We start from the raw sequence: 115,343 nt of genomic DNA, 5'->3' as shown, positions 1-115,343 counted from the left end.
CAGGTGAAGATAATGTCTCCGGCAAAGTCCGGCAGCTTCTCCAGGGAGATGGAGGCCCAGCCAGTCCCGCTGTCGATTGCCTCCTTCTGCGCTTCTGCGGGAGCCTTCAGCCCGAACTCCCCGTACAGAATCTCACCGCCCCGGCCATAGTTATGCCCAAAAACATACAGCCCCTTGGCATATGGATTCAGGATAGATACCGTCTTATTGCCAACAGCAGCCTGTACCTGCGGCTTCAGCTCAGCAATGCGGGCCTCCCACTGGGCGATCCAGGCCTTAGCTTCATCATTCTTGTTCACCAGCTTGCCGTAGTCGAGCATCTGATCCTTATAATTCTTGGCGCCATACTGAATCTGTACCACAGGCGCAATTTCCTTCAGCTTATCGATGCCTTCTGTGCCGGTATACACAATAATCAGGTCAGGGTCCAGGGACAGGATATTCTCCGGGGTGACATCGTCACCAAGCCCTTCTGCACCTTCAAGCATGTCTGCAAGATAGGGACTATCCTTGGCTCCTTGCATGACTCCTACCGGCTTCACACCCAGCGCCAGAAGATATCCTGTATAAAAGGCTGTAGTATCCACGATTCTCTGCGGATTCTTAGGCACTTGAACCTCACCGGCGCTATCCTGGAAAGTAACCATCTCTGCTTCAGCGGAGGGTTTATCAGTAGCCGGAGCAGCAGAGGGTGCTTCAGAAGCTGCAGGTGCAGGAGCATTCGCTGCCGCCCCGGAGCCAGAGCCGGAATTACCCGATGAACCGCAGGCTGCCAGCAGGACAGCCATGACGAGAGTAAAGACAATCAGGACAAGACTTTGTTTAGAGTATCGCAAGATAATCCCCCTATGTATATATGATATTGATAATCATTATCATTAGTAATATATCACAGAGTAGGCAGGCTGACAACTCTCCGGGAACTCTTTTGTAGCCGGTTTTCGCATACGTTTTGAAGTGTTTCTTCCATCCGGGCGTTGCTCCGCCTATCTCTTGCCAATTCCGGGCTTTCTCTCTCACCGGCCACTTGCTTGGAGCCGCATTGTTGCACATCTTGCAGGATTTCTCTAAAAATGTTACTGGCTGTGATACATTGTTGCATCTTTTGCAGAATTTTCGGTATTTAGAGTTAGTTAACGCTGAATTTGTTGCAGTTCGTGCAGGATTTCAGCATAGAACGCTTCTTTGGGGCAGTATTGTTGCACTTTTTGCAGGATTCCTCTTAAAATGTTACTGCCTGTGATGCATGGGGCCATTCCCTCCGCGCAGAGCACCCATTGTATTCGGTTTTTCTGTGAAAATACGTCTGGCACTGCGATAAACACACGGCCTACGCAGCGCGTCCAGTCCAATTGCGTTTGGTTTTCTGTAGAAATATGGTAAATAAATAAAAGTATAAAAATGTAATATCCAAAAAAACCGTCCTTAGTAAGGACGGCTTCGTTTCAGCGAGGAAGTAGCAAGATAGGTTATGGGCATAAGCAAATGAATAATCGTGACTCCAGGAGGGCTTTCAGGACATCTCGATACGCTCGGAATCGAATATTCTTTTGTAGACCAGTGCTATGATCTGTGAGCGGTCTGTTACGTCCATTTTATTAAAAATACGGCTCAGATGATTCTTGACGGTATGCTCGCTGATAAACAAGGCGCTGGCAATATCCTTGTTCGTCTTGCCCAGAATAATCAGCTCCAGCACTTCCTCCTCGCGCGGCGAGATTCCCCATTCCTCCTTGGGCGTCTTCAGTGCCGTACTGTTCAGCAGCTTCCCTGCCGACACGCCTCTTTTGGCGGACATCGCTTCTGAGCGGCTGCGCAAGAAGGATTGGAAGGTAGTGCGCGGCTCACTGTACAGCTCCCCGACTACATGATCATCCAGGTTGAAGCGCGAGGGGTCCAGCCACTCCAGATCCGAGTCCGCCAGCAGCTCCTTATCCGCGCCCTTGCCTGCATGATGAAGCACCAGCGCAAGCAGTTGGGCAGTGACAGAGACCGAAGGCTTATTGATCTGAAAATAGAACGAAGCAAACTGGTCCACCTGCTTCAGCAAAGAAAGCTCCTCCGGGTAGAACCCGTACCCATGCAGGAAATCCAGTCTGAACGGAGCCAGCAGAGCAGCCGTTCTCATCTGCTCTGACTCCCGCTCCGGCAGTCCTGTATAACGGGCAAGCTCATACGCCATGGCAGAAGCCTCTGCCGACAGGCGGTGCAGCTCGGGGTTACTGAGCCGGAGATAATGAAGTGTCTGCCCGGTGAAGACCCCTGCCTGCTTCATATGTCTGGCTTCCTTCTCGATCAGACGGATCGAAGTACTCGCCAGACTGGCGAGACAGCCGGTTAAGGACAGCCACTCCTCGGCTTCGCTGCGGCGTCTGAAGCCCACTGACAGAATGCCCTTGAATACCTTCTCGGCAATCAGCGGACATTCGAGCAAGACCTGCCCCTCGACCTCCCCGTTGATGATCGCAGAAGAGAGAAAGGCCTGCGAGGAGTAGCGGGACTGGAGGTCCTGGACATACGGCGCAATCTCCTCCGGCCTCCACCCCTTGGCGTAATGGGTATCCCCCGGCTGCTCCTCGAAGAATACGAGCACCGATGACGGGAAGAACGGCATGCCCATTACCATATCCAGCAGCACAGTGCCCAGCTCCTGAGTGGATGCGGCCTGCGGCAGCAGGCGGGCAGCCTCCTTCAAGCGCTGGGTGGCTTCCCTGCGCAGGGCTTCGCGCTGCACCAGCTGCTCTCCCCGTCCGGATAAGCCCAGGAGCGCAGCAACATTCTGCTCATACTGGGCATAATCCTGGATTGGACGGCTCTTCCCAAAGCCTACAGCAAGCAGCAATGCCCTCTTCCCGCTGTGAATTCTCAGCGGATAGCATGACAAATATTCCGGTTGCGTCATTGCGCGCTGAGTGAAGAATAACGATCTCGGATCTTGGGCAATGTCCTGCCAGTGCCGGGGCTCCCTGCCCAGAACTGCCTGTCCCAGGAAGCCGTCTCCCTGCTGGAACCCGGCATTCATGAGAAGTCCTGCTTCTTTGCCGGCAGAATATTTGACCTTGAACTGTCCGGCCTCCTCCTCTTGGGCAAAGGCATACAGCTCCGCATCAGAGAACATACCGGCCATCTGCTGCAGCACAACCTCTATCTTCAGGAACTCACTCTCCAGATTCGATAACAGCTGGGTAATCACCAGGCTGCGTCTCTGTTCCAGCGGCTTCACTGCGCACCCCGCCAGCAATTTGGAGAGCACATTCCCGAGCACACTCAATTTCCCCCTGATGCTGACGATGCCTTCCCGGCTAAGCTCAGGCATGGCGGCCAGTACATCCTTCAACATCTCATAGTCGGGGTGTTTCCGCATCTTGGCCTCGAACGCCTGCAGCACAAGCCCGCGAGTACCTTCTTCCATATATAAGCCGGACCATAAATAGTACGTCTGCCCATAGTCTGGAACCAGCGGACTGACCACATACTTCAGTCCGGGGACCCACTCTTCAAGTACGGCAGGATATGATAAGGGGCCCATTCTGAGCAATGCAGGCTCGAAGGGACGCTCTATGACCTGTAAAGATTTAAACATCTTCTGATAGAATATTCCGGAAAGCGTCGGGCGGGTAACCACATTCCCAGCCTGATCCGTAAGCACAAGCGCCTGGCCCGTAACAGAGCCGAACGTATCCTGGAGCTCTTGAATTTCTCCCATCAGTGAATCGGGTATAACTACTTTCATCCCATCACCTCGTGCCCCTGGATTCCTATTATTTCTTCACTCTTAATTTAGCTAATCATTACTAATGATAGTTCATTTTAACTAGATATACAATGAATGACGAAGGCTGAATAGCCTGTATGTCCTAAAGTTTTCCTTCATAGATCTGCTGCCGGAGGCCTCAGATCAGCCCATCATTAGGCCCATTTCAGCAGCAGCCTCAGCCAAAATGACAGCATATTCCTCCAGGGTCTCCCGCGACAGACGGCTGACCGGGCCGGACATCGAGAGCGCTGCTACCACGCCCCCGGCCCGTCCGGCGATGGGCACAGCCACGGCTGCCGCTCCCGGCTCCCGTTCCTCGAAGCTAGTTGCATAGCCGCAGCGGGTGATCTCCTTCAGCTGCTCCAGGTACTGGCTGCGGTCTACACTGTCCGGCCATGCGGGGTCGGCCAGCAGCCGGACCTGCACTTCCGGCGGCGCGTAAGCAGCCAGAACCTTGCTTGATGCGCCTACCGAGAGCGGCAGCCTTGCCCCGATCTGGGCTACCCGGCGGATAGCCTGCCGGCTCTGCACCGCCTGAATGCGCACACGCTCCAGATTGTCGCGCAGATACAGGCTGACCGTCTCTCCCAGGCGGTCACGCAGCCGCTCCATGGCGGGCAGCAGAAGCACCGCCGGCTCGTTCAGCGTCGGGAGATGTGTGGACAGCTCCCAGATGCGGATGCCCAGGCGGTATTTGTCCGTCCCCTCATCCCGCTGCAGGAAGCCCTTCTCCTCCAGTGTGGTCAGCAGGCGGTGCACTGTGCTTTTATGCAGGCCTATCTTCGCAGAGATCTCCGTCAGACTAAGGTCGTAATCATCATTATCCTGAGTAAAGCACAGTAATATATCCAGCGCACGTTCTACGGCGCGTACAGTCAGCTTCCGGTCTTCCACCCCGATCTCCCCTTCACATGTTTCACCTATTGAAACCCGGTTACATAATTATTAAGATATCCCTATCTTAGTGCAAAAGCCTAAATAAAGTCCAGCAGATTCCGTATCCATAATCAGCCGTCCGCAGTTTACAGTTACATTACAAAAGAACCATTTCCATTGACTTTGTAAGGGCATAAATTTACGATTAAATATATGAACTATTCATGCTCTGAATCTTGAAACTTTCCAGGAGGGGACCTTATGAATCTGGCAACTAGTCATCCCGGCGCGCCGGTCTCCCGTATGCCTAACGAGGGTAAGCCCGCTTCGTCACCACTAATTCCACTTCGGATGATACGCGTCAAGCACATCATTGTGGCCCTGCTGTTATCCGTATTCTTCTTTTTTGTATTCTGCTTCATCGCCCTGCATGCCTATATCGCCTGGGTACTCTCGAATCCTACCGTAGCCCCACTCTACTCCAATCCTTATCAGGCCAAGGGGCTCGCCTACGAGGATATCAGCTTCCCTGCCAAGGACGGCAGCCGGATGATGGAGGGATGGTATATTCCTTCCAAAGGAGCCACCAAAACTATTGTTTTCAGTCACGGCTATGGTGCGAACCGCGAGGAGAGCTGGGTTCCCATGTATGATCTGGCCCACTACGCGCACAGCCTGAGATTCAATGTCGTCATGTTCGACTACGGCTTCGCCTCCAAGACCGACAGGGATATCGCAACCGGCGGCAAAAAAGAATCCCAGCAGCTGCTCGGAGCCATTGAGTTCGCCAAGGAGCAGGGGGCAGACCAGATTGTGGTCTGGGGCTTCTCGATGGGCGCAGGCACCGCCCTGCAAGCTGGACTTGTAACCAAAGATGTGGACGCGATGATTCTGGACAGCACCTTCCTGCTGGAGCCGGACACCCTGTACCATAACATCAAGCAGAACATCAATCTTCCCCGCCAGCCTTCGCTGGAGATTATGGAGATGCTCTTCCCGGTGCTGAACGGCACAGGACTGAATCAGATTCCTTACTCCAAGGTCAAATCGGAGGATTATCCGTTCCCGGTACTGTTCATGCACGGCACCAAGGACGATAAGGCACCTTATCCGATTGCCGAGGAGCTGGCGGCGAACCAGAGCAATCCGTATTCGGATTCATGGATCGTGGAGGACAGCCATCATGAGCTGCTGTTCCGCGAGCACCCGCGTGAGTATCTGCGGCGGGTATCCGCTTTTCTCGGGAATGTGCAGCTAGCCCAGATCAGCGGGAGCCAAGGCAACCCCACCGCAAGCAAATAGCATCTTATCGTTACCTACGGCATGTGCAGATGTATCCTGTGATACATTCTGTGCATGCCTTTTTACTGTGCGGGGCACAGGACCTCCAATCCATCCGCCGCAATTCCCCTCGCAGGCCAGTCTCATAAGCTGTCCTTCTCCGGCATATAATGGACCGATGAAACTTTAGGACGGGAGGACTGCATGTCATGCCATATGTATTCGTTGCACCGCCGCCAGTACAGATTCTAGGGGAGATTGCCTTCTGGAAAAATCAGGAGAAGGAGCATGCCGAGGTCCTGATCCTGATCATCCCACGCCTGGAGGAGCCTTATGTAAAGCTGCTGGAGGACTGGGCCATTGTCTTCCTGGCTACAGAACAGACGGCGCAGCAGCTGCTCGCTAGTCCCCAGGCACCGGACGCAGGCGGTCCGGGGAGTCCATCTGCCGAAGCCGGGCTGCTGCTGCACACCGCCTGCGACCAGTCCGCCGAATTCATCCGGCACCTGAAGGCCATGAAGGAGGCCAGCGCCGCCGTCAATGCCTTCCCCCTGGCGGGAACCACGCTGCTGCACTTCATCCGGGAGTCCGAATACTTCCTCGCTGTACTGGCCGCTATGGCTCCTGCGGACTACGGACCCGGGATGCTGCGGATGAATCCGCCGGAACAGGCTGAACCCGCTCCTTCACCCGCTCCTGCTGCAGGCGGAGACAGTCTCCAGGGAACAGGAAGCTTCGCAGTTCCGTTATGGGAATCCCGCGAGGCAGGCTCGGTTCCCATCGGCGGGCATACGCTTCCCCCTCTGCCTTATGCCTATAATGCTCTGGAGCCGTATATTGACGAGAAGACGATGATCATTCATCACGACAAGCATCACCAGAGCTATGTAGACGGGCTGAACAAGGCGGAGAACAAGCTGGCGGAAGCGCGCCTGAGTGGCGACTATGATCTGGTTAAGCATTGGGAGCGGGAGCTTGCCTTCAATGGGGCCGGACACTATCTGCATACGATCTTCTGGAATGTCATGTCCCCGCAAGGAGGCGGCCGCCCCTCCGGCGCCCTGCTGGACGCTATAGAACGCAGCTTCGGAAGCTATGATGCCTTCAAGGCCCAGTTCACTGAGGCCGCGGGTAAAGTCGAGGGCGGCGGATGGGCTATTCTGGTCTGGAGCCCGCGCAGCCGCAGACTGGAGATTCTGACGGCTGAGAAGCATCAGAATCTGTCCCAATGGGATGTCGTTCCGCTGCTGGCGCTCGATGTGTGGGAGCATGCCTATTACCTCAAGCATCAGAACAACCGTGCAGATTACATCCAGGACTGGTGGAGAGTCGTGAACTGGCCTTATGTCGCCGAGCGCTACGGGGCTGCCCGCAAGCTGGTCTGGCAGCCTTTCTGAGGCTCTGTGGTGTATTCGTTTTCCGCATACAACAAGCCCGCGCACCTTCAGCGCGGCACATTGTATTCGTCTTTCGCATACGTTCTGATGAACTTCTCCCTCTCATGGCGGCGTTCTGTGTATCTCAGGCCAATTCTGAGGTTGTTCACTCTCACCAACTGCTTGTATGGAGTAGCATTGTTGCACTTCTTGCAGGATTTCTCTAAATTTATTAGAAGCTGTGGAGTATTGGGTCACACACCTTCGCGCGAGCACAATGTGTGCTGTTTTTCACACACATTTAGGCCGTGTGCCTGCTTGCGAGACAATGTATGCTGTTTTTCACATACATTCGGTCCGTGTGCCTGCTAGCGAGCATAATGTATGCTGTTTTTCATATACATTCGGGCCGTGCGCCTGCTTGCGAGCACAATGTATGCTGTTTTCCGCATACATTCGGGCCACATGCCTGCGCGCTAGCAAATGTATGCTGTTTTTCATATACATTCGGGCCACAAGCCTGCGCGCTAGCAAATGTATATTGTTTTTCGCATACATTTGAGCCACGCACCTTCGCGCGCAAAAGCCCGCCGCCACTGTTGAAGTGGCAGGCGGGCTTTTGCGCTTGCAGGGCCGGTCCGGCAAGCTTATCCTTCACGGCTCCGGCTTTATTCCTTGATCAAGGCCAGGAATTCGGCCCTTGCCGCAGCGTCCTCACGGAAGGTGCCGCGGGTGGCCATCGTAACCGTCTTGCTGCCCGGCTTCTTCACACCCCGGGCACACATGCACAGATGCTCCCCTTCGACTACAACCATGACACCGTGCGGATTCAGCACCTCGGTCATGATGTCGGCGATCTGGGCTGTGATGCGCTCCTGCACCTGTAACCGGCGGCTGACCGCTTCCACGAGCCGGGCCAGCTTGCTGAGTCCAGCAATGCGGCCGCTGGGCACATAACCGATATGCACCTTGCCGAAGAATGGAGCCATGTGATGCTCGCATTGGCTATAGTAGACAATATCCTTCACAATGACCAGCTCTTCATGAGACTCGTCGAAGGTGACGCCCAGCGCTTCACGCGGATCAACGGAATAACCGCCGAAGATCTCTTCATACATCCGGGTCACTCTGGCCGGTGTTTCCAGCAGGCCTTCACGGCTCGTATCCTCACCGATTAATTCCAGAATCTTCTCTACATGATACTCAATCTGCTCACGGTTTACAGAAACCTTCCCGTTCTTGTACTCCTTGATGCCCCCCATGAAAACTCCCCCCTTCCGCACCTGCAGCTGACTCTTATCTATTTCATACGATCATCATTATTACTTCTTGCGGGACTGTCCTTTGCCCGCAGCGGGACGCCCCGGCGGATTGCCGTTCTTCATCATCTGCTGGGCTCGCTGCATTTGCTTCCCGTTCAGGTTGTACCCCATTTGCTTGGCAACCTTCTGCAGCATTTCAGGATCATTCTGCATCGTTGTCATCTGTCTGCGCAGATAATATACGCCGATGAAGAATCCGCCGATCAGACCTACCACAAGCGTAATAATAGGCAATGCAATATTCATCTGTAATCCACCTTTGTACTCTATTGTCTGGCGATAACCCTGTTCAGGCACGCGAATCTATCATAGCATTTCAACAACTGGACAGCAATTGGCAAATCCCGCTGGCAGCCGGTTCATTTCCCGTCCGCTGCTCTCTGCTCGCGCAGCTTGCCTGCGGCCCGCTCCAGCATGTCGCGCACCGTAGCGTCCGCTTCGCTCTCCAGCGCCTGCTGGACTGCCGCAAGCGCTTCTTCGCCGCCGATGCGGCTGAGCGCCCAGGCAGCCGTCCCGCGCATCACCGGCCGCGTCTCCTTCAGCACAATCTCAGTCAGCTTCGGCACGGCCGATGCCTCCTTGAAGTTACCCAGCGCGATGACCGCATTGCGCTGGATCGGATTCTTGCCGCGCCAGGCGGCGGAGCTGCTGCCGAATTTCTCCTTGAACCCCCGGTTGCTGAGGTCCAGAATCGGCAGCAGCAGCGGCTTGACCACCTCCGGGTCAGGCTGGAGCTGCGGGCGGTGATTCCAGTTCTTGCCACGGTTCTGCGGACAGACAATCTGGCAGGTATCGCAGCCGTAGAGCCGGTTCCCGATCTTGGTCATATAGTTCTCGCTCAGGAAGCCCTTGGTCTGGGTCAGGAAGGAGATGCAGGCCTGGGCATTGAGCTGTCCCGGTCCGACCAGCGCGCCGGTAGGGCAGGCATCGATGCATTTCGTGCAGTCACCGCAGCCCTCCTGCACCGGCTGGTCCGGAGGGAGCGGGAGATTCGTCACCATCTCCCCCAGATAGATCCATGATCCCCACTTGGGAGAGATAATCGCACAGTTCTTGGCACTGAAGCCGATCCCTGCCCGCTCCGCTACTGCCCGGTCTACCAGCGCTCCCGTATCCACCATGCTCTCCAGCACAGCATCCGGGACACGCTCACGGATGAAGCTCTCCAGCTTCGCCAGCGCTTCACGAAGGACATGATGGTAATCCTGGCCCCAGGAGGCGCGGGCCAGAATGCCTCTGCGTGCACCCGGCTCGGATTTGGGCGGATTCTCCATCTTGGAGGGATAGGCCACGGCAATCGCAATGATGGAGAGCGGCTGCTCCCCGGACTGGAGGGCGGGAATCGTCCGCTTGTCCAGGTCAGGCTCCTCGAAGCCGGATTCGTACCCCTTGTCCCGATGCTCCTGAAGAATGTTCTTCAAATATAAAAACGGCTCCGCAGTGGTGAACCCGATATCATCGATACCGAGCGCAGCTGCAGCCGCCTTAATCTCAGCCTTAAGTTCCTCCCATTTGGAAGGAGGCGGAGCGTAGCCTTTCTGGATGTTGAGATGCATATCCGCCTCTCCTTTATAGATTGAATAAGGTTGCTCTACAGGGCCTTCATCTTAGAGAGAGGCCACCAGATCAGGGAGACCTTACCCACAATACTCTCCCCTGCGACAGCGCCGAAATAACGGCTGTCCTTGCTGGCTCCGGCATGCCGGTTGTCCCCCATGACGAAGTAGGTCCCCGCTTGCACGGTCAGACTGCTGAAATCGGGATCTTCTATAGATGTATCGATATATGGCTCATCCAGCAGCTTGCCGTTGAGATAGAGCTGCTGGTTCCGTACTTCAATAATGTCGCCGGGAATGCCGATCACCCGCTTGACCAGATATTCCTTGCGGCTGGGTCCCGTACTGGGATCATGAAGGACGACAACCTCCCCGCGGCCCGGATTCCCGAAGCTGAGGGCGATTTTATTAATAATCAGCTTCTCCCCCTGATAGAGGGTAGGCTCCATGGATTGGCCGATTACAGTTGACACGTTGAACACATAGATATTAAGCAGCGACATCACAGCGAACACAATCCCCGCCGTAATGATCCACTCCCGCATATCCTTGATCCATGTTCTTCGGGACTTCTGTCTGGACTTGTTATGCGTCACTGATCTGTATCTTTGTCTGCGGCTCCGCATGAAATCTTCTTCAAGCTCCCGGTTCATAGGCCACCTACTTGCTTCGATTGGGTTATCCGTTCCTTAACAATAGAAAAGCATATCTCCCGCCCATTTGCAATGGACATAGGGAAGATATGCTTTAGTATAATGAAACAGACTATGCAGGAATACCCATATTCAAAGTATCCGCCCTGCAACAGTTCTCTACTCTGACCTTTGATTCCGCTTACAGCAGCGGTTCAACAACAGTTACCCGACAATGCTCAGCTTGCGCACGGATTTGAAAATGTGGTTCTCGTCATAACCCATGGCTTCATATAGAGGCATTGCAAAAGAATTGTGTTCATCGACGGCAACATAAATGCCGCTGACCTTCCGCGCCTGAAATCTGCTCTCCATAGCCGTTACAAGACTCTTACCGACTCCTCTGCGGCGGTAATCCGGATGGACGGCAATGCGGAAATAACAGCCGTGATTCTTCTCAATCGTACCAATCAGCGCACCGATGATTTCTCCTTCATCCTCAGCAACTACAATGAGATCAGAATCCCATGACAATTGCCTGGAGAAAGGCTCGATCGTGCTCTCGAAACATTCTTCCGATAATGCGGTCTGCAGCAATTCAGTCACTGGAGTTACATCGCTTAATTGAAAGGAACGAACGTGCATACTTTCAAGTCTCCCTTTTCTATGGCTTATGATTTTACAAAAAGAAGGAGTTTCCATAACAGCATAAAGTGGAAAAAAGCATCAAAAACCGAGGAATACCTGCTTTTGTCTCTATTAAAGCACACTTTTCTCGCGTTATCATCATTTTTCTTTTGAAAGCGCTTGATATGAAGCGTTTACATTCAATATAGTTTCATATTTAACATCTATTAGGAGATTACAGTAGTCAAAACGTCCCGGTTACGAAGCCTCACTAGTTTAACACAGCCTTAACACTTTCAGTGAGCTGCGGGCGGGAAAATACTTTTTAAACATTTTTGTTTATTTAATGTTGCATTATTGTTCCAGATGCGTTTTAATAATAGTATCTCAACGGATATATACCCAAACCAACATATAATCAGGAGGGATTTTTCCATGGCTTTTCAATTACCGGCACTTCCGTATCCGAACAACGCACTTGAACCACACATCGACGCATTGACGATGGAGATTCATCATGACAGGCACCATAACACTTATGTGACGAACCTGAACGCCGCACTGGAAAAGGCACCCGAACTGCAAAACAAAAGCATCGATGAGCTTCTGACCGACCTGAACGCTGTACCGGAAGCGATCCGCACAGCGGTCCGCAACAACGGCGGTGGACATGCCAACCACACCCTGTTCTGGGAAGTGATTGGACCGAATGGCGGCGGCGCACCAGCCGGCGCACTGGCTGCTGCCATTGACAGCGAGCTGGGCGGCTTCGATAAATTCAAGGAAGACTTCGCGGCTGCAGCTACTACACGCTTCGGCAGCGGCTGGGCTTGGCTCGTGGTGAAGGACGGCAAGCTTGCCGTAACCAGCACACCGAACCAGGACAACCCGATCAGCGAAGGCGCAACTCCAATCCTCGGCCTCGATGTATGGGAGCATGCCTACTACCTGAACTACCAGAACAAACGTCCTGACTACATCAAGGCGTTCTGGAACGTAGTGAACTGGGAAGAAGTCGGCAAGCGTTACGAAAGCGCGAAATAAGCATCTGCCTTCAGCATGATGCTCTAAGCAAACAGGTTCACCTCTGCCGTAATGGCGGGGGTGAACCTGTTTTTATTTAAAATATAAGAATTTATATGTTCCACACGATAACTTATCCTTCTATTTCTCGCTGAAACGGTACCGTCCTTTAAAAGGACGGCAATGCCGTTTCCACTTGCCACGCTAAGCCAGGCTGAATTCACTGCCTGAACTTGGCGTTCAGAGCGTCGTACTCACGCCGGGTGACCGGAATTACCGTTCCATGGCGGGGGCTGGCCGGCAGCTCATAATCAGTGGATACCGTCCACTTACCCGAATCAAGATCTTCCGTCTCCAGCGGGATGTACCCTCTCCCTCCGAATTCATCCACAAACAGATACCACTTCTTCTCTGTATTGGATTTGAACAGGGTTGGCCCTTCAATGCCCTTTAGTCCGCCGACACTCCCGCTTAGCAGCTTCACCTCAGGCGCAAATATTGAATCCAGGGACTCCTGGAACACCATTTTGCCAAAAGGCGATTCCGGGCCTTGCTCGCGCTCATCCTTGGTGAATCGGTAAATCTTCCCGTTATATGCCGCCATAGTGGTATCAATGATCGAATACCCGTAGTCCATATAGACCTGCGGCTCTGTGAACGCGCGGAAATCGCGTGTCTTGCTGTACAGGATTGTCTGGTAGGCGTCCCCGGTGTGAGTAGAATCGGTGTACATCCGCGAGGCCCAGAATACGATATATTCTCCGCTCTCCTGGTCATAGATCACCTCAGGTGCCCAGGTATTCCCCGCTTCCTCAGGTGAGACCTTGGCTTCCCAAGGCTCCGACCAGTCCACGAGATTATCCGATTCCCACACGATAATCGCCCGGCTGCCCTGTGTCTGGGCTGCGCCCCAATCCCAGTTGCCGTTGATCTTCAGATCGGTGGCGATCAGATAGAACTGTCCACCTTCAGGTGAACGGATGATGAAGGGATCTCTGACCCCCTTGTTGCCTAAGCTGGACCTAAGCACGGGCTTCCCGCTATTCAGCTCCTTCCAATGCAGCGGGTCATTGCCTTCGCTGAGGGCGAAGTATACCTGCTCGCCGTCCCCGGTCCCTTCGCCTGTGAAATAGGTGAACAGATAGCCCGCATAGTCCGCCGCCGCCGGAATGTCCTGTGCAGCTTGATTTCCGGTAACCTGAGTTCCGGCAACCTCACCCGGCTGGCCTGCCTGCTCCTCTAGCTCCGGCCCGCCTGCCACCAGGGTCACCACCGACTTGGCCGGGATAACGGCCTGGAATACCTGCTCCCCATCTGCTGTCCCATCAGCAGCTACATCAACGGCCAGATCCTCACTGCGGGCCAGATCCAGCTGCATATTGGTTACATAGGAACGCAAGGCAGATGCCTTCAGTCCCAGTCCGCTCAAGGTGAGCTGCACCCGCTTCTCCTCCAGGCTGTCATTCACCAGCACCGCCGTCATGCTCTGCTCCTCCTCGTGTACATAAGCAGAGCCGAGCAGCTCGCTTCCGGCGTCCTGGCTCAGACCGGAGAGCGCAATCCGCACCGCTCCGGGGCGGATGAACTTGCTGTAATTGCCTAGCGACCACAGGATCTTCGAGGTCAGGATGTTCTGCCCGTCTCCAGGCTGATTGTAGTCGGTGTACAGCAAGCCGTCCTTGTAATCTACCTTGGACACTGCGGTCCACCACTGCCATGCGGCTGCATCCGCCTCGGTCAGATCGAAGTGAATGGTGCGCGCCACCTGCAGCGCGGGCTCCATCCCCAGATCCCGTCCAGGGCCATAGTCGCCCATAATGCAGTATTCGGTGACCCAATATTTGGCCTGCGGATCATATTGCTTCAGATTGCGCTCCAGCAGCCTTCTTAGCTTCACCAGCCGGTCGTCGCCAGAATGACTGTAGTCGGACCAGTAGGAATGCGAGGCGATCTTGTTGCCTACCGCTTCCTTCAGCACAGGGTCACCCAGCAGGTCCTTAATGTATTCCCGGTATTTTCCCAGCCCCAGGCTGTTAGCCCCGCTGGAGTAGACGCCGCTGCCCGTGAATTCCCGGTAGTGTTCATCATCCAGCAGAGAGGTAATCTCCACCCCGTCCGGGGCACTGATCTGCGCTTCCAGCCCGCTGGCACGGAGCTGGGCATGCAGCTCCAGAATCACCCGCTTCAGATCGTCATTGTTGTACCGGCTGGCTTCCTGCTGCGCATGATTCCAGTCCCAGGTCGGCTCGTTAACGGGGCTGATATAATCGAACTCCAGCCCTTCCTGCTTGAAATGCTCCAGCACCTCAATCAGGAAGGAGGCGAAGGCCGCTTCATAGCCTTCCTTCAAATTACTGGACCCTACCTCCGGATCAGGCTGGGCATGGCCGTTGCCGGTCATCCAGACCGGCGGGCTGTTGACGAAGGCAATCAGGGATTCGACTCCGCGCTCCTTAGCCGCCCGCAGGAACCACTGCTGGCCGTCCTGCCTGCTCCAGTCGTACGGCGCTTCCTCCGTTATTTTGAAGGCTTCCGTTCTACGCCACGGATCTGGAATGATTGCCTGATCGGTCTCCGCCGAGCCTGCGCCTATATTGAAGCGCCAGGCCGACAGCCCGATCCCTCTGCTGCGTGAGAACAGCAAATCTGCCACCTTGTTCTTATTCTCTTCGGTCCACTCCTTCCCCAGGGGGTCCATGGACCAGGCGTCGGACGCGCCAAAGTTATCGATAGTCTGATAGCGGACATTGCCGTCTATCGTCACTGCCGCATCCGGCGGTTTCTGGTGCTGCACAGGGATTTCCTCCTCTTTCCTATTACTGAACAGAATCATAACAACACACGCTAGAACAACGCCGGTAACCGCCATAGCTGCCAGCCGCTTCATGCTCCTATCCTCCTCCTAACCGACCAGACCGGACCGCTCCACACTCTCTACGAAATGCCGCTGAACGAATACATAGAGAATAATTAGCGGCAGAATCGCCATCAGCACACTGGTATTCATCATCATGGACATGAAGAACGGGTCCTGAACGAGCGAATTCGCCGCCTGGCCGCCGCCTGTCATGTAGGTAGCAATGCCGTAGCCGGCCGATGACATCATCGATGACATGACCTTCGGTTCATTCAGATACATGTTGGTGAAGAATGAGTCATTCCACTGCCACACGAAGGAGAACAGCATCACCGTTACCATAGACGGAATGGCATTGGGCAGAATCACCCGGGCGAAGGTCGTGAAATAGCCCGCTCCGTCCACATAGGCCGCTTCCTCAATCTCCCGTGGAATGCCCTTGAAGAACTGGCGGAAAATATAGACATACAGCCCTGTCTTAACGCCCATCCCGAGCATTGAAGAAATAATAAACGGCCAATACGTGTTAATGAGATTCGCCGGCTTCCCCGTGAACAGCTCAATCAGGCCGAACAGGTCAAAGTTCTTGAAGTGCAGGTACAGCGGGATCATGATTGTCTGGGAGGGGACAAGAATCGTAAAGATCACTGCCGCGAACAGCAGCCCGCTCCCCTTAAACTTAATCCGGGCAAAGCCGTAACCGGCCAGCACACAGATGATCGTCTGAAGCACCATGACCGCTGAGGACAACAGCATGGTATTCCGCAGTACTGCCGGATAGTTCATCGCCTTGAATACGAGCCTGAAGTTCTCCAGGGTGAACGCCTGCGGTACCCAGATCACGGTGGAATCATACAAATCGTCCATACTTTTGAACGCAATCGACAGCTTCAGCAGGATTGGGTACAGAATGACGAACGATATGCCGAAGACCAGCACAAAACGGGCGATCACCCACAACCATTTTTTTGAAAATTCCACCCAATAGGCGGCCGAAGCCAGCCGGTGCAGCTGCTCTTTCTTAGAGCGGTGCGGCATTGCTGCGGTCTCTGTCTTCATGAATGCTCCTCCTTCCAAGCCGCTAGTCTTGATAAAAGACTTTACGTGAGATCAGCGCCGTCGTTACCCACAACAGCAGCGCGATGATAGCAAAATACATCCAGGACATGGCTGCGCTCAGCCCGAAATTGAAGCTCTTGAACGCTGTATCCACCACCATCCGGCTGGTCTGGTCGCTGATGAAGCTGTCGATGATGGTATAGACCAGATTCGTCAGGATCAGCGGGCCGATCATCGGAAACGTAATTTTCCAGAAGGCCTCGTAGCCTGTGGAGCCTTCAATCTTCGCCGCCTCATACAGGGAAGGGGAGATCGATTGCAGCCCCGCCAAAAAGATCAGAATCTGCACGCCCGATTGGCTGACAATCTCATAGATCCGGCTCACCGCTCCAGTCAGATACTGCACCACGGTGGGGCTCAGACCGGATTCGATCAGCAGCGTGGTCAGCTCCAGATTCTTGATCACCGACAGGCCTCCGCCCGTGGAATCACTGGCGCTGCGCACAACGGACTGCATCAGATCCCCGTTCTCAATGCTGGCAATAATGCCCGAGGCCAGAATGACCGGCAGGAAGAAGATGGCCCGGGCCAGCACCCTGCCATGGAACTTCTGATTGAGCAGCACGGCGAAAAACAGGCTGAAAATCAGAATAAGCGGGGTGTTCAGCACGATATTCATCACGGATTCCGTTAATGTCCGGACATAGGATTCATGGGAGAACAGCGCCTCCCGGAAGTTCGCGAGTCCGATATACTTCAGCGTGAAGCCCTCATCATTGACCTGCAGGTTACTGAGGCTGAACCGCAGGGAAGACAGCAGCGGCGTCAGGAACAGGAAGCAGAAGCCCGCGAACCAGGGAAGAATAAAGTACAGGCCGTAATATCTGTTTTTTTGCTCCAGGGACAGCTTCTTAAGCTTCATTATGGCTGCTCACCTCCTACCCGGTAATTCCGTCCGTCTATGGTTACTCCGCCCACAGTCACCGGTGCACGGTTATAATTCACTATAATTGCGGTACCCGCTTCATAGGTCGTCTGATAGACACCGGCCGCAAGCTTCTTATGCTCCTTGATCGTCTGGGACTGGACACTCTTCAGTACACGGCTCAAGGCCTGATACTGCCCGGCTGCCTGGTCAATCCAGCTGCGGTAATCGGCTGAATACAGCCGGTCGAAGCCTGTCATCTTGATATTAGAGGGATCTGCATAGAACCAGGTATAATAAGGTGCGCTCCCGGTCTCCAGCGCCTTCAGCAGGCTGAGTGATGCATCCTGATCGTCAGCCATATTCCAGGCGGTTCCGGCATATTGCAGATAGCCGTGGTACACCATCTGGAAGAAGGGGATGCTCTCATCCGTAATATTGAACCCGCTGCTCTGCATGGGCGCAGCCACTATATGACGGGCGAAGGGCGCCGCGTACGCATTGCCGCCTTCCACCATCAAGCGGGGCACCGAGCTGCTCATGCGCTCCAGCTGCTCCTTGACGATTCCCTCGGCCCGCTGGCGGTCCACCAGATCCTCCGCATTGAAATCGGAATTCAACCCGCTGCCGAGATCCCGCAGGGACAAGCCGTCCACTCCAAGCGCTGCATAATCCCCGAGGAAGCCGTCTACCACACCCGGCAGTACCCGGGGGCTGACGACATAACCGGAGGGCTGCTTCACATCCAGCTTCAGCATGGAGAAGTCGAAGGGATACGTATGCGCCAGCTTGCCCGTAATCAGCCGGGAGGCCTGTGATTTACGTAAGCCCTTGGCTTCCGGGAAGGTCTGCAGGAACGAAGCATCGGGATACAGTGTAATTCCCTTATCCTGTGCGTAAGACTGCAGCTCCTGAAGCCCTTTTGCCCCGCCAAGCTTGCTGTCCACCGATACGCCCTTCGGGTAATTATGGTTGATGCCGCCGTTGAACCATCCGGTATACCGCAGTTGAATGTCCCCGATCCCCTTCTCCTGCATCTGCTCCAGAATGACCTCGGCCTCCTTGAAGGAAGTAAGCGGCTCATAAGCGCTGTAAGGAATGCCCAGGAAGAATTTCTTCTTCGGAATGCCGCCGATCAATTCCAGGTAGAAGGGAACGTCCTCTGCCCCTTCCAGCCTTGCCATCCCGGTATGTTCGATTAAGTACTCCCGGTATTTCGCAGCCATGCCTGAATAGCTGGCTTCCTCCTGATCAAGGAAGCTGTACGCTACAGTGATATCTCCGGGGAAGATACCTGCCTGAAATTGCTTCACCGTACTGGAGCGCCAGCCGTTGGTCAGCGTCACTTCCTCCAGACTGCCCAGCGTATAGCTGGAGAAGACATAGTTATACTGATTCAGCCGCCCGCTGACGTCTGCCTCCACGGCTGCAACCGCATCTCCGCTCTCGATCACCGCCAGGAAGCCGCGGTCCTGAACCTTCATACCAAATACAGGCAGCCGTGCGGTCTCCTCCTTTTGCACTTGCCCCAGCTGGGTCAGCGCAGCATCCGGCCCGTACATCGCGGTACGGTAAGGGGTTGCATAGAGCTTGTTATTATTGAAGTGTATCAGCGACCCGGAGCCGTCAGGCACCAGGCTGTAGCCTTCATCCTTCGTCCCGCTCGCCCCAAAAAACGGAAGCAGCGACAAACTCTGAATATGCATATTATCCGGATAACGGACCTTATCGCCCGGGATGCTTACCCGCAGCAGCTTCCCGTCCAGCCGGTATTCCAGGGGAAGCGTCACCAGAGCGGCTCCGTCCTCCTCTTCACCGTAGGCCGCCTTATCGATGGCGATTTGCGCCTCATCATAGCCGATCTGCCCGAACAGGGAGGTTACCTTCTTCAGCCCCACTCCCTTGAAGGAGGTATCCCTTCTTTCATACCGCTTGTTCGGCTCATCGTACCTGAACCGCTTCTCAATCTCCTTCTTGTCACTGTCCTTCTCAAGGCGCCCGATGATCAGGGTACGGAAGCGTTCTTCACTGATGTATTTGGGAATGCCGTCGATATTGCTCTTGACCTCCCCCAGCGTATACACGATATTCAGGCTGTCGCCCGATTCCTCGATGGTGAACTGGCTGCTCTGCACACTGTGGGTGTAGTTGTCGTAGTTCATCAGATTGCCCTTGCTGTCATAATAGGTCAGCTCCACCTGCACATTCAGCTTGGATTTGTTATATCCGGTGGCGACAGCATCCTGTTCGCGGTCCTGCGGGTTAGAATACCAGAGCGCTCCGCTCTTCTTATCCTTAACGGCGATCTCCGTGGTCATCTGATTCAGATACAGGGTCAGATATTCGTTGTCCAGTGCCTCCTTCATGTCTGCGGATAGCTCCGGCGATTTCGGGGTCGGGGTGTCCTGCACGCTCTGCGCTGAGGATTGTATCGCTGCTTCGGATGGTTTCGCTGCTTCAGACTGTACCGCCGATTCAGCTTCAGGTGCGGATTCGGCCAAGTCCGCGTACGGCAGGACGGCTGCGCCGCTGAGCATAAGCACAATTGCAATGATGGTTAGCTTCTTCTTCAAAGCCTGGCTCCTCCTTTCTTATCCGCGAAGTGAAAGCTCCTGGTAGACGGTGTAGACAAAACTGACAATTTGCTGGATCAGATTGAAGAACAGCAGGCCCAGGAAGATGATAATGCCCACCACGGCCAGCGTCAGCAGCATGGTTGTAATCGTTTTGAGCACCGTGTACTGATGAACCGTCATGGTCCCGATGAACAAGAGCCACACGAACCACAGCGTGGCCAGAGCATCCAGCAAATGATAGAAGGAAGCCTCCCGCAGCGTAATCACGTTGCTGAGCAGGATATTGGGAATGTTGATCAGAATCAGCGGAAGCAGGGCGTAGCCTGTCGTAATGACGATCTCCCCGAACTTCCCCTCCCCGTCCATCAGCGTCGTCAGCGACCAGTTCGCCAGGCACCAGAGCAGGAACGGGAAAATAATATACTTGAGCTCATTGATGCTGTTCAGTGCTAGCGGGTGATTATAATTGACCACATAGCCCACATACTGGCGCTTCACAATCATGGTCAGGGTAAGGGCGAGAAGAATGCCCAGTGCCATACGCAGCTTGCCCTTATTCTCGTATTTCAGATCCCAGAATCCGTCGAAGGGGTGTACTGCTACATGCAGTGAATATTTAATGTCCTTAAGAAACAGCATCCTGGACCCTCCCTCCCTTTCTCGACCGCTTCACCAGGCGGGCAATCACGTAGCCGCCCAGCAGCACGGCAATCATTCCGGTCATATAGATGCTGAAGTGATCGCGCATATACTCCCTGCGGTATTTCCCCAGTGCCTTGGAGTAATATTCACGGTCATTGCCCAGCTTCAGATAGGTCATAGCCTCCTTGTATTCGCCTTGGCGGAGCAGAGATTTGCCGATGCCGACATACGCCATCTCATAGTTGGCGTCCAGCTTCAGCACCTCCCGCCACAGCTTCGCGGCTTCATCATGCTTGCCGGAGCTGTACAGGGTGTTGGCTTCATTCACCATGCTGCCGAACCGGGTCACCGTGAACTCGGTAATTCTCCCCAGATCACGGTCCAGCACATAAATCGCATTCTCATAGCTCTCCACCGCCGCCGGGTTCTTGAATGTGCCGAGCTGGCTGCCCAATTGGCCGATTACATATAGCAGCTTGCCGTCCTCATTGTAGGTGAAGATCCGCCCGCGCGTGGCGTCCAGTGCCCGGTAGACCCCGTTTCCGGTCACATCAATGTCAATGAAGGCGGAGCGGTCCTTACTCAGATCTCCGATCGGTGGAATCTCCCCGCCAACCCGCAGGACATCGATGCCGGAGGGATTCAATCTTTTTACCGGAGAGAAGGTCTTCTTATCCACCGTAGTGGTATAGATGAAGCCATCCTCATCGACATCGACATTATTGAATTCCAGCGGAATGAACTGCACCATCTTCTCGCGCTGCTCCTTGGTCGATACCGACTTCCAGAACAGATCCACAGGATCAAACTGCACCTTGTTCGTGCCCATGAAGCCTGTGAACTGCCCGTCGCTGTCGAACTCGATCAGCCCTTCATAGACCCCTCTGCCGACCACATAGATGCGGCCTGCCTTATCAACAATCACTTTCAGCGGAAAATACTCAAAACCCGCTCCGATCACATCCGCCTTCGGCGCCCCGATCTCCCGCACGAAGGTCCCTGTGCCGTCCAGCTCGACCAGCCGTCTGTTCTCCGTATCCGCCACGTAGATCCGGCCGGCGTCCGTCACGAAGAGACCTTCCGGGTTATTGAAGCTGTCCTTCTTCTCCCCGTTCCGGAAGCCTTCGATGACACGGAGTGTGTTCCACTCCTTATCCAGCACCACAATCCTCCCGTTCCCGGAATCGAGCACATAGAGCAGCCCTTCCGCTGAGACAAACAGGTCTCCCGGAGCGGTCCAGGCTCCCGTCCCTGCCTCCAGCCCGCTGATGGCCCTCGAAGGAAGATAAGCAATCGGCGACTGAACAGCGTCTCCCCAGTAGGAGTAGGTATATCCTTCATACGGTGCAGCCCCGGCCGGCCTAGGACACAGGCTCACAAGCAGCAGCACGGATACAAGCACCAGTATCGATGACTTTATTCTCAACCCTAACGCCTCCATCGCTTCAGTCCTTCATGCCGGACGAAGCCATCGTCTGAATCACATTGCTCTGTGACAGAATGAACGTCACAATCGGCACGGTCATCATAATCACCGCCACCGCGGCTCCGACTCCTGCACGGGCGATCCCGCCCTGAATAATCTGGCCCATCGCGTAATGCAGCGTCTTGAGCTGCTCGCTGTAGATGAAGCTGCCCCCGTCCGTGCCCCATAGCATCTGCATCATCAGAATGAGCAGCGTCAGCCAAGCCGGCTTCACCAGCGGCATGACAACCTGCCAGAAGATGCGGTATTCACTTGCCCCGTCTATCTTCGCCGCCTCCAGCAGCGCATCCGGGATCTGCTCCATGAACTGCTTCATGAGATAGAGTCCCAGCGGATAGGCAAAGGCAGGAACGATAACCGCCTGGTAGGAGTCCATCCAGCCCAGAGCGGACATAATCATATAGTTCGGTATCGCGGTGACATGCGGCGAGAACATCAGCGACAGGACAACCACGGTGAACAGCACCTTGGAGCCGCGGAATTTATGCTTCGCCAGCGGGTAAGCCGCCGCCGAGGCCAGCAGAATATGCCCGGCTGTACCGGCAGCGGTAATGAATACCGTGTTGAATATATATCTGGAGAACGGCACCCAGGAATTCTTCATCACCTGAAACAGATTGGCGAAGTTCTCAAGCGTGGCATTGCGTACAAACAGCGTAGGCGGGAAAATAAACAGCTCATCCAGCGGCTTGAACGCATTGTTAATGACATAAATTAACGGAATCGCCATGAATGATCCGAATCCGGCCAGGGCCAGGAACAGCAGGGCGTCGACCTGCCAGGAACGGTTTACTTTTTTGTTCAGACGTATCGCCAGCTTCATCCCGCTTATTCACCCACCCTCTTCAGCAGCTTTTGAACAATCAGATTGCTGCCCAGCATCATCACGAACAGCACGGTGGCAATCGCCGAGGCATAGCCCATCTCGAAGCGGATCGTACCGTAGTCCACCAGATGGGTTACAATCGTATGCGCCCCGTACTGCACACTCGGGAAGCCTGCCAGCGCCATAGCCACATCGGCAACTGCCAGCGACGCAGTGATCTGAATAACCGCGCCGAACATCAGCTGCGGGCGCATGGAAGGGAGCGTAATGAACCACAGCTCCTGCCAGCGGTTTTTGACACCGTCCACAGCCCCTGCTTCATACAGCGTCTTGTCAACGGTCTGCAGTCCGGCGATGAAGGCCAGGAAGCTGGTCCCGAGGCTTAGCCAGAGCTGTACCAGCATGATGATCCCCAGCATATACTTGGGGTCCTGCAGCCATTGGATCGGCTCATAAATTACGCCAAGCTGCATGAGAAGTCCGTTGATGATCCCGTAGGAGTCACTGGAGAAGATGATCTGCCAGATGAAGAATACATTCCCCGAGATCGACGGCGCAAAAAAGATCAGGGTCATAAACGCCCGCAGCTTGGGATTCAGCTCATTGATCAACCAGGCAAACAGAAAACAGGCGATATAGCTGACCGGTCCGGTAACGACCGAGAAAATCAGTGTATTCTTGACCCCGATCAGGAACACATCATCGTTCCAGAGCAGCTTGGAATAATTCTCCCAGCCGATCCAGCGCGGCATCTCCAGCATATTGAAGTGCGTGAAGCTGAAGATGATCGAAATCGCCACCGGCAGTACGGTAAACAACAGAAACAGCACCATATATGGAGCCAGCAGGACGTACAGGTGCTTATCCCGCCGCACATCCTTGCCGAACAAAGCCCAGTAATTACGCAGCCCGGAAGGGGACAGCCGGGGCTGAATCAAGGGTTCGGCCGTATTTTTCACTTTCTGCACAAGAGTCCCTCCCTATTCCCTTCGTTTCAAATCGAACTCTGCTCTCTTCTGATCAATCTCATAGTCGATCTCCTGCACATAATCGTACAGGGCATCAGCGGTGTTCGTTCCATTGTTGATGACCTCGCGCAGGGCATTGTCCAGATGGCGGCCTGTGAAGTAACCGCCAGGCACCTCAGGTACACCCTGCACCCATTGCCACTGCTCCTCCAGATGGCGGTAATCGCTAGTCGGCCACGGCAGCTCCTTAAGCGCTTCAACGTTGGCGGTCGGATACCGCGCAGCCGCGCCCATGAGGCCCTCCATCTCCCGGCCGAAGCGGACCTGCGAATCCTTGTCGACCCACCACTTCATGAATTCCCAGGCGGCATCCTTGTTCCCCGCCTGCCTCAGCATCAGGGCGGCAGTGCCCCCGCTGGCAACGTCCCTGCGGATACTTCCGTCCGGCTGCTTCGTCCCCGGAACCGGAATGAATTCCCATAGCCCCTTAATCTCCGGCGCAGATACGCTCAGATAGTTATAGAAGGTATAATCCTGAATGCCGACCGGCATCTCGCCGGTGCGGAACCGCATCGGGAAGTCGAAGATCAGCGGCAGCTTGTAGCTGGTATAGAAATTGGTCCAGTTCTTGAAGGCAGCCAGCCCGGTCTCTGTATCGAGTCCGCTCTTCGCTCCGTTATTCAGATAAAATGATCCGCCCATCTGATAGAGCAGCATGGCATAGGCGCGGTTGACCTCCAGCACCGGCACGCCTGTGGTCTGCGCGAGCGGCAGCGCCATATCCATCCGGTGCTTCTGCAGCACGGGAATCATCGCGTATACCTCATCCCAGGTCTGCGGCGGCGCAAGGTTCAGCTCCTGCAGAATATCCTTCCGGTAGAACAGCATGTTGAAGATCTGCTGCTCCGGCAGGGCAAAGACCTGATTCTCGAACCGGTACGGCACGAGCGCGCTGTCTCTGAACTGCTTCACCACATCCTCATAGCCGGGATACTTCGACAGATCCTCCGCCGCTTTGCGCATCCCGAAGTTCACTGGCATATCATTGCCGACCTGCATCGCCACATCCGGGCCTTCCCCGGCCAGCGAGGCGCGCAGCAGCACATTCGGACTCACCAGCTTCAGATTGACACCGATGCCGGTAAGCGGGGTAAATGTATCATCGATCATTGCCTTCAGCACCTGCGCCTGGTCGCGGCCGGTTCCGATCCATACATCAATGGTCTCGCCGTTCTCCGTGGTATTGCCAATTGTGTTGTAATCCTCGAAGAACGAATGGGTGAAGGACGACACCTCATGCACAAGCTTCCTGAATCCGGAAGCATTCGCCTTCGGCAGCTTCACATCCGGCGAAGACAGCAGCAGATAATCAATCTCCAGCGGCTGCTCCCGTACCTCCAGAATCCAGGAGCCTACGCTGCCGACATTGATTTTGAACTGCGACAGCCGCTTCTGCACCGTTTCCGGCTTGTCGGCCATGTCCGCCAGCTGATAGGCAGTTTTATTCAAGGTTGCGGTTTTATCACTCTTTTCCCCTGTAAGCCGGACCAGCTCTTCCGATACGCCATATAGAATCTGGCTCTGCTCACGGAAGACCGCCGTCATATCCGGGATTTGCTCCTCCAGCCTGTAATCGCGGTACGGATCTGGCACATTCCCTGTAATCATCAGGATTTTCCGGTACATCGCATTAATGTCCAGCACACTGGCCTCCACCTGGCGCAAGAGCGGTGCAATTGCCCCGAGGCTGACCTCCAGCTGTAATTCGTGTTTTCCTTTGCTTAAATAGAACAAATACGGCTCATCATCGTTCCCCAGCCGGTTCATCTGCCAATCCGAATCGTAGTAGAACGGAATCTGCAGCATTTCCCGGAACGGAATCTCTCCGTCAATCCGCATAGAGCGTGTGGAATAGATCCCTCTTAGCAGCTCCTGCCGGCCTTTGATGGTGATGTTGTACAGACCGTCCTCCGGCGCTTCCACCTCCCAGGCGATCCATTGTCCCGGTACCCGCCAGTTGTTGCCGCCAATCGTGTTCATTCTGATCTTGGACACATCGTACGGCTCTGTTGAAGGGCTTGAGCGGTCTGTGATCGGATACAAGGTCGGGGAGGATTTGTAGGCCGCCGCTTCCCCCTGCACCTTGACCGCGTGGCCGCTGGTAGCCTTATACCCCTTAGCTTCGTAGCTCTGATTCACCTCTGCGTAGGCAGCGGGTGCATCGTAGCTGTGCAGCTTAATATAGTCGATGACCATCGGCTCTCTGCTGGACACCATCGTCAAGGTGTGCCGTCCGGCCGACAGATAGAATTGATACGGCTCCTCATAGTAGCCTTCCGTATCTCTCAGCAGCGTCTCCTGCCAGGCCGGGGCATCAATCTGGCGCGGCCGGAGATCATTGTCCCGGTTATCCTGCTGGATCTCCGGGTTCTCATTGACCCAGATCCGCCCGAAGGACAGATTGCGGGCGCTGGTGAACGGCAGCTTGCCGTCGATCAGCAGCTCACGTTCAATCGCCGAGCTTTTGCCCTTCACCGGATAATACCGGACAGAGATGTGATACAGTCCGGACTTCGGCACATCCAGCTGCCACTCTACCGAACCGCTCTCCTCCGTTCTGACGTATCTTCCCGTCTCCCCGCCAAGCTCCGTCAGCACCTCCGGACTCATCCCCTCGGCCCCGGTATAATCAGCTCCCTTCAGCATAATTTCTTCGCGGGGCTGCTCCTCGCCCTCATATTGCTGCAGATAATGCTCATAGCTGCCCTCAGGCAGCTGCCGCACCTCCTGCCCGTTCCCCGTCACACCTTGCGCCTGGGCAGCAGGCAGCTCTGCGCTTGCCGCAGGCAGCGCCATCATGGAGATCAGCATGACGGTTACAAGTGTCCGGTTCATCATCCGCCGGGATAATGATATTCTCACTCGGGTTCCCTCCTCTAGCAGACTTGCATATTAAGAGTGATACAGGTGGTGCAGAATAGAAGGATAAATAATTGTGTGAAACATATAAATCCTTATAATTCAAGCGCACACGGCTACGCCGCCCTATAAGGGCGGCAGCCGATTTTGCAGACAAACACAGCAGGTATTGCGCAAGACAAGCAGGTATTACCCTTGTTATGAGCTGTCCAGCTACCTATTTCTTCTCTTTATCCTGCTCACCGCTCAGTACTTTCTTGGCTGCGGCCTGCGCCGTTCCAATCACTTGGGCCACCCCGGTGGACGGTGTAATCTCGCCCTTCAGGAATTTCTCAGTCACCTTATCCAGCTGATCCTTGACGCCAAGACCGCCGTAACGTCCGCCGAAGACCCGCTCCACCTTATCTTCATCATTCATCGCATTGGCGATAGAGGCTTCATCCGGCAAAATATTCTCCATCGACAGTCTGCGGTTCTCCTGCCAGCTGTCGAACGGCTGCAGATCCTCCCAGATCTTTACGATTGTATCCGCATCCTTAACGCCTTTGGGAATGGCATAGGCTGCTGTCTGGCCCAGCGGATCGTAGTACTTATCGGCCTGCGGGCCTTTTGGAATATAGACATACCCCCATTCATCCTTCATCTTGCCAAGAATACGCCCCTCGATTTCCCAGAGACCGCCCGGATACATAGCCACGGTGCCTTCTCCAAAATACTTAGCCGGGTCTTCCCAGTCATTGCCCTCGTTAGGCTTGAATACCTTATCCTGCGTGTACAGCTTATGAAGGAAGTTAAGCGCTTCCATGGATGCCGGTGAATCAAAGACCGCCTTCTGAGTAGCTTCATCGTAGATTTTGCCGCCGTTGCTGGCGATCAGCAGCTCCGAGATCACATAATGGGCTCCGGCCAGACCGTACTGGTCCATCTTCCCGTCCCCGTTCTTGTCAATCGTCAGCTTCTTAGCCGCATCAAGCATCGTATTCCAGTTCCAGTTATCCTCATCCATCAGCTGCTGCGGGTCCTTCAGGCCCGCTTCCTTGAAAATACGCTTGTTATAGAACACGCCGCTGTCGTTCGGGCTATACCAGCTTTCCAGGCCATAGACCTTATCGCCGCCGAAGCGCATGGAATCAATCACACTCTGATCGATGAGTGAATCCTTCAGATAATCATCCAGCGGTGTCAGGAAACCGCCATGCATCAGGCCCCAGATGAAGCCGTCAGGCAGCCGGACAATCTCGGCAAACGGATCGCTTGCCATAACGGAAGAGGACAGCTTCTCGGCGGTGGACCAATACTCTGTATTCAGGTATTTAATCTTGACGTTGTATTTCTCTTCCACCGCTTTGATCCGTTCGCGGGCAAGCTCATCTGCCTCTGAATCCCCGACAGGAGTGGCGTCCCACCAGTGGGAGATGCGGATCTCCCGCCCGTTCAAATTAGCAGCCGGCTCCTTCGGCGCTTCCGTTGCCGCTGCTGGCGTTTCACTGGCTGCCGGAGCCTGAGTCGCCTCCGCCGCCGGTATTGTTGCCGGTGCAGACGCGTTATTCCCTCCGCTGCAACCGGTTACAAGTGTAACTACGGCTGTAAGCAGCATGAACCACGCCGAGCTTTTCTTCTTCAACTGTTTCACTGTTCGCCACGCTCCCCTAATTTCAGTGATGTTAAGCTAATCCAAGATTGAACTGATTCAAGATTGAACTGATTCAAGATTGAACTGATCCAAGATTAAACTGATTCAAGATTAAACTGATTCAAGATTAAACTGATTCAAGCATGTCTGCGTCCGTCCCCCGCTCCCTTCCCGATGTCATATTTATATAGTGGCGTATGCCAGCATATAAGCCCTTAAGACTACCCTTGAGATGATGAAAAGAAAACTTGGAAATAAATCAACTTGGATACGGTTATTGCCGCCCCCTAAGGGCGGTGCCGTATAAGCGAGAAAGATAAGGAGCATTGCATGGCCGAATCGTCCCTTTAAGGGCGGTGCTGCTCCAGAGGGAAGGATAAGGATTGTTGTACGGCCCCTGCCGTCCCATTAAGAGCGATACTGCTTCAGAGGGAAGGATCAGGATTGTTGTACGGCCCCTGGCCGCCCCATTAAGAGCGATATGCTTCAGAGGGAAGGATCAGGATTGTTGTACGGCCCCTGGCCGCCCCATTAAGAGCGATACTGCTTCAGAGGGAATATCAGGATCAACTGTGTACTCCCATGCCGTCCCTCTAAGGACGGTGCCTCTCTTGAGGAAAATATCAGGGTGACTGGTGGGTTATGGCTGCGAATTCTTATACTTTTCAAATTATCAGCAAATTCAAAAAATCCCCTTGTCCCATATGTACAGCCAGAGTAACCGCTTACTCAAACTCTAAAAAATAATGAAATGGGTTTCATGAAATCCATTTCATTATAACTTCTGGTTATCCCCTGGTCAATCCTACTTTACACAAATTTCATGCTTCAATCCAAAAACTTTCCAGAATACAGGCCCCCTCGTGCTGACGCACTCCACATACGCCTGGAAAGTTCTTGACCGGCCCTGGATGAACATACTTGAATGCGTGCACAGCAGACTTGTCTGGTAGGCAGCTTCCGTTAGGCTACTATGCGTGCTAATGCGCGAGCTATTCTGCGGTATTTTTCGGACGGCCCGTGCTGTCCCGTACCACCAGCTTTGGCTGGAGCACCGTACGTTTCTTGGGATTCCTGCCGCTGATCAGCTCATGGAGCATCTCTACCGACAGCTCCCCCAGCTGGTTGGTGTTCTGCGACACGGTGGTCAGCTCCGGAATAACCGCTCTGGATAAGGGCGAATCGTCGAATCCGACGATCGACAGATCCTCCGGTATCTTCAGCCCATGCTGGGTAGCCGACTTCAACGCCCCGATGGCCGTAAAATCATTTACACACAGCACCGCTGTCGGCCGGTCCTCTTGCTCCAGCATCCGGTCCATCAGCGTCCGCCCGCCCTCGATCGAGAAGTCATGGAACATGACCCAATCCTTGCGCAGCGTAAGCCCCCGCTCCTTCAGCTTCATCCTCACGGACTTCAGCTTCACCTGGGTCGTGGAGGTCTCCTCCATTCCCCCGAGGAATCCGATTCTCCGGTGCCCCAGGTCCAGCAGATGCTGGGTGGCCAGTGCCGCCCCTTCTTCTTCATCGGTGTAAATGCGGTGCAGTCCGCTCCGGGGCAGATTGCCGTTGACCAGCACGATCGGCACATGCTTCGACAGCTCAACGACCTCCTGGGACAACGCCGGCGGACACTGATTCAGGTTAATTCTGCCGCCCAGGAAAATAATCCCGTCCACTCTTTTCTCCCGAAGGATGCTAAGGTACTCCGATTCACGGCTATGCTCCCCCGCCGTATCGCAGAGGAAGAAGGTATAACGCTTCTCTCTAGCCACATTCTCGGCTCCCCAGAAGACCTCCGGGAAAAAGGGGTTGGTGATGTCAGGTAAAATCATGGCGATCGTGCCAGTCTCCTTCTTAAGCAGACTGCGGGCCAGCGCGTTCGGCTGAAACTGATGCTTCTCAATCACAGCCATGATGATCTCCCGGGTGCTCTCCTTGACCGGAGCTGTATTGTTGAGGACACGGGAGACTGTGGCTACGGACACCTGGGCCTCCTTGGCGATATCATATATGGTAATCGTCTTCATCCTTTACCTCCTTGGTCTCGCGTTCCTGGCTTATAGCAACTTACATCCGGGGCGGATGGGTGCGGGTGGTTGGGGTGGGGATTGGGGTTGAGCGGGAGTTGGCAGGGGGGGCAGGGCGTGGGTAGAGTTGGTAGGGCGCAGGGGATGGGGCGGTGCTTAGTGGCCCGTTATTCGTGCCAGCCGCCAACCGCTCCTCATTTCGCTCAACCGCCCACTTTTGGCCAATTCAGGGGCATTTCTGCTCCTCATTTCGTTCGACCCGCCCACTTTTGGCAATTCAGGGGTATTTGTGCTCCTCATTTTGCTCGACCCGCCCACTTTCGGCCAATTCAGGGGTACTTGTGCTCCTCATTTCGTGCGCCCCGCCCACTTTCGGTCAATTCAGGGGTATTTGTGCTCCTCATTTCGTTCGACCCGCCCACTTTCGGTCAATTCAGGGGTATTTGTGCTCCTCATTTTGCTCGGCCCGCCCACTTTCGGCACATTTAATGGGATCTATCCCTTTGATTTCACCGCGCGGTCCACTTTCGGCACATTTAATGGGATTTATCCCTTTGATTTCACCATGCGGCTCACTTTCGGCACATTTAATGGGATTTATCCCTTTGGTTCGGCCGTGCGGCTCACTTTCGGCACATTTAATGGGATTTATCCCTTTGATTTCACCGCGTGGTCCACTTTCGGCACATTTAATGGGATTTATCCCTTTGATTTCACCGTGCGGCTCACTTCCGGCACTTTTTAATGGGATTTATCCCTTTGGTTCGGCCGTGCGGCTCACTTCCGGCACTTTTTAATGGGATTTATCCCTCTGATTTCACCGTGCGGCTCACTTCCGGCACTTTTAATGGGATTTATCCCTTTGATTTCACTGTGCGGCTCACTTCCGGCACTTTTAATGGGTTTTTGCAGTCTGATTCCGGCGCGGTTAGTGGCGCACATATACTATACTTTCGGCTGTTGAGGTCAGGTAGTACTTAATTCCAGTTTGTCCACAACCGAAGCCCCCTACATTTGCTCAACAGCACACGGAAGCGGCGGCACTCTCTTTAGAAGGACGGCAGCCGTTACAGCGTTGGTGAGAAGATGAGAGAAGCACCCCCGTCTAGCACCAAACATACTAATCTTTACACTGCAATCGGCAGCAGTGATGCTTGTCCGTTGGTGATCTGTATGGCTCAGCAGGGATTAGCATAGCGGTAGCAGCTTGGAGCCTACGTCCCTTGCTCATCGAAATAGCTGTTCAGCAGCTTGAGGAACACATTCGGAAAGGCGTAATTTTTCATGTCCTCACGGTTGATCCAGCGCTGCGCTCCGCTGTCTGCTGCATCAGCTGCGGCATCCCCGCTGTCGAACAGCGCCAGCGGTGCGTCTTCCGCCGGCTGTGCCCCCAGCGCCGCAGCCAGCAGGCTGTTCTCACGCTCCGCATGAGTCGCTCCCGCATCCACTCCCAGCGTGCCATCCGCGCGTCCTGCATGCACCGCCCCAGCATCCGCCCCCAGCGCGCCATCCGCGCGCTCCGCTTGCGCCGCCCCGTACACGGCGCGGCTCTCCGCTGCCAGCGGCAGCGCCGCCTCTTCCCTGCAGCGGTACACCTGCAGGGTCCACACAATATGGCTGAATGTATGCTCCGCAGCCATCCAGTGCCCCTCAGGCCGGGCGTGAATCCCGGCCTGGCTCATGGATCGGCGTAGCCGGTCCAGCGCTGCCGCTTCCGGCAGCAGCGCACCGCGCGCGCCGCCAGCCTCAGCAGGCGGCGCCGGCCAGTGCGGCAGCTCCCACATGCGGGCCAGCAGCCCGCTGGCCGGCCGCTGCCGGATCAGTACCCGGCCCGCGTGCTCGCCGCGGCCCTCCACCAGGGCAGCCAGCCGCTCCTCCGGACGCGGCGGCTTCGCCTTGGTCTTGACGGGCAGCGAAGCCTCGCAGCCCGCCAGCCGTGCGGCGCAGTGCTCCATCACCGGGCACGGAAGGCAGCGCGGTGATTTCGGCGTGCAGATGAGCGCGCCAAGCTCCATCAGCGCCTGATTGAAGCTGCCCGCCTCCCCTTCGGGGATGAGTTCGGCGGCGAGCTTTTCCATTTTCACACGGGTCGGGCCTTTGGCAATGTCGTCCTCAATCAGAAAATACCGGGATAAGACGCGCATCACATTGCCATCCACCGCCGGCTCCGGCCGGTTGAACGCGATGCTCAGAATAGCACCGGCTGTATACGGGCCTACGCCCTTGAGGCCGAATACGGCATCGCGGTCATCCGGCACCTGCCCCCCGTACAGCTCCTTGACCTGCTTCGCGGCATGCTGGAGATTCCGGGCACGCGAGTAGTAGCCAAGGCCCTCCCAGCATTTCAGTACCTCCTCCTCCGGTGCATCTGCGAGCGCCTCCACGGTTGGAAACTGCTCAATGAAACGGTTGAAATAAGGAATCACTGTATCTACCCGGGTCTGCTGCAGCATAATCTCAGAGATCCAGATGTAATACGGGTTACGGTGGCGTCGCCACGGCAGGTCCCGCTTCTGGAGGTGGTACCATTCCAGCAGGAACCGGCTGAAGAATAACTTGGCTTCCTGCTGCGCTTCTATGTGCTTCTCATCTGTGGTCATCGTTATTCTCCTTGCCGTTCATAATTATATAGTTACAGGCTATGGCCGGTCGTCCGCTCCACCACCGCGAAGGCCGAGGCCAGTCCGCGGCTGTGCGTAATGGTGAGATGAATGACATACTCCTGCTCCGGCAGCCCCAGCCGGTCCCAGGCCTCCGCCGACAGTATGGCTACTGGCTTGCCCAGCGCATCCGGCAGAATCTCAATGTCCTGAAAACCCACCATCTGACCGATTCCGCAGCCCAGCGCCTTCACAACCGCTTCCTTGGCCGAGAATCTCCCGGCGGTGAATTCCGCTGTCTTCGCGCCTTTGCCTGCGGCCAGCACCCGCTCCTGCCCGGTCAGAATTCTCCGTGCGAACCGGTCGCCCAGGCTGCCCTCTGCAATCCCGGCAACCCTGCCGATTTCCAGCACATCATGCCCGATTCCGTAAATCACACTCCCACACCTCTCCTGGCTCTGCATTCCTTAACCCTCTTATATTACCTTCTATCCTTACCCTGCGTCTAATGATATGATCTTGCTAGGACTCCACAGATCTCATGTAACAGTGAAGCCTGTCAGCTTCTTGACCAAGTATTATTAATAATAGTCTTAGCGTCAGCTTTCTGCTATCTTAAAAGAAAAAAAACTGAAAGTCTATCACCCGCAAATCAGGTATATCTGGTAAGAAAGTACAACCGCCAGTTCCAAGAGATGAAGGAAAGGAAGAATACCTTATGTCCCGTAATTTTGAATTACCCGCAGGGGAGGATACGGTGCTTCGCTGCTCCCATTTTCCCGCTCAGGGAGAGGCCCGGAGTGTGGTGGTTATCGCTCACGGCTACAAAGGCTTCAAGGATTGGGGGATGTTCCCGTATACGGCACAGGCGCTCAGCGACGAGCATGAAGTGATCAGCTTCAACTTCTCCCATGCCGGCATCGGCGAGGATCTGCAGAATTTCACCGAGCTGGATAAGTTCGCCCGCAATACCTACCAGCGTGAGATCAAGGATATGGAGATCCTGCTCTCTTATCTGAGCCAGCACCACAGGTTCGGCAGCCTCCCGCTTTTCCTGCTGGGCCATAGCCGCGGCGGGGGCGACTCACTCCTCTACGCACTGGATCATCCGGCAGAAATTGCCGGGGTCATCTCCTGGAACGGGATCACTAACCTGGATCTGTTCACAGAGCAGCAGAAGAGTGAAATGCGGGAAAAGGGCCGGACCCATGTGCTCAACGGACGGACCGGCCAGCAAATGCCGCTGGACGCCATCATTATAGAGGATCTGGAGCAGCAGGCGGAGCGTTACCAGATTCTAGAGCGGATGAAGCAGGCCAACTTCCCCGTTGTCCTGATTCAAGGCAGTGAGGACGGCGAGCATCTGCGGCGCGGCTCCGAGCAATTGGTCCGGCTGCGGCCGGATATCGAATGGGTGCAGATTCCCGGCGGCAATCATACCTTTGGCACCGTTCATCCTTTTGCCGGAACTACCCCCCAGTTAGAACTGGCGATATCCGCTACCAGAGAGTTCATCGACCGGGTGCTGGCGAAGTAGGCCGTACATTTATAATGAGCCTCACATACCTGGCCGACTAATTGTATTCGGTTTTCCGCATACATTTGGCCGTTCGCCTTCGCACCAGCACAATGTATTCGGTTTTTCGCATACATTCGGCCGATGTACCTTCACACGAGCATATTGTATTCGGTTTTCCGCACACATTTGGCCGTTCGCCTTCGCACCAGCACAATGTATTCGGTTTTCCGCATACATTCGGTCGATGCACCTTCATACGAGCTATTGTATTCGGTTTTCCGCACACATTCGGCCGATGCACCTTCGCACCAGCACATTGTATTCGGTTTTCCGCATACATTCGGCTCGTTCGCCTTCGCACCAGCATACTCTTACACAAAAAACGCCGGAGCGTCTGCATCAAGCGCAGCGCCCCGGCGGCTCCGGCATAACCTGTCTAGATCCCCGGAATACTATCGCGCTTATGCGCCGTTCTCCGGAAGAAGCGCTCCAGCTTCTCAGCCGCTTCAGGGCTGACGGTCTTCCCCTCCAGATAATCGCTGTTCTCCTCATAGGTGATTCCAAGCTCAGTCTCATCCGTCTGGCCCGGCCAGAGTCCGGCCGTCGGCGCTTTGGTTACGATATCTGCCGGCACGCCAAGCGCCGCAGCCAACTGCCGTACCTGCCGTTTGTTCAGGGAGGACAGCGGTGTTATATCGACGGCGCCATCGCCCCACTTCGTATAGAATCCGGTAATGGCCTCAGAGGCATGATCGGTACCCACCACCAGCAGATTGTTCTCAAAAGCAAGCGCATACTGCATCACCATCCGCGTTCTCGCTTTTACATTCCCCTTGCCCTGATGGGTAATATGCTTGTGCTGGCCCAGGGCCTTCAGGCTATGCTCGACCTCCAGGGCGATCTCGTTCACCGCTTCTTCGATATTGGTCTCCACCGTATGGGTCAGCTCAAAAGCCCGGGCCACCGCATAGCTGTGCTCAATATCCTCCTGCTCCCCGTAAGGCTGGAACACCCCGAGTGTCATATACTCCTTGCCTTCCTCCGCCGTCAGCTCGTCCGTAGCCAGCTTGCACAGACCCGCAGCCACGGCGCTGTCCACACCCCCGCTAATCGCAATCAGCAGACCTCTGGCCCCCGCCTGGAGCGCATACGCTTTCAGGAAATCTACACGCTTACGGATCTCCGCATCCGTATCAATCACCGGCTTAACTCCCAGCGTAGCAATAATCTCTTCCTGCAGACTCACAGGACCACCCCGTTTCTTAGAATTGTAATCCCTACCCTTAACATTAGAAAAAAAATCCCGCATGAGCCAAGCCCCCGGCTGACGGCTGGCTGATGCGGGATCATTACTTATTCATGCTGCTGCCCTCAGGCTGCAGGACATTATTACTGGCACACGCGGTCAAAAACTTCCTTCAGCTCCGCAGCAATCTCGGCGGCCGAACGGTCTTCCACACCGTGACGTTCGATGAAGTGAACCAGCTCGCCGTCCTTCATCAGCGCGATGGAAGGGGATGATGGCGGATACGGTGCGAAAAATTCACGCGCCTTGGCGGTAGCTTCCTTCTCCTGCCCGGCAAATACGGTGAACAGGTGATCCGGCAGAATCTCGTTCTGCAGCGCCTGGGCTACCCCTGGACGGCACTGTCCGGCGGCACAGCCGCATACGGAGTTCACAACAACCAACGAAGTTCCCTTGGCTGCCGGAAGGGCTGCTTCCACATCCTCCGGTGTTAATAGCTCCTGAAATCCGATGCTTGTCAGATCGTCGCGCATAGGTTGGATAGAATCTCTCATATATTGATTAAAAGACATGGACATTTCTCTGCACTCTCCTTCATCACTTGAATTGAGATAAGGTCAGAACCCGGATAACGTTACCGCGTTCCAGCACTACTTGCTAACTTTATTATACATACATACTCTGCGAAAGCAAGAGACGCAGCCTGCCGCTGCACAGCCCCGAAACGGTGCCGTCCCCGTGAAATCTGTTACATATATACAGGGCTTTGGACCGCTCCCTCTCTGGACTCCACCGGAAAAGTAACGATGACCGAGGTCCCGGACCCTACCTCCGATTCTACCCGGATCGTTCCGTTATGCCGCTCCGCAATACTAAGACAGAGCGGCAGGCCAAGACCTGTCCCCTGGCTCTTGGTGGTGAAGAACGGAGTGAACAATTGATTCAGCTGACTCTGGGGCATGCCTTCTCCGGTATCCGTAATAATCAGCAGCACGTTATCCTCATGCTCACAGGCAGCCAGCGTCAGTACGCCCTTGGCCTCCATCGCCTCCATGGCGTTGCGGGCCAGATTCAGAATCAGCTGCTTGATCTCCCGGACATTCAACTGCAGCAGCGGCATCGTCGGGCTGATTTTCAGCTCCACACTCTGGCCGCGGAGATTGGCATCCGCCCAGATCAGCGGCGTAAGCTCCTCCAGAATAGGCTGGAGCCCGGCCGGCTCCTTGTCCGATACACGGGTCTGTGCCAGCGACAGAAAGTCATTGATGATGCTGTTGGCCCGGTCCAGCTCTTCCATGACAATATGATAATAGGAGTGGAGCTCCTCCGGGCTTTTCTCCCGCATCAGCTGCAGGAAGCCACGAACTACCGCCATCGGGTTACGGATCTCATGCGTAATGCCCGCAGCCATCTGCCCGACCAGCGACAGGCGCTCGACATTGTCAAGCTCACTGCGCATTTTCTCCTCTTCCGTCAAATCCTGAATAATCATGACGATGCCGCCCGGCAGTCCCGATTCATGCTGGAGCGGCGCGGTAAAAATATGATAGGTCATCGAATCGACCCTGATCTTGGTATTGGAGCGCTGTCTGCTCCTCAGAACCGCCTGTAACCGGTCCAGGGTAGCCTGATCCATGCTTTTGCCGAAGATATCACTAGCCGGCCTGGACAAAATAAACTCTCTGGTCAACAAGGGACAATGACGCTGCATCAGGCTCAGCATATATTCATTCACCTCTGTCACATACCCGTTGTCATCGAACTCCATAATATTCAGCGGAACCACATTTGTAATCTGCTGCAGCTTCTCCGATTCCCACTGGAATTTCTCCGAGATTCCCTGCATTTGGACCCTAACCTGCAGCTTGTCCCACGCCTTATCGATATAGGTGATGAACAAGGCGCCCAGAATTAGGGCCGTTAATCCGTATAGTCCGGCGAGGGCCGCTTCGCTGGTAGGTATATCCATGACGTTCCTGCCCTGTATATTCGGTACAATGACTATGAATAACATGCTCGGGAAAAGTGCGCCCCACAGGATGAAGATTTTGCCGGGTATCGCAGATTTCTTGAACATCCCGGACATACCGAAGAGCAGCGGATACAGCAGCACCCCTGTATTCAGGAAGAGATGCTCCAGACCTGAGGGCACCGAGAACAATGCAGTACAGAAGAAGAAGTATAGCGCGAGGTAGACGCTGGAGCGCAGATTACCATATAAGATCCCAATATACGCCGGGAGAATAGCCAGATTCAAATAGACCAACCCGAACATCGTGGCCGACAGTGCCATGCACAGCGTAATCCCCAGCGCGCAGCAGATCATCAGAAAGGCCTGGTCATCCGGAAACCTGATGTTCCTGCGCAAGGGATGGCCCCGGTCCAGCCTCCACTGAAAGAGAAACAGAAAAATGCAGGCAGCCGATATTTGCAATAAAATATCCTTTACCGCATAAATAATTGAAATCACTCCTCAAATTGGTTAAAATTCCTTTTCCACTTAGATTAAAGCATAACCGCGCATTCCTGACAACGATAATCAGGTTTCGGTCGCTTGGACCTGGCTACACTCCGCCTGGAATGGTATGATGCCGTTAATAGAGTGTCGCAATAAGCAAAAGGAGCAAATGAATGAGTAACTACGATGTAATCGTCATTGGAGGCGGCCCGTCCGGGCTGATGGCCAGCGTAGCCGCAGCCGGACACGGAGCGTCCGTACTTCTGATCGACAAAGGGGCGAAGCTGGGCCGCAAGCTGGGAATCTCGGGCGGCGGGCGCTGCAATGTTACCAATATAAAGGAGACCTCGGAGCTGATCGCCCATATTCCGGGCAACGGCCGTTTTTTATACAGCTCGTTTGATCATTTCAACAACCGGGATATTATAGATTTCTTTGAGGGGCTGGGCATTGCCTTGAAGGAGGAGGATAACGGGCGGATGTTCCCTGTATCGGACAAGGCCGCAAGCGTAGTATCCGCTCTGATAGGCAAAGTGCGGAGCCTTGGTGTGCAGATCATGACGGACAGCCCGGTCCGGGAGGTTCTCTACGAGGAAGGAGCCGTCCGGGGCATCCGCCTGGAGTCAGGCCAAGCGTTCGGCGCGAAGGCTGTAATCATCGCCACCGGAGGCAAATCCGTGCCGCAGACCGGATCTACCGGCGACGGGTACCCTTGGGCTGCCGCCGCCGGACATACGATCACGGAGCTGTTCCCGACCGAGGTCCCCATTCTCTCACGGGAGGCGTGGATCAAATCCGGGGAGCTGCAGGGCTTGTCCCTCCGCGATGTCATGCTGAGCGTCTGGAATCAGAAGGGCAAGAAAGTGATCTCTCACAGGGGGGATATGATCTTCACCCATTTCGGCTTATCCGGCCCGATTGCGCTGCGCTGCAGCCAGTTCCTCCGCCAGGTTCAGCAGAAGTCGGGAAACGATACCGTGGAGATGTCCATCGACCTGTTCCCGGACCTGTCCCTTCAGGAGGCGGAGTCTATGCTCCAGAATAAGCTCGATCTGGAGCCGAAGAAGGCTATCCGCAATTCGCTGAAGGGTCTGCTGCCCGAGCGCCTGATCCCGCTGCTGCTGGCGAAGAGCGGGCTGGACGGGGAGATTACAGGCCATCATCTGCCCAAGCTTGGCCTTGGGGCGCTGGCTGCCCTGGTGAAGCGGATGCCCGTTCAGGTTCACGGGACACGTTCCCTGGCGGAAGCCTTTGTGACCGGCGGGGGAGTTGCGCTCAAGGAGATCGACCCCAAGACCATGCAGTCCAAGCTGACCGCAGGCCTCTATTTCTGCGGTGAAATTCTCGATATTCACGGGTATACAGGCGGCTATAATATTACCGCTGCCTTCTCCACCGGCTATACGGCTGGCAAGCATGCGGCGGAGCAGTAAGGTGGATAAGCAGCGCCTATAGTTAGAACAGCCGTAACAGCAAAAAGCCTTCCCCCGGCTTGTGGAGGAAGGCTCTTTTCTATTATCTTGCAAACCTTATGACACTGAAGATACGGCCGATCCAGATTCCGGCGGCAGCCCCGACAGGGATAAAGATCAGCAAGCCCAACCAGCCGTAGGCCGGAATGCAGAGCATGGCGGAGCACAGAACAGCGAAGGGCGTCAGTAGAATGGGCATCGCCTTGGAACCGGCGTCCGCCTTCTGTTCCTTGGTGAACGGCAGAATGCCGATATAATCATCCCCGGAGAACAGATTCCAGAAGGAGGTCAGCCAGTAGGCCATCAGGCAAGTCAAGATGGCGTACAGCAGCCATTTCAGCACTACCGGCACAATAAGGATGGCCACCAGCGACACCCCGGTGAACTGCAAATACAGCTTGAGATGGGCCGGATTGCGCAGCAGCGCCTTCATCCCTGCGGCGGCGAAGCGGCTCTCGGGCAGCTTCGAGACCAGCAGCGGCTGCGATTTGCGGAAGATCCAGGGCTTATAGCGTGTCGGCCGCGGCTTATCCAGCACACGGCGCAGCAGAATCGCTGCAATTCTCATCCGCTGCTTGTAATCTTCGCGCACATCATTCATGAACGTGCCGCGCAGACGCAGGCGGGCTCTGAAGGCCAGAACGGTCACTACCGCGTAGGCGGCTGCCGCCAGGAACAGAAGGGCCGGGCTGTCCTTCCAGAAAAGCGCGAGACGCAGGTAGATCCCGCAGGGTACGGCCACCGCCAGGATCAGCCACAGCCGGCGGCGGAAGCCCTGCCGCTGCACCTTGACGATATGGCCCAGCAGCTTAACGGCCCAGCTACAGGTTATGGTCAGCGCCAGCAGGCCATAAGCGCTTGCCGTGCTCAGATCGTAGCCGCGGATCAGAAACGGCAGCAGAATGACGTACACCGCCGCCATCTTCAGCGCAGTTACCGCTAGGCTATAGACCATCCCCCCCTTGAGGATCGTGCTGATCCAGTTCTGCCGCTGCCGCAGGAACAGCAGATCGCCTTCCTGGAGCAGCAGTACGATACCTCCGGTAGCCAGCAGAATGGCCAGCAGCGAAGGCACGACCACAAAGGGTACATGGCTGAACCAACCCGGGAGATTGCCGTTCCAGTAGCCATAATAGAAGCGGCCACCGAGGAGGCCCCCCGGGATGAGGATATACAGCAGGACCGTCCAGTCTACAGCCGTACGGATAATAGCACTCTGCTCCCGGAAATGGGAGAACAGTCTTCGTCTTAAGAGATTCCTTGCAGCCGGGAACGCAAATGAATTCCGGCTCATGTTAATTCGTCGAAGCAATCAAACAGCGATCCCTCCGGCAGCCCCGCTTCCCCGCGTATCGCCGCAAGTGTCCCCTCGGCGGCAATTTTGCCTCCGGAGATCAGAATGAAGCTGTCGCAGATTTTCTCCGCTGTATCCAGAACATGCGTGGACATCAGCACCCCGGCGCCGCGTTCCCGTTCCGCCTCCAGCAGGCGCAGGAAATCCTTGGTGGCCCTGGGATCAAGGCCGATGAACGGCTCGTCCACAATATAGACATCCGGCTGTACCAGGAAGCCGAGCATGAGCATCATCTTCTGCTTCATCCCCTTGGAGAAGCCCGCCGGCAGATCATCCCGCACATGGGTCATGCTGAACTGTACCAGCAGCTGTTCCGCCGTGGACTCGAAGGCTTCATAGCTTAAGCCGTAGGCAGCGGCAGCCAGATCAAGATGCTCCCACAGGGTAAGGTCCTCGTAGAATACCGGCTGCTCCGGCACGTAGGCGTAGGACTGGTTCTCGCCGCCCAGCTTCACCCGGGCCTTGGCATGCTTCAGCAGACCAAGCAGCGTCTTGATCGTAGTGCTTTTGCCGGCCCCGTTCGGTCCGATCAGTCCCAGCAGCTCGCCCTTTCTCACCTGGAAGGAGATTCCTGAGATGCGGATATCCCCTGCCTCATAGCCTGCTTCCTCAATTACCACATCAAGCACGGTATCCTCTTCATCGTAGTCATCATCGTCGTCGTAATACTTGTTGATCCGGTCCTCCGTCTGCTTCGGAGCCTTCTGTTCCTCTGAGCCTTCTGTCTCTTCCATATCTATCTCCATCTCCTGTATCATCATTCAATATAATGCGATCATAGCACCATAGACGGACCTTTGCTGCAATAATTTTCACCCTTTACCCCTCCTTCAAAAGATTGTTCAATTTTTTATAATTAAAAGTGTGCTTATTGTGACAAATGACATGTTTTTCAATCTTTGTTTGACGTATTGTAAAGGCTAGATATCCGGAAGGAAGTATTCCAAACCGTGCGGATAAGCCCGTACGATTAACAATAGAGGTGGAGAAGCATGATACAATCCTATGAACGCGATACTCAGTTGACCCTGCATTTGTACAGAGTTTTTGCCAAGTCCTTCAAGAGCATTAACGAGCATGCTGTAACCGGCAGCAAGATCGAAGGCTTCAACCCGACCGCCTTCGCAGTCATGGAGGTTCTCTATTACAAAGGTCCGCAGCCCATCCAGCAGATCGGTGCCAAGCTGCTGCTGCAGAGCGGCAACGTTACTTATGTGATCGACAAGCTGGAAGAACGCGGCTACCTGCAGCGCAAGCCTTGTCCCAGTGACCGCCGTGTTATTTTTGCCGAGCTGACTACCGAGGGCGAACGCCTGATGAACGAGATGTATCCGAAGTACTCGGAGCGCCTGCATCTGGCCTTCAGCGGACTCAGCGACGAAGAGAAGGAACAGATGATTGTGCTGCTGAAGAAGATGGGCCTGCAGGCCGAAAAGCTCTCCCCGCTCCCGCGCAAATAAGGGTAGTTGAGGAATCGGCGGTTGTGAATCTATTCACTAATTGAGCCAATTATCAGAATAGGGGTTGTTCCAAAAAGCATGAACCTGCTGCTTGGAACAGCCCTTTATTTTGAGCAGAATCAACATAAGCACTCGAGTGGACGCTGCGTGAACGGACCGAGGTTTGGGTCGCTGTGCTCGTGAGAATTTTTTTCATTCCCTTTTGCGGTAAAAATCCCGAGACCAAGGCGAACGCTATCGCTTTTCCACATTCGTTCCGTCCTCCCCGCTGTTTAAGCGGGATGCGAATACCTAATTTCAAAATATACAAGCGGAAACGGCTGCGTACACGCACCGTATGCCTCGTTCACGCATATTGTATGTGGTTTTTCGCATACATTCTGGCACATCTACCTCGTACACGCATATTGTATGTGGTTTTCCACATACATTCTGGCACATCTACCTCGTTCACGCACAATGTATGTGGTTTTCCACATACATTTGGCACATATGCCTTCACGCCCACACATTGTAAGTGGAATTTCGCATAGGTTCAGCCCGATGACTTTTCCCCAGCGCTATGCACATATATGATTCACAACAGACAAGGAAGGTCCCCGTCCATCCCCAATCGAGCGATTTCTTTTCCGTGCTAAGACTTGAAGCTTAACGCTTCGATGGTGTATTTACTTCCTGTATGGAAGGCACCCCTTGGTCAAGACGCACTGAGATTACCAGGGAGATCACAGCGAACACTGCCATCACGATGAACAGGGAGTGCAGACCGCCCTCCAGCGCACCTTGCAGACTGCTCCAGGCTTCCTTAGGCAGCACACTTCCGCTATGCGGGTTAAGCAGCTGGTTAATATCTGCGCCGGAGGCGGCTGCCCCCGGCTGTTCCGCCAGGCTCCGGTCAATACTGAAGTTCAGCCAAGAGCCGAAGATTGCCACCCCCACCGTCTGCCCGAGTGAGCGGGTGAAGGTGTTCAGTGCCGTAGACGCACCGCGCTGCTCATGCTGCACCGAGGACTGGGCGATAATGGTGAAGACGGTCGAGGCATAGCCGAAGCCCACCCCGCAGAATAGCATCAGCACCAGAAGCAGCAGCTGCGAGGAGTCTGCATTCATCAGCGTAAGCCCCACGGCTGCGATAACAATCAGCGACAGGCCGAGCATTCCCGTACGGCGCGTGCCTGCACGCAGAATCATCCGCCCGCCTGCGATGGAGCCCAGCATCCAGCCGACCGACATCGGTGCCAGGAGCAGGCCCGAGAGGGCGGCGCTTTTGCCGAATACGCCCTGCACCCACAGCGGAACATACGTAGACAGGCCGATAATGAGCGTACTGACCAGCAGATTCGCACCTGTAGAGACTGCAATATTACGGATGGAGAACAGCTCCAGCGGCAGCATCGGCTCGGCGGCCCGGCGCTCCACGAACAGGAACACCACCAGCAGCAAGACAGCCGCCAGGAGAATAGCCAGCAGCAGCGGAGAATTCCAGGGCAGACTCTGCCCCCCAGTCGTCAGGCCAAACAACAGCGCCCCCATTCCCGCAGCGAACAGCAGCACTCCGGCTACATCGATCTTCGTCTTGCGGCGGACCTTCTCTTCCTTAAGATAACGCGAGATGAAGATAATCGACAGCAGGCCGAACGGCAGATTGAACACGAATACCCAGCGCCAGCTTAAGTAATCCACTACATAACCGCCAAGCAGCGGCCCGACCAGCGAAGAAATCCCCCACACTGAGCTAAGCAGCCCCTGCGTCTTCGCCCGTTCCTTCAGACTGTAGATATCTCCGATAATGGTAAAAGTCATCGGAATCAGCGCCCCCGCACCGATCCCCTGAATCCCCCGGTAAATAATCAGCTGCTGCATACTCTGCGAGACTCCGCATAACAGCGAGCCTGCGAGGAAGACTACGGCCCCGCCAATGAACACGGGCTTCCTTCCGATCAGATCGCTCAATTTGCCAAAAATCGGCGTGGTCACTGCCATCGCCAGCAGATAAGCTGTAAAGATCCAGCTCAGCCACTGCATCCCCTGGAAATCCCCTACGATGGCCGGCCCCGCCGGACCCGTTACCGTCCCTTCAATCGCTGCCAGAAATGTAGCCAGCAGTACGCCTGTCAATATTAACTTCCGCTGCTTGTCCCCCAGTGAACTCAATGAATCCATACCTTCTCTCTATGTTCTCTCTCCTGCGCCCGTATCTCCTTGCAGCAGGGAATACATCACTACATCCTGATAGCCCGATGCTGTATGCCGGTATTGCCGCAGCAGGCCTTCCTGCCGGAAGCCAAGTCCTGTGAGCAGACGCTCTGCCCGAAGGTTGCCCGGATGGCACAAGGCTTCCATCCGGTTCAACCCCATGCTCTGGAAGCCGAACGCAAGCGCAAGCGTAAGCGCTTCCTGCATGTACCCCTGGCGCATGGCTGCCGGTGACAGCTCGAAGCCGATCTCTCCCCGGTAAGCGCCTTGAAGCTGCCAGTGGTTATAGCCACAGCTGCCGATGACACGGCCTTCCGGCCCCAGGATGCTCCAGCGCAGGCTCTCTTCCTCCACCGCCCACTCCGCCAGCAGGGCAATCAGTGCTTCCGTATCCTCCACAGAGGACAGTGGCGGGCCATCCAGCCAGGGCGCTACTTCCGGATGGCTCCAAATCGCGAACAGCGCCTGCGCGTCCGCCGGCAGCATCGCCCGCAGACGTACCCTCCGTCCGCTTAATTCCGGAATAACCCCTCCGCACACATACATGTTCCCGTCCCCTTTCAACCCTATCAGTATACATCTTATTCTGCCCGGACGGCGTATTTACCTGTCACTCCCGCTTATCCATCACAAATAGCGTCTGCCCCCATGGCTTGCCGCCACACGGTCAGACGCTGTACCTTATCCCTGATGTTATATTCCATTCGGTGCAGCTACGTTCAGACTTAACCCGAAGCACCCGCTGCCTTAACCGGCTTAAGCACTTCGGTGCACAGTACACCAAGCTTGGCCTGAATGGCTTTGAACTCTTCGATTCCTGTTCCCGTGACACTATAAGCGTCGCCATGGGCGGTGAGGAAATTCTCCTGGGTCAGCCGTTCCAGCTCCTGTTTCACTTCGCGCTCCGCCACCCGATACCCCAGGTTCTCCAGCTCCGGCAGCATTTCCGTTAGTGTCAGATCCTTCTCATGTGCACAATATAGCATATGGATTCCAATAAACAAGTTCTGTACGTCGGCGCGCATGTTTCACTCCTTCTGGCTACTAGCCTGCTGTATTTATAAAAGCATTACCCTGCCCTGAGTTCCCGGAAACATCCCCGCTTAAGTAATTCTTGCTTCTTCCTCTTCTTCCACTAAGCGGTAAAACCTATTAATCCCCCGTTAATGCTTGACGTATAGCGCTTCACTGTACTATCTTGATAGTTAACAGTTATGGGATTCATACTGACTCAAGGTACAGGAAGGTGATGCTTCATGTTTCAAGCCATGCCTTATGATGGCACTCGCAGCGAACGGTTCGAAGCCGTTCTCAGCCAGCTCGGGGCACTGATGGAGGGTGAACCGAACGCCATTGCCAACTTGGCCAATGCTTCGGCGCTGTTAAAGCTCTCTCTGCCGGACACCAACTGGACCGGTTTCTACTTGTACGACGGCACAGAGCTGGTGCTCGGCCCCTTCCAGGGACTTCCGGCCTGCATCCGGATTCCGCTGGGCCGCGGTGTCTGCGGAACCGCAGCCGCCGAGCGCCGCACGCTAGTGGTCGGCGATGTTCATGCCTTCCCGGGGCATATTGCCTGCGATGCTGCCTCTAACAGCGAAATAGTTGTTCCTCTGGTCAAAGGGGACACCCTCTATGGCGTACTGGATATCGACAGCCCGCTCAAACACCGCTTCGACGACGAGGAGCGCCGCTTCCTCGAACGGTTCGCAGCCATGGTATCCGAGGTGCTGTAAGGCTAGCCTTCATCAGCAGCAGCAAGTACGTCCTGAACCGCAAAATACCCCCACAAAGTGGAGCTTAGCTTTGATGATGACTCAGGTACTTTGCGGGGACCCCAAAACATATTAATTCTTATGTACCAAAGAAGCCGCCCAATGCAGGAGTTTTTCCTGGATAGGGCGGCTTTTGCTTTGCTGTTCTGATTATACCGCCTGGAGCTGCGGCTATGAAGCTGCAGCCTGTACCGATGGCGTTACAGCCGGACCGGATCGATATGCCAGATCTCGGCGGCGTAGCGGCTAATCGTATTGTCGCTGGAGAATTTGCCGGAATGGCCGATATTGATGATGGACTTCTTCAGCCATTCCTTCTGGTTCCGGTAAGCCAGGTCAATCTTGACATGGGTCTCCACATAGCTGGCGAAATCCTTAAGCACGAAGAATTCGTCATTGTTATCAATCAGCGACTGGAAGAGTGTATCGAACTCCTGGGCATGGGAGATGAAGGGGCCAGGGACGATTAGCTGATCCAAGACTTCTTTTACCCGGCCGTCGCCATTATAGATATCGCGGGCGTGGTATCCGCCGTACTGGTAATAATCAAGTACCTGCTCTGCCCGGAGGCCGAACAGGAACATATTATTGTCCCCTACCATCTCATGCATCTCCACGTTAGCCCCGTCCATGGTTCCAATCGTCAGCGCACCGTTCATCATGAACTTCATATTGCCGGTACCAGAGGCCTCCTTACTTGCCGTGGAGATCTGCTCGCTAACATCGGCGGCCGGAATAATCTTCTCCGCCAGCGATACCGAATAATTCTCCAGGAAGAAGATACGGATCTTCCCGTTAATGTCAGGATCTCGGTTCACAACATCAGCCACCGTATTGATCAGCTTAATGATCCGCTTGGCCAGATGATAGCTTGGAGCAGCCTTGGCACCGAAGATGAAGGTCCGCGGCACGATATTAATGGATGGATTATCCTTAATTTGATTATATAAATGCATAATATGAAGCACGTTCAGCAGCTGGCGCTTATAGGCATGCAGGCGCTTGACCTGTACATCGAAGATCGAGTCGGGATCTACCGCAATACCATGCTTTTTCGTGATATATTCAGCCAAATGCAGCTTGTTGCGGCGTTTGATGGCGGCCACCTGCTCCTGGAAGGAGGCATCCTCACTGTATTTGATCAGTCCGATCATCTCCTGGGGCTGATGCATCCAGCGGGTGCCAATGGACTCGCTGATCAGTCCGGCAAGCTCGGGATTGGCATGCTGCAGCCAGCGGCGGTGCGTAATGCCGTTGGTCTTGTTATTGAAGCGGTGCGGATACATCTCGTTGAACAGCCGCATCTCACGCTTTTGCAGAATCTCCGTATGCAGCGCCGCTACACCGTTCACACTGTGGCTGGCGACAATCGCCAGATGTGCCATCCGTACCTGATCGTCATGGATGATCGCCATCTGATTGATCCGGTCCTGGTCTCCGGGATATTTACTCATCAGCTCGCCGCAGAAGCGGGCGTTAATCTCCTCAATAATCAGGAAGATGCGCGGAAGCAGCTCTCTGACCATGCCGATCGGCCACTTCTCCAGTGCTTCGCTCAGAATGGTATGGTTGGTATACGACACCATCCGGGTAGTCATGCTCCAGGCCTGATCCCAGCCCAGATGATAGACATCCATCAGGATGCGCATCAGCTCAGGGATCACCAGCGTAGGATGAGTGTCATTGATATGCAGAGCTACCTTGTCAGGCAGGCTGTCAATCGGCAGACCCGTCTTGGCGAAGGTCCGGATAATACTCTGCAGGCCGGCACTGCACATGAAATACTGCTGCTTCAGACGAAGCAGCTTGCCTTCGTACTGGGAATCATCGGGATACAGGAATTCAGAGATAGATTCCACCGAACGCTTGTATTCCAGGAACTTGTGATAATCCGTACCGCCCTGAGCGCCGAAGACTCTCGATGGCTGGGTGATGGACTCGGCACTCCAGTTCCGCAGCGTGTTCACATGTCTGCGGTCTGCACCGATAACCGGAATATCATACGGAACCGCCCGTACGGCTTCATAATCTCTATGCTCGAATACAAGCTCTTCGTTCTCCCAGCGGGTGTCCACCTGTCCCCAGAAATGCACCTCGACCTGTTTGTCCTCGCGGCGTACTTCCCACACGTTGTCATTCTGCAGCCAGTAATCCGGCAGCTCCACCTGATAGCCGTCTACAATCTTCTGCTCGAACAAGCCGTATTTATAACGGATACCGCAGCCGTGTCCCGCATATTGCAGGGAAGCGAGCGAATCCAGGAAGCAGGCGGCCAGGCGGCCCAGCCCACCGTTGCCCAGACCGGCATCGGCTTCCACCTCTTCGATATCCTGCAGACAGAAGCCCAGATCCGCGAGGCCCTCACGGACAACCTCCAGCACGCCCATATTCAGCAGGTTATTACCCAACAGCCTGCCGATCAGGAATTCCATGGAGAAATAATATACCTGCTTATCCTTATCGATCTTGAACTTCTGATTGGTGTCCGCCCAGTCCTTACCGGCACTCTCCCGGATCATGTTGCCGAGAATATTATAGATGTCGGCGTTCGAAGCTTCTTCAAGCGGCTTGCCTAATTTCCCGATGAGTTTCTCACGGAACACTTGTTTGAAAGTCTCTTTATCGTTGAACAACAGCAGGTTCCTCCTTACAGATGCATGTATTGGTTGAAATTAGTGCCTATTACAACACTGGATCAGAAGAAATGCCCCGAAGTGGCACATTCCCCCTGATCCAGATATTATATCTTGCTGCTCTTGGCAATGACAAATGGACGCCTGCTGTCTCCAACGAGTATCCGGTCTTTGCTGAGATGCACATCTTTGTCCATGATCACATTCTCAATCACGGCATTCTCTTCAATCACGCATTTCTGCATAATCACAGAATTAATAATTCTCGCACCCTTACGAATCTGTACGCCCCGGAAAATAACGCTGTTCTCCACCGTCCCGGCGATTACACAGCCGTTGGCCACCAGCGAGTTGCTGACCGACGCACTATCCAGATAACGGGTAGGCGCCTCGTATTTAATCTTGGTCTGCACCGGATTCTCTTTGAACAGGCCAAAGTAATTCTCCTGCTTCAGCAGCTCCAGACTGTTCTTATAGTAACTCTCCAGCGAATTGATAACGGCATGGTAACCCTTATATTCATAGGCGGAGATTTTGAATTTGTGGCGGTTCTTCTGAATGGCATCGCGGAAGAAATAGCTCTCGCCATGGGCAATGCAATGCTCCACCTGCTCCAGGAACAGCTTCTTCTCCATAATGAAGATGTCCAGATACACATTCGGATGATGCTTCTCATGGTGAATATTCGTAACGAGGTTGTCGTCATTAAGCTCGACCCGCAGACACGGATCATGCTCCGGCTGAAGCTCGTCAATCTGCTTGTAGACCATCGTTACATCCGCGCCCTGCTCCAGGTGATACTGATAGAGGTCCTGCAGATCCACCGTGTTAATGTGCTGGCTGCCGGAGAAGACGATGTATTTGGCCGAAGCCCTTTTGAAGAAATCCAGATTGTTATGATAATGCTGCAGGTCTCCCAGGGAGGTGTCCGTAGGGTCATTCCAGTCTGGCGGCAGGATGAACAGTCCGCCGTGCTTACGGTTCATATCCCACGATTTGCCGTCACCGAGATGATCCATCAGCGACCGGTATTTGCGGCGGACGAACAGTCCCACGCTCTCCAGCTCTGCACGCATCATGTTGGACAAAACGAAATCAATCAGCCGGTACCGGCTGGCGAAGGGGACCGCTGCCCCGCAGCGGAAATAGGTCAGTTCATTTAAATTATCCAATTCATGATCAAGATTAATTACACCCATAAGCTCTTTCATCGGAATCCCCCGCCCTCTTGTGGTTATATGGTTTTGGCTGCTACAGATTTGAGCTTCTTGCTTCGTTTGTCGATCAGCAGAATTTCATTCTCATTCTCCCGGTCGACGCCGATTTCCATATTATCCTCAATGACCGTGTTCTGACTGATGATGGCTTTATGAATTCTCACGTTCTTGCCGATCTTCACCTTGGGCATAATGACAGAGTCGGTGATGACACTGCCTTCGCCCACTTCAACCCCGTAAAAGAGGACAGAGTGCTTCACCTCGCCATGCACGATGCAGCCCTCATTAATGATGCAGCTCGATACCTTGGCTCCCGGTGCCACATATTGTGCGGGCTGATTCGGATTACGGGTGAAGATTCTCCAGCCGGTATCGTTCAGATTCAGGGGAGGCGTATCGCTCAGAAGATCCATATTCGCTTCCCACAGACTGTCTACCGTACCTACATCTCTCCAGTAGCCTTCAAAAGGATAAGCGTACAGGGATTGGCCTTCACCCAGCATCATCGGAATAATGTCCTTACCGAAGTCATGGGATGATCCGGCGTTCTCCCCGTCCTCAAGCAGATGCTTGCGCAGAACATCCCATTTGAAAATATATACCCCCATAGAAGCAAGTGTGCTCTTAGGCTGGGCCGGCTTCTCTTCGAACTCGTAAATCTTCAGATCATCTTCCGTATTCAGTATGCCGAAGCGGCTCGCTTCCTCCAATGGAACGTCAATGACCGAGATGGTGCAGTCGGCGTTCTTGGATTTGTGATATTGCAGCATGGCATGATAATCCATCTTGTATATATGGTCTCCCGACAGAATTAACACATGCTCCGGATCGAATTGATCCACGAACTTAAGATTGCGGTAAATGGCATCCGCCGTTCCCCGGTACCAGCTGCTTCCATTCTCCCGTTCATGCGGAGGCAATACGAATACGCCGCCATCCTTACGGTTCAAATCCCAGTCGCTGCCGACTCCGATATACGAATGCAGCACCAGCGGTTCATATTGTGTCAGCACACCCACGGTATCGATGCCCGAATTCGAGCAGTTACTTAGGGGGAAGTCGATGATCCGGTAGGTTCCTCCGAAATAAACAGCCGGTTTGGCAATCGATTTGGTCAAACTTTTTAATCTTTTCCCTTGGCCTCCCGCCAATAGCATGGCTACCATCTCTTTTTTCTTCATGGAAGAGCCTCCTTGACTTATGGGTAATGGAACATGTAATAAATTAGGTTGAATGAGTGATGATGTGAAGTTAGACCTAAGTAAATACCCTAAAAAGAAGTGTTGTGAAAAGATGTAGCCCAAAAGAAATGCAGAGACAGGATGAATACGGGTGATACGGGGAGGAAAACAGCTGATCGGGACATATTACCGGTTAAGCCGAATCAAAAGCAAAAACCAGGTTGTATCCTTTATTCTAATAGTGTTCTATACCCGCCGTCAAAACCCTTTATTGCCCGCCTTAAACTGAGTAATTTCTAACTATATTTCATATTCATGGCGCGATAAATCACTATAATTAGATTAATATGATTAACCGCAATCAGCGCGAATGAATCGAAGGTTTGGCTCCAAAGACCTATTTTCAGCAAACCTTCAACCTGTGGCTTCAAACTATGGACATACTATACTTACTTAATTACTGGATATGGAGGAATTGCTAATGAAAGCAGCCCAAGGTGTCCGGCTACTCCTGGTGGATGATGAGCCTCATATCCTTCAGTTTCTGGAGCTGGGCCTAATTAACGAAGGCTTTGAGGTACAGACCGCCGCCGATGGCGCTGAGGCCCTGGCAGCAGCGGCCGACTTCAAGCCGCATGTCGTCATCCTTGATGTGATGATGCCCGGCATGGACGGATTCGAGGTCTGCCGGTGTCTCCGCGCTGAGGAAGCAGAGGTGGCGATCATTATGCTGACCGCGAGGGATGAGGTGGACGACCGCGTCACGGGCCTGTCCCTGGGCGCAGATGATTACATGGTGAAGCCGTTCAGCTTCGAGGAGCTGCTGGCCCGGATTCAGGCCCGGCTGCGCAACCAGTTCCCCGGCCTGCTCGGCGAGGTCCGCTGCGGCCCCTTCCGGATTGACGGCCGCCGCAAGGAGATCCGCCATAAGGAGGAGGTGCTGGAGCTGTCTCCGACCGAATATGAGCTGCTGCAGTATCTGGTGATCAACCACGGACTGGTCCTGAGCAAGCCGATGATTCTGGACAAGGTGTGGGGCTATGACTTCGGCGGAGAGGAGAATATCGTGGAGGTCTATATCCGCTCCCTCCGGGAGAAGCTCGGCGACAAGGAGCACCGGATCATCCGCACCCTGCGCGGGGCGGGGTACCGGGTGGATCTGGTATGACTGCCCGGACCCGTAGATTCACGGGCAGATTCCATGCTCCGCGTTCCCTGCGCAAGCAGTTGCTCGTCACCTCGCTGCTCATTCTCTCAGGATTGCTTATACTGATCGGCACACTCCAGTATGTACTCATGCGAAATTTCATATACAGCAACCGGGCAGAGGCGATGGAGACCCAGATACGCTCTGTGCCATTTGAAATCTTCAATAATGCAGGTAACAGACGACCCGGAGGAGACCGTCGTCCCCTGCTGCTGGACGCCCATACTACCCTCGCTATCTACAATCAGGATGGCGGCTTCATGGATTTGAAGGAAGAGACTCTGTCCGCTTCGCCTGCACCGAGAATGAGTAATGAGGCTTATGACCAGCTGTTGAAGCTCCCCCAGGACAAGAGGGGCGGGAATTACCAGTTGATTACCGCCGGGGATGGCAGCGGACATCTGGCTGTCTTCATGAATCTGGGCAGGCCCGGTGCTGCCCGGATGCTTCTGCAGATGACAGTGGAGACCGGACCGCTGAGGGATGTCATCCTGCAGCAGCTGCTTATCTTCGGCGCATTGTCGGTAGCGGCTCTGCTGGCCGGGCTGCTGCTGTATTTGCCTACGCTGCGCAAGACGCTGGTCCCCTTATCCAACATGGGGCGTTCGGCCCAGATTATCGATGCCGGCAACCTGAATGTGCGGTTCCCCGAGGAGCAGGGCCAGCTTGAGATCGACCAGCTCTCCCAGTCCTTCAACGGCATGCTGGAGCGGCTGGAGATTTCGTTCAAGAATGAGCGGGAGGCGAAAGAGCAGATGCGCCGGTTCGCCGCCGATGCTTCCCATGAGCTGCGGACGCCGCTGACGTCCATCTACGGCTTCCTGGAGGTGCTGCTGCGCGGAGCTGCCGATAACCGGGAACAGCTCTACAGCGCGCTCAGCAGCATGCACGGTGAAGCCAAGCGGATCAACAAGCTGGTGGAGGACCTGCTTCTGCTCGCCCGGATGGACGGCGCACCCCGGCTGCGGGTCAAGCAGGTACTGCTGGGCGAGCTGATCGACGACATGCAGGCGCAGCTCCGGGTACTGGCCGGAGAGCGGCAGGTTGTCTTCGACCTAGCCTGCGGCATCCGGTGCCTGGTTGATCCTGACCAGATCAAACAGGTCCTTCTTAATCTATTCCACAATGCAGTTCAGCATACCGATGCGGTCAAGGGCATCATCCATATATCTCTGCACGCCGCAGGAGAACTGGCAGAGCTGACCGTGAAGGATAACGGCTCCGGCATCTCTGCGGAGCATCTCCCGCATGTCTTCGACCGCTTCTATCGCAGCGATTCCTCCCGCACACGCAAATACGGCGGCTCCGGGCTTGGATTATCGATTACGAGGTCCATTGCCGAAGCGCATCACGGAGAGGTGACGGTATCCAGCGCTCCGGGTGAGGGCGCTGCCTTCAAGGTCTCCCTTCCATGCCTGCGGGATTAGCCAATGAGCTGTAAATAGCGATATAATAGGTTTATGCTATCAAAACTTAAGCGTATGCTTCCGAAGTGAGTTTTGCGAAGTGGTTCCATGAGGGGTTATGCTATCAAAACTTTTAGGAGGGTATCTCATGTACGAAATCGCCATTATCGGTGCCGGTCCTGCCGGTGCAAGCGCCGCCCTGTTCGCTGCCAAGGCCGGCAAAAAAACACTGCTGATTGACAACGACAAAGGTATGACCCGCAGAGGCTGGTATGAGAATTATTACGGAATTAGCGAGATCGGCGGACCTGATCTGGTAGAAACCGGACATAAGCAGGCCGTGAAGTTCGGGGCCGAGCTGGTTGCCGGACAGGCGACCTCACTGGAAGCCAGCGGTGAGGGCTTCGTCATCGGGACAGAGAGCGGAGCTGCTTATGAAGCTAAGCATGTCGTGCTGGCGACAGGTGTTCTGACGGATCTGGCTGCCGCAGCCGGGGTAACGACCAAAGAAGGTACGGAGCCAAGAATCAAGACGGTGATCGCCGCCACACCGGAAGGCAGAACCAACATCGACGGGATCTGGGCCGCCGGAACCGTTGCCGGAATGAGTGTCCACGCCATTATCACTGCCGGGGACGGCGCCAAGGTTGCCGTTAACATTATCAGTGAGCTGAACGGCGCACGTTATGTCGATCACGATTTGCTGAAGGCTTAGCAGATACAGCTGTTACATAAGAACCGCCTTTCCTTTTTGGAGGAGAGGCGGTTTTTTGATGTGGAAGGAATATGGTTATTTGTTGAGACTGGCGACTCTCTGCTCCTGCGCGCTCTGCTGCGGCCTGCCGCTGTAGAATTCCTGAACGATGTAGAGGGGACGGCCCTTCGATTCATCATAGATCCGTCCGACATACTCCCCCAGAATACCCAGCATGAGCAGCACGAACCCGTTGAAGGTCAAGGTGATCCCGATCATCGATGCCCAGCCCTTCACGGCCGCATCCGTAAAGAGCGCCAGATACAGCACATACATCAGGTACAGAAACCCGGATACGGACAGCAGTGCTCCAAGAACACCCGCCAGCTTCAGCGGCTTATAAGAGAAGGAGGTAATCCCGTCCAGCGACAGCTTCAGCATCCGTCTGAATGGATATTTGGTCTCTCCGGCTACCCGCTCCTCCCGCTCGTATTCTATCGCCTTCTGGCGGAATCCGACCCAGCTGACCAGACCGCGCACGAAGCGGTTCTTCTCCGGCAGACGCTTCAGCTCATCGCAGACTCTGCGGTCCATCAGGCGGAAATCGCCGGTATCCACCGGAATGGAGATATCTGTCGAATAACGCAGCACCCGGTAAAATAAGCTGGCCGACCACTTTTTGAATAGGGACTCTCCGTTTCGCTTGATCCGCTTGGCATACACGACCTGGTAGCCTTGCTTCCACTCCGCAATCATCTCCGGAATCAGCTCGGGCGGGTCCTGGAGATCCGCGTCAATGATCACGACCGCATCGCCCAGCGCATAATCCATACCTGCGGTAATAGCGACCTGATGCCCGAAATTGCGGGACAGATCGATCAGCTTCACACTTTCATCCCAATAGCTGTATTCCTCGATCATCTGCGCGCAGTTGTCGGTGCTGCCGTCATTGACGAAGATCAGCTCGTAGGGCTCGCCTGTTATGCCCATTACTTTTTTGATGCGCCGGTAGGTCTCCTGAATAACAGCCTCTTCATTGAACATCGGTATTATAATGGAATAGCGCACTTGAACACTCATGGGCAGCTCCTCCTCAAAAGTAGTAAGGAAGCGCGCCGGCACACGGCCGGATATACGCGCTTCCTGATCTCCTGCTCATGCAGGTTAGTTCAGGGTGATCTCGTACAAGGTTCCGGCATTGCCGCTGTTCTGCGTTCCCTGCCAGTCTGCGGCCGGAACCTCCGTCCCGTTCGCGGTAATCCATTCCGTAATCTCCGAGCTGCCGCCGCCCCGCATCCCGCCCATGCCGCCGCTGGTGACCAGGAAGTACTTCACTTGCCCGCTCTCTACAAGCTCCTTCAGAGTGGCTGGGGTGTAGGGCGTATCTGACGCATTGAAGCCGTTCAGGATGACGACCTGCTCCCCTTCGTCGATGATATACGGGCCTGCCGTTCCATAATCCATCGCTGCGAACAGATATTTCTCGCCGGTATTATGCTCCTTGAGATAGGTCAGCAGAGACTCATTGATACCGGCAGCGTTATTCCTTCCCCCCATGCCGCCCATGTTGGCTATGTCGGGCATGTTGGCTATGTCGGGCATGTTGCCCATTGCCCCCATCCCGAAGGGGCTGCCGCTATCCGGCCCTGCTGCTGGAGTCATGCTATTATTTCCATAGACAATCGGTGTAAATGCCCAGTAGAGCGGGCCAATCAGCAGCACCAGGAACCCTGCTACCGCAGCGGCATGTAACCAGGAATGCTTAGTCCGTACCGCCTTCAGCAGCCGCAGAATTATTAGCACTACTGTCATTGCAATACCTGCTGCCAGTATGCCCACGGACCAGCCGCTGCCGATGGTATCGTTATACGGACGGATAATATACACCTCAAGCACCGTTGTAGCCAGCACCGCTGCGGGCAGCAGCCACGACAGCCAGGTCTGCCGCTCCTTATAGTAGCTCCAGAGCTGAGACCAGCCTGCACCTGCCAGCGCCGCCACCGGCGGAGCCATCATAATCAGGTAGTACTGGTGGAAGAAGCCGGCAATGCTGAAGAATCCCATGACCGGAACCAGCCAGGCCAGCCAGAAGATGGCTTCCTTATGCTGCCGGGTGAAGCTCCTGCGGCGCAGGCTGGCCAAGATCCCGATGCTGCCAAACAGCACGAACGGCAGCAACCAGCTCGCCTGGCCGGACAGCTCCTGCTGAAACAGCCGCAGCGGACCGGCAGTGCCTGTGTTGAACATGCCGCCGCCGTTCATCCCTCCGCGTCCGTTCGGGCTTCCGAACCCGCCGAAGCCGCCGTCCGCTCCTTCACCGCGCCGTCCGCCGTCCTGACCGCCCGGCACCATTCCGCCACCGCGTCCGTCCTGGCCTGGAGCAGTCCCGCCGCTGTCACGGCTCTGATTGTCCCCGACGGCGGAATCTCGGCCGTTCATCGTCCCTTGTCCGTCCGCGCCCCCTTGTCCGCCAGCTCCATCCATGGGCGGGAATTCACCGCTAAAGTCCGGCATTTCCCCGTTCATTCCGTTCATTCCGGGCATGCCACCGCCGCCGCCGAAGCCCCCGCTCCCGGCTCCTCCAGTGCTGCGGTCACCGGTCAGACGGGACACACCGTTATAGCCAAAAGCCAGATTAAGCACAGAATTGGTGCCGCTGCTCCCGATGTAAGGCCGCTTATCTGCCGGAATGGAATCGACAATTACAGCCCAGGATAGAGACACTGCCAGCAGTACGGCAGTGCAGGCTGCAAGGGTGCCGGTCTTTTTTTTCCAGTTCACCTGGGCTGCCAAAAGATAGAACAGATAAAAGGCCGGAAGAACCATATACGCCTGCAGCATCTTCTCATTGAAGGCGACACCGATAAGCCCGAAGGCGGCGAGCAGGCTACCCGGCCGGTGGGTCCGGGTGCCTCTGAAGAGAAACCATGCTGCCAGCAGTAGAGTGAATACCAGCAGCGCATCAATATTGTTCGTCCGGCTTACTGCCGCTGCTACCGGGGTAGCCGCCATAACGAGCGCTGCAAGCCGTGCCGCCGCCCGTCCGAAGGTTGGCTTCACCAGCAGATAGACTAAGAGTACCGAGCCTACACCGCCGAGCACCTGCGGGAGAATGACACTCCAGCCATGCAGGCCGAAGACCAGCGCGCTTAAGGTCTGCAGCCAGAAGGTTACCGGCGGCTTATCGACCGTTACAGACCCTGCTGAATCCAGGGAAGCGAAGAAGAAGTTATGGAAGCTCTGCAGCATGCTGCCCACTGCGGTTGTATAGTACGTATTGGCATATTGGTCATTCCAGATTCCGTATCCGTACAGGACGGCTGCCAGCAGCATAATCATTACCAGTACAACATCGGTACCCGGCCTCTTCAGTATTTTCATCGTTTGATCCACTCCGATTCGTTCATTTCTTAGGTGTATTATGGCATCCGTACCTTAACCGGCAATGAATGCCCGCTGAATGTTTGCTGAACGTGCCGGACACGCCAAATACCCCACCAAGAGATACATCCTGGTGGGGTATTTGGGAGAGCAACTATTTCCTTTACGGCTTACGGGCCAGCGCTGCTACCTTGTTCAGGGTATTCCAGTTGCGCGCGGTAAGCGCCGTTCCCAGCAGCTTGTCGAATGACACCTTGAACAGCGGCGACTCGCTCACACTCACTTCATAGAAGGCATACAGCTCCTTGCCGATCACCCGCACCTTATCGGCTCCATCCTCATAGGGACGGAGCTTCTCCAGTGCTTCAGCGGCTGGCTCCGCTGCCAGAAACGAGACGTACAGGCGCTTGTAGGCTTCCGGCTCACTCTGCGGGAACGGGTTGCCGGCAATGGCCGCCTCCAGCTCCTCCAGAGAACGGATGATTACAGGCACCTCAAAGCCGAAGGTCTCCTGGATCTTCCCGCTAATCATCTCCGCCAGCCCGTCGCCTGTTAACGCTTCACTCTCAAATACAACGTTGCCGCTCTGAATGTAGGTGCGCACATGCTCATATTTAAGCGCTTCGAACATCGCCTTCAGTTCTTGCATCTTAATGATTTTGTTGCCGCCGACATTAATGCCGCGCAGTAAGGCAATGTATGTATTCATCTGCGTTCCGCCTTCTCTATATCATCTATTATTCTGTTGCCCGCAGCGCTATGCTCTCAGGCGTCTGCGGATCTCGCGGACCAGCAGCTCCTTCTCGGGAACCGGGAGTCCCTCAACCAGCCGTGCCGCCGCCACCGGCAGTATCCACGGGTTGATATCTGCAAGCGTCAAGCCTGACAGCTTCAGATACCTGCGGACATATTGCGCGGTCAGCCGCTTCCTGGCGAACCCTAAGAACCCCTTAGTGAACACAGAAGCCGACTCAGGTATGGCCCCGATACTGAACATGATCACCGACCGTGCAACATCTGCTGCAGGATTGCCGCGGACGCCGGTCATCCAGTCAATGACCCACAGCTTGCTGTCCATCAGGATGTTGTCCGGGTGGAAATCTCCATGGCACAGCTTCTCCCCGTTCGGCAGCCGGGCAAGCCGGGACAGAATCTTTGTCTTCTCCTCTGTCTCAAGCATGGGCGCGGCGATAATCTGCTGCTCCAGCCGCTTCTTCTGCGCTCCTGCTTCGCCCATGCCATCGAGCTGGTGAAGGCTATGATGCAGGCCGGCCATCTGCTTGAAGCCGCTGAAGTTCAGCCACGGCTTCCGGTTCATTTGCTGTAACAGGGTAGGACCGGCGATCTGCTGATACACAATTCCCGGTCTGCCCTCTACCACTACCCGCTCATGGGGCTGCGGAGTAGCAACACCTTGTTCATAGACCCATTTACTGAAACGGTATTCTAAGTCCACATGCTCTTCCGGAACGTCATCGCGGTACAGCTTAAGAATCTTTCCTTCCCCGTACTCCAGCACTTCCGCCGTTCTGCCTTGACCGATTACCTTCCCCTGCATATCAATGCCCTCCAGGCTAATCCAGACTGATCCGCGAGTAAATGCTCTCATCTCCCTTTATAGTGAATCGCGGAAAAACTCATGATAGAAATTAATAATAACCAGCAGCACAGCCAGTGATTCGTTGACGCTATCCACTTCCAGAGCGTGGTTGGCATCGTCAATCCTGTATACCCTTACCTGCTTCATGCTGCTAAGCTCGGCAGGATGCTGCCCGGTGAACATCGGGTCACTCCCGCCATAAATTACACTGCCCCGGCTCTGCCGTATGAACGGAAGGCTCTCGGGAACAGGGGTAAGGAACAGATGCGAGACCTTCTCGCCCACTCCGGGCTCCGACGCAACCTTACCCGCAATAATCGTCCCCATACTCTTGCTGATGAACAAAAGCTGCTCGTAGTCGGGAAGTGAAGCAAGCGCAATCTTGCATTCCTCGGCAACAATATCAATCTCCTCGCGCTTGAAGGATACTCTCGCAGCCTGGTAGCCGTATTCAAGCAGCAGCAGGTCACAGCCGTATTCCCGGGCCAGCTTGCCCGCATAATCCAGCAGCGGCCGCTCGGCGGAATAATTCTGTCCCGGAAACACCACGGCCAGCATCTTGGAGCCTTGCGTAATAAGCTTATGTCTGACCTCTCTGCCCCAATGTGAGGACATTACAATGCTGGATACGCTCATCTATCATCCACGCCTTTCCTACCTGTTCTATGAGATTCTCTCTTGCCTCTCATTATAGCTAACTTCAGCACAGGTTGAAAACCGGACAGCCCCGCAGGGCGGGGCTGGATAGCTGACGCTGCTCTATGAACCTTCCGGCTGCTGCTCTGGAAGGGCCTTGTGTCTACTGTTCCTTCTACGGGCAAGAAGCTCGGCTGTAAGCCATAGTACCACAGGAATCACCACTTCGAACGGGAGGGCATATACCTTGTAGATGTGATAAGCGAACTCCTCCATTTCCATAATATTGGAATAAATGAAGTCCGACAGATAGATCATGATCAGCCCCATCTGAAGCACTACAGACCGGTAGCTCCCCAGCTTGAATACCTTCGCTACCCCGTTGCAGGTTACATACAGGCACAGACTGACCTTGATGAAGAGCGCCGTAACAAACACAATGGCAGCGGAGCCTTCAATCCGGGTGACGAAATCGCCAATATTAATCCGGCTGACCGCCACGTAAGAGGGGAAGTACAGGCTGGACAGAATATCAGGGCCGAGCATCAGCAGGTTACGCAGCGTGATCATAATAATGATCCCCCCTGCAATCAATGTGCTGCTGACCAGCACCCGCTTGGCAGAGCCCTTGGCCGGAATAGCGCTGAATGCGCCAAGGAAGACTACAATCTCGGCAAAAGGGAAGGTGAACGAGCCTGCTGTATCTGCAAGAATAAGGTTGAATCTGGTATGGAGTAGCGGCTTCAGATGATGGTATTCAAATTTGGGTACGGAGAGTAGTTGTAAGATCACAATTACAATCAGCGAGAACAGCAGCAGGAATTTGGCGCTTCTTCCAAGCACCTCGATCCCGGCGTGGACCACCCACATACAGAGCAGGCCAATCATAAGCATGGGTGCGAGCATCGGAGTTGCGGTTAAAGCCACGGTCTTGCTGAACTCCCCGAAATTGCGCAGCACCAGCGCGCCCAGATGTAAAGCATACCAGATATACAGACAACAGAGCATCCGTCCCAGGACGGAGCCGAACACTTCAATCAGCATGTCATACAGATCCTTGCCCGGAAACAGGACATGGAGTCTTGCATAGATCAGCATAAGGGGAATCGCCAGCAGAATCGCCAACATTTGGGCAATCCAGCTGCTGTTGCCGGACTGTGACGAGGTTCCCAGGAACAATGAAGCACCGGTGACAAATAATACAGCGATGCTGATCGACTGGCCAGCCGGAATAGTCTCTTTGCTCACACTCTCCTCCTCCTTCAGCGGTGCGCTCTTGCGCTCTAATATAGCTTTTTCACCCAATCCACAAACAGCGGGGACGGACTGGGAATCTCCCAGTGCATCGACAAGGCGAAGGCCAGCGCGAAGGAGATCAGATACAGGGCGGAGCAGACCAGGAAATCCCGCTTCATTCCCTTCTTCCGCAGCCCATACGGATCAATGACCGCTATCAATGCGTAGATTAATACCACGTAAATGACCATGCTTAATCCCCCAGCCGGATGGCCCGCGAAGTCTTGGCACTGCTCTGTATCGTCACCTTGGACTTGACGCTCACTTCAAGACCGGCAAAGACCTCAGGCCAGCGGTCCTTCACATTGTCCCAGAGCTTAGGCTGGTTCTCGTACAAGCTCTCGCCAAAGCCAAAAATATCAGCCTCATATTGCTGCTGCATCTTATGAACTAACGCAAGAATATCTGCCTGCAGCTGCTCGGCTGCCCTTTGCTCGATATCCTGAAGCGTCTCATCCTTAAGGAATCCATCCGGTGTCATCACCTCATCCAGCCCTGTCTTGGTTACAGTACGAATGTCTATTTGGAGCTTGCCATCCACCATTTGGTGCTTCAGCTTGGTTTGATTGGAGATAATCTCCAGCGAATACGCGGGATTCCCCCGCTTATCATCTACAGCCAGCACCCCACCCTTCAGTACATTTTTGACGATAAGCATCGTCTTCGTCTCATCGCCGCTCAGCTTGCCCACCATCCGGTCCTTCACGAATACGGCGGTACCTGCCACCCTTTCGCTCTCCTCACCATTTTTCCGGTGAATATGAATGATTGGGGCCGTCGCATTGATCCCCGAGGTCTCCAGCTTGTCGATGAAATCCCAGATCTCCACAGTCGGGGCGGTATTCGTATACCTCTCGTCACGCATCATCTGGGCCAATTCAAAGGACAGGATAGCTTCCGTGGTACTGTTCAGATTGAGCACCTCGCGGGCCGTCTTCTCTCCAGACACGAAGATGAACACATCCGACCGGGTCTCCGTGTCCCGGCTGTACCAGTCAATGACTTTGACCAGCCCCTCTCTGGCCGCTTCCTCACTGATGATGATTGCCTTCGCATGACTCCAGAAAAGCTTCTTGCCTGTCATAGAGATCATATTGCGGACGATCTCAAACATCGTATTCCCGCTGAGGCTGACCATCTTGTAGCCCGCCTGGGCCTTGTCCGCCGACCCGCCTGTATCCACTACCTCTGCTGTAAGCAGCAGCTTCCCATTCTCATTCTTATCAATGGCCACTCCGGCGACAATCGCCATATCATCCACCTCGGCATAATTCCAGCAGCCGGTGAGTCCCAGGCTCAGCAGCAGCAACAGTGCGATAAGAGAGGTACACCTTCTCAGCAGAGATCTCATGACCGCTTGGCCGGTCTCTTGGCCGGTTTCCGTCTCCGGTTGCGCATGCCAATCACCGCAGGGCGCAAGTTCATATCCCACCAGGGCGCCCGGACGGTTGTATCCTTAATATCCTGGGGGCGGATCGAGCCTACCCCGAGCATGTATGAGACGCCGAAGGAGCGCAGGCTCATTAGGTGAATGACCAGACCGAGCAGACCGAAGAAATACCCGTAGAGGCCCAGGAAGAAGGTTGTGCCCAGCAGCACCAGTCTGGCGATGATCAGCGGTCCGGTCAGCCTCGGATTGAGCAGCGTCGTTATCCCTGTCAATCCCACCACAATGACCATCGGCGCACTGACAATCCGCGCATCCACAGCAGCCTGGCCCAGCACCAGCGCCCCGACAATGCTTACAGCCTGGCCAATCGCTGTCGGTATCCGTGCCCCCGCTTCCCGCAGCACCTCGAAGATGGTCAGCATAAGCAGCGCTTCCACTATGGTTGGAAAAGGCACCGATTGCCTGGCAGTCGCAATACTAAGCAGGAGCAGAGTGGGGACCATCTCCTGGGCATAGGTTACAAGGGCAATATAAGCGGCCGGGATACTGATCGACATGAAGGCTCCCAACACTCTAAGCACACGGTTAAACGATGCAAAATAATAGTTGATATAATAATCCTCACTGGCCTGGAAGTTCTCAACGAATACATAAGGAACGGTCAGCGCAAAAGGGGTGCCTTCGACGAGGACCGCAACCCGGCCCTCCATGATTTTACTCACAAGTGTGTCCGGCCGTTCGGTACTTCCAACGGTTTCAAACGGAGAGTAGGGCTCGTCACGGATCAGCTCGGACAGATAACCCGTGTCCAGAATCAGATCAAGCTCCACCTTCTCCAGCCTGTCATACAGCTCCTTAATAATGTCGGGAGAGGCCAGGCTCCCCATATAGCAGATACAGGTCTGCGTCTTGCTGCGTGTTCCGATTTCCGTGAATTCAAATTTCAGATCCGGGTCGCGCACCCTGCGGCGGATCAGGGTCAGATTCACAAGCAGCGATTCGGTGAAGCCCTCACGGGGGCCACGCACCGTTTTCTCTGTAGTAGGCTCTTCTATCGCTCTGGAGTCCCATCCCTGAACATTGATGAGAAGCCCTCCGGCATAGCCTTCCAGCAGCAGCACCGCCTTCCCGCTGACGACCGCCCCGATCAGTCCATCCATCTCCTCGGAGACCATGACATCTGGGGTATCAATGACAGTCAACCGGATTCTCTCCATCAGAACCTTAGGGTCCCGGTGCTCTTCTTCTGCGGGCTGGTAGGCGAGTACCGGCTTGATAATCCCCGTCTGAATCAGATTCCGGTCCACCATTCCATCGACATAGATTAACCCGCAGCGAACGGAAGCGCCCTGGCTGTTCTCTATAATCCTTACTCTTAGTGTCCCGTCGTTATTGAATATCTTCCGCAGCCGATCCACCGTCTCCTCCAGCGAAGGGCTTAGTGGAGGATGCGCTGATAGGGTACCGGCAGCTTCGCTGTTCAGTGCAGGTTGCTTGTTCTTCACCGCTATCACTCCTCTCAGAGATCTATTGCTCTGATTATCCCCCGTCTCTCTAACTCCTATTCGCCAGAATTTGCTGGATAGGAGAAGCAGAAGCCGCCCGGACCTTGAACGGCACAGCAAATAAGCCCGCTCTGTAAAAGAGGGGCAGGTTGAGTCCAGGCTTCGTATGATATCGGCAGCCGCTGCTCCACTAAGGCAAATGCTCCTTGCAGCAGCCGCTTTATGTTATGGTTAGTACAGTTAGATAACAGCGGTGGGATTGTTACAGAGAAAGGTAAAAGGAGCACATAAAATGACACCATTCACGCGAAAAGTTATTCTCATTATTCAGTCGATCCCGGAAGGCTCCGTCATGACCTACGGCGGGATTGCCCGGGCGGCCGGAAGTCCCCGGGCGGCCCGGCAGGTCGTGCGCATTCTGCATTCCATGAGCAGGAAGTACAAGCTGCCGTGGCACAGGGTCATCAACGCCAAAGGAATGATCTCGCTCACCGAAGACGAATCCGCCTCCCTGCAGCAGCTATATTTAACCGGAGAGGGCGTTATCTTCGATGAACGGGGCGTAGTTGACCTGGAGCGCTACCAGTATGTTCCGGCTCCTGAGCTGGAGATGGACATGGAGCTTCCGCCTGAACTCGGCAATGAGGAGGACACTTAACCTATCTTCCTCCGGCCCTCGGAATAACTCCTGCGGCTTCCGCCCGCCAGCCCGTTCAGCAGGCAATACATCGTGGCATAGATCACCAGCAGCACAAAGGCGACGAACAGGCTGAAGAACACTGACTGCCGGTTCAGACTGTCCATGACCAGCCGGTAGAGCTGATGGCGGTCCGTCAGCACATCCCAGCTGTTCAGCCGGTAGACTCTGCCAAGCAGGACGCCGTAGCCGCCCATGACACAGGCGAACAGGACGAAGACCCACGAGAGCAGCATGTTGCTTTTCCGGTAGATCACGTGCTGGAACTGGTACAGGGAGAAGAATCCGGTCAGCCAGCCGCTCCAGGTGAACAGGAGGAGGGTGGTCAGATCATACCAGTACCGGTTCTGGATCGTTCCGCCGACGATATACTTGCTTTTGCGGACAGTCAGATGGATCAGGTCAGTCATAATATAAGGCGCATTCGGAAAAAACAGCAGCCAGGCTACGCCCAGCGGCAAAATCAGCAGCCCCCCGATCTTCCGCTTATCCAGCTCATGCGCAGCCATGGAGAAGAAGAACGGCACCCAAGCCAGAAACAGATTCCAGAGCAGAAAGGCATAGAACGTATCCGTCTGCAGGGAAACTACGCGGTACACCGCAAGCGTTGCCCCCGTCATAGCAGCCAGAAGGATGAACACCTTGGTATAATTCAGTTCTCTCATGAAGGATAATCTCCTTACCTCGATATAGTCCAATGATATAATTGTACAAATATGGGGCGGGAGTGTCCAATACGGGAGGGTTTACGGGGAATCCGGTGATAAGTGGAAACGGCTTTGCCGTCTTTTCATACATTTCGCTTACGAATTAAATTCACTGTACTCTTCCTCAGTCGTCTGCACGTTCTTCAGATACGTAATCTGCCCCTTATCATTCACACGCATAATATCTATACCCGCCTTCGCATAGACCGTGCCATCGGCAGCTTGTCCGCATACTGCCCAGTTGGTCAGGTAGCTGCCGTCAGGCTGAAGTACCCATGCGTCCCACATATGTTTAATGTCTTTGTTGTGTTCATAAAAAGTCTTAATCACTACCTCGAATCCTGTGCGGCTTCTCCCGCCCGACACAATTTCAGCATCCTGCGTGAACAGTGACAACAAATCTTGCATAGCCCGATCGTCGGTGCGGGAGGCATCATACAAACGGAAATAGTTATTTAACATGGTTATGTTCTTATCCGTGTGTTGAGCGTTAGTGGTATTACCGGCAGTTGTTGTGTTAGACATTTTATTACCTCCTGAATTTTCTGTAGTGTTATATTTAGTCGGGTTTTATAGTTCGAATATTATCGAACTATTCAACATAAGAAGAACTATATCACACTCTATAAGCAACGTAAATGATAATTCGAAAATTTTCGAACATTGAAAGAAGATATTGAATATGCTAGTATCTACCTTATGAGAAATTTATCGATACCTACAGTTTCAGAGATGCATCTGACCACGGTCTGTAATGCATTAGGTGACCCGTTGCGTATGAAGATTGCCTATTGTCTAGCCAGTTCTGGCGAGAAACGCTGCTCCGCCTTTGAAGTCGACCACATCTCAAAATCAACGTTGTCCCATCACGTTAAAATGCTTCGTGAAGCTGGAATTATCCAGCCGCGCATAGAAGGCAAACAGCACTTTTATTCGCTCAGAAAAGATGATTTAAATACCCGTTTCCCAGGTCTGGTCGATATGATTCTGCACACAGGAGACTTAGAATAATATATGATAAAGCGGGTACTTGGTATATTAAACGACAAAGAAATCGCTCCTTTTGGAATGGAAGGCGGACCCTCCATTTTACCAAAAAGGCGATTTCTTTTTCCGGATTACAAGGATTATACCCCGCCGCTGAGCTTGCGGGCCACCGCCGGAGTGCGCCCCTTGAAGGCAGCGCTGCGCGATGAGGATTCCTCCAGCCCCGAGAGGGCGCTGCATTCTCTGAAGGCCGCATGCGCGCAGCCCCGGCACCGGCTCGGATTCACGCTGCCCAGCGCTTCATTGATCGCTTCGCCGGTATGATCATAGAACTGGGCTGCACCGATCCGGTCGTACAGCCCTGTTCTCTTGAGCAGCTCCAGCGGCTGGCTCTGGATGCCTGAGATCATCAGTCTGCCTCCAGCGGCCTGCAGCTCCTTCACCAGCGCTGCCAGATTGGCCTCGCCTGTCGTATCCATCAGCGGCACCTTGCCCATGCGCAGCAGGATAAGCTTAGGCTGATCCGGGCCGAGCTCGGGCATGGTGTGGTCGAAGCGGTAGGCAGCGCCGAAGAACAGCGGTCCCTCCACATTGTAGATTCCGATCTGCGGACAGTCGTGGCTCTCTGTTACCATATGGGCCTCGACCTTGACGGAAGACGGGTCAGGCAGCACCTTGGAGATTCTATGCACCTCACCCATACGCTTGACGAAGAGCACAACGGCCAGGATCAGCCCCACCTCTACCGCCACGGTCAGATCAGCGAATACCGTCAGCAGGAAGGTAATCGCCAGCACCAGTGAATCTCCGGTCTTCAGCTTCAGCAGGTGGAGAAATTCCTTGCGTTCACTCATATTCCAGGCTACGACCATCAAAATCGGAGCCATCGCTGCCAGCGGAATGCTGGAGGCGTAAGGGGCGAACAGAAGCAGGATCAGGAACACCACCACACCGTGAATGATCCCGGAGAGCGGAGAAGCGGCACCGCTGCGTATATTGGTGGCAGTTCTGGCAATCGCACCGGTAGCCGGTATCCCGCCGAAGAGCGGCGCTGCGATATTGGCCACCCCCTGGCCGATCAGCTCACGGTTGCTGTCATGGCGGCTACCCGACATGCCGTCGGCCACGACTGCGGAGAGCAGCGACTCAATGGCCCCCAGCAGCGCAATGACAAAGGCCGGACGGATCAGCAGCTTGATTTTCTCCCACGTAATGACCGGGAAGTGAAAGCTGGGGAGTGTATTCGGGATATCTCCGTAGGCGGAGCCGATGGTCGTCACCTTGCCGCTGAAGAACAGGGCTGCGATAACCGTGGCACACAACAGTCCAATCAGAGAACCCGGCACCTTCGGGGCAAACCGCAACCCCAGCACCACTACGCCGAGACATACTCCCGCAGTCAAAATGCTGTACAGATTGATTGTGGAGAGATGCGCCCCGATCTCCTTCATATTGTCGATAAAGCTCTCATGCCGCTTCATGTCCCTCAGGCCAAGGAAGTTCGCAATCTGCCCGCTGAAGATAATAACGGCAATCCCGGCCGTGAAGCCGATGGTTACCGGCTTTGGAATGAACTTAATTAATACCCCCAGCCGCAGAACACCCATCAAAACAAGAATCACCCCGGCCATCATTCCGGCAATCAGCAGATTCTCATACCCGTACTGCATGGCAATAGCGAACAAAATAGGAATGAATGCACCCGTAGGCCCGCCAATCTGGAACCTGGACCCGCCGAATAAGGAAATCAGTATGCCGGCCACAATGGTTGTATAGATTCCGTACTCCGGCTTCACACCGGAAGCAATAGCAAATGCCATCCCAAGCGGGATGGCAATAACGCCGACCATTGTCCCTGAAATGATATCCTTGCGCAGCGAAGCAATGTTATAGCCTTTGAAACGGCCCCACCCTGTCATCCTATAACCTTCTTTTCTCTGAATATCTGATTATTTGAATATAATACCCACATTACTCCTGCCCGCCGCTCTTGTCAACGGGGTAATCCGCCCCCCGGAGCCCGGGGTTATTCGCTGCGGATGCCTTCAAGCAGGGAAATGGTACTCACCAGATGATTGTCAAAGATCTGTCTGGCTACAGCCAAAAGCTCCTTAATCAGAGGATCACGTAGGGCATAGATGACAGTGGTCCCTTCCTTGACGCTGGTGACCACATTTTTGGCCCTGAGGACGGCCAGCTGCTGGGATACCGCAGAGCCTTCCGACCCCAAGATCGCCTGCAGCTCGTTCACATTCTTCTCGCCTTCGCTAAGCAGCTCCAGAATCCGAATCCGCATCGGGTGCGCCAGCGCCTTGAAGAATTCCGTCTTAAATTGTTGAATATCGCTGTTCATCAGACTTCTGCTCCTTATGCTGTTACTTGTTTCAATCTATATTATATTAGCTCATTTGCCTGAAGGTGGCTATGCCGGGGCAGGAAATAGTTCGTCCGCCGGGGGCCCTGCGGCCCCTACAGATTCACCGGATACAGCCTCGCTTCACGGGTCCTCAGCTCGACGAAGCCGCCCAGCGCCATCGGTTCACCCAGGCATTCGAACATGATCAGGTCGCGGCCGATCCGCAGATAACCTGTGCCGTCCTCCTCTATATTTTCCAGCACGCCTGTCAGGATGACCGTGTCCCCTTCGATACGCAGGCCAAAGGCACCGCCGGGAGCAGGCACAATATCGACCCAGCTCATGAACAGCGCCGGCAGCTCCCATTCTGCCACCCATTCCTCACCCGGCTGAACAGGCGGTCCGCACCAGATGGCTCTGGCTTCCCCCCATTCCGCTGCCGCGAATCTGATTTCTCCGGTCCGGGGACCTTGTCCAAGAATGTGTATGTTCATCTTCATTAGCTCCATCTTCGTTCATTGGTATAACGTCATTATACATGACCAGGCGCCGGAGAGGATATCAGGTGTAATTCTGCGTTGCTTTGTTCAGATATGTGCTGGGATGCAGCCAGGGATGCTTGAAGAACTCGTGTTTGTCAGTGATCTGGCGCGATACGCTGAGGTCATAATCAATCATGCGCTTCACCTTCTCCGCGAGGCTTCTGCCCTTCACCAGCAGGCCCAGCTCGTAATCATGGCAGGCACTCCGTTCATTAATATTATAAGAGCCGTGAAATACCGCCTGCGCTCTGTGGTCGTAGATGATTTTCCAGTGGGAGAAGCGTTCAGTCGCACTATAATCATAGAAGGATACGCCGTTACAAAAGGGAATGTACATGTTGCTGCGCACCGCCGCCCGGTTCGTCGGATGGTCATTAATCTCCAGCGGATTGCAGATGGTAAGATGGCAGGCACGCTCCGGTCCCACTTCACCCAGCCGGTCCCAGAAGGCCTGATCGATCAGATACGGATTCACAATAAGGGTCTCATCGGCCGCATAGGTGATCACATCCAGAATATATTGCTGAATCAGATTCACCGGGTTGCCGGGAAAGCTCGCGAAGAGCGTACACTCCTCCTCCCCGAACGCATAGTCCACCGCAGGACGATAGAAGGGTGACGCCAGGTCAAAGTGATCTCCCCCGAGCAGCAGCCACCTGGAGTGAAAAACAGCGTTCAGCGACTGGGCCACAGCCCCCTGAATGCGGAAGCAGCCGTCATGCCACTCCTCTTCCTTCGCGGGGATACCGAGCGGACGTCCCTCCACCTGCTGATCCGGGGCTTCCTGAATGGGGGTGGCGAACGTATACTGGTCCCCGATATTCAGACTGCCGATAATGGAAGTTACTCCGTCTATAATCATGAATTTGCGGTGGTCAATCACATTCAGCCCGGTCACCTCCACATCCTCCTGAACCTTATCCTGCAGAAAAAGGATGCTCTCAGGCACGCCCTGTGACTTCAGCACCTTGCGCTTCGCAGCCCATTCCTCTGCAGCGTAATAGGAGTGGAAGGTATCCAGGAGCCTCGCACCTGCCTGCTCCAGACGCCCGGCAATCTTGGAGAATTGCCCCACCTCCAGGTTCTGGCCGTATCCGAGCGCAGTGACCGTATAATTCACCATGATTCTAACCTCTACTCCGCGCTCAAGTGCATGAAGCAGCTCACTAGCGATAAGGTTCCCTGAATGGTCATTGAAGAACAGCATCACGGACAGATGAATATAACGCTCAGCCTTGCCGATTTCGCCGAGCAGCATGTCCAGACATTGCGGCCCGTTCACATAAGGATCTACCCGGTTATGCCGGGTGGTTTGCGGGGCCAGAGCCCTGAGCTTACCGGAATCGAGTCCTGCTACTGTATCCGCGAGCTGATTAAGCCATTCCTGGCTTACACCCGGCAGTTGCCCGAGTTGCTGCATATCGGTTATTACGCCACCGCACTCCTGCCGGTAAGCGCGTGCGGTATCATTTTGCAAAAGAGGGGTAAACGCCGGCTCAGCCGCCTCCGCGCCTTCGGTAAGCGAGGCCAGGGAGCCGCCCGAAATATGATAATTCACGTAATCTATGAGATCCTGCTGAAGCTGCCCGTCCTGCTCGGCAGCAGCAGGGATTGAGGTTAACCGGTGATTATTATGTAGATTAGTCATGCTGTCTTCATCTCCTTCGTTCTTCCCCGCCTTGCTTCGTCAGCAAATGACAAGCCAAGTAAGGGTAAGGTAAGATACCCCGCTTGTACATTTTATAAACGGCATGGCACCTATCAAAATAATCCCACAAAGTGGGGCCTTACCTTCGATGATTACTCAGGTACTTTGCGGGGATCCCAAAACATATAAATTATTCCCTTAAAAAAGATGCCCGCAGCAGTCATTAGACTGCCGGAGCATCCCGGGATTCCAGATCATATAGGGTGAACCGCTTAATTCGTAATTATTTGCTCAATTCCTCAGCGCTATACACCTTAACATCAAGCGGTGCGGTCAGGAACTCTCCCGCTTTGGCGGCGAAGCCGGTGAAGTGAGGGCTTGTGTTGTGAGCGGCAACGGCGGCCTGGTCACGCCAGGTCTCAACCATAATATAGAGACTTCCGTCTGCTGCATGCTTATACAGCTCGTAGGACAGGTTCTCTTCTTCTTCGTGTGTGGCGGCAATCAGCGGCTTCGCTGTGGCCAGGAACTCTTCCTCCCGTGCAGGATTCACATGAAGCAGCGCATGGATAATAATCATTTGGATATTCCTCCTAGAATTTCATGGGTATAGAGTATTATTTCCACTGGGCAATCGTGTCAATAGGCAGACGGACGGAGGCGTAGCCCTCTTCCAGTGCTTTGCCGATCGAAATCAGCATGACCGGAATGTAGCGTTCTTTGTCCAGACCGAACATTTCAGCGATCTGATCCTTTTCAAATCCGCCGATCGGATTGGTGTCATACCCGTGTGCGCGGGCGGACAGCATCAATTGCATGGAGACCAGACCGGCGTCAATCATCACCGTCTCTCTGTTCACATCTGCGGGCAGCTTGGCAAAGTGGGCGCCCAGGGCGGCCAGCTGTCTTTCTTTCACCTCGGCAGGCATAAGTCCGCGTTCTACAGCCGTTCCGTAGATTTGTTCAGCGTAATCGAAGTTATTCATATCACCGAATACGGCAATCACCGCTGCGGAGGTTTCGACCTGAGTCTGGTTGAACTTGGCAATAGGGGCCAGCTTAGCTTTGGCTTCCGGGCTTTCGATGATCACAAAACGCCAAGGCTGCATATTCACGGAGGAAGGCGCCAGCGTGGCTTCAGTAAGAATCTCTGTCATTTCCTCTTTGCTGATTTTGACGGATGAATCATATTTGCGGATAGAGCGGCGTCCTGTAATAATGCTGATGTAATCATTGTTTTTGGTAGTGTTCATGATAATTTGCTCCTTTAAAATGGTTTGATTATTGTTTCCGGCTACAGTAAATTAATGTTATATTGCAGCCGGGTAAGCATCTCTGCGAGCACAGTGCGCTCCTGTTCATTGAATCCGTTCAGCAGATCGCTGATGAACTCGGTCTTGTTCTCCCGGTAGGCATTGATATGCTCACGGCCTTGACCAGTCAGGGAGACGAGAGTCACCCGATTATCGGCTGGATTATTGCGGCGGGCGATCATCCCGTTCTCTTCAAGCCCTTTTAAGTGGCGGGTAACCGCTGCTGCATCGATTTCCAGAAGCTTTTGCAGGGAAATCTGACTGATCTCGGAAATCCGGTACAGCTCTTGCAGCAGCCTGAAGCGGGTCGGAGTCATGCCGGCGCAGCGCTCGAATTTGGGGCCGATTTCTTTGTGCAGGGCCTGTAGCAGTTCGAAGATCTTATGTTCATCGGGCTGAACTTCGCTCAAGATTAACCCCCTCACGCAAATAAATTGTGCAAAACCTTTTCGACAAAACATACTTTACACCCAATTCATTGACCCGTCAACTAATAATTTTTGGAGGAGGCTGCCAGTATGAAAATAGCCCTGATTCAGCTCGATATAGCATTTGGCAAACCGGAGGTGAATTATGCTGCCGCTGAGCGCAAAATTCGTGAGGCTACCGCCGGCAGTCCAGACTGCATTATTCTTCCCGAGCTATGGACAACGGGATATGACCTGACCCGGCTGGGCGAAATCGCAGATCCCGGCGGACATACCACGGGTGCCTTGATATCAGGTCTGGCCCGGGAATACGGCGTGAATATCGTTGCCGGCTCCATTGCCGTCAGGCAGGAGAACGGCGGCATTACGAACAGTATGTATGTCTTTGACCGCAGCGGGGCGTGCACCGGGGAGTATAGCAAGCTGCATCTGTTCAAGCTGATGGAGGAGCATCTCTACCTCCAGCCCGGCGCAGCCAAGGGACTGTTCACGCTGGACGGTATCTCCTGTGCCGGGCTGATCTGCTACGACATCCGGTTCCCGGAATGGGTCCGGGTTCATATGGCCGCAGGGGCCGAGATCCTGTTCATCAGCGCCGAATGGCCGCTGCCCCGCCTCTCTCACTGGCGCGCGCTGTTGATCAGCCGGGCGATTGAGAACCAGTGCTACGTTGTAGCATGTAACCGGGCAGGGGCAGATCCGGCGAATACCTTCGCTGGACATTCCCTGATCATCGATCCTTGGGGCGAAATTGTCAGCGAGGCCTCCGGGGGCGAAGAGATCCTCCGCGGCGAGCTTGACCTCGCCCGGGTCCGGGAGGTACGGGGGCATATCCCGGTCTTCGCGGACCGGCGTCCGGAGTTGTATTTGTAGTTGGGGCGGCAGGGGATATGTAGAGGCTGATCGCAGGGGGCGGCATCTCATGCCCCCATTAAATATTTTTGAACTGCCTCCGGCCCGCTCACCCTCGCGCGTGCACATTGTAGTCGGTTTTTCACCTTCATTTGGCCCGAACACCCTTCGCCTGCACATTGTGTTCGGTTTTCCGCATACATTCAGGCTGCGCACACCCCGACCTGAACATTGTATGCTGTTTTTAGCATACATTTGGTCCGTGCGCCCTCTAACCTGCACATTGTATGCTGTTTTTAGCATACATTTGGCCCGCGCACACCCCAGCCTGCACATTGTATGCTGTTTTTCACATACATTCGGCCCGCGCACACCCTAGCCTGCATATTGTATGCTGTTTTTCACATACATTCGGCCCGCGACACCCCAGCCTGCACATTGTATGCTGTTTTTCGCATACATTCAGCCGCGCACACCCCAGCCTGCACATTGTATGCTGTTTAATACGAAAATAAAGTATCGGAAAATGCGCCGCAGACTGGATTTTGACAAAAAAAGACCCACCGCCCCCAAAAAACGTTTCGTTTTTTTTGAAAAAGGGAAGACTATGGGGTAGGATTTAGTTGCACGCTATATCCTAACTGCTGGATATATTGCACGTACCGATCCAACCGGTTTTTCTTGGACGTCTCATCGCCTAGTGAGACGTCTATTTCTTGGTATGACCTTTTCTCCCGCATCAGGGCATGGAGGATTCGAATCAGCAAATGTGCGGTGGCGACGTTTGCTTTTTTATCGCCTCGTCTCTTACGAATTCGTCGAAAGAATTGGCCGATCCGGTTCGAGGAGCGAGCGTTCGCCCAAGCCGCCTGACACAACGCCCCTTTCAGGTGCTTGTTCCCTTGCATCGTTTTTGACTTTCTTCGCTTTCCCGCGCTTTCGTTGTTCCCTGGACACACCCCCGCCCATGATGCAAACTGCGCATCACTCGGGAACATTTCCGCGACATGCGGCCCCACTTCGGCAAAGATGGTCACGGCAGACGTCCGCTCAATTCCTGGGATGGAGTCAATTTGTTCAATTACCTCCAGGTAGGGTTCTGCCTTCGCCTCGATTCGAGCTTCCAGTTCCGTGATCCTTTTCTCCAAATAAACCAAGTGGTCCCAATGGTCTCGAATCATCTCCCGATGATGACGGCGCAACTTGCCATTGAGCGCGTCTAGCAACTGTGGAACTTTCTTTTTTAAACGGGTTTTGACCAGGTTTTTAACGGCCATTTCGTCGACGACCTCGCCGTCCATGATCTTCTGGAGCAGGCCCCGTCCCGAAACCCCATATAGATCGGACATAAAGGTGGTTAGCTTGATGTTGGCATCCTGCAGGATTTTGTGGATGCGGTTCTTCTCCGCCGTCACCGCCTGCACCATCTTACTCCGGTAACGGGTCAAATCCCGCAAATCCCGGATGTCCTGTTCGGGCACCATACTGCCTTCAATGAGCCCGCAACGGTGCAATTGCGCTAACCAGCGCGCATCTTGCATGTCACTTTTTCGACCCGGCATATTCTTTACCCGCTGGGCGTTGGCCAAGACCAGATCACAACTGCCCTCTAAGATGTTCCATACCGGTTTCCAAAACACGCCGGTACTCTCCATCACCACTTCCCGACAGCCGTGTTCACTCAGCCAATCTTGCAGGCCTAGCAATTCTCGGGTTGTCGTCCCAAAGGTTTTCAGGTGACATTGTGGTTTCTGTTCGATCGGTCCTTTCAACACGTAGGCCACAACGGTTTCCTGGTGCACGTCTAGACCAGCGCAACACATACGTACAGCATCCATTCCAACCATCCTCCATCGTCAGTTTACAAATCATGCGCTCGAGTGAGTGTAATTTAATACACGTACTTTTGGGGGGCTACAATAGGCGATGCTCGAAAAGCGCAATAGAACGGTTTTTCGCACGGGGTGTATCCCAGTAACCGTTTCCGCCCTTTGATTTGTATATGTAGTGTTGACGACTACAGCCTCATTTAGAATGGTTGCGACGGATGCCACCCACTTATTTTCATTCCTGGGGGTGACAAGGCCTCTGTCTTGTCATGCCTGTTTTTCGCATACATTCGGCCCGTGCACACCCCAGCCTGCACATTGTATGCTGTTTTTCACATACATTCGGCCCGCGCACATCCCAGCCTGCACATTGTATGCTGTTTTTCACATACATTCGGCCCGCGCACACCCCAGCCTGCACATTGTATGCTGTTTTTCGCATACATTCGGCCCGCGCACACTCCAGCCTGCACATTGTATGCTGTTTTTCGCATACATTTGGCCCGCACACACCCCAGCCTGCACATTGTATGCTGTTTTTCGCATACATTTGGTCCGTACGCCCTCTAACCTGCACATTGTATGCTGTTTTTCGCATACATTCAGCCACCCGTCGCTGCCGCCAGTAGCCGCCCGCTTCAGCGGGCGTACCTCTCGCGCAGCATACGCGCTGCTTCAAGCACCTGCGGGTCGCTGTACCGCAGGCTGTAGCCTGTCTCCTGCTGCAGCAGCTCCGCCGGCAGCAGGCGGGTTCCCCGGCCGGCAAGCGCCTGCCGGATACCCGCAGTGAATTCGGCCGCCGAAGACGGGCCGCCAAGCTCCGCGAGCGCGGCGATGGTCTCCGGCCGCACGCGCGGATAGTCCAGGGAAGCATCGCCGTCCGCTGCATCCTGATAGAAGCGGCGGATGCACTCTCCGCGCGCGAGCCCCGTGCCGGACACAATAACGAACGCGTGGACGAAGTACGCGCTGCTCTGTCTGCGCTGGGCGATGCCGCAGAACTTGCGGCCGCCGATCGCCAGGTCGAAGTCACCGGGGCAATACGACCCAGTGACTTCTTCTGCCCGGATCTGCGCTGCTGCCTGCGGATAGCCCGCCGCTACCGCTTCGGTAATCACCGAAGCCAGCAGCCGGAAATCATCGTGGAAGTCCAGCTTGCCCGCAGGCTTCGGCAGCAGCAGGGACACGTTGATCACTCCCGCATCCAGCGGCACCGCAGCGCCGCCCGAATGGCGGACTGCCGTACGGATGCCCTGCTGCTCCAGCGCCTGCATCGCCTCTGCTGCGCGGGGCAGCTTGCTGTCCCGCAGCCCCAGCGCCACTCCGCCGGGATGGCTCCAGAGATGCAGCACCGGCGGGACCTTACCGGCCCCGACATCACGGCACAGCACCTCTTCAAAAGCAAACGGAATCAGCATATCCTCCGCAGATGCCTCTTCCCCTTCTCCCCCTGCTTCACCGCCGGTATGCGTGAAGAGGATCATCTCCTCCGGCAGCCTACCCGCAGCCCCGCTCTCCAGTACATCATAAGGTTCACTCCGCATGCTGATTCCCCTTTCTATCTATAAGCCCTGGCCAATCTTAACTCCGTTAACTATTCACATTGTAACCGATCTCTCCCCGCACCGTACAACCGGCAGTGTATGCCCTTACAGATTTGAAATAGCGAAGCGAACCCGTTATCCTTAATGTAGTACAGAAGAATATACCAGCCATAAGATTCGCGCATAAGCTCATGCTATACACAACCTCTAGGAGTGATGCTGCATGACAACCGAACCACAGGCAAAAGACAGGCAACTAAGCAAATCCAGGCAATGGGAACAGGCCATGAGCAAGCTGTACATCAACTTTCAAGACTACAGCAAGGATGTTCGCAAAGAGTTCAACGATGAGGATATTCATCAGGCCAGAGTCAATAGCCGCAAGCTGCTGACCTTGTTGTCCATTCTTGATCCGGGCCATACTGCAACGGCAGACTTGTATGACAGCTTCAAGCAGGCCCAGAAGAAGCTCGGCAGAGTCCGTGATGCAGATGTGCTGATCGGGTCGTTTGAAGCCCGCCGCAAGGCAGCGAAGGCTGCTGGTGATAAGAAGACTGCCAAGCTGCTGAAGGCGGTAATCGAACATCAGAAGGATACACGGAAGGCCGCCCGTAAGAAGCTGAGGAAGGCACTGCCCAAGCTGTCCGGCCAAGCGCTCGAAGCGGTGTGGACACCTTTTATCGAGACAGGGCTAGAGCCCCTCGCCGCCAAAAAAGACGCCAATGTCGCCATGCGCGAGCTTGAAGTCGCCTTTGAACAGAAGAAAAAAGCCTGCAAGACCTTATTCAAGGGTCCTCAAGCTGAATCAAAAGAAGCCTTCGAAGCTCTTCATGAGCTGCGAATCGCCGCCAAGGAACTGCGGTACACGGCGAATGCGGCTGCTTTTGCGCTGGATCAGAAATTCCATGCCCATGAAGCCTTCTATAAGGACATCCAGGACCAGCTCGGACTCATTAATGACAAGCGGGTATGGCTTGAGACGCTGCAATCGATTGGACGCGAAGAGCTGGATGTCGGCAAAAAAGTCTGGGCTGCCTTCACCGATACGCTGCGGGCAGAGGTACTGGAGGCTCTTCATCAGAACGGGGTCGTCCCTGTTGCTGAGACTAAGCCCCCCAAAATAGGGCATCATAGCTGATCATCCCATCCTCTACACAAAGGCAGGACGCCGCATGTTATCCAAGCGGTATCCTGCCTTTGTTCATAAGCGCCACGTACTATAGCATTCCGGCAGCCCATAATCCGCCTCTGCGGATCATCCGTCGCAGCGGCTCTGAAGAGAAGGAAGGCAGATGGTGCCCAGGCATCAGATAGACCACCCGGCCTTCGCCGAAGGTATGGCACCATGCCGCCGGTCTCATCGCTCCGTCATGAGGATATTCGGCCAGCACCGTTGTCTCGAAGTGGGGATGCTGCTCGAAATAGTAAGGCTCGTCCTCGATCACAAAATCAGAGATCCCCTCCATAATCGGGTGCTCCGGCGCAATCACCTTCATCTGAAGCGTCGTGAACGCCGGATGATGGGTGAACCGGGCACCGAGCATCGCCCCAAGCTCCTGATTACGCTGCAGAGATATGCCGTTATGCACGACAAGCAGCCCGCCGCCGCCAGCCACATAAGCAAGCAAGGCTCCGCTCTGCGCAGCGGGTAACTGCTCCTCGGAGAATTCCGTATAGGAGATCACAAGCCTGCATTCTGCCAGCTCTGCCTGGTTCATCCGTCCGTAATCCTCCGTAGAGACCACCTGAATCTCCGGCTCAAGGAGCTGCTCCAGCTCACGGTCTACCCCTTCGAAGGGATGATATTTCACTTCGGTATAGCTGCCGAACGCCAATGCTTTGTATGAAGACATGCTACACACACCTCTCTTTTGCCAAGTTAGCCTGACCGGAAAGTCAGTGTCACCCCTGATTCGTTACCCCTGCCGCTGTCACCAGGGCCAGAGATTGCCGTCCAGATCGATATAAGCCGGTTCTTCGGCCAGATACATCTTGTGGTTATGAACGATCGTCATAATCTTGCCTGCTGATTCTTCAGGAGTTACAGGCGCCTCTGCATCCTTCTCCCCGTTCATATAGGTCTGCAGCCAGCCGGGATGGAAGACCAGCACTTGTCCGCCCATCGCACGCAGATGATTGTGCAGCAGCGAAGACTGCATATTAAGCGCGGCCTTCGACATACAGTAGCCATACATATTGATCCGCTTGTTCCGCCCGATGCTTCCGGCCTCCGACGAGATATTAACCACCAGACGCTGGCGGCCTTGCAGCAGTAAGCCCATCAATGCATTGCTCACCCTCAGCGCACCCAGCGTGTTCACGTTATAAATCTCCGCCATAGCTTCATCATCCATATCCACGAGCACTGTTGCATCATCAGACTTGTGGATAATCCCTGCGTTATTGATAATCATATCAAGGTGCCCTGTACTTCCGGCAATACTCCGCGCGGCCTCCTTTACGCTCCCTGCACTGCCGATATCGAGAGGAACCAGCTTCAGGCTATCCGGGTATTGCGCTTTCAAAGCTTCAAGTAGCGCAGGGTCCGGCAAATACTGTCCGGCAAACACCATGTACTTACTCTCCAAAAGAGATCGAACGAGGAATAATCCCAGTCCACGGTCAGCACCGGTAACACAGGCAACCCTTTTCATGAGCTCCCCCCTCCTATCTGCATAATTATGCTACGAGCCTAGGTCCATCCCTCTCACATTAGCATGGCTGCAGGCCGTTAACAACATCCTGCAAGGGAGGGCAGGCTAAGCAGAACTTTACTTTTGCTTTAATTTTGAACTATGCTACAATCATGATTAATAGTTGTTAACAACACAATTGTTGACAACAGGTTTCATTAACTCTTACCCAGGAAGGTGATCCTACGATGTCAATTCAACAAATCCACACTAAGGAAGAATTACAGCAATATATCGGGCAGCCTGGCAAAAAACTGCTCTTCAAGCACAGCACCACCTGCCCGATCAGCGCCAAGGCCAACGAGGAATTCCAGGCCTATACACAGCATTCAGATACTCCTGCAGCCGTGGTCCATGTGATCGAAGACCGTCCTGTCTCCAATCAGATTGCTGAGGATTTCGGGATCAAGCATGAATCCCCGCAGATTTTCCTGCTGGAGGACAGCGAAGTCCGCTGGAACACCTCACACTGGAAGATTACCCAAAAAGCGATAAAGGAAGCAGTGGAACAATGAGCGCGAACGTAATTGTCTATTCAACCTCCGGCTGTGGCGAGTGTAATCAGGTCAAGCAGCTGCTGGAGAGCAAGGGCATTCCCTTCGAGGTCCGGGATGTGATGACCAGCTCCGTCTATCAGGAGGAAGTGGAGAAGCTGGGCTTCATGGGCATTCCAGTCACCGTATCCGGGGACCGGGCGGTCAAGGGCTTCAATCTCCCTGAGCTTCAGGAGCTTATGGATGCTGCTGTTCTGTAATATACACAAAGGTGCTGTCCTCTCAACAGGAGCAGCGCCTTTTTTTTGCGATTCATCGATGGAATAATTGTATATTTATATATATCTGGACAAGGAGGATTGATCCTTTGAAGTGGCTACAGGATGAGCATGCCGCCAAATGGCGTGAAGAAGGACAGCGTTATGCGAGCGACGTTAATCAATTCGTACATAAAGGACTGACTGAAGGCTGGGACAAAGCGGGAAAAGAACCCGCAGAGGATACACGCGGGGGCCTCGCCGCCAAAATCTATAAGATGATTCGAGAAGCTAATGAGCACGGTGAGATTACTGAGCTGCGGGAGCAACTACCGGCGGCAACGTGGCCGCTCTCCGGGCACTTCCAGAAGGAGATGCAAGCAATTCGCGGTATTCATTTCATCAGTGATGATGCTCTGGTGTTCAGCACCGGCTCACCTTGGGAGAAGAATGTAGTTGTAGCAGTACATAAGGATGTTATTTCCGTATTCGACGAGTTTAGCCTGGTTGGGACATCTCCTGACAATCAGTTCTATGCACTCGCCGGAATTCAAGGCATTACCATTATGCAATCCATGAACAGCACTCTACAAGGAAAAGTTGTAGCAGATCTCTCATGGCGTGAGCTGAATGGCACGATTCAAGCGCTGGACCCGGAGTTTACTGTTTTGAACATAGACAGCCTGGATCAGGAGTTACCCTTGGAGCAAGTCATTCCTTTTAACGGGGGCCAAGCATTATTGCTTGTTACGAGCCAGGGGATTTTCCTGGTCCAGCAATCGCAGGAGAAGGAGAAGCTATGGGAGGTGAAGCTGCTGCATCCTGATCTCGAAGAATATAAAGCAGATGAGCTGGAGCATATTGACATTGACATGCCGCATGGTGCCGTCTCTCCGGATGGAAGATGGATTGCCTATGGCAGCCAGGGCAGTGATCATCTTTTATATGACACAACTTCAAGGCAGGTTCACTTATTCAATCCGGAATCCAGTTACCCGCACTATACTATATTTACGAAGGACCAGCACAGCGTGTGGTACAATGCCTGCCACTTCTATAATGGCGTTACCCTTACTGTGTCCCTTGAAGATGCGGAAGCAGGAAAGCTCTCGTACGATCAGGAATATCCGGTCGTTAACGAGGAAGCCCGGGTATATGCGGCGGCGGCACTGAAGGACGGTGTTGTCATTGGCGATGCCTATGGATACTTGAGGCTCATTGATGCAGAGGGGCGGGAGCTGTGGCGTTATTATGCCGGAAGCACCATTTCTGGATTAGCTGTCAATCCGGATGAGACCATACTGGCCGTGGGGACTTATGGAGGGATGCTGCATTTCCTGGACCTTCATGCCACTGAACGCAGCGACTATGAGATTACAACAGGAACCGTTCGTGAGATGAAGCGGATTATTGCCTGGAAGAATCAGAATGAGCCGCTTTGGTGGTGAGCTGATACATGGAGAACCCTTCTTCCCCACCGTCGTCTGCCAAAAATAAAAAACAGCGCTTGAGCGAGATAAATGGCAGATAATCTGCTACATATAGGTGTTTTGGCTTCCATTTGCTTAGCCATTCAGCCATTTGCTGAAAATAAGGCGAATAGCACTCTTTTCCATTTTTACAAACCCCCTCTGAAGAGAGTATGATTCGTGTTGAAAGCAAATGAATGCATTCATGAAAATGAGCATATGCATGCACGCTGAATTTCCGTCATGTGGAAAACGGGGGAACCATCCGGCCGTCAGGCCGACTTGGGGTGAATCCGAAGGAGAATGCCACGCGCAGGTCTCCGGCAGGTAGGGCGACTCTCACCGTCCGAATCCGACAGCTAACCTCGTAAGCGCCAAGAGAGAGCCCTGATCCGCCACGCTTTTGTGCCAGGCGTCTTAAGCCTGTTACCCACAACCGCAGGCAGAGGTCCTCCTCTGCCTGCGGTTTTTTGCGCGCTGGAATGAACTGCACAGTATAGATTCAGGAAGGAACGTGACCACATGCCTGACCCCTTATCGCCCAAACTAACCGCCGCTGCCGGATTCAACCACTACACCCAGCAATATAGCGGTCCCGTCTATGCGCTTAGCTGCCTGCTGCTGGAGCAAGGCGTCCGCGCCGAACAAGCTGCAACCGCCACCTTCGTGGCACTCCATCCACTATGGCTGAAGGGCCGCCTCTCAGGGGACGCCGCTGCTGCGGCTGCCTACAGAGAGTGCATCCGCCAGTGTGCCATGCTCGCCCACGACCGCAGCCGCTGCGCTTCTGCGCCGCTGAGCTGGGACGATCACGTTGCCAGTGCCTTATGGTACGGCATCCAGCTCCCCCTGTCCGACATCAGCCAGATTCTGGAGTGCAGCGTCCCCGAGCTCAAGGCCCGGCTCAGAGGAATACGCGAACAGATGGCAGCCGCCCATTCAGCCTTGCCTGCTGTGCACCGCCCTTCGGCAGGTTGAGACTGGGAATAATGCGGGATACGCGGGATATAGGAATGAGTGCGGCGGAATGAGTTGGATGTGGCGGAATTAGGGTACGGATGCGACAAAAGGAGATGGATAGCGGGCCATGCGGACTACAGATCCTCTATTTCGGCAAATGGGACCATTCCGAAGGCCATGCGGACTGAGAGGCGCTTAATTAACCCATTCCGCCTCATTTTGCGCTCCATACAGCCCTTTAAGGTCCTCTCAGTCCGTAACGGGGAGAAAATCGGTCTTTTTCACAAAATAAGGGCCGCTGAGTCCGCCTACAAAACAACATCCCCCCACAAAGCGGGGCTCTAACAAATAAAGCCGCAGCATCCGCCGCGACTTCGTCCTTGACTCTCAGCGCCAGCACCCGTACAGTACTTGGCCCATCTTACATAGCTCAATCATCCCATGCACTCATCCTGTCTCCACCAACCGTTCAGTACATAGAACTCAGCCCTTGCCCTTACCACCCTTGCCGCCCTTGGCGAACCGCCAAAAAGCCATACAGCAGCCGAGCAGGCCGGCTCCCAGCAGAAGGGTCTGTAACGCCCCCAGCCAAGTCGATTGATCCGACGGGATCAGGCTGCTGATAATAATCAGCAGGATCGAGGCCGCGACCAGCACGGGGGTTTGTCTACTTTTCTTCACAACACTTCACCACTCCTAAAGACTAATACTACTAAGGTACACCATCTCCGGCGTTTTCACCAGTTCACCACGGCTCCGGGCACACCCGGGCGGAAGAACGTATGGCGTCCTTGGCTAGTAATTCTTCACTCCATAGTAGTCAAAATCAGCGAAGGAGTCATGCTGGTGGGCATCAACGGAACCGATGAAATTGAACAAGCCTGTAAATCCGCCAATCTCCCCTGGCTCCCCGTTCACGCCTTCATCCGACAGATAGAGTACATCAATGTTTTCTACAAAAGCTTGCCAATCCCCGTTATCCCCGAAACGGTAAAGGATACTCGCGATGCCTGAATGATAGATAATCTTGAGCTCCGCTGTGTCTTCAGGGACTGGAATATAATGGTGGACCAGCTCAATGCGTTGCCCCAGCTTGGCCTGAAGTACGTATAGAACGGTGCCCTCTGATTCGGAGTGGGTCAAGTGAACGTACAGCCAATTATTCGAATCATAGTATAGCCCCAGACCGGCCGTTTCCGAGTAGTGATCGGGATGAAATTCCACCTTGGTTTGAACTTCATAATGAAGGGAAGTTGCGCGTGTGGCCATAATCGCCGGATGGATCTGCGAGAACAAAGAATTCTCTCCATGAATGCGTAAGTAACCCGGACGTTCAACCGTATTCACCCATGCCGCTTGCTGGTCCCGGTACGGAGTCAGAAAATGAAGATCATATTTCTCCTGATTAAAATCATCAAATACGTCATGAGAGATTCCATCGGCCTCTAATTCAACACCTGTCATCCCCTCAACTTCCATTTTCGCCACATTCGATCCTTCCTTCATTTCCAGCCAGCCATCCTCTGTCCAATGCATTTTTTGAATAGAGGTTTCACGGCCTAATGGATTTAAGAGCGTTCCTTCCACAGGCCGTGACATGAGATGAGCAATATACCATTCGCCTGTTTGAGTTTGCACTAATGAGCCGTGACCTGCTTTTTGCATAATTGAACTTGGATTATACATCTCAAAATGCCCGGCATCCGGATTACCAAGTGAAAATAGATGGCGTGGCGAGGAGGTGATGATCGGCTCCCCCGACGGATGCGGTTCATAGGGACCAAAAATATTCTCCGAACGTCCCAGCTCAACACCATGAGCATAACCCGTTCCGCCCGCAGCTAATAAAAGATAGTATTTATCTTTATACTTATAAATTTGCGGTGCTTCAGCACAGCCGCGGCTGGTGAAGCCTTGCGTGACCCGGTGCCACTTCCCAACCATTTTCCCCTCATTCAAATCAAATTCAGCGATCACAATATGTCCAGGCGCCTGATACCCTTCACGGGTCTCCCATTCAAGAATGGACACATAGTGCTTGCCATCTTCATCGTGGAAGAGCGCCGGATCGAAACCTATGGATGTCAGATAGATAGGCTCCGACCAGGGTCCATGGATATCTTCTGCCCACATGGCAGAGGAATCCGAGTTGAATTCACGGCCTGCCATGTTCAACATATGCGAATAAGCTAACCAGTACCGTTTCGCCCTAGAATCATAGGATAGATGCGGCGCCCAGATCCCGGCCGGAGTATTGGTCCCCCTCAAATTCACTTCACCTTTATTTAATACGGAGGCAGTCAGCTCCCAATTCGCTAAATCGGTTGATTTGAAAATTTGAACGCCGGGATTCCAATGGAACGTGGATGTCGCAATATAATACACATCATCCACTCTAATAATAGAGGGATCTGGTGCCATTCCAGGGATTATAGGATTATTAATCTTCGTCATTTCTCTGCTTCCCTTCGCTGTTTAGCCATATTATTTACCCTTTTCCTGTTGTCTATGTATATTATAATAACTACTAACGTACTTATGCGATGGGATGATTACGGCTAGATTTACCCAAATCAAAGGCAGGTGCTGCAAATTGGAACATATGAATAGCTATCTCACAGGTGCACAGACGCTGCTGCTGCCGCGCATTGATTGGAATATACGCTTTTTTGGCGCACATACACAGACCGTTCCTGCCGATTGGAGCATGACTACAGAATCCCACCATGCCTTTGAGATTCTAATTGTGCTGGATGGGGCTCAAGAGACTAGGATAGATCATGAACCATTCATTGTGAACAGTGATGATATTCTGCTGATTCCGCCTGGGTTCGAGCATACGAATAAATGCATTTCCGCTACATCGATGACCTATTTCTGCGCTCATTTTGATATAGACGAGCCTTCCTTACGGATGAGAATTATGAAGAACTGTGACTGGGTCTATAAGCCCTCCCATTTGTATCATAGCCAGCTGAAAAAATGCCTTCAAAAATGGATCGATATTCTGCATGAGCCTGAGTTGTCGTTCACCAAAGCGAAGCTAAAAGCACAAATGGTCTTGTTCGAGTTATTGGAGGTGCTTGTAGATATCCAGCCGGTACAGACGGGGATACATGCTAACGAATCCATGACCACTGCAAAGTATGCCAAAGAAATTGCCGAAGCCATCAAGAGAGCTTTTAAGAAAAATTGCACCCAGGGAAATTCAGATTACACCATTCACATCCAGCCCATCATTGCTTCGCTTGGGATCAGCCCCAACTACGGATTAGAGGTATTTCAAAAAATATATAAAATGTCGCCCCGTACCTATCTATCCGACTTAAAGCTGCAGGAAGCCAAAATACTACTCCAGCAGCCCAGGATATCTTTAAATGAGATTTCAAGTCGTTTAGGTTACAAGAACCTCTCTCACTTCAGCAGACAATTTAAAAGATGGACAGGAGTTAACCCCTCTGACTTTCGTAAAAATAATTGTGTATAGCAAACACCCATCTGCCTTTATGGGGCGGATGGGTGTTTTGTTGTTATGCCAATAAGTTATCGTTATTTAATTCTCCTTCAGCTCTTTAATCTCAGCAATGAGATGATTCAGCTTGTAACCGTTGGTATCCCTGGAGAAAGCTTTCATCTCTTCGCTCTGTCCCTGGAATGCAGATAGAACATAGTCACCATCAACTACATAATATGTCCCATAACGGGTGAAAGAGTAGCTTCCTTTTTGCTCTTCCCCTACCCCTTTTTTGATTGCAGCGACGATCTTCATTCCCGGCTTAAGTTCTGGTTCAATCCCCTTGAACTCAGAGTCATACTCCCTTGGCGAACCGCCAGAAGGCCATGCAGCAGCCAAGCAGTCCAACGCCCAGCAGAAGAGTCTGTAAGGCCCCCAGCTAAGCGGATTTATCCGATGGAATCAGGCTGCTGATAATAATTAACAGAATCGAGACCGCGACCAGCACGGGGGTTCGTCTACTTTTCTTCACAACAAGTCACCACTCCTAACTACTAATAGTACTAAGGTACACTATCTGACGGAGTTTAACCATAATGATTCATTGTAAACCAGAGAAACAAACCATGTAGGGATTCAAACCTTCCGACTCGGTTGTGTAGTGCCCCTCCGGATCTCCCCTTCATTCGCACATGTGGAAAAGCACGTCCGCCTCTCCTGGTGAATGGGCTTCCTACTGCCGCTTGTATCTGCAAGATACATCTTTAATTTTCTTTCAGAGTCAGTTCCTAGACGAGCTATGGCCTGTTAGAATTCTCGGAAATAGATGAACCCCATAAGATTGCGAGAAACAAGCTTCCCATAGCCTTCCTGATTATAAAATGTAACAAGGTTGTGTAGCGCTTCAGTCTACACATCTGAAAGGAGCCCATCCGCCAACCCGGCGTATGGGCTTTTGCTATTCAATTTCCTTTCAGTGCTTTAATTTCAGAAATCAGATGATCCAGTTTATATCCGTTCGTATCTCATGAGAAGGTTGATTTTATGTTTTTTCTCTATATTAGTTGATTTTAAAGGGTTACGATTCACTTTATTAAACATAAGCAAGAGACGTATCCCAGAAACATTAAAATGGGTCACTCAAGCTTAAATAAAAAAAAGGATGTGTTTATTTATGGCATTTACATGTACAACAAATGGAGGCGGAGTCGAGCTTTCAGCTTCAACGTTCGAGAATATCTATGGGAAATATGCTGACTGGGCAAGTTATAAGACGGGTGTTCCTTACGTAATGATTTTAATTATGTGGTTCCACGAGAGTGGAAAAGGGAAAAAAAATATTAACACCCCTTATAATAACCCAGCAAATGCCTATGGGAGTGGTCCAAACCACCCCTATGCGAATATCTGTCTTGGGGTTACAGACTTCATTAACCTTATGACTGGAACAAACTTTAATGTAAATGCTATTGATGCAAATGGACGTTCTGCTTCAAAGTATATTAAAGATGCCATCGCAAATGGTTATACTATTCCAGCAAGTAACTTATACGGTGCAATTCCAGGCGCTGGCACCTATTATGCACCTGGTTTTGGAGCTGGATGTGCTGCTATGGGAGCAATGGGATGGGCTGAAAGTTATTACTACAATTCGGGCTCTGCTGTTGGTTCAATTCCTAATGCGGCTGGGAATATTCTACAACGTTGGTGGGAGCTATTTTACCCTAGCATTTCCAAAACAAAAATAGGGACAACCCTGGCACCTAGTTGCTGCAGCTAGAATTTAAACAACAAAGAGGTATTGTGTTATATTTTAAACACAATACCTCTTTGTTTATTCATGTCTACCTTCATATAGAAATATCATAGATAGAGTTTATTTAGCATGAAGTTTATAAGAATATTTTTTCTCATTATAATTAAACTGGATTGAGTCGATTGATGGTTTATTAAGCGAATAATTTTGGACTTTTTCCTTTTTGTCGGTTGAAATATTATAAACATAAACTTCGTAGCTATCACTACCATCTGCATTTCCTGGAATTACAGAAACAGATACATATAGTCTTTCTTTTTCATCAACTGCATAACTATAAGATTTGCCTCCCGTTGAATGAAACTCTAGGATTTCTTTATTTGAGGTAGGATTGTCTATTCTCATCACCCATGCCTGTTGTCTTAATGGCTGAGCACCATCAGAAAATACAGATGAAGTATGATAAATAATGTAATCTCCTAATCCAAAAACTTCATCCACTACTAAATTAGCTTTCCCGTCATGCAAAGGTAAAGTAAATAACTTTTTGGCCTTATCTATACGCAGTGCTTTTTTATCAGGAGAACTTAAGTAGAAGGAGAATGGGGCAGTAGGAAAATAATATGGATTCGTCTCAGTTCCAGGAGCAATATCCATTTTAGGTGATGGTGACCAAACAATACCCTCAGAGGTTTTTATGGCGAAATTATACTTTTCTGTTTTTTTATTATTTAAAGGAATTGTGTAACTAACTCCATCAATTTGTATGATCTTATTATTTTCGGTTGAGTTCGAATCAATTTTTCCGTTTTGTTGAGAAGGGTTTCCTGAAATATTAGTATTATTTTTAGAATGTATTGAATCCTTGCTGTTACAGGCTGAAATAAGTAATGTGCATGCAAGTAAACTTGTCACGACATGCAGTTTATTTTTTATCATCTTATAAACTCCTCTGAAACTATATTTTATAGATAACAATATTATACAACATCAATTATGAAATTTAGTGTAAATAATGTAATATTTTATAGTTTTTTAGGTTGTAGTCAACTTATGCCCTATCCGCACCTTAAAACCTATGTGAAGTATAGCTCATTAAACAAAAATATACCCTTCCAATTCCCAGTGGGTTAGCGGAAGGGTTTTTGAATTAGTTGTAACTTTATTGCATTTCCACAAATCTCCTCGTATCCGAGTTCCACATATAGAACTCTTAACCTCATCTTATTTCAACACTGAGAATTAACAATTCTACACTCTCCTTCCTTCGAATTAAAACATTCACTCTGTATCTCTTTCAACTTTATGGCGTAAAGTCTCCCGATCATAGTGAAAAATTCCTGATCTTTATTAGAAGCAGAGAGCAACACCGTACTTAATCTGCATAATTCTTTCTGTATATCAAGTTGTCTTTCCATATTACTCTTGGACATAATTATTTCCCCCTATTTGTTTTTCTGCAAAACTTTAAAATTCAAGAAATCAGGTGAGTAATCAGTATCAAAGCTAAGTGTTTTATCGATTAATATTTCTTTTAAATTCTGTAATAAATCTTCTTGTTCATTTAGATCAACCATCTTTATTTGTTTATTAAGTACTGGAGAAAATATCTCCAGGATTGTTTCTAATGATACTTTATCTCCTTTTTGAGCCATTAATACTAATGTATATAGATCTTCTTCCATAAGTTATTTCTCCTTTGAGTTCTTAATCGATGTTAATAATTTTTCTATAACATTAGTTAACGCATCAATCTTTTTCTCAAATCGAAGAATTAAATAACCAATCATTACAATTGGGAAACCTACATTATTAATGGCAGTCATAAAGATTGTGAAAGTTTCGTTATCCACTTATTTCACCCACCATATTAGTGCAAAATGTTTTCAATTTAATCAATGCTCTTTTTCTGTTGTTAAATACAGCTTGCGGACTAATCTTAAGAAATCTTGCAATTTCAGTATCTTGGTATGACATAACGTAAGATAACATAATTACTTGTTTTTGCTTTGCGCTTAGTTCTGTCCAAGCATAATAAAGTAGTTCATCTTCAATATTCTCAGTAAAATACTTTTCCTCGGTAAAATAGTGATCTAAACATGGAGAATAAATATAAAGTAGTTCATCTTGGCTATTGTTTTCAAGATCAATATTGTCCATTAGAAGAGGATTCCTTTCTTTAATTTTTTTCATTTTACGTATAAAGCCAATCGCAGCATAACGAATGGTCGAAGAAATATAATTAATAAAACGCATTCTGAAATAATGTTTCTTAAATGCTGAATTAAGTAGTTGCAAACTAGTTTGATTCCCCTTTAACGCTTGGACTAAGTATTTAAGGTGTTGTTGTTCTTCAAAGAATGACGTAAAAACTGGATTCTGAAAAGTTTGATTTGTGTCACTATGAAAGAATTGTTCTACTATTAGCGTCTCTTTTTCATTCAATGAATGTAAATTCATTTTGTTAGCCTCCTCAGCATAAAGATTGTTTTAATTATTAAAGTGAAACTACCACTTCCAAAATCAACCTTTATACGAACCTATGTTCTATTATATCTAAAAACACCATATATTTCTATGTGATGATAAACTTCAAATAAAGTATTTTGGGTACTTACCTCCTTCGTATTCCGAATAAATATTTACATAGGATTAATGGAACACTAAAAAGGAGCGATTCTCCGTTATTGGAAAATCGCCCCTTTTCGTTTTTGACCGTTCGCTACTTACTTAAGCAGGTTGTGGGCAAGTGAAAGCCAAGCGAACTCTAACGTCACTTTTTCAATGCCGCGAAGCAGAATGCGCCGGAAGCCCCTGTTATTAACATTCCTATCCTTAATCAATCGCTTGGAAAAAATATCAAGTGAATCAACCTTGAAGTGTCTCTTTACGATGCTGAGGATGTCATACATGATTTTTGCGACGATAATACATCAGATAATTTTTAATACTTCTCTAGCAAACTACTTATTTAGAACAAAAATCCCGATGGTTGACCAGATTGGTCATCATCGGGATTCCTGTATACTTTTCCTTTAGCCAAGGCCTTCTCCGCCTTGAATCCCTCCAAGAGGTGTTCCAGGTGAAATATGGAAGCCCGTTCTTTCTGCGCCGCTGCTACTGCGTAATATTGGGATTAGGACAGATTCGGGTAGAGGGCGGACACGCCGCCTGCAAGTCCGGCTTGGATCATACGGCTGGTATCGTCGGCAAGAATTTCGAAGCTGCCGGCTGCTATGCCGTCAATAGCTATTTTCGCAATATCTGAAGGGTTTGATTTGGGAGCATCCAGGCCGGCCGTCATGTCTGTCTCCATATAACCCACATGTAAGCCTGCTACTCTAATATGACGGGGATACAGATTCAAACGAAGATCGTTCGTCAGCGCCCATGCTGCAGCCTTTGCCGCCGTGTAGGCACCCGCAGCTCCGCCACTAAACCAGGATAATGCGGAAAGAATATTCAGAACCGATCCTCCCCCGTTATTCTCGATGACCGGTGCAAAAGCGCGAACCATGGATAACGTACCGAAGAAATGCGTATTCAATTCCAGCTGGATCTGCTCCACATCCCCTTCCAGCAAAGAAGCGCCTGTAGATGATCCTGCATTGTTGATCAGAATCGTAACATCCTTAGCCTGGCTGGCTGCTGCCGCTACCTCTTGAGGGTTGGTAACATCAAGCTTTACAGGTGTAACTCCTGGAATATCCAGAGTTTCCGGATTTCTTGCTCCCGCGTAGACCTTAGCCCCTCTAGCTAGAAGTTCAAGCGTAAGCTGGCGGCCAAGCCCCCGGTTTGCTCCAGTAACCAATGCCACTTGTTCAGAAATGTTCATTGTATTCGCTCCCTATATGAGAATGATCGTTCTAGAAAATGCACAGGAGAAGATATAATAACCTAATCTCATCATGCAGTGATGTCCTATAAATTCAATATAACATATTGAGAACGATCGGTAAATAATTATATAATATTTAAAATCGGATAACCACTTTCCCTTGGGGGTGACCTGTAGCAACCAGATTTAGAGCTTCATTAATATCTTCAATGTGGAACTCCCGGGCGTCTACCGCGGGTATAATTTGGTTCTCTTCAATGATTTTTGTGATTTGCCGTAATTGTTCTCCATCGCTGCGTACAAACACAAAATGATATTCAATCTTCTTCTTCTTGGCTTTGTGATCATACTTAGCACCAGCAATACTGAATAGTTTTTGCTTCCAACCTACCAAGCCCATAGTTTTGGCGAATCGTTTGTTTGGTCCGGTCCGTAGAGAAAGAAGATGGCCGCCTGGTCTAATAATGGAGAGTTCGCGCTCAAATTCACCGGGGCCCAAGGTATCAATCACATAGTCAAGATCACGAAGTCGTTCCCAGTAGTTCTCCGCCTTGTAATCAATGTATTGATCTGCTCCCGCGGCCATTGTACGTTCGCGCGCCTGTGGACTTCCACTGACGATGACCTTCAGCCCCATGCTTTTAGCGATAGGAATCGCCATTTGGCCAAATGAACCAGAGCCCCCTGGAATGAACACTCTTTCGCCAGCTTTGGCAGCTAACTCTTCATGCAGGCTTTGATAGGCTGTCAATCCTGTTAAAGGCGCAGCCGCACCGGTTACAAAATCCAGATTACCCGGCAAGTGAGCCATAGCCTCTACATGAACCGCCGCATATTCGGCAAATGCTCCAATTTTTCGCAGCGGCAGGCGGGAGTAAATGGCATCACCTACTTTGAAGCCAGCGACTTTCTTACCCATCTTCTCAACAACACCTGTGAGTTCGTTACCAAGGGTCAAGGGGAACTCATAGTCCTGGATTAACTTCACGCTTCCGGTAGCGATGAGCAGCTCCAAGTGGTTAACCGCCGCCGCCTTTACTTTAACCAAAACTTCGTAATCACTTATTTCCGGGACTGGAATATCGCGCACTTCAACTTGAAACGGTTTGGAATATTTGGTGATCTGTGCCGCCTTCATAATTAATACCCTCCTATCCGCAAGATCCTAAGTAACATTTACGATGATTTGTAACTTGCACACCAAGCATAAGACTAGAAGTTACAAAAGTCAACATTTGTTACTTTGTTTTTTCATGCTAAACTATAAGTGGATATTATTAATTAACGAAAGAAGGGTTGGCAGCATGGTGTTACACTGGGGGGTTAATCGTAAGTGCCTGCACTCCCCCATTCACCTGCCACAACAAATGGCTAAAATCACACAGGAGCTTATTATTGAAACTGCCGAGACATTAATTGAGCGTACGGAAAAATCTGAGGTGACGCTCTCTCAAATAGCGGATGAATTGAACATCACCCATGCTGCACTCTATAAACATTTCAAAAACAAACAAGAACTGTGGGCGGCAGTAGCTAAAGGCTGGTTCAACCGGATGATTTCAGAACAAATCCGTATAAACATGACTAATTCAGCCTCCCCGCAGGAAGTGCTCCACGATTGGCTATGGGCATTTGTTAATGCCAAAAAACGCGCTTATAATGAGAATCCCCAAATGTTCGCCTTGAATACACAATATGTGGACAGTAATCCATTGGTATTACGTGATGTGCTTTGGGATTCTTATCAAATAATTGATGGTTTCATGGAATATCATGATCCTCAATTTGAACGGGCAGAGGCCATTCTATCTGCGTTTGCAGTGTTTAGTCTCCCCTCTTTTAAAGGATCCTGGAATTCACCAGACTACCAAGAACGGTTTGAACGCCTCTGGAGTTTAATCAAACAAGGGGTTTGAATCCTGGAGGGGATGGCTGAATATACAACAGGGAGCAGTTACCTGAGGTAACTGCTCCCTGCGAGAAATCCATCACACTACTTCCGTCAAATCCTAAATTTTATAAGCCTTCATCGCTTTTCTGATCTCCTTGATGCTAGGGCGCTTGCCGTACATCAGGACGCCGGTGCGGTAGATCTTGGCGGCGAGCCAGCCGAAGAGGAAGGTTGTAGCCAGCAGGATCGCCAGCGAGACCATGATCTCCCAGAAGGCGACCTCCCCGACCCCGATCCGCAGCAGCAGGCTGAGCGAAGAGGTGAATGGTACGAAGCTCGCTACCTTCACCAGCAGCGTATCCGGGTTCGAGATGCTGAACAGCGGCAGATAGAAGCTGACGAAGCCCAGCATCATGACCGGCATCACGGCCTGCCCCAGATCCTCTGTCCGGCTGACAATGGAGCCGACAGCGGCATACATCAGGGCGTACAGGAAGTAGCCCAGGATATACAGGATGAAGCCATAGACGATCATGCTGACATTCAACTGTCCCAGATTCAGATCGAAATCGCTCAGGATCGTGGAATTATGCGGCAGCATCAGGTTGACGGCGATGGCAGCCGAGATAATGGCGATCTGCATCAGACCGACGAGGAAGATTCCGATGACCTTGCCGAACATCTGGGTTAGTGGCGAGGCGCTGGTGATGAGAATCTCCATAATGCGCGAGCTTTTCTCCGACGTAATCTCGGCCGAGATCATGTTGCCGGTCATCATCACCGACATGAAGAACAGAATCAGTAAGATATAGACAATCACATAGTTGATAATGGGTTTGGACTGATCCTGATCTGCGCTACCTGCAGCCCCGTCAGTACTTAGCTGTGCGGTATCAATCGACACCGGAGCGAAGATCGCCGCCACCTGGCTCTCGGTCAGCTTGTCGCCGACAATCAGGCCCGTATTCACCTGCTGCAGAGCGGCTTGCAGATTCGTTCTAAGCTTGCTGCTGATGTCTCCGTCTTTGCTGTGATACGTTACCGGAGGCACCCCTACACTGCCCTTGTCGGCAAAGGTAAGATACCCCTCAATCTTCTCATCCTCCAGCCCCTTCTTAAGGGTTGCATCATCTGCGGAAGGATAAGCGGTAAATACGACTTTATCTTCGGCTTCAGCCGGCGGAGTATAAGCGAGCAGCAGCTCGGCAGGCCGGAAGCCCTGCTGGGCAACGACTCCGATCTGTGTCGCGTCCTTGGCCCCGTCTTCTCCGTTGAACACTTTGATCAGATAAGGGATATTCATCCCGATACTAAGCAGAAGCACCAGAATTAAGGTGGTAATCATGAAGGATTTCGTTCTTACCTTATTCTTGAATGTGAAGCCGATAATGGTTGCCATTTTATTCATTGGATTCACCCACCGCTCTGATAAAGATTTGGTTTAGCGTCGGTTCCTTAATCTCGAAATGCTCGACCTCGCCCTGAGCCACAGCCAGTTGAAGAATGCGCTGTGCGGCTCCCAGGTCACTGATGGTTAAAACATACCCGCGCTCCTGCCGCTGCACTCCGGTAACTCCGGCAAGCTCGGCAAGTCCGTTCACTTCCCCGGCGGTGCGCAGTACAACTTCTTCCCGCGGATACCCCTTCTTGATCTCACGGATATCTCCCTGAACTACGGTGTTCGAGCGGTCAAGAATCGTGATATTCCGGCATAATTCTTCAACATGCTCCATGCGGTGCGTGGAGAACAGAATGCTCGTTCCCAGATCCCGCATCTCTCTGACGGTATCCTTCAGCAGCTCCACATTGACCGGATCGAGACCGCTGAAGGCTTCATCCAGGATCAGAATCTTCGGCTTATGGACCACAGCGGCGACGAAGCCCATCTTTTGCTGATTACCCTTGGACAGCTCTTCAATCTTCTTATTGTAATATTCCGGTACATCGAAGCGCTCCAGCCAGTACTTCAGGCTCTTATCCGCTTCACTCGCGGACATCCCGCGCAGCCGCGCCAGATAGATAATCTGATCGCTGACCTTGACCTTCGGATACAGTCCCCGTTCTTCCGGCAGATAGCCCATCAGATGCTGAAGCTCCTTACTGTACGGCTTGCCGTTATACAGGATGCTCCCTTCGTCGGGATAGATCAGGCCGAGCACCATGCGCATGGTCGTTGTTTTGCCGGCGCCGTTGGCACCCAGCAGACCGTAAATCTCGCCTTGCTCCACCTTTAGACTGATTCCGTTGACGGCCGTCTTCTCACCGTACTGCTTCACTACCTGCTTCAACTGCAATGCTTCCATTCTTATTCCCCTCTCTTCTGGTCGATCAGAACCGGACGATGTCCCCGGGTCCATAAGCTTAGGATTTCATCCAGCTCCAGGCTGCGGCTCTTGAGTACCTTTACGCCCAAATCGTGAATGCGTTTCTCATACAGATAAATTTGCTGGGTTAAAAATGAAGCCACACCCGGCGTTTCCAGCTTCAGCTCCAGCGCCTGCGGCAGCTCGGCTGCCAGTTCCTGCAGCGCCTGCTCTCCCTCAACTTGAACCCATATTTCACTCCATGAACCAAACAGACTGTCCTTCTCAGTCATTCCCAGCAGCTGCCCCTGGTGCATCAGCACGATATAATCCGCCAGCCGCCGGACTTCTTCAACAATATGGGTCGAGATGACAATCGTGGCCTCGTGTTCATCCATGTATCTCTGCAGCGTCTCAATCATGATCTTCCAGGCAAAAGGGTCCAGGCCCGAAGACGGCTCATCCAGCAGCAGCAGCCGGGGCTTCACCGCGAGGGCGGCGGCAAGCTCGAACTTGCGGCGCTCGCCCTTGGACATCTTGCCCAGTCTGGCATTCTCTGGCACTTCAAACTTGCGGACCAGCTCCTCGAAGTAGCTCTGGTCCCAGGAAGGATACCAATGGCTGCGGAAGGCGGCCGCCTCACCGGGTGTCCAGAAGTTCTCCTCAGGCTGGGGCATCTCCGGCACGTAAGCGATGCTCTGGCGGAGCTCCATCGGCAGCACACCGCGGTAAGTCTCTTCATACCAGCGGATCTCCCCTTCATCCGGCAAAATCAGCTGCAGGAGCATATTCAGCAGCGTGCTTTTGCCCGCGCCGTTCTGACCCACCAACGCTGTAATATATCCTTGCGGCAGCCGGAGATTCATCGGCCCGATGGTCTTGTTGCGCCGCTTCTTCCATACATCCCGCAGTTCTATGGCTTGCTGTCCCATCAGCTTCCCCCTCTTTCTGCCTGCTTCCCGTATTTGTTCTTCACAATCTCTGTGAACAGCCTGGTTAGTTCCTCTTCGCTGCAATGGACGGACAGTCCCGCCTCCACGGCGCTCTCCAGCGCCTTGCGGACGGTCTCCTGCTTATAGTCCTCCATGGCTCCGGTCCCGATATGGGATACGAAGGTGCCCGTCCCCTGCCGGGTCCGCAGCAAGCCCTCGTTCTCCAGATCCTGATAGACGCGGCGGACCGTTATGACACTGCACTTCAGGTCACCTGCGAATTCGCGGATGGAAGGAAGCAGTGTCCCTTCTGTAATCGCACCTGAGATAATCAGCGATCTGAGCTGCGTCTCGATCTGATGGTACAGCGGCTCTGCGCTATTCTCATTAATTTGTATAGGTATCCACATCATTTACACCTGCCTTCCAGGCCCGGCCCCCGGATGAACGCCTTGCCCCGTCTCATACGAGATCACGGCTCTTCAGCCGGTGAATCGTCCATCTGGAGAATAGCTGAATCGATAGCATGCCAAGTGCCAGCGCCCCCCACATCAAGGGAGACAATAGGCCCCACTCCTTGGATACAGCGACCGTGGCGAGCAGTATATTGCCTCCCGCCAGGTAGACTAGTCCTGACACGCCCAGCGCCAGCAGCATAACGGCTGAGATGATCCAGAAGTACATGACGCCGCTGACCGAGAACTCGATGATAATATACATGCCTGCGACAATCAGGCTGTAACCGATCCAGGTAAAAGCAAAAGCCAGATACGAAGCAGGCGGCAGTTCAGCGCGTATTCCGGGGCTGAGCAGATAGATCAGGCTGAAGAACAGCGTGCTGTTCATAGCAACGGCGAGCAGGGTGTCCAGCTTTCTTTTACAGAGAATAGCTGCTACCGGTACCGGCAACGCCCGCATATACGCCAGCATCCGGGTATAGGAATCCTCCGAGATATACTTCATTGTCCGCCGGGAGAAGGTGATCGTGAGCATGAGCATCATCGTAACCATCAGAACATCGCTGAGCAACTGCTTGTCATGTCCTGTTAGCGTATCGTCGATGACCATTCCTGACAGTGCGGCAAAATATCCCATGAACAGGAGAGAGAACAGCAGTGCCCACAGCAGCTTCCAGCGGTCACCGTGGAATTCGCTGCGTACGATGACCCACGCTTGCTTTAATGTTGTCATAACTTCTAACCTCGCTTTATTCGTCTTGAACGGCAGGAGCTGGCAGATCAGCTAGCCTCAGTGTGTATCTGTGTGTGCTTACTGTATATATCTATATACACAGTATATGACCTGTGTTTTCCACTGTCAACAGAAAAACTCTACTATTCTTAGTATTTCGATTCCACGCACGAAAAAAACCCCGCACATAGGCGGAGTCTGGACTTTATTATTGGAGCATACGCGGGATTTGCGGCACAAGGGCCGGATTTCGATGCAACAAACCACATGAAGCTAAGTCTGTATGTATACTTTAACGTTTTTTGTCGTACAATATCACTTATGCGACTTTTTTTGAGTAAAATACGATAAACCATGCATACTTGCGCATAATCAAGCAGCCATGCGTTTATTATAGGTCATTTCCTAACTTCTGTATAGAAACTTCGCTGGATCCGCCCCTCTGTTTCCACAATTATGTTCCATTCGTGCTTCTGCAATTTTTGTCGAATCTAATCTATTGAATGAACGTACGCAGGCTGTCCTCGACAAAATCCGGGGCAGCCTTTTGAATCTGCTGAACGGTGTGGAGATAGCGCTGAGTGGTGTTGATGTGGGAATGCCCCAGCGATTCCTGAACCTGCTGAAGCGACGCTCCCTGGAGCAAGGCCAGCGTGGCATTCGTGTGGCGCAGCCAGTGCGGGGTCAGCTTTTTCTCAATTGAGCTGGCTTCTCCGGCATTCTTGATAATCCGTTCCACCTGCCGTGAAGATAACGGAAACATCCGCTGCTCCGGGGTGACCTTCTCCTTCCCTGGCAAAGTATCAGACAACTTGGAATACAGCTGCCACAGGGTTGGCGGAACCTTAATTTCTCTAGGCTTCCCCCCCTTGCCGTTCTCCACGGTCAGCCAGACCGAGGTCTCCAGCAGATCATTATGAAAGTCCCCCCACTTCATCGCCGTCAGCTCTGACACCCGCAGACCGAGCACTACCAGCGTCAGCCCGATCAGATAATTGCGCAGTCCTTGCTTCTCCAGTACATTCAGTAATTCCCCCACCTCCCGTTTGGTCAGGAAGTTTTTGCGGCTGGTAACAGTTATTTTGGGGATGCGTACCGAAGAGGTCGGATTCACTGCAAAAATCCCGATATGCTGGTCACTCCCCCATTTATAAAAAGACTTCAACGGCGCAAGGAATGCCGCTATGCTTGCCGGTGCCAGCTGCCTCTGATAACTGTAGCCCCCCTGCGTCAGGAAAATCTTATACGCCTCCATCTCCCTCCAGGTCACTGCCCTTAAGGAGGTGCCTGCAATAAATCTGCGGAAATCGGCAATCGCCCGCTTATAATTCCGACCTGTATTAACATTCGTACAGCAGGTAGCCATAAACATCTGAACAATCTGATCATCGCTTAGGTAGCCCTCTTCCGGGTACACCAAGCTGAGCGCCGTACGGCTAAATTCGGTCTGGCTCATTCTTTTTTCATCACTCCTCAGGAATAGACATGTCGCATAAGTGATATTGTACGACATTTTTGTGGTATTTTGTCCCATTATCACACAGGAATGGCCAAAGACCGGAATACACAAGATCAGCAGAAGGTAACGCGAAGAACTCAGGAGGGGGACGGAGACAGAATAGCGGCTGCGGGCCAGCTAAGTAATATGAGAAGCCGGAGGGTAACTATGGAGACCGTTTTGCAGAAACAATATGTTGAATTCGGGGTAGATCACGAGCATTATGCGATCCCGATCTCAGATGTTCATGAAATTATAAGAATGCAGGAAATAACGGAAATCCCCAGCAGCCGTCACTACGTTAAGGGCATTATCAACCTCAGGGGTAAAATTGTGCCGGTGCTCAGCCTTAGAGTGTTGCTTCAGATGGAAGAAGTGGAGCCGACCAAACACACACGCATTCTGGTGGTCCATCACCAGGAGGAATCCCTGGGCGTTATTGTCGACAACGTGAATAAAGTGACGACCTTCAGCGATATTCAGCCTGCACAGGGCAGCATCTCTGGAGTCAGCGGCTCCTTCTTCAACGGAGTAGGCTTCTCTTCTTCCGAGCTGGTCGGCATTCTGCGGCTGGATGAGATCCTGCTGCGAGACTAAACAAAGGCTAAACGGAGAGAAGGCGAACCATGGTTGATTTATCGGAATACCGAGGGATATTTCTGGAGGAACTGGAGGACCAGCTGCAGCTGATCGAGGATGAGGTGCTCAGGCTGGAGCAGACCGGGGAGACAGAAGATGGAATCCAGCAGTTTTTCCGGGCGGCCCATACCCTTAAGGGCTCCTCGGCCTCTATGGGCTACAACGGGCTGAAGGAAGTCACGCATCATCTGGAGCATCTGCTTCATCAGATGCGGGGAGGGGAGCGGACGGTCACGCCGGAGCTGATCCGCCTGTTCTTCGGAGCGCTGGATGGAATGCGCGCGCTGCAGAGCGAGATCGCTGCTACGGATCAGGAGACCACAGATGTGTCCGGTCTGGTGCAGCGGCTGAGTACATTCGCAGCGGAGGAGCTGCAGAAGCCGGAGGATAAGGTCCCTGCTGTGCAGACAAGTCAGGCAGAGCTTCCCCTCCAGCTGTTCTGGGTGCATGTGTGGCTCTCTTCCGGCTGTGAGATGAAGCTGCCCCGTCTTCACCTGATCGATGCCAAGCTGCGGAGTGTCGCTGCGGTCCTGCGCATGAAGCCGGAGCTGGAAGAGATAGAGGACCACGACAGCCGGATCGACGAGGCCTCCTGGTTGCTGTCGCCTAAGATCGATATCGAGGAGCTCCGTCAGGAGGTCTTATCCATTATGGATGTTGATCGTATATACATAGAAGAAGTGCTTAACGATTCCCCGCGTCCCGGTGAATTCGTGAGACCGCCCCATCCGGAGACGGGGAGCCCGGAACTCCTGGAAGTACCAGAATCCCCGCCGTCTGCCGCTGACAAAACCAAGCCGCAAACGATCCGCGTCCAGGTGGAGCGTCTGGAGAAGCTGATGAACCTGGCGGGTGAGCTGGTCATCGACCAGACCCGGTTCCATCTGCTGAACCGCAGATTCCACCAGCAATACGGAACCAATGATCTGACAGAGGAGCTGGGCCAGCTTGCCGACCATCTGGCTATGATTACGGGGGAACTGCAGGAGAGCATGATTAAGGTGCGGATGCTGCCGATAGAGCAGCTGTTCAACCGTCTGCCCCGCATGGTCCGGGACTTGTCCGGCTCCCTGAACAAGCAGGTTGAGCTGGTTCTTGAAGGCAAGGAGACGGAGCTGGACCGGACGCTCATTGAAGAGCTTGGCGACCCGCTGATCCATCTGCTGCGCAATGCCGTTGATCACGGTATAGAGACCCCTGAAATCCGCCGCAGCGCCGGCAAAAGCGAGACCGGAACCGTCCGCGTCGCGGCCTCCCATGAGGATAATCAGGTCATCCTGGTCATCGAGGACGACGGGGCCGGGATTGATTCCAGCCTGATTGCAGAGTCTGCCCTGCGGAAGGGCATCATTACAGCTGAAGAGGCCGGCGGGATGACTGAGGATGAGGCGCTGCGGCTTATTTTCCGGCCCGGCTTCTCCACCGCCCCGCACATCAGCGATATTTCCGGCCGCGGGGTCGGAATGGATATCGTCCGCAATGATATTGAACGGATTAACGGCATGATCGATATCGAGACCACGCGGGGGCAAGGCACCCGCTTCCGGATTCGTCTGCCCCTGACGCTCGCCATCATCCGGGGTCTGCTCGTTCATGCCGGGGGAGCCACCTTCGTGATTCCCATGAGCAGTGTGGCCGAGATTGTCCGCGTCACTCCAGAGGAGATCAGCTCTGTCCGGGGCCAGCCTGTCATTACCGCACGGGGACAGCTCGTGCCGGTGGCCTGGCTGCAGGATATCCTGCGGCTCCCCGCAGGTGCGGGCGGCAGATCAGCATCCATTCCGCTGATTATCGTGGGTCGGGGAGAGAAACGGCTGGCACTGGCCGTGGATACACTTATCGGCAATCAGGATATCGTAATCAAATCGCTCGGCGCCTATATGGGCAAGACTGAGAACATATCAGGAGCTACCATCCTGGGAAATGGCAATATCGCTCTGATCATAGATACAGCCAGCTTATTTTTCAATACGGGAGTCTTCGCTTAACAAAATCATCTTTACTGGGGGAAACAGGTATGAAATGGTTCTATAATCTAAAAACAAGCGTGAAATTAATCTCGTCCTTCCTGACCGTCGCTGTCATTCTTTCCTTCGTGGGCCTCTACGGTCTCAGCAACCTCGGCTCGATTAATAACAGTCTGGACGATATGTATGTGAACAATCTGGTTCCCGTCTCCTCCCTGCAAAGCTCACAGAACAGCTTCTCGGTCATGCGCGTTATCGTCAGGGATCTGTACATTAAGAAGACCCCTGAGGAACGCCAGCAGCGGGTGGACGATTATAAAAAAGAGAAGCAGAACGTACTCGATAACATCGCGGCCTTCCGTAAAACCAAGCTGAGCGCGGAATCGGTTCAAGCCATTGCCCCTTTTGAAGCGGCATGGAATGACTATCTGTTAACGTACGATTCTCTTGTCAGCCTCTCCCTGACGGGACAGGACGAGAAGCTGCTGGAGATGCTGCGCGGCAGCACGCTTAACAACCAAGGCGATACCTTGAAGAATATTCTGAACGAGCTGATTCTCACCAACACCAAGGAAGCGGATCAGGCCCGGCAAAATGGAGCCGCACTCTATAGCTCTTCGCGTAATATCACCCTCAGTATCATTATCGGTGCAGTCATTCTGTGCATCCTGCTAGGGTATATCATCTCCCGGATTATTTCTAATCCGCTGGCGAAGGTTGTCAAGGTTCTCTCGAAGGTGGCTGACGGCGACCTGCGCAGCCAATCCGATATCGACACCAGAGATGAAATCGGCATCCTGGCTGCCAAGGTGAACGAGATGGTCAGCAGCCTCCGTAACACAGTGGGCTCCATCCTGCTGCATTCCCAGAGCCTGTCCGCCGCCGCCGAGGAGATCTCCGCCAGTACGCAAGAGGTGGCAAGCGGCAGCACGACCACAGCGGATGATGCCGGGACCATCAGCGAGTTATTCAAAGAGCTGTCCAGCGCGATCCACTCTGTAGCCCAGAATACCGAGCAGGCCTCGGTGATCTCCGATGAGACCGTTACGATTGCCGAGAACGGGAACAGCATCATTCAGGAGTCGATGGAGAGTATGCAGGCTGTCAGCGGACAGATGGCTAAGCTTGAGGAGGACTCGCAGAAGGTCGGCGAGATTATCGATGTCATCGAGGATATTGCAGATCAGACCAACCTGCTTGCTCTGAATGCCGCCATTGAAGCCGCAAGAGCGGGGGAACAGGGCCGGGGCTTCGCGGTGGTGGCTGACGAGGTGCGCAAGCTGGCCGAGCGCAGCGGCGAGGCCACTAAGCAGATCACCAGCATCATCAAGGGGATGCAGGTGAATACACGCTACAGCGTGAGCGCTGTGCAGGAGAGTGCGGAGCTGTCGCAGAAGACCGGCGTTTCTTTTCATCAGATCGTGACGATGGTCAACAACGCCGGACAGAAGATATCCGAAATCGCCGCCGCCAGCGAAGAACAAGCCGCCCAGTCCACCAACGTCCTTGCTGCCGTGGAGAGCATCTCCGCCACCACCCAGCAGTCCGCCGCCAGCAGCGAAGAGACCGCCTCCTCCGCCCAGTCCCTGGCCAGCCTGGCTGAGGAGCTGCAGAGCACGGTGTCTTCGTTCCGGTTGTAGCTCTCGGTTCATTTAACAGCCTGTAAGCTCCCTTTCGGAGCTTGCAGGTATTTTTATTTATCTCGCGGGATCAGCCGGGGCGGGTAGGCTTTCGCCAAACCAATGTAATCGGTTTTTCGATTACATTTTGCCCATACGCTCGCCGCCAGCCCAATGTAATCGGTTTTTCGATTACATTTCGCACGCACACCCTCCGCCAGCCCAATGTGATCGGTTTTTCGATTACATTTCGCACGCACACCCTCCGCCCGCCCAATGTGATCGGTTTTTCGATTACATTTCGCACGCACACCCTCCGCCAGCCCAATGTGATCGGTTTTTCGATTACATTCCGCACGCGCGCTCGCCGCCAGCTCAATGTAATCGGTTTTTCGATTACATTCGGCCCACTCCAAGCCCCTAACCCCAAAAAAAGCCCGCCCCTCCCCCGCAGCAGCGGCAGATGGACAGGCTTTTCCCCTATGATCCAGGGCTCTTCTCTTCCCTCGGCCTAAGCGCCCAGGATGATTTCCCAGACCGGCTTCGTATGTCCGCCCGGATAGAAGATATACAGCAGGACGTAGACAGCGACTCCCGTAATAGCGGTGATGAACCAGATGACTGAGGTCACTCTGCCCCACTTGCGGTGCTTGGCATACTTGGCCTTGAAGCCGAGCGTCAGCGTGGTGATGCCGAATACGGCAGCGACGGTAGCCAGTACAATGTGGAAGATCAGGAAGACATGGTAGATCGTCGTCAGCTCATCCGGTCCTCCCCAGGAGGTATTGCCTACGAACACCGTTCTTGACGAGTACACCAGGAAGAACAGAATCGCTGCCACCGCAGCCGCAATCATCGTCTTCTTATGCGCCTCGCGTTTGCCTTGAATGATCTGTCTCCAGCCGATGGCCACCAGCACCGCGCTTATGACGATGAACGATGTACTGATCGTAGGAAACAATGTGAAAATATCCATGAATATCCCCCTCGGTACTTACCAGCTCGTTATAGTTCAGACCTCCTCCGCCAGGGCAGAGGGTGACGCGGACACTTCTGTGTCCTCTTGTCCGTTCTCTTTTTTATACCAATGATAGAACACATAAGCAAGCATCGAGGCGAAAATAAATTCCTGAATGAACTTCATCACGATGCCGCCGACCTGCTGATCTACCTTGGGGGACAGAGATCCGAAGAAGCCGGGACCGCCAAAAGCCTGCAATAATGCAGCCGGACTCTGCGGTACACAGTAGCCCATCGCCTTCGCCCAGGTGCCCGGGTCGCTATACGTAGCATAGAGGGGGGAGCCCGCAAAAATAATCAGCCCGCAGGCTGGTGTCAGCAGCACCATGTTCAGGAAGATGAAGCCCACCTGCCCCAGACCGCTAAGCGCCCGGTATTCCGGCAAGGGGTTAATCAGATTCCACCACATCAGCGCCGAGGTCAGGAACAGGATGCCATAATACAGACGGTGAACGGTGAAATGCAGCATGACATAATCATGGATGGCGGGGATGTGGTAGAGCGAGAAGAGACCATTGAAGAGCAGGGCCGCCACCACCGGCTTCGCGAGAAAAGCCAGTCCCTTCACCGGATTCACCCGCAGCAGAGCGCGCCAGCACCAGTCGGGGATACCGAGCATAATCAGCGGGACCGCCACCAGATAGGATAAGGCCATACTCACCATATGGAAGGAAAATAAGATATGTCCCAGCAGACTGACCGGTCCTCCCTGCGCAAGATAGAGGGCCAGCATTCCGCATAAGAACAGCCCCCTCCGCCAGAAGGGGACTGCAGTGCTGCCCTCAAAACGGGAGGCCAGCGGACCGATCAGCACAAAATATCCGGCAGTCAGGAGGAGCATCAGGGCCAGAAACAACGGACTCCATAATTCCGTAAAGCTGAAATATTGCAATCCCGGTATCATCCTCAAGACCTCCCCGGAGATAGAATCAATCCCACCATACCCAATAGAGCGCCATTACAATACAGGTGCCTGCGATAAAAAATCCGCCCAGCATGAAGATAATCGGGAGCATATGCCCTTTGTCCTTCAGATGCATCCAGAAGCCCATCTGCAGGAACACCTGCAGCACAGCCATTACCAGCAGCAGGATGATCGCAAAGGTAGCATTCACCCCTCCGGCCGCCACCGCGGCAAAAGCGATCAGCGTCAGCACCACGGAGAACACAAACACCACAATATGCCGCTGCGGTCCTTCCGGACGGTGCCGGTGCTTCACCGCAGAATCTGAAGAAGGCTGCTTCGTCGTCATGGCTTCACCCCACCTTTCCGAGCAGGTATACGACTGTGAAGATAAAGACCCACACCACATCAATGAAATGCCAATACATCGCCGAGACATAGATCTTCGGTGCAGTAACGACCGTCAAGCCTTTATGCGCCAATTGCCCGATCAGCACGGAGATCCACAGAATCCCGAAGGCGACATGGGCACCATGGAACCCGACCAGCGTATAAAAGGCCGAGCTGAACGCACTCGTCGTCATCCCGAATTCCTCATGCCGGATATATACACTGAACTCGTAGATCTCCAGGATCAGGAAGGCAAGGCCGAGCAGGACAGTCACCACCAGCCAGTTCCGTAGCTGGGCCACATTTCCCCGGTGCATGGCCTGAATGGCGAACACACTGGTCAGACTGCTGACCAGGAGAAGGAAGGTCGCTGCCGCGACCAGCGGCAGATGGAATAGCTCAGCCGCCGAGGGTCCCTCATTCGTCTGATTGCGCAGCGCCAGGAAGGTAGCGAACAGGGTGCCGAAGAGCACCGCCTCCCCTCCGAGGAACAGCCAGAAGGCCAGCACTTTATTGCGTCCTTCCAGGGTCGCTTTCTCAGGTTCATGCGGGAGTGTACCGTCCGCCGCTTCAGCATGTGCCGTTGTCATCTCTGCTCACCTTCCTTCCAGCTCTTCGGGTTCAATATGCCAGCCGTGATCGTCGAACAGCGACCGCATCAGCATCGATCCGAAGGTAATAAGAAGCCCCAGCGCTGTAACAATATAATTATTGAACAGGAAGCTCATAATGCTGCTGCTGAATTCATCACGGCTGAACATAAAGCCAAGGCCCGCAATGAAGATACCGACGGACATCAGGAACGGCAGAATCGTGGCCGACGGCATATGAATCGGACCAATCGGCTCCGCCGGGGTCATGGCCTTATGCCCGGCCATTTTCTCTTTCCAGAAAGCATCCAGGCCCCGCACCAGCGGCGTCTGCTTGAAGTTATATTCCGGAGGCGGCGAAGGGATCGTCCATTCCAGGGTCCGCCCGTCTTCCCACGGGTCTTCCGGCGCATCCGCCGGCCGTCTGGAGGTCAAGAACACATTTACAAGGAAGATAATCATGCCCACTCCCATCAGGAACGCCCCCACCGTACTGACCAGGTTGAGCGTATCGAACTGCTGGTTTGGCAAATAGGTAAATACGCGCCGCTGCATCCCCATCAGTCCCAGGAAATGCTGCACGAAGAACGTTAAGTGGAACCCGATAATGAAGGTCCAGAACGTCCACTTGCCCAAGGATTCGCTAAGCATCCGCCCGAACATCTTCGGCCACCAGTAGTGCAGCCCGGCGAACAGCCCGAGCACCAGACCGCCAACGATTACATAGTGGAAATGCGCCACCACGAAGTACGTATCATGGAACTGGAAGTCTGCCGGCGCGGAGGCCAGCATCACCCCGGTTACTCCGCCCATCGTGAAGGTAGGAATGAACCCGGCCGCGAACAGATTCGGGGTCGTGAACCGTACCTGTCCGCCCCACATGGTGAACAGCCAGTTGAAGATCTTGATCCCGGTCGGGACGGCAATCAGCATCGTAGAGACGGAGAACAAGGCGTTCGCGACCGGACCGAGGCCGGTGGTGAACATATGATGCGCCCAGACCATGAAGCCCAGGAAGGCGATCAGAATCGTGGCGAAGACCATGGAGCTGTACCCGAACAGCCGCTTGCGCGAGAAGGTCGGAATGACCTCGGAGATGATGCCGAAGGCCGGGAGAATCAGAATATACACTTCGGGATGCCCGAAGATCCAGAAGATATGCTGCCACAGCACGGGATTGCCCCCTCCGGCAACATTGAAGAAATTGGCGTCCAGAATCCGGTCGAAGGTAAGCAGGACAAGTCCTACGGTAACCGCAGGGAATGCAAACAGAATAATGGCTGAGGTAATGAAGGTAGCCCAGGCGAACATCGGCATCCGCATGAAGGACATCCCCGGTGCACGCATCGTGATGATGGTAGCCAGGAAGTTAATCCCGCCAATCAGTGTGCCGAGTCCGGCAATCTGCAGCCCTATCGTATAAAAGTCCACTCCGTGTGAGGGGCTGTAGCCCGTACTCGATAGCGGAGTGTAAGAAGTCCAGCCCGCATCGGGCGCGCCGCCCATCACCCAGCTCAAGTTAAGCAAGAGACCGCCGAACAGGAAGGTCCAGAAGCCCAGCGAGTTGAGAAAAGGAAAGGCGACATCGCGCGCGCCGATCTGCAGCGGAATCACCGCATTCATCAGCGCGAAAATAACCGGCATGACTCCTAGAAAGATCATGGTCGTGCCGTGCATCGTAATCAGCTCGTTGAAGGTCTGGGCATCCAGGAAGGTATTCATCGGCTTAATCAGCTGAATACGGATCAGGATCGCCTCCAGGCCGCCAATGCCGAAGAAAAGGCCGCCGGCCCATAGATACAGGATGGCTATTTTTTTGTGGTCGACGGTGGTAATCCAGTCCATCAGCCCGGTATGCCGCTTGGCGCTGTGGCCGGGCTGCAAGGGCTGGGAGGGCTGCAAGGATTGCGCTGCGTGAGCCAAGGTATGTACCCCCTTATCAAATATGCTGCTTCGGCTTCAGTCATAGGCCCCTATTCCAGCGTATAACCGGCCAGATATTCGGCAATGCCGTCGATCTCTTCATCACTTAAGCCCATATCCTTCGGGTTCGGCATCTTGTTGCCGGGCTTCACGCTCTGCGGATCATGCAGCCAAGTCTTCAGATTCTCAAGGACCGGCGCCCCGTCTTCTCGAGTGTCATCATTAAGCAGAATTCCGGCAACCGATTCACGGGAGCCGATTCCGGTCAGGCTTGGAGCCACCGGTGATGCAGGCATGCTGCCAATCGCATGGCAAGTCAGGCACTGGGACTTGAATTTCTCAGCCAGTACTGGATCTTCCGGCATCACCGACTCCGGCGCCTTCATTGAAGCCACCCACTTGTCAAAGGCCTCACCGCTGACCGACTTCACCTTAAACTCCATGAACCCGTGGGAGGGTCCGCACAGCTCCGCGCATTTCCCCCGGTAAACGCCTTCATTCGGCGCACTGAAGCTGAAGCGGTTCACCGTGCCGTCGGGATTGGTGTCCATTTTCCCGGCCAGCGAGGGTACCCAGAAGGAATGCAGCACATCCTTGGTGCTGAGCTCAAAGGCAATGTGCTTACCTGTCGGAATAATCAGATCCTGCGCGGTCGTTATTCCGTAATCCGTATATTCGAACTCCCACCAGTACTGGTGGCCGGTCACCTTGACCTTGATGGCGTCCTTGTCATCCGAATGATCATTGCCGGCAGCGAAGACCACCTTCACCGTAGGAATCGCCAGCACAATGACGAGAATAAGCGGGATGACCGTCCATAGCACCTCCAGCTTGAAGCTGCCCTCCACCTGCTTTGGAATCTCATCCTGATCCTTCTTCCGGCGGAAGCGAATCCATACATAAGCCGCAATGGAGAAGACGATCAGCAGCACCACAATCATGATCGTGATCGACAGCTTCATCAGTCCGTAAGAGCTTTCCGCTACGGGTCCCTGCGGTCTGAGTACCGACAAGTCCTCCCGCCCGCATCCGGCCAGAAGGAGTCCAAGTGCTGCTGTCATGGGAAGAAGCCGCTTACCAGCCTGCCACGTTTTCATCATTGATCTACCCCGCTTTTCCCGAATTCGTAGATTAGAGTATTTTCCTGTCAATTATAACAATCACTATTAATATAAGTTCGGTCTACGTTTTTGTCAATCGTTCACAACAAATTCACATAATCATTTTGAAGTCGCAGAAAGCTTGTCAATACTGATTTTATAAGCGCTTTCAATTTTCCCGGAAAACTGTTAAACTACTTTTGAAGCGTATTCATATGTATTTGTGTCTAAACATTCATTTGACATACGAAGATGATCTGCAATATGCATACAAAAAAAACCGATTCCAGAAGCAGAAGGCTGCCCGGGCACGGTTTATGAGAATCCTCATGGATGTTATCGCTTGAATGTAGATTAAATGTATAGTTGTCGGCATCAAACAGCACGAAACAGAATCACTCTCTCTGCCCGCTTCTTCAGGAGACGGAAGAATTCATTCTAACCAGCTCATGCTCCACAACCATGGTCAGCTCTTCCTCGTATCCTCCCGTGATCCGATACTTCCGGACGTACTCTTTCACAAATTTCTTGGGATCTTTGGGCCGGAAAATACGTGTCATTTCCCGCAGACTTTCCTTGACTTCGTTATGACCTTTACTTGCCATGATCAGTTCCCTCCCAAAACATTGAAAATGAATGCTCCGTTGTAGAGAATGCATGATGAAAAGTTCGCCGTAACCTTGAAATGCAAGTAAGAAACCATTACACATACGCGGCTTGCATTACCCGTCCAGACTACCATTCCATGAACTTGGAAATCCGCCTTGCCGGTGAAGCAGGTTCGTCGTGATTTGGGCTGAGAGTAAGGATGTCCCACTGCAAAGACACCTTGACACTTTAATTACCCGAAGAGCCACTTGCTGAATCACTCCTTTCGGGCCTTATCGTTATATTGTATCATATTCCAGATTAACTTCCACCTTTCCATGTAAAAATGCAAATGGAAATTTTTTATAGTATATGCTTGACCTCCCGTTTGGGAACCTGATCATAGTATGCCCCCTATCCCCAAAAATTATTGGACAGCATTCCGCACAGCTCATACTTTGCCCGGACACCTCATAGGCTTGTAGGGAAGAAGCACGAATAATCTTTGCCTTTTCTTCTACAATCCAAGGAGAGTGAGCCCTTTGTCGCCTTTCAGATCTTCGACCGGACTGCCCGATAACCTTGCCGCCGCCTTGTGTTATTTTTTCCCGTTTATCGGTGCGATTATTTTCCTCGCTCTGGAGAAGCGCAGCCGCTTTGTCCTGTTCCACTCACTTCAATCCCTGATTGCCTTCGGAGTCCTTATGATCGCCCATGTGCTCAGCGGCTTCATTCCGCTTCTCGGTGATGTGGCAGGCGCCCTGATCTCCCTATGCAGCTTCGCAGTCTGGCTCCTGATGATCTACCATGCCCTGGGCAGCAGATGGTTCAAGCTCCCCTGGGTGGGAGAGATCGCCGAAAGCCAGCTGCGGCAGCTGTAGCTGTAGCTCCGCGCAGCAGAAAATAGTTTCCCTTTTGCCTGCCCGCTCCTTACAATGGGATAAGACATGCAGGAATCTACAGGCTGGGGGAAGCATCCATGTATTTGTTCATCATAAATCCCCGCTCCGGCGGCGGGGCGGGACGGCGGACCTGGCACACCGTACAGGCCTTGCTTGCGGCGCGGACTGTTCCGTATGAAGCGCTGTTCACCCAGAGCGCTGCCAGCGCAGAGAATCAGGTGTCGCAGGCGCTTGCCCGCCGCGAGGACTGGCGCGCCGCCATCGTTGTCGGCGGCGACGGCACGATCCACAGTGTGCTGGGCGCACTGCGGCGCAGAGGGGTCCCGCTGGGAGTCATTCCGGCGGGTTCGGGCAATGACACCGCGCGCGGGTTCAGCATCCCGCTCGCGCCTGAGGCTGCGCTGGACACCGCGCTGCAGGAACACTGCATCGAAGCCGATCTGATCAGTGCGGCAGGCCGGCTCACCCTGACGGCGGTGGCCAGCGGCTTCGACGCGCAGGTGGCCGTCAATGTGAACGGCAGCCGCTACAAGCGGCTGTGCAACGCCATTGGCGCCGGGCGCCTAGCCTATATCATCGGCGTGCTGCATACGCTGATGACCTTCAAGCCCTGCCGCGTCAGTGTGACCTGCGACGGCAAGGAGCAGGCCTTCGACCAGACGTGGCTGGTCTCGGTCTGCAACCTGCCCAGCTACGGCGGCGGGCTGCTGATCTGCCCGCAGGCGGAATCAGGCGACGGCCTGCTTGACGTCTGCGTCGTGCACGGGGTCAGCCGCGGGCAATTGCTGCGGCTGTTCCCGACGGTGGTGAAGGGCAGGCACACGAAGCTGCCCTATGTCACGATGCTGCGCGGACGCAGCGTAGCCGTGCACTTCGCGCAGCCGCGCCACGCCATCGGCGACGGCGAAGCGCTCGGCACAGCGCCGCTGGCCGTGGCTTGCGAGCCGGGCGCGCTGCGCGTGCTCTCGCCGCTGGCGGCAGCCCCGGCGGTGGCTGCCGGCGCCGTGGGGTCCTGCCGCTCGGGCGGCTAGGCCGGACGCGGCGGGACAGGCGCGGCGGGGTATATATGTGGCTCCGCGTAACGGACTGAGGCGCTCTTATTCTGGATGAAAGTCATAAATCAGGCAAGTAACGGACCACACGGAGCTTATTCTCTGAAATACTGCTCTTAAGTATCGTTTTGAGCTACCTTAAGGTCTCCTCGGTCCTATAAGATACCAAAAGCGGTGTTTTCCAGGGGATAAGGTCTCTCAGGTCTGTTAGGAGCAGATTGGTCCGGCTAATGAAGAAGTTGGAATGATATTTCCCAACACAAAGAGCAGGCCCCAGGTATTCCCCTGGGCCTGCTCTTTGTTACATATTTCACGTTTCCGCCGGGTCCGTTTCCTGCTTCGTGCAGGAACAGACCTTGATCACAAAGATATCTTCCGCTAGCAGCTGTAATTCTGCTGGCCAAGCTGAACCGGCTTTGCCGTCCTTTTAAAGGACGGTACCGTTTCAGCGAGAAAGATAAGGATAATTATAGCGCGAAGCATATAAATTCTTATCTTTGGACAAAAACCGCTGGAACCCCGCTGCTCCGGTTATATCCCGGTTGGCTTCTGGGGCAGCAGGTTGCCGACAATCGACTTCAGCTCACCCTCCGTCGTGCTGCTTTTCTTCCCGTTGTCAAAGCTGGTAATGCGGATCTCGGAATAACTTTCTCCCGGAGCCACGGGCTTGAAAATCCATTTCTCCCGGTTATCCAGCCGGACGTTGAACTTCATGTCCTTGAACATCTCCACCAGCTCCCGCTCTCCCGGGGTCTTGCCCTCTTCCAGGAACAGCAGTCCGCGCAGCGGCTTGACGCCCTCTGCATGCTGCACTTCAAAATGTACAATACACTCCATGCTTGTCACCTCCCTTGCTTAGTGAACTTGGGCACTTACTATTGCAGCCCTATTCCTCCGGCTCTTCCCCCGATTCCTCCTGATCATGCAGCACATATTTGCTGTAGATCCGGCTATAGCGCTCCCCGTAGCGTCGCTGCAGTTCGGGGCCCATATCTTCCTCCAGCTCGAACAATACCAATTCCTGTGTAAAAGATTTGAGCAGCAGCTCCACAAGCACTGGATGCTCGGTAATCACGGCTTGGGCGCTCCCGTCCTCATAACGCATGCCGAGCATGCACCAGCTCCGGTCCACGACGAAGGAGAACTTCCGGCCTCCGCTGCGTTCCGGCTTCCCCGGCAGGGGCGGCCATACCGGATAAGGTGCCGGCACAGCATCACCGCCGTCAAAAGCCCACAGCAGCTTCACTCCGCGCTTCTCCGCCTGCTCAAGCTCACTGCGCAGCAGCGAGGCTTCCTCCCGCCATACATCCACTACAATCTCCTGGGCGGCAAGATTCAGCTGGCGGACCAGCTCTCCTATGACATTCCGGTCACCCTCCACGTTGTAGAAGGAGGGGCTGACCGGACCTCCGCGCGGCATTTCACTCTCCATATAGGCGAGCGAGGCCTGCACCCGGCCGGATATCATCGTGGCCAGCTCTTCCGGGTCCAGTACACTGTAGCGTGCCGGCTCCCCTTCTCCGCAGCGCACGTAGCCTTGCTGAGTCAGGCGCTGAAGCGCCGCATATACGTTCGATCTTGATACTCCTAGCTGCTTAGCCACTTCGTAGCCCGAAGCCTGGCCCTTGGTGGCCAGCTCAACCATAATTTTGGATTCCATCTCTGTGAAACCCAAATTGCGCAGATGCAGCAGCAACTGTTCCATCTATGTTGTCCCCCTAAGCTGTCAGTACTACACTGTCTATATTTGCTCCGAGCCGCAGCGCGGGCACCACATGGAGCCCTTCGGCAGATCGGCGCGGCAGATCTGGCAATTCACAATCTCCCGTGTATCCGCGTCTCCGGCTACCCGCTCTTCGGCTGGCTCACTTGCCTTCCAGTCCCTAATCCGGCGGTCCAGCTCCAGTTGCCGCTCCCGTTCCCGTTCCAGTTCATCTGCCTCCCGGCGGCTCCGGTCAGAACCTGAAGCCATCCGGTCCGCATCCTCCAGCTCTGCCTCTTCTTCCAGTTCAGGCAGCACCTCCGCATACTGCACACGTGCTTCGGGTCTTCTGGCCAGCTCCCGTTCCGCTTCGGTCAGCTCTTCCTCACCGTAGTACTGGTCTTCCTCATCTTCATGCTCCAGCACCGTATGTACGGTAACCACAGGCGGTGCTGCGGTAGCGGCGGCGGCCGAAGACGGCTCTTTACGCAGTGAAATCTCCTTATCTTCCGGCTTGCGTGCTTCCAGCTTACGTCCGCAATGCGGACAGAAATTGGCATCCAGCCCTACGATCTGACCGCAGGCACACAAGCGTTCATTTCTCAATTCGGCAATTCTTGAGCGTACGTCCTCGATCTGCTCCTGCAGCTTGTTACAGCCCCGCGCAAGCTCGATCATCTGGCCTTCAGCCACCGACATATCCCTTGAACG

At 53.4% G+C, this 115,343-nt stretch carries 106 protein-coding genes, 1 pseudogene and 1 riboswitch (2 of these 108 only partly in view); of the genes and pseudogenes, 27 read left to right on the top strand and 80 right to left on the bottom strand.

What is annotated here, in order from left to right; genetic code table 11:
- The 3 genes and pseudogenes from MKY12_RS01495 to MKY12_RS01485 all read right to left on the bottom strand — a co-directional run.
- A protein-coding gene (locus MKY12_RS01495) for an ABC transporter substrate-binding protein (protein WP_339312622.1) crosses the window boundary here: on the bottom strand, positions 1-836 show its 5' portion. 184 nt of this gene lie to the left of the window's left edge; only the first 836 of its 1,020 coding nucleotides appear in the window; its start codon is at positions 834-836; its stop codon lies off the left edge, out of view.
- A gap of 677 nt (positions 837-1,513) precedes the next feature.
- Positions 1,514-1,720, bottom strand: a pseudogene (locus MKY12_RS01490) (helix-turn-helix transcriptional regulator); the annotation flags it as partial.
- Positions 1,721-3,898: 2,178 nt separating this feature from the next.
- Positions 3,899-4,651, bottom strand: coding sequence for an IclR family transcriptional regulator (locus tag MKY12_RS01485; protein ID WP_036723784.1), 753 nt, complete (start codon positions 4,649-4,651; stop codon positions 3,899-3,901).
- Positions 4,652-4,936: 285 nt separating this feature from the next.
- Between MKY12_RS01485 and MKY12_RS01480 the strand changes: the two genes are divergently transcribed.
- Both MKY12_RS01480 and MKY12_RS01475 read left to right on the top strand, forming a co-directional pair.
- On the top strand, positions 4,937-5,935 hold the full coding sequence (locus tag MKY12_RS01480; protein WP_245368518.1) for an alpha/beta fold hydrolase: 999 nt from the start codon (positions 4,937-4,939) through the stop codon (positions 5,933-5,935).
- A gap of 188 nt (positions 5,936-6,123) precedes the next feature.
- On the top strand, positions 6,124-7,311 hold the full coding sequence (locus MKY12_RS01475; RefSeq protein ID WP_339312620.1) for a Fe-Mn family superoxide dismutase: 1,188 nt from the start codon (positions 6,124-6,126) through the stop codon (positions 7,309-7,311).
- A 647-nt stretch (positions 7,312-7,958) separates the two neighbouring features.
- Here the strand turns inward: MKY12_RS01475 and folE are convergent.
- The 5 genes from folE to MKY12_RS01450 all read right to left on the bottom strand — a co-directional run bounded on the left by folE (position 7,959) and on the right by MKY12_RS01450 (position 11,445).
- A complete protein-coding gene (gene folE / locus MKY12_RS01470; protein WP_036723782.1) occupies positions 7,959-8,552 on the bottom strand; it encodes a GTP cyclohydrolase I FolE in 594 nt (197 codons plus the stop codon).
- A 60-nt stretch (positions 8,553-8,612) separates the two neighbouring features.
- On the bottom strand, positions 8,613-8,858 hold the full coding sequence (locus tag MKY12_RS01465) for a YneF family protein (protein ID WP_036723780.1): 246 nt from the start codon (positions 8,856-8,858) through the stop codon (positions 8,613-8,615).
- Between the two features lie 113 nt (positions 8,859-8,971).
- On the bottom strand, positions 8,972-10,168 hold the full coding sequence (gene queG / locus MKY12_RS01460) for a tRNA epoxyqueuosine(34) reductase QueG (protein WP_339253363.1): 1,197 nt from the start codon (positions 10,166-10,168) through the stop codon (positions 8,972-8,974).
- A gap of 35 nt (positions 10,169-10,203) precedes the next feature.
- Positions 10,204-10,821 (bottom strand): signal peptidase I, encoded by a 618-nt coding sequence (gene lepB, locus MKY12_RS01455; RefSeq protein ID WP_081751075.1) that lies wholly within the window; start codon positions 10,819-10,821, stop codon positions 10,204-10,206.
- A gap of 204 nt (positions 10,822-11,025) precedes the next feature.
- Complete coding sequence (locus MKY12_RS01450; protein WP_036723776.1) at positions 11,026-11,445, bottom strand: GNAT family N-acetyltransferase; 420 nt, start codon at positions 11,443-11,445, stop codon at positions 11,026-11,028.
- A 417-nt stretch (positions 11,446-11,862) separates the two neighbouring features.
- Between MKY12_RS01450 and MKY12_RS01445 the strand changes: the two genes are divergently transcribed.
- On the top strand, positions 11,863-12,471 hold the full coding sequence (locus tag MKY12_RS01445) for a superoxide dismutase (protein WP_339253361.1): 609 nt from the start codon (positions 11,863-11,865) through the stop codon (positions 12,469-12,471).
- 199 nt (positions 12,472-12,670) lie between these two features.
- Here the strand turns inward: MKY12_RS01445 and MKY12_RS01440 are convergent, their stop codons facing one another.
- The 11 genes from MKY12_RS01440 to MKY12_RS01390 all read right to left on the bottom strand — a co-directional run bounded on the left by MKY12_RS01440 (position 12,671) and on the right by MKY12_RS01390 (position 30,371).
- The gene (locus MKY12_RS01440; protein ID WP_339253359.1) at positions 12,671-15,337 is read right to left on the bottom strand and encodes a glycoside hydrolase; all 2,667 of its coding nucleotides are present in this window, start codon (positions 15,335-15,337) and stop codon (positions 12,671-12,673) included.
- A gap of 15 nt (positions 15,338-15,352) precedes the next feature.
- Positions 15,353-16,366 (bottom strand): carbohydrate ABC transporter permease, encoded by a 1,014-nt coding sequence (locus MKY12_RS01435; RefSeq protein ID WP_081751074.1) that lies wholly within the window; start codon positions 16,364-16,366, stop codon positions 15,353-15,355.
- Positions 16,367-16,388: 22 nt separating this feature from the next.
- A complete protein-coding gene (locus MKY12_RS01430) occupies positions 16,389-17,288 on the bottom strand; it encodes a sugar ABC transporter permease (protein ID WP_209877854.1) in 900 nt (299 codons plus the stop codon).
- A complete protein-coding gene (locus MKY12_RS01425) occupies positions 17,288-19,864 on the bottom strand; it encodes a DUF5696 domain-containing protein (RefSeq protein WP_339253356.1) in 2,577 nt (858 codons plus the stop codon). Before MKY12_RS01425 ends, MKY12_RS01430 begins: the two co-directional genes overlap by 1 nt.
- A gap of 18 nt (positions 19,865-19,882) precedes the next feature.
- The gene (locus MKY12_RS01420; protein ID WP_339312618.1) at positions 19,883-20,506 is read right to left on the bottom strand and encodes a Yip1 family protein; all 624 of its coding nucleotides are present in this window, start codon (positions 20,504-20,506) and stop codon (positions 19,883-19,885) included.
- Positions 20,493-21,935 (bottom strand): tetratricopeptide repeat protein, encoded by a 1,443-nt coding sequence (locus tag MKY12_RS01415; RefSeq protein ID WP_339312617.1) that lies wholly within the window; start codon positions 21,933-21,935, stop codon positions 20,493-20,495. The genes MKY12_RS01420 and MKY12_RS01415 overlap by 14 nt, the downstream gene beginning before the upstream one ends.
- A 19-nt stretch (positions 21,936-21,954) precedes the next feature.
- Positions 21,955-22,818: a carbohydrate ABC transporter permease gene (locus MKY12_RS01410; protein WP_076085569.1), complete on the bottom strand. Its 864-nt coding sequence runs from the start codon at positions 22,816-22,818 to the stop codon at positions 21,955-21,957.
- Between the two features lie 5 nt (positions 22,819-22,823).
- Positions 22,824-23,744, bottom strand: coding sequence for a sugar ABC transporter permease (locus tag MKY12_RS01405; protein ID WP_235191816.1), 921 nt, complete (start codon positions 23,742-23,744; stop codon positions 22,824-22,826).
- Between the two features lie 57 nt (positions 23,745-23,801).
- Positions 23,802-26,711, bottom strand: coding sequence for an extracellular solute-binding protein (locus MKY12_RS01400; protein WP_339312616.1), 2,910 nt, complete (start codon positions 26,709-26,711; stop codon positions 23,802-23,804).
- Positions 26,712-26,925: 214 nt separating this feature from the next.
- Positions 26,926-28,341, bottom strand: a complete 1,416-nt coding sequence (locus MKY12_RS01395; RefSeq protein WP_339312614.1) for an extracellular solute-binding protein — start codon at positions 28,339-28,341, stop codon at positions 26,926-26,928.
- A 992-nt stretch (positions 28,342-29,333) separates the two neighbouring features.
- Positions 29,334-30,371 carry a LacI family DNA-binding transcriptional regulator gene (locus MKY12_RS01390; RefSeq protein WP_339312613.1) on the bottom strand — a complete coding sequence of 346 codons (1,038 nt, stop codon included), beginning with the start codon at positions 30,369-30,371 and terminating at the stop codon, positions 29,334-29,336.
- Positions 30,372-30,588: 217 nt separating this feature from the next.
- On the opposite strand from MKY12_RS01390, the gene MKY12_RS01385 reads away from it, so the two are divergent.
- Complete coding sequence (locus MKY12_RS01385) at positions 30,589-31,116, top strand: hypothetical protein (RefSeq protein WP_339312612.1); 528 nt, start codon at positions 30,589-30,591, stop codon at positions 31,114-31,116.
- Between the two features lie 469 nt (positions 31,117-31,585).
- Here MKY12_RS01385 and mutY read toward each other — a convergent pair whose 3' ends face one another.
- Positions 31,586-32,971 (bottom strand): A/G-specific adenine glycosylase, encoded by a 1,386-nt coding sequence (gene mutY / locus MKY12_RS01380; protein WP_339312610.1) that lies wholly within the window; start codon positions 32,969-32,971, stop codon positions 31,586-31,588.
- 32 nt (positions 32,972-33,003) lie between these two features.
- Positions 33,004-33,408 carry a holo-ACP synthase gene (gene acpS / locus MKY12_RS01375; RefSeq protein WP_339312608.1) on the bottom strand — a complete coding sequence of 135 codons (405 nt, stop codon included), beginning with the start codon at positions 33,406-33,408 and terminating at the stop codon, positions 33,004-33,006.
- Positions 33,409-33,689: 281 nt separating this feature from the next.
- Between acpS and MKY12_RS01370 the strand changes: the two genes are divergently transcribed.
- Positions 33,690-34,508, top strand: coding sequence for an alpha/beta fold hydrolase (locus MKY12_RS01370; protein WP_339312606.1), 819 nt, complete (start codon positions 33,690-33,692; stop codon positions 34,506-34,508).
- Positions 34,509-34,926: 418 nt separating this feature from the next.
- Here the strand turns inward: MKY12_RS01370 and nadE are convergent, their stop codons facing one another.
- The 3 genes from nadE to MKY12_RS01355 form a co-directional block, all read right to left on the bottom strand.
- A complete protein-coding gene (nadE, locus tag MKY12_RS01365; RefSeq protein ID WP_339312604.1) occupies positions 34,927-35,736 on the bottom strand; it encodes an ammonia-dependent NAD(+) synthetase in 810 nt (269 codons plus the stop codon).
- Between the two features lie 143 nt (positions 35,737-35,879).
- Positions 35,880-36,314, bottom strand: coding sequence for a BrxA/BrxB family bacilliredoxin (locus MKY12_RS01360; RefSeq protein ID WP_036722287.1), 435 nt, complete (start codon positions 36,312-36,314; stop codon positions 35,880-35,882).
- Between the two features lie 170 nt (positions 36,315-36,484).
- Positions 36,485-38,206 carry an ATP-binding protein gene (locus MKY12_RS01355; protein ID WP_339312602.1) on the bottom strand — a complete coding sequence of 574 codons (1,722 nt, stop codon included), beginning with the start codon at positions 38,204-38,206 and terminating at the stop codon, positions 36,485-36,487.
- 161 nt (positions 38,207-38,367) lie between these two features.
- On the opposite strand from MKY12_RS01355, the gene MKY12_RS01350 reads away from it, so the two are divergent.
- Positions 38,368-39,627: an NAD(P)/FAD-dependent oxidoreductase gene (locus MKY12_RS01350; protein WP_339312601.1), complete on the top strand. Its 1,260-nt coding sequence runs from the start codon at positions 38,368-38,370 to the stop codon at positions 39,625-39,627.
- An 82-nt stretch (positions 39,628-39,709) separates the two neighbouring features.
- Here MKY12_RS01350 and MKY12_RS01345 read toward each other — a convergent pair whose 3' ends face one another.
- Positions 39,710-40,960 (bottom strand): ABC transporter permease, encoded by a 1,251-nt coding sequence (locus tag MKY12_RS01345; protein WP_339312599.1) that lies wholly within the window; start codon positions 40,958-40,960, stop codon positions 39,710-39,712.
- Positions 40,957-41,754 carry an ABC transporter ATP-binding protein gene (locus tag MKY12_RS01340; RefSeq protein WP_209877884.1) on the bottom strand — a complete coding sequence of 266 codons (798 nt, stop codon included), beginning with the start codon at positions 41,752-41,754 and terminating at the stop codon, positions 40,957-40,959. Before MKY12_RS01340 ends, MKY12_RS01345 begins: the two co-directional genes overlap by 4 nt.
- A gap of 258 nt (positions 41,755-42,012) precedes the next feature.
- On the opposite strand from MKY12_RS01340, the gene MKY12_RS01335 reads away from it, so the two are divergent.
- A complete protein-coding gene (locus tag MKY12_RS01335) occupies positions 42,013-42,480 on the top strand; it encodes a MarR family transcriptional regulator (protein ID WP_036722277.1) in 468 nt (155 codons plus the stop codon).
- Between the two features lie 648 nt (positions 42,481-43,128).
- Here the strand turns inward: MKY12_RS01335 and MKY12_RS01330 are convergent.
- The 3 genes from MKY12_RS01330 to MKY12_RS01320 all read right to left on the bottom strand — a co-directional run bounded on the left by MKY12_RS01330 (position 43,129) and on the right by MKY12_RS01320 (position 45,701).
- Positions 43,129-44,643: an MDR family MFS transporter gene (locus MKY12_RS01330; RefSeq protein WP_036722274.1), complete on the bottom strand. Its 1,515-nt coding sequence runs from the start codon at positions 44,641-44,643 to the stop codon at positions 43,129-43,131.
- Positions 44,644-44,652: 9 nt separating this feature from the next.
- A complete protein-coding gene (locus tag MKY12_RS01325) occupies positions 44,653-45,222 on the bottom strand; it encodes a GNAT family protein (protein ID WP_339312597.1) in 570 nt (189 codons plus the stop codon).
- Positions 45,223-45,401: 179 nt separating this feature from the next.
- Positions 45,402-45,701 (bottom strand): hypothetical protein, encoded by a 300-nt coding sequence (locus MKY12_RS01320; RefSeq protein WP_036700151.1) that lies wholly within the window; start codon positions 45,699-45,701, stop codon positions 45,402-45,404.
- Positions 45,702-45,932: 231 nt separating this feature from the next.
- On the opposite strand from MKY12_RS01320, the gene MKY12_RS01315 reads away from it, so the two are divergent.
- On the top strand, positions 45,933-46,412 hold the full coding sequence (locus MKY12_RS01315) for a GAF domain-containing protein (RefSeq protein ID WP_036722270.1): 480 nt from the start codon (positions 45,933-45,935) through the stop codon (positions 46,410-46,412).
- A 239-nt stretch (positions 46,413-46,651) separates the two neighbouring features.
- Here the strand turns inward: MKY12_RS01315 and MKY12_RS01310 are convergent, their stop codons facing one another.
- From MKY12_RS01310 to MKY12_RS01300, 3 genes are all read right to left on the bottom strand, one after another.
- Positions 46,652-49,084 (bottom strand): glycogen/starch/alpha-glucan phosphorylase, encoded by a 2,433-nt coding sequence (locus MKY12_RS01310; protein WP_036722267.1) that lies wholly within the window; start codon positions 49,082-49,084, stop codon positions 46,652-46,654.
- 107 nt (positions 49,085-49,191) lie between these two features.
- Positions 49,192-50,295 (bottom strand): glucose-1-phosphate adenylyltransferase subunit GlgD, encoded by a 1,104-nt coding sequence (gene glgD / locus MKY12_RS01305; protein WP_036722265.1) that lies wholly within the window; start codon positions 50,293-50,295, stop codon positions 49,192-49,194.
- A gap of 23 nt (positions 50,296-50,318) precedes the next feature.
- Entirely contained in the window at positions 50,319-51,482 is a 1,164-nt protein-coding gene (locus MKY12_RS01300; protein WP_036722262.1) for a glucose-1-phosphate adenylyltransferase, read from the bottom strand.
- Between the two features lie 481 nt (positions 51,483-51,963).
- Here MKY12_RS01300 and MKY12_RS01295 point away from each other — a divergent pair, with 481 nt between their 5' ends.
- The 3 genes from MKY12_RS01295 to MKY12_RS01285 all read left to right on the top strand — a co-directional run bounded on the left by MKY12_RS01295 (position 51,964) and on the right by MKY12_RS01285 (position 54,810).
- Positions 51,964-52,650, top strand: coding sequence for a response regulator transcription factor (locus MKY12_RS01295; protein ID WP_339253325.1), 687 nt, complete (start codon positions 51,964-51,966; stop codon positions 52,648-52,650).
- Positions 52,647-54,116: a HAMP domain-containing sensor histidine kinase gene (locus tag MKY12_RS01290; protein ID WP_339312596.1), complete on the top strand. Its 1,470-nt coding sequence runs from the start codon at positions 52,647-52,649 to the stop codon at positions 54,114-54,116. Before MKY12_RS01295 ends, MKY12_RS01290 begins: the two co-directional genes overlap by 4 nt.
- Positions 54,117-54,243: 127 nt before the next feature.
- Entirely contained in the window at positions 54,244-54,810 is a 567-nt protein-coding gene (locus MKY12_RS01285; RefSeq protein ID WP_339253321.1) for an FAD-dependent oxidoreductase, read from the top strand.
- 75 nt (positions 54,811-54,885) lie between these two features.
- On the opposite strand, the gene MKY12_RS01280 is transcribed toward MKY12_RS01285, so the two are convergent.
- From MKY12_RS01280 to MKY12_RS01240, 9 genes are all read right to left on the bottom strand, one after another.
- Positions 54,886-55,869, bottom strand: a complete 984-nt coding sequence (locus MKY12_RS01280) for a glycosyltransferase family 2 protein (protein WP_339312595.1) — start codon at positions 55,867-55,869, stop codon at positions 54,886-54,888.
- An 84-nt stretch (positions 55,870-55,953) separates the two neighbouring features.
- Positions 55,954-58,170, bottom strand: coding sequence for a glycosyltransferase family 39 protein (locus MKY12_RS01275; protein ID WP_339312594.1), 2,217 nt, complete (start codon positions 58,168-58,170; stop codon positions 55,954-55,956).
- A gap of 163 nt (positions 58,171-58,333) precedes the next feature.
- Positions 58,334-58,879 carry a DUF1697 domain-containing protein gene (locus MKY12_RS01270; RefSeq protein ID WP_036722249.1) on the bottom strand — a complete coding sequence of 182 codons (546 nt, stop codon included), beginning with the start codon at positions 58,877-58,879 and terminating at the stop codon, positions 58,334-58,336.
- A gap of 48 nt (positions 58,880-58,927) precedes the next feature.
- Positions 58,928-59,728, bottom strand: coding sequence for an aminoglycoside phosphotransferase family protein (locus MKY12_RS01265; RefSeq protein WP_339312592.1), 801 nt, complete (start codon positions 59,726-59,728; stop codon positions 58,928-58,930).
- 57 nt (positions 59,729-59,785) lie between these two features.
- Positions 59,786-60,385 carry a hypothetical protein gene (locus MKY12_RS01260; RefSeq protein ID WP_339312590.1) on the bottom strand — a complete coding sequence of 200 codons (600 nt, stop codon included), beginning with the start codon at positions 60,383-60,385 and terminating at the stop codon, positions 59,786-59,788.
- A 144-nt stretch (positions 60,386-60,529) separates the two neighbouring features.
- A complete protein-coding gene (locus MKY12_RS01255) occupies positions 60,530-61,654 on the bottom strand; it encodes an endospore germination permease (RefSeq protein ID WP_339312588.1) in 1,125 nt (374 codons plus the stop codon).
- A 35-nt stretch (positions 61,655-61,689) separates the two neighbouring features.
- Entirely contained in the window at positions 61,690-61,893 is a 204-nt protein-coding gene (locus tag MKY12_RS01250) for a hypothetical protein (RefSeq protein WP_036722240.1), read from the bottom strand.
- A 2-nt stretch (positions 61,894-61,895) separates the two neighbouring features.
- On the bottom strand, positions 61,896-63,053 hold the full coding sequence (locus tag MKY12_RS01245; protein WP_339312586.1) for a Ger(x)C family spore germination protein: 1,158 nt from the start codon (positions 63,051-63,053) through the stop codon (positions 61,896-61,898).
- The gene (locus MKY12_RS01240; RefSeq protein ID WP_339253311.1) at positions 63,050-64,597 is read right to left on the bottom strand and encodes a spore germination protein; all 1,548 of its coding nucleotides are present in this window, start codon (positions 64,595-64,597) and stop codon (positions 63,050-63,052) included. Before MKY12_RS01240 ends, MKY12_RS01245 begins: the two co-directional genes overlap by 4 nt.
- Positions 64,598-64,889: 292 nt before the next feature.
- Between MKY12_RS01240 and MKY12_RS01235 the strand changes: the two genes are divergently transcribed.
- Positions 64,890-65,255 (top strand): MGMT family protein, encoded by a 366-nt coding sequence (locus tag MKY12_RS01235; RefSeq protein WP_339312585.1) that lies wholly within the window; start codon positions 64,890-64,892, stop codon positions 65,253-65,255.
- Here the strand turns inward: MKY12_RS01235 and MKY12_RS01230 are convergent.
- Both MKY12_RS01230 and MKY12_RS01225 read right to left on the bottom strand, forming a co-directional pair.
- Entirely contained in the window at positions 65,252-65,959 is a 708-nt protein-coding gene (locus MKY12_RS01230; protein ID WP_339312583.1) for a DUF1361 domain-containing protein, read from the bottom strand. The two genes, MKY12_RS01235 and MKY12_RS01230, sit on opposite strands and share 4 nt — an antisense overlap.
- A 138-nt stretch (positions 65,960-66,097) precedes the next feature.
- Positions 66,098-66,526, bottom strand: coding sequence for a nuclear transport factor 2 family protein (locus MKY12_RS01225; RefSeq protein WP_339312582.1), 429 nt, complete (start codon positions 66,524-66,526; stop codon positions 66,098-66,100).
- A 174-nt stretch (positions 66,527-66,700) separates the two neighbouring features.
- On the opposite strand from MKY12_RS01225, the gene MKY12_RS01220 reads away from it, so the two are divergent.
- Positions 66,701-67,012, top strand: coding sequence for a metalloregulator ArsR/SmtB family transcription factor (locus MKY12_RS01220; RefSeq protein ID WP_339253305.1), 312 nt, complete (start codon positions 66,701-66,703; stop codon positions 67,010-67,012).
- Between the two features lie 116 nt (positions 67,013-67,128).
- On the opposite strand, the gene MKY12_RS01215 is transcribed toward MKY12_RS01220, so the two are convergent.
- The 7 genes from MKY12_RS01215 to MKY12_RS01185 form a co-directional block, all read right to left on the bottom strand.
- Positions 67,129-68,907: a SulP family inorganic anion transporter gene (locus MKY12_RS01215; protein WP_339312581.1), complete on the bottom strand. Its 1,779-nt coding sequence runs from the start codon at positions 68,905-68,907 to the stop codon at positions 67,129-67,131.
- Between the two features lie 107 nt (positions 68,908-69,014).
- Entirely contained in the window at positions 69,015-69,341 is a 327-nt protein-coding gene (locus MKY12_RS01210) for a metalloregulator ArsR/SmtB family transcription factor (RefSeq protein WP_036700195.1), read from the bottom strand.
- Between the two features lie 116 nt (positions 69,342-69,457).
- Positions 69,458-69,838 carry a hypothetical protein gene (locus MKY12_RS01205; RefSeq protein ID WP_339312580.1) on the bottom strand — a complete coding sequence of 127 codons (381 nt, stop codon included), beginning with the start codon at positions 69,836-69,838 and terminating at the stop codon, positions 69,458-69,460.
- A 67-nt stretch (positions 69,839-69,905) separates the two neighbouring features.
- Entirely contained in the window at positions 69,906-71,534 is a 1,629-nt protein-coding gene (locus MKY12_RS01200; protein WP_339312579.1) for a phosphatidylserine/phosphatidylglycerophosphate/cardiolipin synthase family protein, read from the bottom strand.
- A gap of 283 nt (positions 71,535-71,817) precedes the next feature.
- Complete coding sequence (locus tag MKY12_RS01195; protein WP_339312577.1) at positions 71,818-72,114, bottom strand: putative quinol monooxygenase; 297 nt, start codon at positions 72,112-72,114, stop codon at positions 71,818-71,820.
- Between the two features lie 37 nt (positions 72,115-72,151).
- Positions 72,152-72,787 carry a nitroreductase family protein gene (locus tag MKY12_RS01190; RefSeq protein ID WP_155991204.1) on the bottom strand — a complete coding sequence of 212 codons (636 nt, stop codon included), beginning with the start codon at positions 72,785-72,787 and terminating at the stop codon, positions 72,152-72,154.
- A 41-nt stretch (positions 72,788-72,828) separates the two neighbouring features.
- Positions 72,829-73,257, bottom strand: a complete 429-nt coding sequence (locus MKY12_RS01185) for a MarR family transcriptional regulator (RefSeq protein ID WP_051477777.1) — start codon at positions 73,255-73,257, stop codon at positions 72,829-72,831.
- Positions 73,258-73,365: 108 nt separating this feature from the next.
- Here MKY12_RS01185 and MKY12_RS01180 point away from each other — a divergent pair, with 108 nt between their 5' ends.
- Positions 73,366-74,148, top strand: coding sequence for a carbon-nitrogen family hydrolase (locus tag MKY12_RS01180; protein ID WP_339312575.1), 783 nt, complete (start codon positions 73,366-73,368; stop codon positions 74,146-74,148).
- Positions 74,149-74,732: 584 nt separating this feature from the next.
- Here MKY12_RS01180 and MKY12_RS01175 read toward each other — a convergent pair.
- Both MKY12_RS01175 and MKY12_RS01170 read right to left on the bottom strand, forming a co-directional pair.
- Entirely contained in the window at positions 74,733-75,965 is a 1,233-nt protein-coding gene (locus MKY12_RS01175) for an IS110 family transposase (protein WP_339253293.1), read from the bottom strand.
- Between the two features lie 629 nt (positions 75,966-76,594).
- Positions 76,595-77,500, bottom strand: a complete 906-nt coding sequence (locus MKY12_RS01170) for a lipoate--protein ligase family protein (RefSeq protein ID WP_339312574.1) — start codon at positions 77,498-77,500, stop codon at positions 76,595-76,597.
- 223 nt (positions 77,501-77,723) lie between these two features.
- On the opposite strand from MKY12_RS01170, the gene MKY12_RS01165 reads away from it, so the two are divergent.
- Positions 77,724-78,638 (top strand): CHAD domain-containing protein, encoded by a 915-nt coding sequence (locus MKY12_RS01165; RefSeq protein ID WP_339312572.1) that lies wholly within the window; start codon positions 77,724-77,726, stop codon positions 78,636-78,638.
- Between the two features lie 79 nt (positions 78,639-78,717).
- On the opposite strand, the gene MKY12_RS01160 is transcribed toward MKY12_RS01165, so the two are convergent.
- Complete coding sequence (locus MKY12_RS01160; RefSeq protein ID WP_339312570.1) at positions 78,718-79,353, bottom strand: ThuA domain-containing protein; 636 nt, start codon at positions 79,351-79,353, stop codon at positions 78,718-78,720.
- Positions 79,354-79,431: 78 nt separating this feature from the next.
- Positions 79,432-80,154 carry an SDR family NAD(P)-dependent oxidoreductase gene (locus MKY12_RS01155; RefSeq protein WP_036722209.1) on the bottom strand — a complete coding sequence of 241 codons (723 nt, stop codon included), beginning with the start codon at positions 80,152-80,154 and terminating at the stop codon, positions 79,432-79,434.
- Between the two features lie 227 nt (positions 80,155-80,381).
- On the opposite strand from MKY12_RS01155, the gene ytxJ reads away from it, so the two are divergent.
- The 4 genes from ytxJ to MKY12_RS01135 all read left to right on the top strand — a co-directional run bounded on the left by ytxJ (position 80,382) and on the right by MKY12_RS01135 (position 83,391).
- On the top strand, positions 80,382-80,708 hold the full coding sequence (gene ytxJ / locus MKY12_RS01150; protein ID WP_076083788.1) for a bacillithiol system redox-active protein YtxJ: 327 nt from the start codon (positions 80,382-80,384) through the stop codon (positions 80,706-80,708).
- Positions 80,705-80,947, top strand: a complete 243-nt coding sequence (locus tag MKY12_RS01145) for a glutaredoxin family protein (RefSeq protein WP_036722203.1) — start codon at positions 80,705-80,707, stop codon at positions 80,945-80,947. Before ytxJ ends, MKY12_RS01145 begins: the two co-directional genes overlap by 4 nt.
- A 107-nt stretch (positions 80,948-81,054) precedes the next feature.
- Positions 81,055-82,392, top strand: coding sequence for a WD40 repeat domain-containing protein (locus MKY12_RS01140; RefSeq protein WP_339312568.1), 1,338 nt, complete (start codon positions 81,055-81,057; stop codon positions 82,390-82,392).
- Positions 82,393-82,631: 239 nt separating this feature from the next.
- A riboswitch (cyclic di-AMP (ydaO/yuaA leader) is annotated at positions 82,632-82,801 on the top strand.
- A gap of 134 nt (positions 82,802-82,935) precedes the next feature.
- Positions 82,936-83,391: a hypothetical protein gene (locus MKY12_RS01135; protein ID WP_036722198.1), complete on the top strand. Its 456-nt coding sequence runs from the start codon at positions 82,936-82,938 to the stop codon at positions 83,389-83,391.
- Positions 83,392-83,856: 465 nt separating this feature from the next.
- On the opposite strand, the gene MKY12_RS01130 is transcribed toward MKY12_RS01135, so the two are convergent.
- Positions 83,857-84,054, bottom strand: coding sequence for a hypothetical protein (locus tag MKY12_RS01130; RefSeq protein WP_036722196.1), 198 nt, complete (start codon positions 84,052-84,054; stop codon positions 83,857-83,859).
- Positions 84,055-84,168: 114 nt separating this feature from the next.
- Positions 84,169-85,827, bottom strand: a complete 1,659-nt coding sequence (locus MKY12_RS01125) for a family 43 glycosylhydrolase (protein WP_339312566.1) — start codon at positions 85,825-85,827, stop codon at positions 84,169-84,171.
- Positions 85,828-85,975: 148 nt separating this feature from the next.
- Between MKY12_RS01125 and MKY12_RS01120 the strand changes: the two genes are divergently transcribed.
- Positions 85,976-86,860: an AraC family transcriptional regulator gene (locus MKY12_RS01120; protein ID WP_339312564.1), complete on the top strand. Its 885-nt coding sequence runs from the start codon at positions 85,976-85,978 to the stop codon at positions 86,858-86,860.
- A gap of 66 nt (positions 86,861-86,926) precedes the next feature.
- Here MKY12_RS01120 and MKY12_RS01115 read toward each other — a convergent pair whose 3' ends face one another.
- Positions 86,927-87,226 carry a hypothetical protein gene (locus MKY12_RS01115; RefSeq protein ID WP_339312563.1) on the bottom strand — a complete coding sequence of 100 codons (300 nt, stop codon included), beginning with the start codon at positions 87,224-87,226 and terminating at the stop codon, positions 86,927-86,929.
- 775 nt (positions 87,227-88,001) lie between these two features.
- Here MKY12_RS01115 and MKY12_RS01110 point away from each other — a divergent pair.
- Positions 88,002-88,607, top strand: coding sequence for a hypothetical protein (locus MKY12_RS01110; RefSeq protein ID WP_339312561.1), 606 nt, complete (start codon positions 88,002-88,004; stop codon positions 88,605-88,607).
- 96 nt (positions 88,608-88,703) lie between these two features.
- Here the strand turns inward: MKY12_RS01110 and MKY12_RS01105 are convergent, their stop codons facing one another.
- From MKY12_RS01105 to MKY12_RS01080, 6 genes are all read right to left on the bottom strand, one after another.
- Entirely contained in the window at positions 88,704-89,522 is an 819-nt protein-coding gene (locus tag MKY12_RS01105; RefSeq protein WP_339312559.1) for a hypothetical protein, read from the bottom strand.
- A 506-nt stretch (positions 89,523-90,028) separates the two neighbouring features.
- Positions 90,029-90,268, bottom strand: coding sequence for a helix-turn-helix domain-containing protein (locus tag MKY12_RS01100; RefSeq protein WP_339312558.1), 240 nt, complete (start codon positions 90,266-90,268; stop codon positions 90,029-90,031).
- Between the two features lie 3 nt (positions 90,269-90,271).
- Positions 90,272-90,409, bottom strand: coding sequence for a YvrJ family protein (locus MKY12_RS01095; RefSeq protein ID WP_339314738.1), 138 nt, complete (start codon positions 90,407-90,409; stop codon positions 90,272-90,274).
- A gap of 19 nt (positions 90,410-90,428) precedes the next feature.
- Positions 90,429-91,043, bottom strand: coding sequence for a sigma-70 family RNA polymerase sigma factor (locus MKY12_RS01090; RefSeq protein WP_339312557.1), 615 nt, complete (start codon positions 91,041-91,043; stop codon positions 90,429-90,431).
- A gap of 676 nt (positions 91,044-91,719) precedes the next feature.
- On the bottom strand, positions 91,720-92,418 hold the full coding sequence (locus MKY12_RS01085) for an SDR family oxidoreductase (RefSeq protein WP_036722186.1): 699 nt from the start codon (positions 92,416-92,418) through the stop codon (positions 91,720-91,722).
- Between the two features lie 139 nt (positions 92,419-92,557).
- Positions 92,558-93,559: an NADP-dependent oxidoreductase gene (locus MKY12_RS01080; protein WP_339312556.1), complete on the bottom strand. Its 1,002-nt coding sequence runs from the start codon at positions 93,557-93,559 to the stop codon at positions 92,558-92,560.
- 229 nt (positions 93,560-93,788) lie between these two features.
- Here MKY12_RS01080 and MKY12_RS01075 point away from each other — a divergent pair, with 229 nt between their 5' ends.
- Entirely contained in the window at positions 93,789-94,337 is a 549-nt protein-coding gene (locus MKY12_RS01075) for a TetR/AcrR family transcriptional regulator (protein WP_036722318.1), read from the top strand.
- A 93-nt stretch (positions 94,338-94,430) separates the two neighbouring features.
- On the opposite strand, the gene MKY12_RS01070 is transcribed toward MKY12_RS01075, so the two are convergent.
- From MKY12_RS01070 to MKY12_RS01045, 6 genes are all read right to left on the bottom strand, one after another.
- Positions 94,431-95,720 carry an ABC transporter permease gene (locus tag MKY12_RS01070; RefSeq protein ID WP_339312554.1) on the bottom strand — a complete coding sequence of 430 codons (1,290 nt, stop codon included), beginning with the start codon at positions 95,718-95,720 and terminating at the stop codon, positions 94,431-94,433.
- Positions 95,713-96,615 carry an ATP-binding cassette domain-containing protein gene (locus MKY12_RS01065; RefSeq protein ID WP_339312552.1) on the bottom strand — a complete coding sequence of 301 codons (903 nt, stop codon included), beginning with the start codon at positions 96,613-96,615 and terminating at the stop codon, positions 95,713-95,715. Before MKY12_RS01065 ends, MKY12_RS01070 begins: the two co-directional genes overlap by 8 nt.
- Positions 96,616-96,617: 2 nt before the next feature.
- A complete protein-coding gene (locus MKY12_RS01060; RefSeq protein WP_339312550.1) occupies positions 96,618-97,547 on the bottom strand; it encodes an ABC transporter ATP-binding protein in 930 nt (309 codons plus the stop codon).
- Positions 97,547-97,957 carry a GntR family transcriptional regulator gene (locus tag MKY12_RS01055; RefSeq protein WP_209877957.1) on the bottom strand — a complete coding sequence of 137 codons (411 nt, stop codon included), beginning with the start codon at positions 97,955-97,957 and terminating at the stop codon, positions 97,547-97,549. The genes MKY12_RS01060 and MKY12_RS01055 overlap by 1 nt, the downstream gene beginning before the upstream one ends.
- 52 nt (positions 97,958-98,009) lie before the next feature.
- Positions 98,010-98,738, bottom strand: coding sequence for a hypothetical protein (locus MKY12_RS01050; RefSeq protein WP_339312549.1), 729 nt, complete (start codon positions 98,736-98,738; stop codon positions 98,010-98,012).
- Between the two features lie 496 nt (positions 98,739-99,234).
- Entirely contained in the window at positions 99,235-100,194 is a 960-nt protein-coding gene (locus tag MKY12_RS01045) for a tyrosine-type recombinase/integrase (RefSeq protein ID WP_339312547.1), read from the bottom strand.
- Positions 100,195-100,404: 210 nt separating this feature from the next.
- Between MKY12_RS01045 and MKY12_RS01040 the strand changes: the two genes are divergently transcribed.
- The 3 genes from MKY12_RS01040 to MKY12_RS01030 are packed head-to-tail and all read left to right on the top strand — an operon-like array spanning position 100,405 to position 104,482.
- Positions 100,405-100,833 carry a chemotaxis protein CheW gene (locus MKY12_RS01040; RefSeq protein ID WP_036722168.1) on the top strand — a complete coding sequence of 143 codons (429 nt, stop codon included), beginning with the start codon at positions 100,405-100,407 and terminating at the stop codon, positions 100,831-100,833.
- A 29-nt stretch (positions 100,834-100,862) separates the two neighbouring features.
- Entirely contained in the window at positions 100,863-102,863 is a 2,001-nt protein-coding gene (locus tag MKY12_RS01035) for a chemotaxis protein CheA (protein WP_339312545.1), read from the top strand.
- A 29-nt stretch (positions 102,864-102,892) separates the two neighbouring features.
- Positions 102,893-104,482: a methyl-accepting chemotaxis protein gene (locus MKY12_RS01030; RefSeq protein WP_339312543.1), complete on the top strand. Its 1,590-nt coding sequence runs from the start codon at positions 102,893-102,895 to the stop codon at positions 104,480-104,482.
- 70 nt (positions 104,483-104,552) lie between these two features.
- Here the strand turns inward: MKY12_RS01030 and MKY12_RS01025 are convergent, their stop codons facing one another.
- The 8 genes from MKY12_RS01025 to MKY12_RS00990 all read right to left on the bottom strand — a co-directional run bounded on the left by MKY12_RS01025 (position 104,553) and on the right by MKY12_RS00990 (position 110,993).
- Complete coding sequence (locus tag MKY12_RS01025) at positions 104,553-104,891, bottom strand: hypothetical protein (RefSeq protein ID WP_339312541.1); 339 nt, start codon at positions 104,889-104,891, stop codon at positions 104,553-104,555.
- An 81-nt stretch (positions 104,892-104,972) separates the two neighbouring features.
- Positions 104,973-105,437 (bottom strand): DUF420 domain-containing protein, encoded by a 465-nt coding sequence (locus MKY12_RS01020; protein WP_036722160.1) that lies wholly within the window; start codon positions 105,435-105,437, stop codon positions 104,973-104,975.
- A 36-nt stretch (positions 105,438-105,473) separates the two neighbouring features.
- Positions 105,474-106,382: a cytochrome c oxidase assembly factor CtaG gene (gene ctaG / locus MKY12_RS01015; RefSeq protein ID WP_339314736.1), complete on the bottom strand. Its 909-nt coding sequence runs from the start codon at positions 106,380-106,382 to the stop codon at positions 105,474-105,476.
- 28 nt (positions 106,383-106,410) lie between these two features.
- The gene (locus MKY12_RS01010; RefSeq protein WP_036722158.1) at positions 106,411-106,734 is read right to left on the bottom strand and encodes a cytochrome C oxidase subunit IV family protein; all 324 of its coding nucleotides are present in this window, start codon (positions 106,732-106,734) and stop codon (positions 106,411-106,413) included.
- A gap of 4 nt (positions 106,735-106,738) precedes the next feature.
- Positions 106,739-107,365, bottom strand: coding sequence for a cytochrome (ubi)quinol oxidase subunit III (locus tag MKY12_RS01005; RefSeq protein ID WP_036722156.1), 627 nt, complete (start codon positions 107,363-107,365; stop codon positions 106,739-106,741).
- Positions 107,366-107,371: 6 nt separating this feature from the next.
- The gene (gene ctaD / locus MKY12_RS01000) at positions 107,372-109,210 is read right to left on the bottom strand and encodes a cytochrome c oxidase subunit I (RefSeq protein ID WP_339314734.1); all 1,839 of its coding nucleotides are present in this window, start codon (positions 109,208-109,210) and stop codon (positions 107,372-107,374) included.
- A gap of 128 nt (positions 109,211-109,338) precedes the next feature.
- On the bottom strand, positions 109,339-110,388 hold the full coding sequence (coxB, locus tag MKY12_RS00995; RefSeq protein ID WP_209877254.1) for a cytochrome c oxidase subunit II: 1,050 nt from the start codon (positions 110,386-110,388) through the stop codon (positions 109,339-109,341).
- 416 nt (positions 110,389-110,804) lie between these two features.
- Positions 110,805-110,993 (bottom strand): hypothetical protein, encoded by a 189-nt coding sequence (locus MKY12_RS00990; RefSeq protein WP_019913840.1) that lies wholly within the window; start codon positions 110,991-110,993, stop codon positions 110,805-110,807.
- A 525-nt stretch (positions 110,994-111,518) separates the two neighbouring features.
- Between MKY12_RS00990 and MKY12_RS00985 the strand changes: the two genes are divergently transcribed.
- Positions 111,519-111,857 (top strand): membrane protein, encoded by a 339-nt coding sequence (locus MKY12_RS00985; protein ID WP_036722151.1) that lies wholly within the window; start codon positions 111,519-111,521, stop codon positions 111,855-111,857.
- A gap of 98 nt (positions 111,858-111,955) precedes the next feature.
- Positions 111,956-112,909 carry a diacylglycerol kinase family protein gene (locus MKY12_RS00980; RefSeq protein ID WP_339312540.1) on the top strand — a complete coding sequence of 318 codons (954 nt, stop codon included), beginning with the start codon at positions 111,956-111,958 and terminating at the stop codon, positions 112,907-112,909.
- 552 nt (positions 112,910-113,461) lie between these two features.
- On the opposite strand, the gene MKY12_RS00975 is transcribed toward MKY12_RS00980, so the two are convergent.
- The 3 genes in view from MKY12_RS00975 to MKY12_RS00965 are tightly spaced (at most 49 nt apart) and all read right to left on the bottom strand, a layout consistent with a single transcriptional unit that may run on beyond the window.
- Positions 113,462-113,767, bottom strand: coding sequence for a hypothetical protein (locus MKY12_RS00975; RefSeq protein ID WP_036722149.1), 306 nt, complete (start codon positions 113,765-113,767; stop codon positions 113,462-113,464).
- 49 nt (positions 113,768-113,816) lie between these two features.
- Positions 113,817-114,635 carry a TrmB family transcriptional regulator gene (locus MKY12_RS00970; RefSeq protein ID WP_036722147.1) on the bottom strand — a complete coding sequence of 273 codons (819 nt, stop codon included), beginning with the start codon at positions 114,633-114,635 and terminating at the stop codon, positions 113,817-113,819.
- A 36-nt stretch (positions 114,636-114,671) separates the two neighbouring features.
- On the bottom strand, positions 114,672-115,343 hold the 3' portion of the coding sequence (locus tag MKY12_RS00965; RefSeq protein ID WP_036722144.1) for a zinc ribbon domain-containing protein. It continues 159 nt past the right edge of the window; the window shows 672 of its 831 coding nt (coding positions 160-831); the start codon falls outside the window, past its right edge; its stop codon occupies positions 114,672-114,674.

The sequence above is a fragment of the Paenibacillus sp. FSL M7-0896 genome (assembly GCF_037975415.1).
Taxonomy (GTDB): domain Bacteria; phylum Bacillota; class Bacilli; order Paenibacillales; family Paenibacillaceae; genus Paenibacillus_AQ; species Paenibacillus_AQ silagei.
The sequence above is the reverse complement of the archived record's forward strand: the minus strand, read 5'-3'. Positions and strand labels throughout refer to the sequence as shown.

Excerpts from the sequence above, each read along its gene's own strand:
- MKY12_RS01480 (WP_245368518.1), top strand. The coding sequence starts at position 4,937 with ATGCCTAACGAGGGTAAGCCCGCTTCGTCACCACTAATTCCACTTCGG.
- MKY12_RS01475 (WP_339312620.1), top strand. The coding sequence starts at position 6,124 with ATGCCATATGTATTCGTTGCACCGCCGCCAGTACAGATTCTAGGGGAG.
- folE (WP_036723782.1), bottom strand. The coding sequence starts at position 8,552 with ATGGGGGGCATCAAGGAGTACAAGAACGGGAAGGTTTCTGTAAACCGT.
- MKY12_RS01465 (WP_036723780.1), bottom strand. The coding sequence starts at position 8,858 with ATGAATATTGCATTGCCTATTATTACGCTTGTGGTAGGTCTGATCGGC.
- queG (WP_339253363.1), bottom strand. The coding sequence starts at position 10,168 with ATGCATCTCAACATCCAGAAAGGCTACGCTCCGCCTCCTTCCAAATGG.
- lepB (WP_081751075.1), bottom strand. The coding sequence starts at position 10,821 with ATGAACCGGGAGCTTGAAGAAGATTTCATGCGGAGCCGCAGACAAAGA.
- MKY12_RS01450 (WP_036723776.1), bottom strand. The coding sequence starts at position 11,445 with ATGCACGTTCGTTCCTTTCAATTAAGCGATGTAACTCCAGTGACTGAA.
- MKY12_RS01445 (WP_339253361.1), top strand. The coding sequence starts at position 11,863 with ATGGCTTTTCAATTACCGGCACTTCCGTATCCGAACAACGCACTTGAA.
- MKY12_RS01440 (WP_339253359.1), bottom strand. The coding sequence starts at position 15,337 with ATGAAGCGGCTGGCAGCTATGGCGGTTACCGGCGTTGTTCTAGCGTGT.
- MKY12_RS01435 (WP_081751074.1), bottom strand. The coding sequence starts at position 16,366 with ATGAAGACAGAGACCGCAGCAATGCCGCACCGCTCTAAGAAAGAGCAG.
- MKY12_RS01430 (WP_209877854.1), bottom strand. The coding sequence starts at position 17,288 with ATGAAGCTTAAGAAGCTGTCCCTGGAGCAAAAAAACAGATATTACGGC.
- MKY12_RS01420 (WP_339312618.1), bottom strand. The coding sequence starts at position 20,506 with ATGCTGTTTCTTAAGGACATTAAATATTCACTGCATGTAGCAGTACAC.
- MKY12_RS01410 (WP_076085569.1), bottom strand. The coding sequence starts at position 22,818 with ATGAAGCTGGCGATACGTCTGAACAAAAAAGTAAACCGTTCCTGGCAG.
- MKY12_RS01390 (WP_339312613.1), bottom strand. The coding sequence starts at position 30,371 with ATGAAGACGATTACCATATATGATATCGCCAAGGAGGCCCAGGTGTCC.
- mutY (WP_339312610.1), bottom strand. The coding sequence starts at position 32,971 with ATGACCACAGATGAGAAGCACATAGAAGCGCAGCAGGAAGCCAAGTTA.
- MKY12_RS01370 (WP_339312606.1), top strand. The coding sequence starts at position 33,690 with ATGTCCCGTAATTTTGAATTACCCGCAGGGGAGGATACGGTGCTTCGC.
- MKY12_RS01360 (WP_036722287.1), bottom strand. The coding sequence starts at position 36,314 with ATGTCCATGTCTTTTAATCAATATATGAGAGATTCTATCCAACCTATG.
- MKY12_RS01350 (WP_339312601.1), top strand. The coding sequence starts at position 38,368 with ATGAGTAACTACGATGTAATCGTCATTGGAGGCGGCCCGTCCGGGCTG.
- MKY12_RS01345 (WP_339312599.1), bottom strand. The coding sequence starts at position 40,960 with ATGAGCCGGAATTCATTTGCGTTCCCGGCTGCAAGGAATCTCTTAAGA.
- MKY12_RS01340 (WP_209877884.1), bottom strand. The coding sequence starts at position 41,754 with ATGGAAGAGACAGAAGGCTCAGAGGAACAGAAGGCTCCGAAGCAGACG.
- MKY12_RS01335 (WP_036722277.1), top strand. The coding sequence starts at position 42,013 with ATGATACAATCCTATGAACGCGATACTCAGTTGACCCTGCATTTGTAC.
- MKY12_RS01330 (WP_036722274.1), bottom strand. The coding sequence starts at position 44,643 with ATGGATTCATTGAGTTCACTGGGGGACAAGCAGCGGAAGTTAATATTG.
- MKY12_RS01325 (WP_339312597.1), bottom strand. The coding sequence starts at position 45,222 with ATGTATGTGTGCGGAGGGGTTATTCCGGAATTAAGCGGACGGAGGGTA.
- MKY12_RS01320 (WP_036700151.1), bottom strand. The coding sequence starts at position 45,701 with ATGCGCGCCGACGTACAGAACTTGTTTATTGGAATCCATATGCTATAT.
- MKY12_RS01315 (WP_036722270.1), top strand. The coding sequence starts at position 45,933 with ATGTTTCAAGCCATGCCTTATGATGGCACTCGCAGCGAACGGTTCGAA.
- glgD (WP_036722265.1), bottom strand. The coding sequence starts at position 50,295 with ATGAAAGAGCTTATGGGTGTAATTAATCTTGATCATGAATTGGATAAT.
- MKY12_RS01300 (WP_036722262.1), bottom strand. The coding sequence starts at position 51,482 with ATGAAGAAAAAAGAGATGGTAGCCATGCTATTGGCGGGAGGCCAAGGG.
- MKY12_RS01295 (WP_339253325.1), top strand. The coding sequence starts at position 51,964 with ATGAAAGCAGCCCAAGGTGTCCGGCTACTCCTGGTGGATGATGAGCCT.
- MKY12_RS01290 (WP_339312596.1), top strand. The coding sequence starts at position 52,647 with ATGACTGCCCGGACCCGTAGATTCACGGGCAGATTCCATGCTCCGCGT.
- MKY12_RS01285 (WP_339253321.1), top strand. The coding sequence starts at position 54,244 with ATGTACGAAATCGCCATTATCGGTGCCGGTCCTGCCGGTGCAAGCGCC.
- MKY12_RS01280 (WP_339312595.1), bottom strand. The coding sequence starts at position 55,869 with ATGAGTGTTCAAGTGCGCTATTCCATTATAATACCGATGTTCAATGAA.
- MKY12_RS01275 (WP_339312594.1), bottom strand. The coding sequence starts at position 58,170 with ATGAAAATACTGAAGAGGCCGGGTACCGATGTTGTACTGGTAATGATT.
- MKY12_RS01270 (WP_036722249.1), bottom strand. The coding sequence starts at position 58,879 with ATGAATACATACATTGCCTTACTGCGCGGCATTAATGTCGGCGGCAAC.
- MKY12_RS01265 (WP_339312592.1), bottom strand. The coding sequence starts at position 59,728 with ATGCAGGGGAAGGTAATCGGTCAAGGCAGAACGGCGGAAGTGCTGGAG.
- MKY12_RS01260 (WP_339312590.1), bottom strand. The coding sequence starts at position 60,385 with ATGTCCTCACATTGGGGCAGAGAGGTCAGACATAAGCTTATTACGCAA.
- MKY12_RS01250 (WP_036722240.1), bottom strand. The coding sequence starts at position 61,893 with ATGGTCATTTACGTGGTATTAATCTACGCATTGATAGCGGTCATTGAT.
- MKY12_RS01245 (WP_339312586.1), bottom strand. The coding sequence starts at position 63,053 with ATGAGATCTCTGCTGAGAAGGTGTACCTCTCTTATCGCACTGTTGCTG.
- MKY12_RS01235 (WP_339312585.1), top strand. The coding sequence starts at position 64,890 with ATGACACCATTCACGCGAAAAGTTATTCTCATTATTCAGTCGATCCCG.
- MKY12_RS01230 (WP_339312583.1), bottom strand. The coding sequence starts at position 65,959 with ATGAGAGAACTGAATTATACCAAGGTGTTCATCCTTCTGGCTGCTATG.
- MKY12_RS01225 (WP_339312582.1), bottom strand. The coding sequence starts at position 66,526 with ATGTCTAACACAACAACTGCCGGTAATACCACTAACGCTCAACACACG.
- MKY12_RS01220 (WP_339253305.1), top strand. The coding sequence starts at position 66,701 with ATGAGAAATTTATCGATACCTACAGTTTCAGAGATGCATCTGACCACG.
- MKY12_RS01215 (WP_339312581.1), bottom strand. The coding sequence starts at position 68,907 with ATGACAGGGTGGGGCCGTTTCAAAGGCTATAACATTGCTTCGCTGCGC.
- MKY12_RS01210 (WP_036700195.1), bottom strand. The coding sequence starts at position 69,341 with ATGAACAGCGATATTCAACAATTTAAGACGGAATTCTTCAAGGCGCTG.
- MKY12_RS01205 (WP_339312580.1), bottom strand. The coding sequence starts at position 69,838 with ATGAACATACACATTCTTGGACAAGGTCCCCGGACCGGAGAAATCAGA.
- MKY12_RS01200 (WP_339312579.1), bottom strand. The coding sequence starts at position 71,534 with ATGACTAATCTACATAATAATCACCGGTTAACCTCAATCCCTGCTGCT.
- MKY12_RS01195 (WP_339312577.1), bottom strand. The coding sequence starts at position 72,114 with ATGATTATTATCCATGCGCTGCTTCATGTGAATCCTGCACGGGAGGAA.
- MKY12_RS01190 (WP_155991204.1), bottom strand. The coding sequence starts at position 72,787 with ATGAACACTACCAAAAACAATGATTACATCAGCATTATTACAGGACGC.
- MKY12_RS01180 (WP_339312575.1), top strand. The coding sequence starts at position 73,366 with ATGAAAATAGCCCTGATTCAGCTCGATATAGCATTTGGCAAACCGGAG.
- MKY12_RS01175 (WP_339253293.1), bottom strand. The coding sequence starts at position 75,965 with ATGGATGCTGTACGTATGTGTTGCGCTGGTCTAGACGTGCACCAGGAA.
- MKY12_RS01170 (WP_339312574.1), bottom strand. The coding sequence starts at position 77,500 with ATGCGGAGTGAACCTTATGATGTACTGGAGAGCGGGGCTGCGGGTAGG.
- MKY12_RS01165 (WP_339312572.1), top strand. The coding sequence starts at position 77,724 with ATGACAACCGAACCACAGGCAAAAGACAGGCAACTAAGCAAATCCAGG.
- MKY12_RS01160 (WP_339312570.1), bottom strand. The coding sequence starts at position 79,353 with ATGTCTTCATACAAAGCATTGGCGTTCGGCAGCTATACCGAAGTGAAA.
- MKY12_RS01155 (WP_036722209.1), bottom strand. The coding sequence starts at position 80,154 with ATGAAAAGGGTTGCCTGTGTTACCGGTGCTGACCGTGGACTGGGATTA.
- ytxJ (WP_076083788.1), top strand. The coding sequence starts at position 80,382 with ATGTCAATTCAACAAATCCACACTAAGGAAGAATTACAGCAATATATC.
- MKY12_RS01145 (WP_036722203.1), top strand. The coding sequence starts at position 80,705 with ATGAGCGCGAACGTAATTGTCTATTCAACCTCCGGCTGTGGCGAGTGT.
- MKY12_RS01135 (WP_036722198.1), top strand. The coding sequence starts at position 82,936 with ATGCCTGACCCCTTATCGCCCAAACTAACCGCCGCTGCCGGATTCAAC.
- MKY12_RS01125 (WP_339312566.1), bottom strand. The coding sequence starts at position 85,827 with ATGACGAAGATTAATAATCCTATAATCCCTGGAATGGCACCAGATCCC.
- MKY12_RS01120 (WP_339312564.1), top strand. The coding sequence starts at position 85,976 with ATGAATAGCTATCTCACAGGTGCACAGACGCTGCTGCTGCCGCGCATT.
- MKY12_RS01110 (WP_339312561.1), top strand. The coding sequence starts at position 88,002 with ATGGCATTTACATGTACAACAAATGGAGGCGGAGTCGAGCTTTCAGCT.
- MKY12_RS01105 (WP_339312559.1), bottom strand. The coding sequence starts at position 89,522 with ATGATAAAAAATAAACTGCATGTCGTGACAAGTTTACTTGCATGCACA.
- MKY12_RS01100 (WP_339312558.1), bottom strand. The coding sequence starts at position 90,268 with ATGGAAGAAGATCTATATACATTAGTATTAATGGCTCAAAAAGGAGAT.
- MKY12_RS01095 (WP_339314738.1), bottom strand. The coding sequence starts at position 90,409 with ATGACTGCCATTAATAATGTAGGTTTCCCAATTGTAATGATTGGTTAT.
- MKY12_RS01090 (WP_339312557.1), bottom strand. The coding sequence starts at position 91,043 with ATGAATTTACATTCATTGAATGAAAAAGAGACGCTAATAGTAGAACAA.
- MKY12_RS01085 (WP_036722186.1), bottom strand. The coding sequence starts at position 92,418 with ATGAACATTTCTGAACAAGTGGCATTGGTTACTGGAGCAAACCGGGGG.
- MKY12_RS01080 (WP_339312556.1), bottom strand. The coding sequence starts at position 93,559 with ATGAAGGCGGCACAGATCACCAAATATTCCAAACCGTTTCAAGTTGAA.
- MKY12_RS01075 (WP_036722318.1), top strand. The coding sequence starts at position 93,789 with ATGGCTAAAATCACACAGGAGCTTATTATTGAAACTGCCGAGACATTA.
- MKY12_RS01070 (WP_339312554.1), bottom strand. The coding sequence starts at position 95,720 with ATGAATAAAATGGCAACCATTATCGGCTTCACATTCAAGAATAAGGTA.
- MKY12_RS01065 (WP_339312552.1), bottom strand. The coding sequence starts at position 96,615 with ATGGAAGCATTGCAGTTGAAGCAGGTAGTGAAGCAGTACGGTGAGAAG.
- MKY12_RS01060 (WP_339312550.1), bottom strand. The coding sequence starts at position 97,547 with ATGGGACAGCAAGCCATAGAACTGCGGGATGTATGGAAGAAGCGGCGC.
- MKY12_RS01055 (WP_209877957.1), bottom strand. The coding sequence starts at position 97,957 with ATGTGGATACCTATACAAATTAATGAGAATAGCGCAGAGCCGCTGTAC.
- MKY12_RS01050 (WP_339312549.1), bottom strand. The coding sequence starts at position 98,738 with ATGACAACATTAAAGCAAGCGTGGGTCATCGTACGCAGCGAATTCCAC.
- MKY12_RS01045 (WP_339312547.1), bottom strand. The coding sequence starts at position 100,194 with ATGAGCCAGACCGAATTTAGCCGTACGGCGCTCAGCTTGGTGTACCCG.
- MKY12_RS01040 (WP_036722168.1), top strand. The coding sequence starts at position 100,405 with ATGGAGACCGTTTTGCAGAAACAATATGTTGAATTCGGGGTAGATCAC.
- MKY12_RS01035 (WP_339312545.1), top strand. The coding sequence starts at position 100,863 with ATGGTTGATTTATCGGAATACCGAGGGATATTTCTGGAGGAACTGGAG.
- MKY12_RS01030 (WP_339312543.1), top strand. The coding sequence starts at position 102,893 with ATGAAATGGTTCTATAATCTAAAAACAAGCGTGAAATTAATCTCGTCC.
- MKY12_RS01020 (WP_036722160.1), bottom strand. The coding sequence starts at position 105,437 with ATGGATATTTTCACATTGTTTCCTACGATCAGTACATCGTTCATCGTC.
- MKY12_RS01010 (WP_036722158.1), bottom strand. The coding sequence starts at position 106,734 with ATGACGACGAAGCAGCCTTCTTCAGATTCTGCGGTGAAGCACCGGCAC.
- MKY12_RS01005 (WP_036722156.1), bottom strand. The coding sequence starts at position 107,365 with ATGACAACGGCACATGCTGAAGCGGCGGACGGTACACTCCCGCATGAA.
- ctaD (WP_339314734.1), bottom strand. The coding sequence starts at position 109,210 with ATGGACTGGATTACCACCGTCGACCACAAAAAAATAGCCATCCTGTAT.
- coxB (WP_209877254.1), bottom strand. The coding sequence starts at position 110,388 with ATGATGAAAACGTGGCAGGCTGGTAAGCGGCTTCTTCCCATGACAGCA.
- MKY12_RS00990 (WP_019913840.1), bottom strand. The coding sequence starts at position 110,993 with ATGGCAAGTAAAGGTCATAACGAAGTCAAGGAAAGTCTGCGGGAAATG.
- MKY12_RS00980 (WP_339312540.1), top strand. The coding sequence starts at position 111,956 with ATGTATTTGTTCATCATAAATCCCCGCTCCGGCGGCGGGGCGGGACGG.
- MKY12_RS00975 (WP_036722149.1), bottom strand. The coding sequence starts at position 113,767 with ATGGAGTGTATTGTACATTTTGAAGTGCAGCATGCAGAGGGCGTCAAG.
- MKY12_RS00970 (WP_036722147.1), bottom strand. The coding sequence starts at position 114,635 with ATGGAACAGTTGCTGCTGCATCTGCGCAATTTGGGTTTCACAGAGATG.